This window comes from Bacillus sp. FSL K6-6540, from assembly GCF_038007545.1.
Genome location: NZ_JBBOXH010000002.1, coordinates 1,265,687 through 1,380,530, shown reverse-complemented (window position 1 = coordinate 1,380,530; position 114,844 = coordinate 1,265,687). Strand labels below are relative to the sequence as shown.

124 protein-coding genes, 1 pseudogene and 1 riboswitch (1 of these 126 only partly in view) are annotated in these 114,844 nt (G+C 45.5%); of the genes and pseudogenes, 34 read left to right on the top strand and 91 right to left on the bottom strand.

The features are described from left to right. The 16 genes and pseudogenes from MHH82_RS39440 to acpS form a co-directional block, all read right to left on the bottom strand. Positions 1-68 carry the 5' end (the start) of an EVE domain-containing protein gene (locus MHH82_RS39440; RefSeq protein WP_049139597.1) on the bottom strand. 373 nt of this gene lie to the left of the window's left edge, so only the first 68 of its 441 coding nucleotides appear in the window; its start codon is at positions 66-68; its stop codon lies off the left edge, out of view. Then, a pseudogene (locus tag MHH82_RS39435) lies at positions 65-357 on the bottom strand (hypothetical protein). The gene MHH82_RS39440 and the pseudogene MHH82_RS39435 overlap by 4 nt, the downstream one beginning before the upstream one ends. A gap of 15 nt (positions 358-372) precedes the next feature. Next, a complete protein-coding gene (locus tag MHH82_RS39430; RefSeq protein ID WP_120027795.1) occupies positions 373-489 on the bottom strand; it encodes a hypothetical protein in 117 nt (38 codons plus the stop codon). Between the two features lie 110 nt (positions 490-599). Beyond that, positions 600-1,199, bottom strand: coding sequence for a phosphoserine phosphatase RsbX (rsbX, locus tag MHH82_RS39425; RefSeq protein ID WP_021481701.1), 600 nt, complete (start codon positions 1,197-1,199; stop codon positions 600-602). Continuing rightward, complete coding sequence (gene sigB, locus MHH82_RS39420) at positions 1,199-1,987, bottom strand: RNA polymerase sigma factor SigB (RefSeq protein ID WP_003246715.1); 789 nt, start codon at positions 1,985-1,987, stop codon at positions 1,199-1,201. The genes rsbX and sigB overlap by 1 nt, the downstream gene beginning before the upstream one ends. Beyond that, positions 1,953-2,435 carry an anti-sigma B factor RsbW gene (gene rsbW / locus MHH82_RS39415; RefSeq protein ID WP_021481702.1) on the bottom strand — a complete coding sequence of 161 codons (483 nt, stop codon included), beginning with the start codon at positions 2,433-2,435 and terminating at the stop codon, positions 1,953-1,955. The genes sigB and rsbW overlap by 35 nt, the downstream gene beginning before the upstream one ends. After that, positions 2,432-2,761, bottom strand: a complete 330-nt coding sequence (rsbV, locus tag MHH82_RS39410; RefSeq protein WP_014475877.1) for an anti-sigma factor antagonist RsbV — start codon at positions 2,759-2,761, stop codon at positions 2,432-2,434. Before rsbV ends, rsbW begins: the two co-directional genes overlap by 4 nt. 68 nt (positions 2,762-2,829) lie before the next feature. Beyond that, positions 2,830-3,837 (bottom strand): phosphoserine phosphatase RsbU, encoded by a 1,008-nt coding sequence (gene rsbU / locus MHH82_RS39405; RefSeq protein ID WP_014478900.1) that lies wholly within the window; start codon positions 3,835-3,837, stop codon positions 2,830-2,832. Between the two features lie 11 nt (positions 3,838-3,848). Further along, the gene (gene rsbT, locus MHH82_RS39400; protein WP_003225192.1) at positions 3,849-4,250 is read right to left on the bottom strand and encodes a serine/threonine-protein kinase RsbT; all 402 of its coding nucleotides are present in this window, start codon (positions 4,248-4,250) and stop codon (positions 3,849-3,851) included. Between the two features lie 3 nt (positions 4,251-4,253). Then, positions 4,254-4,619: an RsbT antagonist protein RsbS gene (rsbS, locus tag MHH82_RS39395; RefSeq protein WP_003225190.1), complete on the bottom strand. Its 366-nt coding sequence runs from the start codon at positions 4,617-4,619 to the stop codon at positions 4,254-4,256. Between the two features lie 4 nt (positions 4,620-4,623). Continuing rightward, positions 4,624-5,448, bottom strand: coding sequence for an RsbT co-antagonist protein RsbRA (gene rsbRA, locus MHH82_RS39390; protein ID WP_009966610.1), 825 nt, complete (start codon positions 5,446-5,448; stop codon positions 4,624-4,626). 115 nt (positions 5,449-5,563) lie between these two features. Beyond that, the gene (gene ndoA / locus MHH82_RS39385) at positions 5,564-5,914 is read right to left on the bottom strand and encodes a type II toxin-antitoxin system endoribonuclease NdoA (protein ID WP_003156187.1); all 351 of its coding nucleotides are present in this window, start codon (positions 5,912-5,914) and stop codon (positions 5,564-5,566) included. Between the two features lie 4 nt (positions 5,915-5,918). Further along, positions 5,919-6,200 (bottom strand): type II toxin-antitoxin system antitoxin EndoAI, encoded by a 282-nt coding sequence (gene endB, locus MHH82_RS39380; RefSeq protein ID WP_003225183.1) that lies wholly within the window; start codon positions 6,198-6,200, stop codon positions 5,919-5,921. Positions 6,201-6,315: 115 nt separating this feature from the next. Continuing rightward, on the bottom strand, positions 6,316-7,485 hold the full coding sequence (gene alr / locus MHH82_RS39375; protein WP_015252766.1) for an alanine racemase: 1,170 nt from the start codon (positions 7,483-7,485) through the stop codon (positions 6,316-6,318). 114 nt (positions 7,486-7,599) lie between these two features. After that, positions 7,600-8,616, bottom strand: coding sequence for a LolA family protein (locus MHH82_RS39370; protein ID WP_003234282.1), 1,017 nt, complete (start codon positions 8,614-8,616; stop codon positions 7,600-7,602). Between the two features lie 165 nt (positions 8,617-8,781). Continuing rightward, positions 8,782-9,147 (bottom strand): holo-ACP synthase, encoded by a 366-nt coding sequence (gene acpS, locus MHH82_RS39365; protein ID WP_015252768.1) that lies wholly within the window; start codon positions 9,145-9,147, stop codon positions 8,782-8,784. Between the two features lie 94 nt (positions 9,148-9,241). Here acpS and MHH82_RS39360 point away from each other — a divergent pair, with 94 nt between their 5' ends. Continuing rightward, on the top strand, positions 9,242-9,841 hold the full coding sequence (locus MHH82_RS39360; RefSeq protein WP_041850724.1) for a rhomboid family intramembrane serine protease: 600 nt from the start codon (positions 9,242-9,244) through the stop codon (positions 9,839-9,841). A gap of 196 nt (positions 9,842-10,037) precedes the next feature. On the opposite strand, the gene MHH82_RS39355 is transcribed toward MHH82_RS39360, so the two are convergent. From MHH82_RS39355 to MHH82_RS39335, 5 genes are all read right to left on the bottom strand, one after another. Next, entirely contained in the window at positions 10,038-11,519 is a 1,482-nt protein-coding gene (locus MHH82_RS39355; protein ID WP_021481704.1) for a PH domain-containing protein, read from the bottom strand. After that, entirely contained in the window at positions 11,509-11,988 is a 480-nt protein-coding gene (locus MHH82_RS39350) for a PH domain-containing protein (protein ID WP_003234318.1), read from the bottom strand. The genes MHH82_RS39355 and MHH82_RS39350 overlap by 11 nt, the downstream gene beginning before the upstream one ends. 172 nt (positions 11,989-12,160) lie before the next feature. Next, on the bottom strand, positions 12,161-13,645 hold the full coding sequence (cshA, locus tag MHH82_RS39345; RefSeq protein ID WP_003246685.1) for a degradosome RNA helicase CshA: 1,485 nt from the start codon (positions 13,643-13,645) through the stop codon (positions 12,161-12,163). Positions 13,646-14,044: 399 nt separating this feature from the next. After that, positions 14,045-15,418, bottom strand: coding sequence for a UDP-N-acetylmuramoyl-tripeptide--D-alanyl-D-alanine ligase (locus MHH82_RS39340; RefSeq protein ID WP_072175537.1), 1,374 nt, complete (start codon positions 15,416-15,418; stop codon positions 14,045-14,047). 71 nt (positions 15,419-15,489) lie between these two features. After that, positions 15,490-16,575 (bottom strand): D-alanine--D-alanine ligase, encoded by a 1,086-nt coding sequence (locus MHH82_RS39335; RefSeq protein WP_014475870.1) that lies wholly within the window; start codon positions 16,573-16,575, stop codon positions 15,490-15,492. Positions 16,576-16,728: 153 nt separating this feature from the next. Between MHH82_RS39335 and MHH82_RS39330 the strand changes: the two genes are divergently transcribed. Next, positions 16,729-17,049, top strand: a complete 321-nt coding sequence (locus MHH82_RS39330; protein WP_003234326.1) for a thioredoxin family protein — start codon at positions 16,729-16,731, stop codon at positions 17,047-17,049. A gap of 14 nt (positions 17,050-17,063) precedes the next feature. Here MHH82_RS39330 and MHH82_RS39325 read toward each other — a convergent pair whose 3' ends face one another. Next, the gene (locus MHH82_RS39325) at positions 17,064-17,936 is read right to left on the bottom strand and encodes a cation diffusion facilitator family transporter (RefSeq protein ID WP_072175531.1); all 873 of its coding nucleotides are present in this window, start codon (positions 17,934-17,936) and stop codon (positions 17,064-17,066) included. 246 nt (positions 17,937-18,182) lie between these two features. Here MHH82_RS39325 and MHH82_RS39320 point away from each other — a divergent pair, with 246 nt between their 5' ends. Both MHH82_RS39320 and fbpB read left to right on the top strand, forming a co-directional pair. Then, a complete protein-coding gene (locus MHH82_RS39320) occupies positions 18,183-18,347 on the top strand; it encodes a Fur-regulated basic protein FbpA (protein ID WP_003225157.1) in 165 nt (54 codons plus the stop codon). After that, positions 18,301-18,480: a Fur-regulated basic protein FbpB gene (gene fbpB / locus MHH82_RS39315; RefSeq protein ID WP_010886410.1), complete on the top strand. Its 180-nt coding sequence runs from the start codon at positions 18,301-18,303 to the stop codon at positions 18,478-18,480. Before MHH82_RS39320 ends, fbpB begins: the two co-directional genes overlap by 47 nt. A 23-nt stretch (positions 18,481-18,503) precedes the next feature. Here fbpB and MHH82_RS39310 read toward each other — a convergent pair whose 3' ends face one another. From MHH82_RS39310 to dctS, 8 genes are all read right to left on the bottom strand, one after another. After that, positions 18,504-19,649: an acyl-CoA dehydrogenase family protein gene (locus MHH82_RS39310; RefSeq protein ID WP_015715274.1), complete on the bottom strand. Its 1,146-nt coding sequence runs from the start codon at positions 19,647-19,649 to the stop codon at positions 18,504-18,506. Positions 19,650-19,776: 127 nt separating this feature from the next. Beyond that, the gene (locus MHH82_RS39305; protein ID WP_003225151.1) at positions 19,777-20,112 is read right to left on the bottom strand and encodes a hypothetical protein; all 336 of its coding nucleotides are present in this window, start codon (positions 20,110-20,112) and stop codon (positions 19,777-19,779) included. A gap of 94 nt (positions 20,113-20,206) precedes the next feature. Further along, complete coding sequence (locus tag MHH82_RS39300; protein ID WP_015715273.1) at positions 20,207-20,974, bottom strand: ABC transporter permease; 768 nt, start codon at positions 20,972-20,974, stop codon at positions 20,207-20,209. Continuing rightward, positions 20,967-21,893: an ABC transporter ATP-binding protein gene (locus tag MHH82_RS39295; protein ID WP_072175530.1), complete on the bottom strand. Its 927-nt coding sequence runs from the start codon at positions 21,891-21,893 to the stop codon at positions 20,967-20,969. Before MHH82_RS39295 ends, MHH82_RS39300 begins: the two co-directional genes overlap by 8 nt. Before the next feature lie 271 nt (positions 21,894-22,164). Further along, positions 22,165-23,217: an AI-2E family transporter gene (locus tag MHH82_RS39290; RefSeq protein WP_038827763.1), complete on the bottom strand. Its 1,053-nt coding sequence runs from the start codon at positions 23,215-23,217 to the stop codon at positions 22,165-22,167. Between the two features lie 147 nt (positions 23,218-23,364). Next, the gene (gene dctP / locus MHH82_RS39285) at positions 23,365-24,630 is read right to left on the bottom strand and encodes a C4-dicarboxylate transporter DctP (RefSeq protein ID WP_015715270.1); all 1,266 of its coding nucleotides are present in this window, start codon (positions 24,628-24,630) and stop codon (positions 23,365-23,367) included. Positions 24,631-24,750: 120 nt separating this feature from the next. Beyond that, complete coding sequence (gene dctR, locus MHH82_RS39280; protein ID WP_003234347.1) at positions 24,751-25,431, bottom strand: two-component system response regulator DctR; 681 nt, start codon at positions 25,429-25,431, stop codon at positions 24,751-24,753. After that, the gene (gene dctS / locus MHH82_RS39275; protein WP_003234348.1) at positions 25,421-27,028 is read right to left on the bottom strand and encodes a two-component system sensor histidine kinase DctS; all 1,608 of its coding nucleotides are present in this window, start codon (positions 27,026-27,028) and stop codon (positions 25,421-25,423) included. The genes dctR and dctS overlap by 11 nt, the downstream gene beginning before the upstream one ends. Positions 27,029-27,097: 69 nt before the next feature. Here dctS and dctB point away from each other — a divergent pair, with 69 nt between their 5' ends. Both dctB and MHH82_RS39265 read left to right on the top strand, forming a co-directional pair. Beyond that, positions 27,098-28,150, top strand: a complete 1,053-nt coding sequence (dctB, locus tag MHH82_RS39270) for a C4-dicarboxylate TRAP transporter substrate-binding protein DctB (RefSeq protein WP_072175529.1) — start codon at positions 27,098-27,100, stop codon at positions 28,148-28,150. A gap of 84 nt (positions 28,151-28,234) precedes the next feature. Continuing rightward, positions 28,235-29,056, top strand: coding sequence for a manganese catalase family protein (locus MHH82_RS39265; RefSeq protein WP_015715268.1), 822 nt, complete (start codon positions 28,235-28,237; stop codon positions 29,054-29,056). 36 nt (positions 29,057-29,092) lie between these two features. Here the strand turns inward: MHH82_RS39265 and MHH82_RS39260 are convergent, their stop codons facing one another. The 4 genes from MHH82_RS39260 to MHH82_RS39245 all read right to left on the bottom strand — a co-directional run bounded on the left by MHH82_RS39260 (position 29,093) and on the right by MHH82_RS39245 (position 31,237). After that, a complete protein-coding gene (locus tag MHH82_RS39260; protein ID WP_070548590.1) occupies positions 29,093-29,452 on the bottom strand; it encodes a YdbC family protein in 360 nt (119 codons plus the stop codon). Beyond that, the gene (locus MHH82_RS39255; protein ID WP_038827758.1) at positions 29,446-29,787 is read right to left on the bottom strand and encodes a cupin domain-containing protein; all 342 of its coding nucleotides are present in this window, start codon (positions 29,785-29,787) and stop codon (positions 29,446-29,448) included. Before MHH82_RS39255 ends, MHH82_RS39260 begins: the two co-directional genes overlap by 7 nt. A gap of 131 nt (positions 29,788-29,918) precedes the next feature. Further along, positions 29,919-30,290 (bottom strand): glucose starvation-inducible protein GsiB, encoded by a 372-nt coding sequence (gene gsiB / locus MHH82_RS39250; RefSeq protein ID WP_003225126.1) that lies wholly within the window; start codon positions 30,288-30,290, stop codon positions 29,919-29,921. A 128-nt stretch (positions 30,291-30,418) separates the two neighbouring features. Beyond that, positions 30,419-31,237 (bottom strand): EcsC family protein, encoded by an 819-nt coding sequence (locus MHH82_RS39245; protein ID WP_015715265.1) that lies wholly within the window; start codon positions 31,235-31,237, stop codon positions 30,419-30,421. Between the two features lie 117 nt (positions 31,238-31,354). On the opposite strand from MHH82_RS39245, the gene MHH82_RS39240 reads away from it, so the two are divergent. The 5 genes from MHH82_RS39240 (at position 31,355) to MHH82_RS39220 (ending at position 34,185) form a co-directional block, all read left to right on the top strand. Continuing rightward, the gene (locus MHH82_RS39240) at positions 31,355-31,807 is read left to right on the top strand and encodes a DUF2188 domain-containing protein (RefSeq protein ID WP_003246574.1); all 453 of its coding nucleotides are present in this window, start codon (positions 31,355-31,357) and stop codon (positions 31,805-31,807) included. A gap of 77 nt (positions 31,808-31,884) precedes the next feature. Then, the gene (locus MHH82_RS39235) at positions 31,885-32,142 is read left to right on the top strand and encodes a GlsB/YeaQ/YmgE family stress response membrane protein (protein ID WP_003246519.1); all 258 of its coding nucleotides are present in this window, start codon (positions 31,885-31,887) and stop codon (positions 32,140-32,142) included. 229 nt (positions 32,143-32,371) lie between these two features. Then, the gene (locus MHH82_RS39230) at positions 32,372-33,649 is read left to right on the top strand and encodes an Nramp family divalent metal transporter (RefSeq protein ID WP_032680356.1); all 1,278 of its coding nucleotides are present in this window, start codon (positions 32,372-32,374) and stop codon (positions 33,647-33,649) included. Between the two features lie 103 nt (positions 33,650-33,752). Then, positions 33,753-34,019 carry a hypothetical protein gene (locus MHH82_RS39225; protein ID WP_009966591.1) on the top strand — a complete coding sequence of 89 codons (267 nt, stop codon included), beginning with the start codon at positions 33,753-33,755 and terminating at the stop codon, positions 34,017-34,019. A gap of 28 nt (positions 34,020-34,047) precedes the next feature. After that, positions 34,048-34,185 carry a hypothetical protein gene (locus tag MHH82_RS39220; RefSeq protein ID WP_050496044.1) on the top strand — a complete coding sequence of 46 codons (138 nt, stop codon included), beginning with the start codon at positions 34,048-34,050 and terminating at the stop codon, positions 34,183-34,185. A gap of 56 nt (positions 34,186-34,241) precedes the next feature. Here the strand turns inward: MHH82_RS39220 and MHH82_RS39215 are convergent, their stop codons facing one another. The 10 genes from MHH82_RS39215 to lrpC form a co-directional block, all read right to left on the bottom strand. Continuing rightward, positions 34,242-35,966 carry a pyruvate oxidase gene (locus MHH82_RS39215; protein ID WP_021481718.1) on the bottom strand — a complete coding sequence of 575 codons (1,725 nt, stop codon included), beginning with the start codon at positions 35,964-35,966 and terminating at the stop codon, positions 34,242-34,244. Positions 35,967-36,032: 66 nt separating this feature from the next. Then, complete coding sequence (gene mutT, locus MHH82_RS39210; RefSeq protein ID WP_015715262.1) at positions 36,033-36,482, bottom strand: 8-oxo-dGTP diphosphatase MutT; 450 nt, start codon at positions 36,480-36,482, stop codon at positions 36,033-36,035. A gap of 58 nt (positions 36,483-36,540) precedes the next feature. After that, a complete protein-coding gene (gene kimA, locus MHH82_RS39205) occupies positions 36,541-38,364 on the bottom strand; it encodes a potassium transporter KimA (RefSeq protein ID WP_072175528.1) in 1,824 nt (607 codons plus the stop codon). Between the two features lie 192 nt (positions 38,365-38,556). Further along, positions 38,557-38,700, bottom strand: a riboswitch (cyclic di-AMP (ydaO/yuaA leader). A gap of 135 nt (positions 38,701-38,835) precedes the next feature. Continuing rightward, positions 38,836-40,947, bottom strand: a complete 2,112-nt coding sequence (locus MHH82_RS39200) for a cellulose biosynthesis cyclic di-GMP-binding regulatory protein BcsB (protein WP_072175527.1) — start codon at positions 40,945-40,947, stop codon at positions 38,836-38,838. A 5-nt stretch (positions 40,948-40,952) separates the two neighbouring features. Next, positions 40,953-42,215, bottom strand: a complete 1,263-nt coding sequence (locus MHH82_RS39195) for a glycosyltransferase family 2 protein (protein WP_014475851.1) — start codon at positions 42,213-42,215, stop codon at positions 40,953-40,955. Further along, positions 42,208-43,917, bottom strand: a complete 1,710-nt coding sequence (locus tag MHH82_RS39190) for a DUF2334 domain-containing protein (protein ID WP_072175536.1) — start codon at positions 43,915-43,917, stop codon at positions 42,208-42,210. The genes MHH82_RS39195 and MHH82_RS39190 overlap by 8 nt, the downstream gene beginning before the upstream one ends. 10 nt (positions 43,918-43,927) lie before the next feature. After that, positions 43,928-44,779, bottom strand: coding sequence for a cyclic-di-GMP receptor EpsK (gene epsK / locus MHH82_RS39185; protein ID WP_072175526.1), 852 nt, complete (start codon positions 44,777-44,779; stop codon positions 43,928-43,930). After that, positions 44,760-45,848 (bottom strand): lipoprotein YdaJ, encoded by a 1,089-nt coding sequence (locus tag MHH82_RS39180; protein WP_072175525.1) that lies wholly within the window; start codon positions 45,846-45,848, stop codon positions 44,760-44,762. Before MHH82_RS39180 ends, epsK begins: the two co-directional genes overlap by 20 nt. 202 nt (positions 45,849-46,050) lie before the next feature. Further along, complete coding sequence (locus MHH82_RS39175; RefSeq protein WP_340796662.1) at positions 46,051-48,234, bottom strand: DNA topoisomerase III; 2,184 nt, start codon at positions 48,232-48,234, stop codon at positions 46,051-46,053. Positions 48,235-48,298: 64 nt separating this feature from the next. Then, positions 48,299-48,733, bottom strand: a complete 435-nt coding sequence (lrpC, locus tag MHH82_RS39170; RefSeq protein WP_003246585.1) for a transcriptional regulator LrpC — start codon at positions 48,731-48,733, stop codon at positions 48,299-48,301. A 184-nt stretch (positions 48,734-48,917) separates the two neighbouring features. On the opposite strand from lrpC, the gene MHH82_RS39165 reads away from it, so the two are divergent. Beyond that, a complete protein-coding gene (locus MHH82_RS39165) occupies positions 48,918-49,208 on the top strand; it encodes a DUF3817 domain-containing protein (RefSeq protein WP_015252794.1) in 291 nt (96 codons plus the stop codon). A gap of 42 nt (positions 49,209-49,250) precedes the next feature. On the opposite strand, the gene amj is transcribed toward MHH82_RS39165, so the two are convergent. The 5 genes from amj to MHH82_RS39140 form a co-directional block, all read right to left on the bottom strand. Next, complete coding sequence (gene amj, locus MHH82_RS39160) at positions 49,251-50,060, bottom strand: lipid II flippase Amj (protein WP_015715258.1); 810 nt, start codon at positions 50,058-50,060, stop codon at positions 49,251-49,253. A gap of 505 nt (positions 50,061-50,565) precedes the next feature. Next, a complete protein-coding gene (locus MHH82_RS39155; protein WP_003234396.1) occupies positions 50,566-50,988 on the bottom strand; it encodes a pyridoxamine 5'-phosphate oxidase family protein in 423 nt (140 codons plus the stop codon). 77 nt (positions 50,989-51,065) lie between these two features. Further along, positions 51,066-51,617, bottom strand: a complete 552-nt coding sequence (locus MHH82_RS39150; protein ID WP_003234398.1) for a GNAT family N-acetyltransferase — start codon at positions 51,615-51,617, stop codon at positions 51,066-51,068. Between the two features lie 85 nt (positions 51,618-51,702). Further along, the gene (gene lyxE / locus MHH82_RS39145; protein WP_003234400.1) at positions 51,703-52,206 is read right to left on the bottom strand and encodes a D-lyxose ketol-isomerase; all 504 of its coding nucleotides are present in this window, start codon (positions 52,204-52,206) and stop codon (positions 51,703-51,705) included. 15 nt (positions 52,207-52,221) lie between these two features. After that, positions 52,222-53,082, bottom strand: a complete 861-nt coding sequence (locus MHH82_RS39140) for an SDR family oxidoreductase (protein ID WP_003246648.1) — start codon at positions 53,080-53,082, stop codon at positions 52,222-52,224. 155 nt (positions 53,083-53,237) lie between these two features. Here MHH82_RS39140 and MHH82_RS39135 point away from each other — a divergent pair, with 155 nt between their 5' ends. Continuing rightward, a complete protein-coding gene (locus MHH82_RS39135; RefSeq protein ID WP_175288680.1) occupies positions 53,238-53,834 on the top strand; it encodes a class I SAM-dependent methyltransferase in 597 nt (198 codons plus the stop codon). 19 nt (positions 53,835-53,853) lie between these two features. Here the strand turns inward: MHH82_RS39135 and MHH82_RS39130 are convergent, their stop codons facing one another. From MHH82_RS39130 to pbpC, 4 genes are all read right to left on the bottom strand, one after another. Then, the gene (locus MHH82_RS39130) at positions 53,854-55,365 is read right to left on the bottom strand and encodes a class I adenylate-forming enzyme family protein (RefSeq protein WP_021481731.1); all 1,512 of its coding nucleotides are present in this window, start codon (positions 55,363-55,365) and stop codon (positions 53,854-53,856) included. 211 nt (positions 55,366-55,576) lie between these two features. Beyond that, positions 55,577-57,661: a mannitol operon transcriptional activator MtlR gene (gene mtlR, locus MHH82_RS39125; protein ID WP_032726506.1), complete on the bottom strand. Its 2,085-nt coding sequence runs from the start codon at positions 57,659-57,661 to the stop codon at positions 55,577-55,579. A gap of 185 nt (positions 57,662-57,846) precedes the next feature. Then, entirely contained in the window at positions 57,847-58,749 is a 903-nt protein-coding gene (locus MHH82_RS39120) for an aldo/keto reductase (protein WP_072175523.1), read from the bottom strand. Between the two features lie 100 nt (positions 58,750-58,849). Further along, a complete protein-coding gene (pbpC, locus tag MHH82_RS39115; RefSeq protein WP_014478860.1) occupies positions 58,850-60,856 on the bottom strand; it encodes a penicillin-binding protein 3 in 2,007 nt (668 codons plus the stop codon). Between the two features lie 150 nt (positions 60,857-61,006). Here pbpC and MHH82_RS39110 point away from each other — a divergent pair, with 150 nt between their 5' ends. Further along, a complete protein-coding gene (locus tag MHH82_RS39110) occupies positions 61,007-61,294 on the top strand; it encodes an antibiotic biosynthesis monooxygenase family protein (protein WP_014478859.1) in 288 nt (95 codons plus the stop codon). A 5-nt stretch (positions 61,295-61,299) separates the two neighbouring features. On the opposite strand, the gene MHH82_RS39105 is transcribed toward MHH82_RS39110, so the two are convergent. From MHH82_RS39105 to MHH82_RS39065, 9 genes are all read right to left on the bottom strand, one after another. Beyond that, positions 61,300-61,545: a YczI family protein gene (locus tag MHH82_RS39105; RefSeq protein ID WP_003240256.1), complete on the bottom strand. Its 246-nt coding sequence runs from the start codon at positions 61,543-61,545 to the stop codon at positions 61,300-61,302. Positions 61,546-61,717: 172 nt separating this feature from the next. Further along, positions 61,718-62,359 carry a spore germination lipase LipC gene (lipC, locus tag MHH82_RS39100; protein ID WP_072175522.1) on the bottom strand — a complete coding sequence of 214 codons (642 nt, stop codon included), beginning with the start codon at positions 62,357-62,359 and terminating at the stop codon, positions 61,718-61,720. A gap of 63 nt (positions 62,360-62,422) precedes the next feature. Continuing rightward, positions 62,423-63,175, bottom strand: coding sequence for an IclR family transcriptional regulator (locus MHH82_RS39095; RefSeq protein WP_014478857.1), 753 nt, complete (start codon positions 63,173-63,175; stop codon positions 62,423-62,425). A gap of 15 nt (positions 63,176-63,190) precedes the next feature. Further along, on the bottom strand, positions 63,191-64,198 hold the full coding sequence (gene pxpC, locus MHH82_RS39090) for a 5-oxoprolinase subunit PxpC (RefSeq protein ID WP_072175535.1): 1,008 nt from the start codon (positions 64,196-64,198) through the stop codon (positions 63,191-63,193). A gap of 2 nt (positions 64,199-64,200) precedes the next feature. Beyond that, a complete protein-coding gene (gene pxpB, locus MHH82_RS39085) occupies positions 64,201-64,923 on the bottom strand; it encodes a 5-oxoprolinase subunit PxpB (protein WP_072175521.1) in 723 nt (240 codons plus the stop codon). Positions 64,924-64,967: 44 nt separating this feature from the next. Next, the gene (locus tag MHH82_RS39080) at positions 64,968-65,741 is read right to left on the bottom strand and encodes a putative hydro-lyase (RefSeq protein WP_072175534.1); all 774 of its coding nucleotides are present in this window, start codon (positions 65,739-65,741) and stop codon (positions 64,968-64,970) included. Between the two features lie 23 nt (positions 65,742-65,764). Further along, positions 65,765-66,979 carry an NRAMP family divalent metal transporter gene (locus MHH82_RS39075; protein ID WP_003234422.1) on the bottom strand — a complete coding sequence of 405 codons (1,215 nt, stop codon included), beginning with the start codon at positions 66,977-66,979 and terminating at the stop codon, positions 65,765-65,767. A 14-nt stretch (positions 66,980-66,993) separates the two neighbouring features. Next, the gene (gene pxpA, locus MHH82_RS39070; RefSeq protein ID WP_072173986.1) at positions 66,994-67,767 is read right to left on the bottom strand and encodes a 5-oxoprolinase subunit PpxA; all 774 of its coding nucleotides are present in this window, start codon (positions 67,765-67,767) and stop codon (positions 66,994-66,996) included. 205 nt (positions 67,768-67,972) lie between these two features. Next, positions 67,973-68,722 carry a phosphoglycolate phosphatase gene (locus MHH82_RS39065; RefSeq protein ID WP_003234424.1) on the bottom strand — a complete coding sequence of 250 codons (750 nt, stop codon included), beginning with the start codon at positions 68,720-68,722 and terminating at the stop codon, positions 67,973-67,975. Between the two features lie 132 nt (positions 68,723-68,854). Here MHH82_RS39065 and MHH82_RS39060 point away from each other — a divergent pair, with 132 nt between their 5' ends. Further along, positions 68,855-69,019: a hypothetical protein gene (locus MHH82_RS39060; protein WP_072175520.1), complete on the top strand. Its 165-nt coding sequence runs from the start codon at positions 68,855-68,857 to the stop codon at positions 69,017-69,019. A gap of 32 nt (positions 69,020-69,051) precedes the next feature. Here the strand turns inward: MHH82_RS39060 and MHH82_RS39055 are convergent, their stop codons facing one another. Further along, on the bottom strand, positions 69,052-69,444 hold the full coding sequence (locus MHH82_RS39055; protein WP_003246580.1) for a 3-hydroxyacyl-ACP dehydratase FabZ family protein: 393 nt from the start codon (positions 69,442-69,444) through the stop codon (positions 69,052-69,054). A gap of 85 nt (positions 69,445-69,529) precedes the next feature. On the opposite strand from MHH82_RS39055, the gene MHH82_RS39050 reads away from it, so the two are divergent. After that, on the top strand, positions 69,530-70,138 hold the full coding sequence (locus MHH82_RS39050; RefSeq protein WP_031315645.1) for a dienelactone hydrolase family protein: 609 nt from the start codon (positions 69,530-69,532) through the stop codon (positions 70,136-70,138). Positions 70,139-70,206: 68 nt separating this feature from the next. Here MHH82_RS39050 and sipU read toward each other — a convergent pair whose 3' ends face one another. From sipU to MHH82_RS39020, 6 genes are all read right to left on the bottom strand, one after another. Continuing rightward, positions 70,207-70,770 (bottom strand): signal peptidase I sipU, encoded by a 564-nt coding sequence (sipU, locus tag MHH82_RS39045; protein ID WP_021481743.1) that lies wholly within the window; start codon positions 70,768-70,770, stop codon positions 70,207-70,209. Positions 70,771-70,903: 133 nt separating this feature from the next. Next, the gene (locus MHH82_RS39040; RefSeq protein WP_003234436.1) at positions 70,904-71,968 is read right to left on the bottom strand and encodes a tartrate dehydrogenase; all 1,065 of its coding nucleotides are present in this window, start codon (positions 71,966-71,968) and stop codon (positions 70,904-70,906) included. A gap of 89 nt (positions 71,969-72,057) precedes the next feature. Continuing rightward, positions 72,058-73,179 carry a mannitol-1-phosphate 5-dehydrogenase gene (locus MHH82_RS39035; RefSeq protein WP_072175519.1) on the bottom strand — a complete coding sequence of 374 codons (1,122 nt, stop codon included), beginning with the start codon at positions 73,177-73,179 and terminating at the stop codon, positions 72,058-72,060. A 1-nt stretch (position 73,180) separates the two neighbouring features. After that, entirely contained in the window at positions 73,181-73,612 is a 432-nt protein-coding gene (locus MHH82_RS39030) for a PTS sugar transporter subunit IIA (RefSeq protein WP_003246714.1), read from the bottom strand. 24 nt (positions 73,613-73,636) lie between these two features. Continuing rightward, a complete protein-coding gene (locus MHH82_RS39025) occupies positions 73,637-75,073 on the bottom strand; it encodes a PTS mannitol transporter subunit IICB (RefSeq protein ID WP_010886406.1) in 1,437 nt (478 codons plus the stop codon). Between the two features lie 172 nt (positions 75,074-75,245). After that, the gene (locus tag MHH82_RS39020) at positions 75,246-75,599 is read right to left on the bottom strand and encodes a hypothetical protein (RefSeq protein WP_003234445.1); all 354 of its coding nucleotides are present in this window, start codon (positions 75,597-75,599) and stop codon (positions 75,246-75,248) included. Positions 75,600-75,763: 164 nt separating this feature from the next. Between MHH82_RS39020 and ycnK the strand changes: the two genes are divergently transcribed. From ycnK to MHH82_RS39005, 3 genes are read left to right on the top strand one after another with little or no spacing between them, the layout of a single operon-like run. Beyond that, positions 75,764-76,336, top strand: coding sequence for a copper uptake transcriptional regulator YcnK (gene ycnK, locus MHH82_RS39015; protein WP_015252812.1), 573 nt, complete (start codon positions 75,764-75,766; stop codon positions 76,334-76,336). Between the two features lie 34 nt (positions 76,337-76,370). Next, positions 76,371-77,996, top strand: coding sequence for a copper transporter YcnJ (gene ycnJ / locus MHH82_RS39010; protein ID WP_340797479.1), 1,626 nt, complete (start codon positions 76,371-76,373; stop codon positions 77,994-77,996). 12 nt (positions 77,997-78,008) lie between these two features. Continuing rightward, the gene (locus MHH82_RS39005) at positions 78,009-78,623 is read left to right on the top strand and encodes a YcnI family copper-binding membrane protein (RefSeq protein WP_014475816.1); all 615 of its coding nucleotides are present in this window, start codon (positions 78,009-78,011) and stop codon (positions 78,621-78,623) included. Positions 78,624-78,666: 43 nt separating this feature from the next. Here MHH82_RS39005 and gdh read toward each other — a convergent pair whose 3' ends face one another. From gdh to gabT, 4 genes are all read right to left on the bottom strand, one after another. Beyond that, positions 78,667-79,452, bottom strand: coding sequence for a glucose 1-dehydrogenase (gene gdh, locus MHH82_RS39000; RefSeq protein WP_003246720.1), 786 nt, complete (start codon positions 79,450-79,452; stop codon positions 78,667-78,669). Positions 79,453-79,471: 19 nt separating this feature from the next. After that, positions 79,472-80,335 carry a glucose uptake protein GlcU gene (gene glcU, locus MHH82_RS38995; protein WP_072175517.1) on the bottom strand — a complete coding sequence of 288 codons (864 nt, stop codon included), beginning with the start codon at positions 80,333-80,335 and terminating at the stop codon, positions 79,472-79,474. A 122-nt stretch (positions 80,336-80,457) separates the two neighbouring features. Continuing rightward, on the bottom strand, positions 80,458-81,846 hold the full coding sequence (gene gabD, locus MHH82_RS38990; RefSeq protein ID WP_014475814.1) for a succinate-semialdehyde dehydrogenase: 1,389 nt from the start codon (positions 81,844-81,846) through the stop codon (positions 80,458-80,460). A gap of 68 nt (positions 81,847-81,914) precedes the next feature. Then, a complete protein-coding gene (gene gabT, locus MHH82_RS38985) occupies positions 81,915-83,225 on the bottom strand; it encodes a 4-aminobutyrate--2-oxoglutarate transaminase (protein ID WP_038828440.1) in 1,311 nt (436 codons plus the stop codon). Between the two features lie 106 nt (positions 83,226-83,331). Between gabT and gabR the strand changes: the two genes are divergently transcribed. Beyond that, entirely contained in the window at positions 83,332-84,771 is a 1,440-nt protein-coding gene (gene gabR, locus MHH82_RS38980) for a MocR-like transcriptional regulator GabR (protein ID WP_072175516.1), read from the top strand. Position 84,772: 1 nt separating this feature from the next. Here the strand turns inward: gabR and MHH82_RS38975 are convergent, their stop codons facing one another. Then, positions 84,773-85,087 (bottom strand): ArsR/SmtB family transcription factor, encoded by a 315-nt coding sequence (locus MHH82_RS38975; protein WP_003234476.1) that lies wholly within the window; start codon positions 85,085-85,087, stop codon positions 84,773-84,775. Positions 85,088-85,227: 140 nt separating this feature from the next. Between MHH82_RS38975 and MHH82_RS38970 the strand changes: the two genes are divergently transcribed. The 4 genes from MHH82_RS38970 (at position 85,228) to MHH82_RS38955 (ending at position 88,761) form a co-directional block, all read left to right on the top strand. Further along, the gene (locus MHH82_RS38970; protein ID WP_072175515.1) at positions 85,228-85,515 is read left to right on the top strand and encodes a putative quinol monooxygenase; all 288 of its coding nucleotides are present in this window, start codon (positions 85,228-85,230) and stop codon (positions 85,513-85,515) included. 16 nt (positions 85,516-85,531) lie between these two features. Beyond that, positions 85,532-86,281, top strand: a complete 750-nt coding sequence (gene nfsA, locus MHH82_RS38965; protein WP_003234479.1) for an oxygen-insensitive NADPH nitroreductase — start codon at positions 85,532-85,534, stop codon at positions 86,279-86,281. A gap of 163 nt (positions 86,282-86,444) precedes the next feature. Next, the gene (locus MHH82_RS38960; RefSeq protein WP_072175533.1) at positions 86,445-87,323 is read left to right on the top strand and encodes a TetR/AcrR family transcriptional regulator; all 879 of its coding nucleotides are present in this window, start codon (positions 86,445-86,447) and stop codon (positions 87,321-87,323) included. Positions 87,324-87,342: 19 nt separating this feature from the next. Then, positions 87,343-88,761 carry an MDR family MFS transporter gene (locus MHH82_RS38955; protein WP_072175514.1) on the top strand — a complete coding sequence of 473 codons (1,419 nt, stop codon included), beginning with the start codon at positions 87,343-87,345 and terminating at the stop codon, positions 88,759-88,761. A gap of 46 nt (positions 88,762-88,807) precedes the next feature. Here the strand turns inward: MHH82_RS38955 and yclQ are convergent, their stop codons facing one another. Genes yclQ through yclN form a run of 4 tightly spaced genes read right to left on the bottom strand, consistent with a single transcriptional unit; the run spans position 88,808 to position 92,425 of the window. Next, the gene (yclQ, locus tag MHH82_RS38950; protein WP_014478834.1) at positions 88,808-89,761 is read right to left on the bottom strand and encodes a petrobactin ABC transporter substrate-binding protein YclQ; all 954 of its coding nucleotides are present in this window, start codon (positions 89,759-89,761) and stop codon (positions 88,808-88,810) included. 21 nt (positions 89,762-89,782) lie between these two features. Beyond that, a complete protein-coding gene (gene yclP / locus MHH82_RS38945; protein ID WP_014475806.1) occupies positions 89,783-90,541 on the bottom strand; it encodes a petrobactin ABC transporter ATP-binding protein YclP in 759 nt (252 codons plus the stop codon). Then, entirely contained in the window at positions 90,535-91,482 is a 948-nt protein-coding gene (gene yclO / locus MHH82_RS38940; RefSeq protein WP_014475805.1) for a petrobactin ABC transporter permease YclO, read from the bottom strand. Before yclO ends, yclP begins: the two co-directional genes overlap by 7 nt. After that, positions 91,475-92,425, bottom strand: a complete 951-nt coding sequence (gene yclN / locus MHH82_RS38935) for a petrobactin ABC transporter permease YclN (protein ID WP_014475804.1) — start codon at positions 92,423-92,425, stop codon at positions 91,475-91,477. The genes yclO and yclN overlap by 8 nt, the downstream gene beginning before the upstream one ends. A gap of 386 nt (positions 92,426-92,811) precedes the next feature. Here yclN and MHH82_RS38930 point away from each other — a divergent pair, with 386 nt between their 5' ends. From MHH82_RS38930 to MHH82_RS38920, 3 genes are all read left to right on the top strand, one after another. Next, on the top strand, positions 92,812-94,176 hold the full coding sequence (locus MHH82_RS38930; protein WP_072173982.1) for an aspartate kinase: 1,365 nt from the start codon (positions 92,812-92,814) through the stop codon (positions 94,174-94,176). A 152-nt stretch (positions 94,177-94,328) separates the two neighbouring features. Then, positions 94,329-94,442 (top strand): YjcZ family sporulation protein, encoded by a 114-nt coding sequence (locus MHH82_RS38925; protein WP_032678937.1) that lies wholly within the window; start codon positions 94,329-94,331, stop codon positions 94,440-94,442. 81 nt (positions 94,443-94,523) lie between these two features. Then, positions 94,524-94,613, top strand: a complete 90-nt coding sequence (locus MHH82_RS38920) for a YjcZ family sporulation protein (protein ID WP_015482794.1) — start codon at positions 94,524-94,526, stop codon at positions 94,611-94,613. A 99-nt stretch (positions 94,614-94,712) separates the two neighbouring features. On the opposite strand, the gene phrC is transcribed toward MHH82_RS38920, so the two are convergent. From phrC to yclJ, 4 genes are all read right to left on the bottom strand, one after another. Then, positions 94,713-94,835 (bottom strand): phosphatase RapC inhibitor PhrC, encoded by a 123-nt coding sequence (phrC, locus tag MHH82_RS38915; protein ID WP_003224994.1) that lies wholly within the window; start codon positions 94,833-94,835, stop codon positions 94,713-94,715. After that, positions 94,819-95,967 (bottom strand): response regulator aspartate phosphatase RapC, encoded by a 1,149-nt coding sequence (gene rapC, locus MHH82_RS38910; protein WP_014475800.1) that lies wholly within the window; start codon positions 95,965-95,967, stop codon positions 94,819-94,821. The genes phrC and rapC overlap by 17 nt, the downstream gene beginning before the upstream one ends. A gap of 162 nt (positions 95,968-96,129) precedes the next feature. Further along, positions 96,130-97,551: a two-component system sensor histidine kinase YclK gene (gene yclK, locus MHH82_RS38905; protein ID WP_072173981.1), complete on the bottom strand. Its 1,422-nt coding sequence runs from the start codon at positions 97,549-97,551 to the stop codon at positions 96,130-96,132. Further along, positions 97,538-98,221 (bottom strand): two-component system response regulator YclJ, encoded by a 684-nt coding sequence (yclJ, locus tag MHH82_RS38900; protein ID WP_015482792.1) that lies wholly within the window; start codon positions 98,219-98,221, stop codon positions 97,538-97,540. Before yclJ ends, yclK begins: the two co-directional genes overlap by 14 nt. Positions 98,222-98,433: 212 nt before the next feature. Here yclJ and MHH82_RS38895 point away from each other — a divergent pair, with 212 nt between their 5' ends. Both MHH82_RS38895 and MHH82_RS38890 read left to right on the top strand, forming a co-directional pair. Beyond that, complete coding sequence (locus tag MHH82_RS38895; RefSeq protein WP_070548552.1) at positions 98,434-99,894, top strand: ABC transporter permease; 1,461 nt, start codon at positions 98,434-98,436, stop codon at positions 99,892-99,894. Between the two features lie 15 nt (positions 99,895-99,909). Further along, on the top strand, positions 99,910-100,590 hold the full coding sequence (locus MHH82_RS38890) for an ABC transporter ATP-binding protein (RefSeq protein WP_041850693.1): 681 nt from the start codon (positions 99,910-99,912) through the stop codon (positions 100,588-100,590). Between the two features lie 104 nt (positions 100,591-100,694). Here the strand turns inward: MHH82_RS38890 and gerKB are convergent, their stop codons facing one another. Genes gerKB through gerKA form a run of 3 tightly spaced genes read right to left on the bottom strand, consistent with a single transcriptional unit; the run spans position 100,695 to position 104,688 of the window. Then, positions 100,695-101,816 carry a spore germination protein GerKB gene (gene gerKB / locus MHH82_RS38885; protein ID WP_072175513.1) on the bottom strand — a complete coding sequence of 374 codons (1,122 nt, stop codon included), beginning with the start codon at positions 101,814-101,816 and terminating at the stop codon, positions 100,695-100,697. Between the two features lie 24 nt (positions 101,817-101,840). After that, positions 101,841-103,064: a spore germination protein GerKC gene (gerKC, locus tag MHH82_RS38880; RefSeq protein WP_021481760.1), complete on the bottom strand. Its 1,224-nt coding sequence runs from the start codon at positions 103,062-103,064 to the stop codon at positions 101,841-101,843. Beyond that, entirely contained in the window at positions 103,054-104,688 is a 1,635-nt protein-coding gene (gene gerKA, locus MHH82_RS38875; RefSeq protein ID WP_072175512.1) for a spore germination protein GerKA, read from the bottom strand. The genes gerKC and gerKA overlap by 11 nt, the downstream gene beginning before the upstream one ends. Positions 104,689-104,813: 125 nt before the next feature. Here gerKA and MHH82_RS38870 point away from each other — a divergent pair, with 125 nt between their 5' ends. Further along, positions 104,814-105,035 (top strand): hypothetical protein, encoded by a 222-nt coding sequence (locus MHH82_RS38870; protein ID WP_014475793.1) that lies wholly within the window; start codon positions 104,814-104,816, stop codon positions 105,033-105,035. Positions 105,036-105,049: 14 nt separating this feature from the next. Here MHH82_RS38870 and MHH82_RS38865 read toward each other — a convergent pair whose 3' ends face one another. Continuing rightward, entirely contained in the window at positions 105,050-106,804 is a 1,755-nt protein-coding gene (locus MHH82_RS38865; protein ID WP_032726540.1) for a right-handed parallel beta-helix repeat-containing protein, read from the bottom strand. A gap of 279 nt (positions 106,805-107,083) precedes the next feature. On the opposite strand from MHH82_RS38865, the gene MHH82_RS38860 reads away from it, so the two are divergent. Continuing rightward, positions 107,084-108,562, top strand: a complete 1,479-nt coding sequence (locus MHH82_RS38860) for a peptide MFS transporter (RefSeq protein WP_032722910.1) — start codon at positions 107,084-107,086, stop codon at positions 108,560-108,562. 39 nt (positions 108,563-108,601) lie between these two features. On the opposite strand, the gene MHH82_RS38855 is transcribed toward MHH82_RS38860, so the two are convergent. The 5 genes from MHH82_RS38855 to MHH82_RS38835 all read right to left on the bottom strand — a co-directional run bounded on the left by MHH82_RS38855 (position 108,602) and on the right by MHH82_RS38835 (position 112,256). Next, positions 108,602-109,447 carry an alpha/beta fold hydrolase gene (locus MHH82_RS38855; RefSeq protein ID WP_072175511.1) on the bottom strand — a complete coding sequence of 282 codons (846 nt, stop codon included), beginning with the start codon at positions 109,445-109,447 and terminating at the stop codon, positions 108,602-108,604. A 65-nt stretch (positions 109,448-109,512) separates the two neighbouring features. Continuing rightward, positions 109,513-109,977, bottom strand: coding sequence for a pyridoxamine 5'-phosphate oxidase family protein (locus MHH82_RS38850; RefSeq protein ID WP_021481766.1), 465 nt, complete (start codon positions 109,975-109,977; stop codon positions 109,513-109,515). Next, on the bottom strand, positions 109,974-110,201 hold the full coding sequence (gene bsdD / locus MHH82_RS38845) for a phenolic acid decarboxylase subunit BsdD (RefSeq protein WP_010886405.1): 228 nt from the start codon (positions 110,199-110,201) through the stop codon (positions 109,974-109,976). The genes MHH82_RS38850 and bsdD overlap by 4 nt, the downstream gene beginning before the upstream one ends. Before the next feature lie 16 nt (positions 110,202-110,217). Beyond that, positions 110,218-111,639: a phenolic acid decarboxylase BsdC gene (gene bsdC, locus MHH82_RS38840; protein WP_003234529.1), complete on the bottom strand. Its 1,422-nt coding sequence runs from the start codon at positions 111,637-111,639 to the stop codon at positions 110,218-110,220. Positions 111,640-111,641: 2 nt separating this feature from the next. After that, a complete protein-coding gene (locus MHH82_RS38835) occupies positions 111,642-112,256 on the bottom strand; it encodes a non-oxidative hydroxyarylic acid decarboxylases subunit B (RefSeq protein WP_014478815.1) in 615 nt (204 codons plus the stop codon). Between the two features lie 89 nt (positions 112,257-112,345). Here MHH82_RS38835 and bsdA point away from each other — a divergent pair, with 89 nt between their 5' ends. The 3 genes from bsdA to tcyB all read left to right on the top strand — a co-directional run bounded on the left by bsdA (position 112,346) and on the right by tcyB (position 114,831). Further along, the gene (gene bsdA, locus MHH82_RS38830) at positions 112,346-113,218 is read left to right on the top strand and encodes a transcriptional regulator BsdA (RefSeq protein WP_003234533.1); all 873 of its coding nucleotides are present in this window, start codon (positions 112,346-112,348) and stop codon (positions 113,216-113,218) included. Positions 113,219-113,333: 115 nt separating this feature from the next. Next, positions 113,334-114,140: a cystine ABC transporter substrate-binding lipoprotein TcyA gene (gene tcyA, locus MHH82_RS38825; RefSeq protein ID WP_015382752.1), complete on the top strand. Its 807-nt coding sequence runs from the start codon at positions 113,334-113,336 to the stop codon at positions 114,138-114,140. Continuing rightward, a complete protein-coding gene (gene tcyB / locus MHH82_RS38820; protein WP_003234541.1) occupies positions 114,127-114,831 on the top strand; it encodes a cystine ABC transporter permease TcyB in 705 nt (234 codons plus the stop codon). The genes tcyA and tcyB overlap by 14 nt, the downstream gene beginning before the upstream one ends. The last annotated feature ends 13 nt before the right edge of the window (positions 114,832-114,844 follow it).

Here is a 114,844-nt window from a genome sequence, read left to right as displayed (position 1 = left end):
AAACCGCCGGCAGCGCCTTTTAATACATGCTGCTCTGACACAACGCCGATCCAGTAATTTGTGTTCATTTTATCACTCCTCCGTAAAGATGGACAAGCCTGCTGACAGCCGTCGGCATGTCTTTAGACAGTTCAGTCCCAATGATTTCTCCCCACTTTTTGCTTCAGCGCCTTCTAATACAATTCCATATGTGATACGCAAATCTTCTTTTTGCTTTTGAAGCACGTGAAAAAACTCCATTTTTACATTGCTATGCGGGCATGTTGACCATGACAGAAAACGCCCGATGTTTCTCCACATGCTCAAGCCATAAGAGAATTGTTTTTCCTTGCAGAAGCAATGTTCCTTCCGTTCCATTTTGAAATTGTCCTTTCAAAGAATCTGATGCAATACCCGTCTCCCATTGATCCATTGTTTCTGTTTCCTGATAACAGTTCCAGGTTTTCCCACATCCGCATCAGCTATCGCTGTGTATTCATAATTCCACATCCATAAGCTCCCAGAATGATAAGTTCACTTATTAATTATAATAAGCGCACTTATTAATAGTCAACCGCAAAAAAAAAGAAGCCGGATGTCCAGCTTCTTTTTCTGGTTTTTTAGGACAGCTGTCCGAGAATATAGGTCAGGTCATCTTTTCTCGATGTCGTATACATTTTCAGCGAATTCGATATTTCTTCTACCGATTGGCCTTTTTTTAAATGGGAGCGGATATCAGGTACGTTGAGTCCATCTGTATGTATAATGAACTTTGAACCCTTTTCATAGGTGGCGGTGTGCGTTTTGTATTTTTGCGGCTTGCCTGATAAATAGCCCGAAATCGGCAGAGGATAAAAGCTTTCACCAGACGGGGAATGCAGAATAAACCGTACATTTCCGACAGAGCAGTACGTAAACTGCCTTTGCTCAAAATTGATTTTCAGGATAGATGCTGTAGCGCCTCTTTTGTTTTTCATCGCCTGATTACAGCGTTCGATAATTGTTTCTACGTCTTCACTCGCATAGTTTTCCACTAAGTCTTTGATGGCTGCAGAGGATTCGTTAGCAAGTGATCCGCTTCCCAGTCCGTCAGCAACCGCGCAAATTAACTCCTTATCATCAGCTTTCATAAAAAAGCTGTCACCGCAAATCGATTTCCCTTCTTTATTCAGTTGATATACTAGAGTTTGAATATGCTCATTTTCTTCAACCTGGATCATTACATTAACTCCATCGAGGGATCTTCAATCAAGGCCTCTCTGAGCTTCTTCACAGCTTTGCGCTGCAAGCGCGAGACGTGCATTTGAGATATACCGAGAATGTCCCCAGTTTCTTTTTGGCTTTTGTTTTGAATATACGTAAGGTCTATGATTTGTTTTTCACGATCTGAAAGGACATGAAGCACGCTTTGCAGCATCAATTGCTGGTTGACCCGCTCATATCCGTCCTCCTGTGATCCGACGATATCAAGAATCGTGACGGTGCTTCCGTCCGAATCCGCTTCAATGCTGTGGTCAACGGATAAGGCTTGGTAGCTTTTGCCCATTTCCATCGTTTCAAGAACCTCTTCTTCAGAAACATCGAGGAATTCGGCAATCTCTTCTACTTTCGGCGATCTTTGTGTTTCAGTGGTCAGCTGATCAACCGCCATTTTGATTCTTGGACCCAGTTCTTTAATTCGTCTCGGCACATGAACGCTCCATGTTTTATCTCTGAGGAAACGTTTAATTTCACCGATGATTGTCGGAATTGCAAAAGCTTCAAACGATTTGCCGACAACAGGATCGTATCGCTTAATCGCGCCTAGCAGCCCGATCATGCCGACCTGGCGGAGATCCTCGTGGAAGCTTTTGCCTTTTGAATATTTTTTCGCAAGCATGTCAACCAGATTTGTATACACCCGCACAAGCGTTTCCTGCGCCTGTTCATCTTGCTTTGTTTGGTAATCGCTTATGAGCCGATCGACTTCATCTTTAGTTAGTTTCGTAGTTTTTGATGGTTGTGTCATGATCAACTCGCTCCCCATTTAAATACTTTGTCATCGCTACGGTGACGCCGGAGTGGTTTTGCACTCTGACTTCATCCATGAGCGTTTCCATTAAATATAGACCGAGCCCTCCTTCTGATAATTGATCAACTGTGTGCGAAGGTGTGTACGGCCCTAGATCCTGCTGCTTTTGATCAAAGTCAAAGCTGTCTCCTTCATCCGCCACAATAATCTCTAAACGGTCTTCAAACACACCGAATCGTATTGACACTTCCCCAGTTTTATCTTCTTTGTAAGCGTGCTGAACCGCATTTGTGCACGCCTCGCTGACTGCGATTTTCAAATCTTCAATTTCATCGTACGTATAGCCCATTCTGCTTGCGACCCCTGATAGCGTCAGTCTTATAATTCCAACATATTCAGGTTGGGCCGGCACTTTCATTTCGATGTAATCAACATTATTCTTCATTGCACTCCACCTTCTGACTTTGCAGAAATATCAATGATGTCCTTCAAGCCTGTAATGTCAAACAGTCGGATCAGCCGGTCAGAAAGATTTTCAAGTTTCAGCGAACCGCCTTGTTTTTTCACCATTTTAAAGGTCCCTACAAAAACGCCCAATCCGGTACTGTCCATGTAGCTGACATCTTTCAGGCAAATTCTTAAGTCAGCTCCTTGTTCTGCCAGAGGAACGAGCTTCTCTCTGAGCACCGGGGCTGAGTATACATCAATTTCTCCTGCAATGTTTACTTGTATATCATTCTCGTTTTGCTTCACATCAACATTTATATTCATTCGTATCACCTCAAATTTTCCTTCAAATCACTAATCACTAGTTGCTTTATACCCTCGTCTGGCAGACGTTAAACCTTTCTCCGCAAAACAATTAACGTAAAATCATCGTGAAGCTGAAAATCCTGCAATTTGAGGAGGCTGTCATAAATGTTTTTGACCATTTCCTGCGCGGAGGAACACATATGTTCCTCAATGAGCTTCTGCAGATCAGGACGCTCCAAGAAACCGTTTTCCGTTCTGCATTCTGTGACGCCATCAGAAAATAAAACAATCATATCGCCCTTTTCCAGATGCTGATCGAATTGTTTGTAGTCATAGTCCTGCGAGATGCCGAGAACGAGTCCTTTGGCCTCTAAATCGTAAAACGTGTTGTCCTTTTGAGAATAATAGAATCCCGGTTCATGTCCCGCTGAAGCATATGTAAATTGATGATTGTCCATATTGTAATTCGCATAAAACATCGTAATAAACATACTGGCATCAACGTTTTGTTCAACAACACGATTCAAATTTTTCAGCACTTGAGAAGGGTGTATGCCCGTTTCCGGCAAAGAGTCCATCGCGTATTTAATCATGGACATGCATAAAGCCGCTGGAATGCCTTTTCCGATCACGTCCGCGATTGCGATATTGATGGATTCCTTGTCTTTGACAAAGTGGTAGTAATCACCGCTCATCTGTTTAGCGGGAACACTGATGGCGCCGATATCCAGCGCTTCCTCCTGGGGAACTTTAGTTCCGAGCAGCGTCTGCTGGACATTTGCCGCGATTTCAATTTCTGATTTGATTTCCTGCTGTATCCCTCTAAGGGTTTGATGCTCCTGATAAGCCATTCCATAACCAATCATGACTTCTATTAAAAAATCCAGCGAATGAAACACATCTTCCGGGAGACTTGGATACAGCTCCTTCAGCACTTTTCTGTGAATGCTGATGATTTCTTCCGGAGGAATTTGGTGCTCGATTGTTTTTCGGCTGAATTTTTGGGCTTGATATAAAGATGTTTCTGTTAATTCGGCTATATATCGGCTAAGCAGCTGATGATACCGCTGCTCAATAACCTCCCTAAAATCCACGTTCTTACCTCCTACCGAAGCCATTTGATGGCTTGTATCTCTGTTCCTTCCCCCGCTACGGAATTTAAGCTGAATTCATCCATCAGCCTTTTGACCCCGGGAAGTCCCGCACCAAGTCCTCCAGACGTTGAAAACCCGTCTTCCATGACTTTTCGGATATCAGGAATTCCCGGCCCTTGGTCTTCCGCTATGATTTTCAGGCCTTTTTTTCCTCTGTCTGCGACCTGTTCAATTCCAATCTGCCCTTTGCCGGCATATAAATAAATATTCCTGGCTAATTCTGAAATAGCCGTTGTAATTCTAGCCTGGTCTACCGTGCCGAAACCCAGTTCTTTCGCAACGTTTCGTCCCAGCTGTCTGGCGGCCACAATATCCCATTCTGTCATGATTTTTACACAGGATTGGTCGTTCATTCGCTATTCCCCCAATTCCCGCTTCAATGTCTCAAGCCCCTGCTCTAAGTCGAGCGCAGTTTCGATTTCCTCAAGCGCGATTCCAAGTTCAATCAGCGTCACTGCCACAGCGGGCTGAATGCCGGTCAAGACGACTTTAGCCCCCATTAACTTAGACATTGTAATGACGTCGCCCAGCACTTTCGCGATAAATGAATCAATCATATCCACAGATGTCAGGTCAATGACGACTCCGTTAGCACCTGTTTCGTATATTTTATTTAATAAGTCTTCTTGAAAAGTTAATGCTGTCTGGTCATCAAGTTCCCATTGAATGGATACTAATAAGCAATTATACAGTTTCAAGATCGGGATTTTCGGATGTCTCAAAATGTTATTCCCCCAATGAAACGATTTTTCGATCCGTCATTTCCAATGCTGTTTGAATTCCTTTTTGCAGGGTATTCTTAGTTATAACTTGGGATAAATCAATCCCCAGGTTGACGATTGTTTGAGCAATTTCCGGACGGATTCCGGCCAGCAGGCATTTTGCTCCGACAAGCCTTACAGCTTCTGATGCCTGAATAATATGATGGGCAACCATCGTATCGACGACAGGGACACCTGTAATGTCAATCAGCACGACTTGGGAACGGTGTTTGACGACGCCATTAAGAAGGTTTTCCATAATTCGTTTCGCGCGTTCGGTATCAATTGTTCCGACAAGAGGCATCACAGTGATATTTTCAAACACCGGGATAAGCGGGGCAGACAGCTCTTGCAGTGCGATTTTTTGCAGAGATACTGTTTTTTCCCATGAGATTGAGTATTGATTAAAAATTTCTGTGTTAATCGGGCTGAAAAAGCGGTCAATCTGCCAGATTAATTCCGTGCTCTCTTGATCTGGCAATCTCTTATCATTCATTTTCGTGTAGAGACGCTTCCAGAATTCAGCAAGCGCAGTAGCCAAAAACTTCATAGACAGTCCGATTTGGACTGCTCGAAGCGCCAGTTCGCTGATTTGGCTTTCAGCAGCGTTTTCGTCCTTAACAGACAGCAGCAGAATGTCGATATATTCTTTAGATATATTTTCATACACTTGGTCAGTCAGCTGATAGGATTCTTGCTCGCTTAATTCTTTTAGTGTGTCAGTCCACAATTGGAGCAGTTCATTTTGATTTTCGGCAATGAACTGGTATACAGTCTGATTCGACATCAAATTCGCTTACCTCCCAATAAAAAACAACATATTTTTTTCGTTATTTCACTATTATATCGTTTATGTTTTTTGAAAACAAAAAAAGTTGCTCTATTTGAGCAACCTGCAAATATGTCTAAAAATCAATGAGTGCCAAACTGATTTGTAAGGCTTCATCAACCTTATCCATCATTTCATCATCCAGATGAGTAATCTTATCCGTTAACCTTTGCTTGTCAATCGTCCGAATTTGCTCCAGCAAAATAACGGAATCTCTTTCAAAACCGTAGCGTTTTGCATCGATTTCGACGTGGGTTGGTAATTTCGCTTTCTGTATTTGTGCTGTTATGGCTGCAACAATAGCAGTTGGGCTGAAGCGATTTCCGATGTCATTTTGGATCACTAAAACCGGGCGCACCCCGCCTTGCTCTGAGCCAACAACAGGAGATAAATCAGCAAAATAAACATCGCCGCGTTTCACAATCAAATGATTATCCTCCGCTGACTAAGCGCTCAACTGTCGTTTCAGCCTCGCACTCCGCAAAGTGAGCCTCAGAAGAAATATTCAGGTTGATTTTCGCCATTTCCATATAGCCGCGTCTCATCAAATCACGGTTGTGACGAGTTGTTCGTTCGCTGACATACGCTCTCACTGCTTGTGATATCAGTTCGTTTCTGCTTCGTTTCTCCCGCATCGCTACACCATCCAATTCAGCTACTAGGTTTTCGGGCAAGCTGATTTTCATTTCGGTTCTTGCGCTGGATTCAGACAAAAAACATACACCTCCACCAAACTTACGGATACGACTCTTTTATCCATCCAGTGATAATGATACCATTATTCACTCTTCAAGCAAAGCTGTTTTATGAATTCTCCATTTAGGTAAGTTAATTGCTTGTATTTACCTGCAATAAAGGATTTCTTACTTCCATTATACTCCCATTTTCCAAAAACATACGGGGAACACGGGAACTTATTGTACAGGCCACCTCATAGTTAATGGTTTCGAGCCTTCCTGCAATCTCATCCATGGAAATATATTCATCCCCCTGCCGGCCTATTAATGTGACTTTTGTGCCCGGCGGATATTCCTGATCCAGCTCCACCATAAATTGGTCCATGCAAATTCGGCCGGCAATTTTCAAGCGTTTTCCCTTCACAAGGATGTCAGTCCCTTTCAATTTTCGGAGCCAGCCGTCCGCATAGCCTACAGGCACCGTCCCGATCCATGTGTCTTTTTCCGCTGTGTACTCGGCTCCGTAGCTGACGCTCTCGCCTTTTCTGATCAGTTTGACATGCGACAGCGTCGAATGCAGGGTAAATGCCGGACGCAGCTGAAACGGTATCTCGTCCGAAATGTCAGCAGACGGGCGAAGGCCATACATGCCGATGCCGAATCTGACTGCATTAAAAAAGCCTTTTTTCAGCCGGAGTCCGGCGGCGCTGTTCGCGCAGTGGACCATCAGATTCTTTAACGGCAGCGGAGCAATCAGCTCTTTAAAACGCTCAAACTGCATTAAGAAATAGCCTCTTTCTTTTTCATCCGCTGTCGCAAAATGGGTAAATACCCCTTTGCACTTTAAACGAGGGTTGCGGTCAAGAATGGCCATCACGTTCTGAACTTCTTCCTCTGTTTTTACACCAAGTCTGTTCATCCCCGTATCGACCTTCAGATGAAAATGAAGAGAACCTTTTTTCGTGTGGCGGGCTGCCTCCTGAAGCCATTCAACAGAATAACCTGTTAAGGTCACGTCATACTCAGCAGCGATTGCCACATACTCCGGGGGAACCGCGCCAAGCACCAATATAGGCGCCTTCAATCCCTTTTTGCGCAGTGAAATCGCTTCATCCAAAATGGCCACGGCCAAGCATGAAGCACCTGCGTCAAGAGCAGCCTTTGCTGTTTCTGCATCACCATGACCGTAGGCGTTTGCTTTCACAACTGCCATCAAGTGGACATGTTCACCGATATGTTTTTTCATATTGCTGACATTTTCCTTTATCGCGGACAAGTCAATTTCCGCCCACGTATCTCTGTAAAAAGGTTTTGTGCTCATTACGACACTTCCTAGCTTTTATTCAATATCATTTACATATCATACTAAAATTAAAGGCTAAAGGGAAACGATGTCTAACGAAAAAAAGGCCAAATCATGTTTGGCCTTTGGCGGTTATTTCGATGATTGTCCCTGCATGCTTTTCGCTACTGTCACCATTTCCTCTTTAGAAAGATCTTTAGAAGAGAGAAGGTAATCTACGCCGTCATATGTCCATGATAATGATGCATCCGACAGGGCGCCGATAGTGTAGCCGAGATTTACCGGTTCGCCGTTCAGCGTAACGGAGGAGGAAGCCTTGGCAATCTGGGCTTTTTCCTGAATTAACGTAAATGATTTTTCTCCTCCGTAGGTCATGATGATGCGCTTCCCGTCTTCAGTAGATATATCTTTTTCTTCAAGCAGCTTGACGCCAAGCGGCAGTTCCAGCGGCGTTTTGACCGCAAATGTATCGGAAGGCTTCGCGCTTGTGGCGACATCCATTTGAGAAAGAGTCATATTTTTCTTTTCGTCAAATGATTCTTTATCAAATTGTTTATTAAATTCAAAGCTGCTGAATTCTACTTTGACCATCACTTTCCGGTCAGTATCCATCACTTTGACAGATGACGGGCTCATATCTTTTTTGTTAAATGTGATTTCTTGCGTGGGCAGCATTTTGTTATGCTGATAGTTTGTTTTTGTTTCAAATACGTATTTCTTTTCTTTCGCTGTGAAAACTGCATCCGAATCGTTTTGAACATCCTTTACGAGCGATTCAAACAGATAAACCTGGCTGCTGTTGTTCGGCCAATCGCTTTGAAATCTGAAGCTCTTATTTAAAGACGGCGTGAGAACGAATACTCCGTTTTCATTTCGTAAAATGACTTGGTTTTGGTCCTTTTTCGGATTTTCTAAATAAACCCTGTACAGAGACGGCTTTTTGTGCCAGATTTCCACATTGTATACTTGAGGCTCACTCCCTGTCTCGATGGTCATTTTCGCTTTTGCTTTGTACGAGGTGTATTCTTTCGCCTTTTCATCTAACCCGGCCACAATATCTTGCTGTGTTTTTTGCCCGCAGGCAGAAAGAATAAGAACAGCAAGCAGTCCCGTTAAAAGCAAAACAAAGCTTTTTCTCACCTTTTTCAACCCCTTTTTCTCAATTGATGTAAAAGGAAGAAATCGCTTGTTTGACTTTAACGGTACGCTCGGTACACGTTTAGGCAGAACAGATGCGTACCATAAAAGCCTCAAACAACTTGTCTCCCTTAATGCACTATCAAATATATGAGTGGGGTTTCCCTAATATGCAAACTAGCTTGACAACCTTTCAATCACAACCTGCGCGGCAGCGTATTCTTTTGTATGAGTGATTGATACGTGAACGGCAGCCTGGCTCAGTTTCGTGCAAATGATATAGGGCTTGCCATTTTGGTCTTTCCTAATTTCAATGTCCTGAAAGCTGAGCTGTCTCCCAATGCCGGTGCCAAATGCTTTCGAGAAAGCTTCTTTTGCCGCGAATCTGCCCGCGAGAAATTCGATTTTTCTTTTCTCTGAAAGCTCATAGTATTGGTCAAGCTCGCTTCGCGTCAAAATCCGCTCGGCAAACCTTTTCTGGCGCCCAGCCATAGAGGCGATCCGTTTAAGCTCGGTAATGTCCAGCCCAATGCCGTAAATCATGTATGATAACCTCCTTTGCGTACGTACTATTTAAATGGTTTGTCTCATAAACGTGTTACTATAGATATACCAAAATGAAGAAAAGGGGCTCGGAATGTTTATACGGACTGAAAATTTTCAAACATTTATCAGGCTTTACCCCGTTGTCACCTTTATATTGGCTTTGCAAGCTGTTCTCTGGCTGTTTTTTTCACTTCCTGCCCATTCAGTCGTGTTATGGAGGGATACCGTCACAGGCTATAATCTAGGTGTCGCAAACGGTGAATGGTGGCGGCTTATCACACCGATTTTGCTGCACGCCGGTTTCACACATCTGCTGTTTAATTCCATGTCCATCTTTTTATTTGCCCCGGCTTTGGAGCGCATGCTGGGAAAAGCGCGTTTCCTTCTTGTATACGCCGGCTCCGGCATCATCGGCAATATCGGCACTTATGTTACAGAGCCGCTTGATTACGTGCATGTCGGGGCTTCAGGCGCCATTTTCGGGCTATTTGGCGTATACCTGTTTATGGTTCTTTTTCGCAATGAGTTAATTGGGCAGGAGCATTCCAAAATGATCATCACACTGCTCGCATTTGCCATTCTCATGTCGTTTATCAACTCCAATATTAACATGATGGCCCATTTGTTTGGACTATGCGGCGGGTTTCTTCTTTCGTTTTTATGCGTGCAAAAAAAAGAGCGGCGGTATTAACCGCCGCTTCAGATTGTTGACAAAATCCTAAAATGGTTTTCATTTTAGGATTTTGTCATCTTTTCAGCGTGATTGAAAACCCTTGAAGTCTAGGAAGGACGAGCATAGGAGCGGAGCGAATGTTCTAATTCGTGAGCACCGAAGCGCAGTCCTGACAACGAATGCGAGGGTTTGCCGACACGCTGGAGCGGCGGTATTAACCGTCCGCTTTTTCATATGAGTACCACTTTAAAATGAAGGCTGCATCCTCTTCACCTACGTCCCTCACCGTTAACTCTTCCATATGGCTCGATGATTTCACCGAAGTAGAAATGGTATACAAGCGGCCTTTCTTTTGGAAATAGGATTGGCTGAACTTGCAGACCTGCATTCGTTTTTTCAGTACAATGGCGGTTGTTCTGCCTATAAATCTAGACGTCAGCTGAAGACGGTCCCCGTTGATCGTCCATGCAGCCTCTTTATACGCGAGATAGCCGAAGAGCAATTCTATCGGCAGCAGGATGACTGACAGATAGCCCCATGGCTGAAAGAAGATACATAACGGGATGATCAAAAAGAGTGAAAAAATGACAGAACGGAACAAATAGCGTTTCAACGCGCGCCGCGGCAGGCGGCGGCAGTTTTCTTCCAGCGTGTATTCCGGCGTAAATGTTCGGAGCATGTGCGGAAGCTTTTTTTTATGAATCATTGGAAAGAGAATGGTCAAAGCGCCTTCTTCTTTTTCCCGGTCGCCGCCTCCTGCGCTGACGATGGAAACCGTTACAAATCCGAAAAGCTGGCGAATGATATTTTCTTTGATTTTAATGGCTTGTATTTTTCGCAGCGGAATCGTGACTTGATGTTTTTCAATAATTCCCCTTGAAATCACCAGTTCCTGTTCTTTTTTTATGATTTGAAAGTTTGCGTATCTAAACATCATGCCCGCGATGCTGAAAATCCAGGCGATAAATAAACCGATAAAAATGAGTACCGCGTAAATACCAATACTGGCGTGCTGAAGGAAGGAAAACTTATCGAATAACCAATCCATTGGCAGCACTTCATCAAGCTGGGAAATAAGTGCAAATACAGCTGAGATAATGACTCCGATTCCGCCGGAGGTAGAAGCGGCCATGAGCAATTCTTTCGCGTTCATGCGATAGTGCTCTTGCACCTCAACGACCGGAACCAACTCCTCTTCAGCTTCAAGCCATTCTTCATCAAGTTCATTTTCTCGTCTTTGCGCTTTTTTCTTAAAGACAGCTTCTTTGATGCGTTCGGCTTCTTCAACAGAAATAGCAGAAAGAACGGCTTCTGCCTCCTTGCCTCCGCCTGCTGTTTCAATTTGCAGCTTCACAAGCTTAAAGATTTGCTGGACAAGGCCCGCGCTCGTATTCATTGTTTGAATCCGATCAATCGATATGTATCGCTTTTTCGTAACAAATAAGCCTTCTTCAATTCTAAATTCATCATCTTCAATTCGATAGGTAAACCTTCTCCATTTGATAATGCTTGCCGCTACAAGCCAGATGAACAGCACACCGAGCGCAATGGCTCCGTAAAAACGGACAGTATGGTTTGAATTGACAATATACACAAAAAAGAATGGCAGAATGATATTTTTTATCGTTTGAATAATGGTATGGCATAAATTCAAAATGACTGCCGCCGGGTGCAGGCGTTTCGGTTCAGACATCATCGTCAGTCACCCTCGCCAGACGGGAAATGGAGTCTCTCAGCCGATCCGCTTCCTCCATCTCTAAAGCGGGGATCGAATGAACGGTCGCGGCCGTGGAAATTTTCACCGTTGCCAGGTTGTATTTTTTTAATAATGGCCCTTGTGACGTATCGACGTGCTGAACTCTGACCATCGGAACAATCACACGTGTCACCACAAAAATACCTGACTGAATATCTATTTCATGTTCATGGACTTCATATCGCCACACCTTATGACGGACCTTCGGAATGATAAAGACCGTCACAATCGATCCCAGCAGCCAAACTGCGCCGAGCACGCCGCTGATCCAGTACGGCCAATGAAAATAATAGCTTAACACTGCAACTGCAATGACAATAAGCAAGCAAACAGCGGATATGATGATCTCTTGAAGTCGCCAAACCTTTAATCCGTCTGGACTGATTTGGTTTTTTGGCTGCTCTCTCAAAAATACCTACCTCCCTTTTTTTCGTCGTTATTTATACGTCTCTTTTACAGAAAGGTTTCATTCTTAAGCATACAGAGAAAAATGGCTTCCGTCAGCTGAAAGTTTGCTGAATAACAAATCGCGAACATAAAAAAGCCCAAAACATCATGTTTTGGGCTCTCGATCGATCAAATTAGTAAGATTTTTTCTGGCGTCTGTCACCTGAAGAACGGCGATCGTTTGAACGCTTTTTGTCATAGGAAGAACGGTTGTTGCTTTTCCCTTTTCCGCCGCGGTAGCCGCCGCCTTGACCGTCTCTGCGTTTAGAAGAGCGCTGGTTCTTGTAGCGTTTGCTGACCATCGGCGCTTCGTCTGTTAAGCGAACCGGTGTGTCGTCTGGCTCTTTAGTAGCCATTTTGATAGCCGCCGCAACCACTGTTACTGCATCATGATCTTCAAGCAGCTCAGCTGCCGCTGTCATGTAGAAGTTCAGGTTGTTTTCACTGATTGTTGTGCGAAGACGTTCAACAGTAACCTGTTGCTGGCCTTCTAACGCTTCATCAAGTGTAGGCTCCTTCATGCGGTCCATTTTGCGTTTTGTTGTTTGTTCAATTGCGCGAAGCATGCTTTTCTCACGCGGTGTAATGAACGTCATCGCCATACCTGTTTTTCCTGCACGGCCCGTTCTTCCGATACGGTGAACGTAGCTTTCAGGATCTTGAGGCACGTCGAAGTTGTATACGTGTGTAACACCTGAGATATCAAGTCCGCGAGCGGCAACATCAGTTGCGACTAGAACTTCGATTGCGCCTTCTTTAAATTTACGAAGCGCAACCATACGTTTCGCCTGCGTTAAGTCACCGTGAATTCCTTCAGCTGCATATCCGCGAAGGTTCAGGGCTTCTGCCAGCTCATCGACACGGCGTTTTGTACGTCCGAATACGATCGCAAGCTCAGGAGACTGAATGTCAAGAAGGCGAGTCAGTGTATCGAATTTTTTGCGTTCTTGCACTTCCAAATAGAACTGCTGAATGTTAGAAACCGTCATTTCTTTCGCTTTTACTTTTACGTGTTCCGGCTCAGTCATAAAGCGCTCTGCAATGCGTTTGATCGGCGCAGGCATTGTGGCAGAGAACAGAAGTGTCTGATGCTCGCTTGGCACGTTTGAAAGGATAGATTCAATATCGTCAATGAATCCCATGTTCAGCATTTCATCCGCTTCATCCATTACAACGGTATTTACATTGTTTAAACGAATGGTGCGGCGGTTGATGTGGTCAAGAAGACGTCCAGGTGTTCCGACAATAATATTCGGATTCTTCTTTAACGCCCGGATTTGCCGTCCAATATCCTGTCCGCCGTAAATAGGAAGAACCTTCGCACGTTTATCTTGTCCGATTTTATACAATTCTTCAGATACTTGAATGGCTAATTCACGGGTTGGCGCGATTACGATTGCTTGAATATTAGGAGACTCGGGGTTAATTTTTTCAACAAGGGGTATACCAAACGCAGCTGTTTTACCTGTACCTGTTTGCGCTTGTCCAATGACGTCTTTATTTGAAAGTCCGAGCGGTATCGTTTGTGCCTGAATCGGTGTTGCTTCTTCAAATCCCATACGATTAATTGCTTTCATGAGATCAGAACTTAAATTAAAATCTTGAAACGTTATAGTCAAATTATTCAAACTCCTTCTAATTGCTGTTTCAGTAATGTCGTGATTTACCACTTATAAAACTGCCCTTTAGACAAGAAGGACAGGATCCATCCGTATACAAAGCCCGAATTACTTTAAGTTTTATCTTACCATTACACTATTTGTTTTTCAATAAGATGAGAAGCAGATCGGCATCTCGAATATGCCGGCTGCTGCTCCATCCGCTCCCAAGAATCCAGCGGAGAACTTCGGGTCACGATGAAAAGTCCGGACGAATATGTTCGTATCGCGAAATAACCTATATATATTGTATCATAGCCGCAGCCGGCCAGATATACATAATTTTCGGCCGGCATACATTAGTGTTTGCATATCATGTTATTTTATGATGCAATATGCGTTTTTTCGCAAAATATTTTCTTATGAAAGCGGGCTCTCTATTAAATCTTTAACGATTTCTTCAAGCTTCATACCTCTGGACGCTTTGAATAAAATCAAATCGCCTTTTGATGCGTTTTCCTTCACAGCTTGGAGGAGATCTTTTTTCTCAGTGTAATGGCTGACGCGGTCTTTCTCAAAGTGTTTCAGGGCGCCTTCCGCGATAAAAGCTCCCAGTTTTCCGTACGTAAAGACGCGGTCAATTTTCTCAGGGCTGATCACAGCGCCGCACTCTTTATGGAACGTTTCTTCAAGATCGCCGAGTTCAAGCATATCACCGAGCACGAGCATTTTTTTGCCGTAGCCTTCAAGGCTTTCTGTCAATTGAATGGCAGCTTTCATAGAAGTCGGGCTCGCATTATAAGCGTCATTGATTATCGAAAGGCCGCTGTCTGTTTTGATGAGTTCAAGCCTCATCCCGGTTACCTTTAGGCCGCTCAGTCCTTTTGCCGCATCCTCAGGCGCGATGCCAAAATAAGCCCCTGCAGCAATTGCAGCCATGGCGTTCATCACATTGTGCTTGCCGAGTATCGGAATAAAAAACGTTTTTTCTATCCCTTTGATTGTAAAATGGGTTCCTTCCTCACTCTGGCTGACATCCTGAAGCTGATAATCATTATGCGTTCCCGTACCGTACGTTTTCGTCTGGCAGCTGTATGCATTTTGAAGAAGCGGTTCGTCCCCGATATAAATCAGCACTCCGTCTTCTTTAAGCCCGTTTATGATTTCAAGCTTCGCCTCCGCGATGCCCTCTCTAGAGCCGAGGTCTTGCATATGCGATTCGCCGATATTCGTAATCACTGCCGCATCCGGGTTTGCCAGGCGGCTCAAGAGGTCAATTTCTCCTTTGGCGCTCATTCCCATCTCCAATACGGCGATCTCCGTATTTTCAGGCATCGCTAAAACTGTCAGCGGCAAACCGATATGATTATTGAAGTTTCCTCCAGTTTTGTGGACACGGTACTGGGTCCCCAGTACGGCGTGAATCATATCTTTTGTTGTCGTTTTGCCATTGCTTCCGGTTACTCCGATGACACGCGTGCCAAGCTCCTGCAAATAGGCTTTTGCAAGTTGCTGAAGTGCAGTAAGGGTATCGTCCACTAAAATGACGGCGTGATTCTCGGGCGGATTTGGTACTGACCGATCCCAAAGAACAGCCGCTACACCAGCTTCAAAAGCCTGCTCCACAAAAGAGTGGCCGTCAAAACGTTCCCCTTTCAGCGGAATAAAGAGCTGATGTTGTTCCAGTTTTCTTGTATCGGTTGCCACTCCATGAATGACTGTTTGTTCATATTGCGGATTTGCTAGTGTGCCTTCAACCATTTCGGCAATGTTTTTTACTGTTCGCTTAATCAAGTTAGGTCCCTCTCTTTCTTTTGTATATACGGGAAAAAACACTGCCCTTTTACCGGCAGTGTCCTTCTTCATTAGAATGTATGCTTAATCAACTGTTTTTCAGCGTGGCGTTCTTTTGCAAGCTCCACAAGCTGTTCAATCAGGTCAGCATATTCCACTCCGGCTTCTTTCCAGAGCAGCGGGAACATGCTGAAAGGTGTAAAGCCAGGCATTGTGTTGACTTCATTGATTAGAACTTCGCCGTCAGCTGTCAGGAAAAAGTCCGCTCTGACGAGTCCTGAACCGTCGATCGCTTTAAACGCTTTGATCGCCATATCACTGATTGTTGCGTATTCCTCATCAGTCACAATCGCCGGAATCATCAGATCAGTATCTCCATCCTCATATTTCGCTTTGTAATCGTAGAAATCTGTCTTCGGTGCGATTTCTCCCACAACAGAGCATTTAGGATCATCATTTCCAAGAACGCCGATCTCAATCTCGCGGCCGTTAATTCCTTCTTCAACGACGACTTTACGATCATATTGGAAAGCAAGCTCAAACGCTTTTTGCAGTTCTTCACGGTTTCGGCATTTGCTGATTCCGACACTTGAGCCGAGGTTCGCCGGTTTTACGAAGCAAGGGTAGCCTAATTCCTGTTCAACCTGCTCACAGCTTTCTTTCGGAGAACGAGTCCAGTCTTTCTTAAGGAAAGCTGCGTATTTAGCCTGAGCAAGGCCGGCCTGCGCAAATAAATGTTTCATGACAACTTTATCCATGCCAGCTGAGGAAGCAAGCACTCCGTTGCCGACATAAGGAATGTTCAACAGCTCGAGCATTCCCTGGATCGTACCGTCTTCTCCGTTCGGTCCGTGGAGGAGCGGGAATACGACGTCGATGGCTTCATTTTGCTGTGACGCTTCCTGCGGAAACATCTCCTGGTTCAGGGCAGCTGGAGAAAAAGCACTGCCTCCTTGCTCAAATTGAAGCATTTTCACGTTTGAAACAGGTTCAGTTAAACGGGCGCCTCTAACCCATTCGCCTTTTTCTGTTATATAAATCGGATGTATATCAAACTTCTCAGTATTTAGCGCTTTGATTACAGCCAGAGCTGTCTGCAGGGAAACATTATGTTCTGCCGACTTTCCTCCGTACACTAATCCTAGACTTGTTTTCAATGGATACTCCCCCCACTACAATTCATCTTTACTATCTTATCATTTTCACCGGAAAATGATCTAATTATTTTTGGGCATGCTGATGTTGAATGCATTTGTATGTAATTCCTTTTTATTTTATATTAAAATGGCATTGAAAAGGAGATGTGACATATGAAAAAAATCACAACAAACGAACAATTTAATGAACTGATTCAATCCGATAAAGAAATCATTGTAAAGTTTTATGCTGATTGGTGCCCAGACTGCACACGCATGAATATGTTCATCGGCGATATTTTGGAAGAGTACAACCAAAACGATTGGTATGAGCTGAATAAGGACGAGCTTCCTGACCTGGCTGAAAAATACCAAGTAATGGGCATTCCCAGCCTGCTTATTTTCAAGAACGGTGAAAAAACAGCTCACCTTCACAGCGCCAATGCCAAAACGCCTGAAGAAGTGACTGAATTTTTATCTGAACATATAAGCTAATTCGTTAAACAGCCTTATTTTATGTCGTCAGGCTCTACATGAACATGAACATGAGTGACATCGTGTTCATGTTTTATTTTGTCTTCTACTTCATCCGCCACTCCATGGCCTTCTTCTACTGTAAGCTTCGGATCAACCGTAATGACCATCTCGATATGAACTGTACTGCCTAAATACCTCGCTTTCACATCCTTTAGGCGATGCACATTTTCGATCCTGCCGACGGTCTGTTTGTAAGGCTCAAGATCTTTTAAATGGAAGCCGTCTGTTAAGGAATGTGAAGCGTCTTTAAAGATATCCCACGCAGTTTTGCAAATGATGATGCCGATGATAAAAGCCGTTACCGGATCAATCCACGGCAGCTTCAGCTGGGACGAAAAAACACCGATAAACGCGCCGGCACTTACAAAAGCGTCTGACCTGCTGTCCTTTGCCGCTGCCATCAGGGCAGAGCTTTTAATGGACACTGCCAGCCTTTTGTTATATAAATAGATGCCATACATAAACACAGCACTGCCTAACGCCGTCCATGCCGCGATAAGATTTGGCGTTTCCGTTGTGCCGCCCGCAATCGCTTTTCCTCCGCCGATTAACACTTCAATGCCGACTGCCATCATAATAAAAGACGCAACAAGAGACGAAATTGTTTCAGCCCGATAATGGCCGTATGGATGATCGCTGTCTGCCGGTCTTTGAGAAATCCGCAATCCTATCAGCACCGCTACTGACGCAACAATATCTGTTCCATTATTTAACCCGTCTGCTCTCAGCGCTTCAGAATGATATAGAATCCCGATAACTAGCTTTACAACAGCAAGGATGACATATGCAAAAATATTGAGGAGCGCCCCTTTTTCTCCCTTTTTCAGATTTTCTGTCCGCTCCATTGAATACCAGCCTCCATTCTATTACATAGTATGGTTCAAAACATGAAAAATAGCAGGGTGCGTTCAATGAAGCGGAATATTTCGACAGCAAATTATTGCCCGGGAAACTTTTTGTCGATTTGTTGAATGTTTGTAAATTGGCCAAGAATAGGACTCTTTTCATCTTTACAGGCTATTGCGGACATTGTATACTGAAGTTAATTGATAATGATTATCAATATCGTTTGATTGGAGGTTGGTGACACAATGACACCTCAGTCTGCAGAAATCAGAAAAAAACAGCTCATTCATCTGTTAATACAGAATGGTATATACAAAAAGTCAAAGCGTCATCTGTATGAATTGTCGCTGACGGAGTTAGAAAGTGAATACAAACATGTCAGGAGGGCGCCGGAGCATGCCGAAGCGTAAAGTGAAAACTTACCAACAGCTGATCCAGGAAAACAAAGAGGCGATTATGGGCAATCCAAAGCTGATGAACGTTATTTATGACAGAATTGACCGCAAGCATCAAAAAAATCTGCAAGAGCAAAACAATACATAAAAAGAGCCGGTAAGGCTCTTTTTTTATGACTCAAATGCTTCAGCTGCCAGCTTGTGTATCACGGCGTCATCCATCGGCGGGTTGTGAAGACCGGCGCGCACATCACGGTAATAGCGCTGAAGCGGGTTGGTTCGTTCCAGGCTTTTGGCCCCGACAATTCTCATCGCTTTATCAACAACAGACAGCGCAGCGTTTGTGACGATATGTTTCGCCGCACCGAGCTCGCTGGTCAAGTGTGGACGCCGCTCCGGATCGTCATACAATTGAGCGATATGGAAAAGAAAGTGTCTGGCATTGAGCAGTTCAAGCTCCATTTCGCCTGTTCTTTGCTGTACGGCCGGGACATTCTTGATCGGTCCATTCAAGCTGTTTGGAGAATACTCAGATGCAAATTGCACTGCATAGTCACGAGCAGCTTGAGCCACACCAAGATAAATCGCAGGAATGTGAAGCAGCCAGCCATTGGGCTTAGCTCCACGAGGCCCTTGAAGCAGTTCCACCAGCTTATTCTCATCAAGCATTACTTCGTTCAGTACAAGGTCATGGCTCCCAGTCGCCCGCATCGCCATCATATCCCACGTCTCTTCAATCGACAAGCCGGGATCATCTTTATGAATGAGAAACACGCCTGTTGTTTGTTTGTCCTCAATCCATGCGGTTACTAAAAAATAATCCAGAGCTTGTGACATCGTCGTAAAGGTTTTTCTCCCGTTCACTGCCCATTTGCCATCCTTTTTGACGGCGTGTGTACCGGGACGCCCTCCTCTTGTCGGGCTTCCGGTTTTCGCTTCAGTCGCCGCCCTGTTAATGACGGCTCCGTTTTGGACTTCCTTGGCAACAAATGCAAATACGTCTTCATCCCAGCTGTTGCCTTCTCCAAGCTCCCCGATCACGCTCAAATGCCAGCCGATGCTAAGAGCCGTCGGAGCATCTCCCCGTGCAAGCCGTTCTTGAAACAAGAGCATATCGTAAACAGAAATGCCCCCTCCGCCATGAGATGCCGGCAATGTTAATGCTGTATACCCAGCATCACGCAGTTTTTGTATTTTCTCTGCAGGAAAACGTCCCTGTTCGTCATCTTCAGCAGCTGTTTGCTGAAATTCATCCGCAATCCGTCCGATTTTCTCCATCCATTGCCGCTGTTGATCGTTTTGTATAAATAATGACATCCGGCAGCCCCCCAGTTTTAATTCCGATAAATTTAATATGTATTATAGATTTCCTGCCATTTTTCCGCAACTGTTAACCTTTTGCCCAGTATAGAAAAACACGCCGTTCCCCAAGGGAACAGCGCGATTACACAGGATTTGCATCCCGGTCTTGTTTCATGCCGAGATAAATCAGCATATATGTCAGGTAACCCATCGTCATCACCAGGCCGCCAAAGAAAAAGCTTGAGAAAATCGGCTCTTCAAAAGCGGTCACTGCGGCCAACACAATCCAGCTGGCATACAGATAGATGATAAAATAGCGGATGCCCGTCTTCATTTTATATATCATGTACAGTCCCACGAGAGAAAACAACCCAAGCGCGAGCCTGAAATAAACAAGATGTTCAAACTGAAACATGAATGACACAAATGAGAATCCAAGCAGCAATACGATCGGTAAAGCGGTAATAAAGTTCCTCAATCGAGACACCTCCGTCAGTACCTTTAGTATAAACCAAAATATCAAATGATATTGATTTACGTGAGCTTTTTCACAAAAATGTCATTCCTTGCCTTTAGACCCGAACATCCCGTTTACAGAAGCACCACCAGCCAACAACGATGAAGAATATGGCATGTATGATGAGAATTCCAATTGAAAACAATGGCGTCATGCCTGAAAACAACGCTGTCTCTCCGCTTCTGTATTGCGTAAAGTCAGTGTTCGCAAAAAGCAAAAAGCTGCCCCACTTGTTTTCAAACAACTTCATGAGCTGAACAAGTGTACTCGCTCCGTATAAAACGACAAAAGAAACAACAACTGCTACCGCGCTGTTGCGGAACAGCGAAGAACAAAGCAGCCCGAATAATCCCATCATTACAGCTTCAAGCCAGTTTGACCCGATCAGCGCCAAGGTGTTGACCAGCAATGTCTTTGATTCCGCAGTCACCGATGTGCCAAAAAACACAAGACCGAATAATAATGCCAGAATGTAGTATGCCAGATACAAATAGAAGCTGACCATCACGACTGTGATTAATTTTGACCAAAAGACCTTTTGGCGTTTAACCGGACGAATGAGCAAAAATTTGATCGTCTTTTTATCAAATTCCATCGAAACAATTGTTGCTGCAATTACGATCGTTAAAGCCTGCAGCAAAATGTTCAGGCTCGGTGTATACGATAAATAGCCGATGAAGTTTTCATCTGTTCCGGCACTGATGACAATCCGTTTAATGATCAAAGCCATGAAGAATTGAAAGACAGCCATCAGGATAAGGGAAACCAAAGTGACCTTCCGATTAAAAAGTTTCATATGTTCATTCCAAATTAATTTAGACAAGCTCTTCTCCCTCCTCTTGATGAGCGGTCGTCGCTTTTATAAATTCGTCTTCCAGTGATTGCGTGTAAGGCGTAATGGAAAATACATTCAGCCCTTGTCCGACAAGTGATCGGTTCAGCTCCGGTATGTTTTCTTTTGCCACCTCAACTACAATCGTCCCGTCTTGGCTCTCAGCTTGATATTGATTGCCTGTCAGCCAATTGAGCGCTTTTTCTTGCGGCTGCACTTCTATAATCGCTTTTTCTGTGGTTTGATCAGTTCCTTGTAAGCTGACTTCCGCTTTGATCTCACCTTTTTGAATGATGATGACACGGTCGCACAAGTCTTCAACCTCGCGCAATAAATGAGTGGCGAACAGGACAGCTGTTCCTTCCATTTCTGCGAGCTCCTTAATATGATCGCGAAAATCCTTCATCCCCGCAGGATCGAGGCCGTTTGTCGGTTCATCTAGAATAAGAAGCTTCGGCCGGTGAAGAATTGCCTGGGCGATTCCAAGACGCTGGCGCATCCCAAGGGAATAGGTTTTCACCTTATCATGAATCGCTGACGTCAGCCCGACACGTTCCACCACTTCATCAAGCCGTTCATCCGCTATTTTTTTGTGCATATTCGCAAAGTGCTTGAGGTTTTCCCAGCCTGTCAGGTACGGATAGAACTCAGGGTTCTCAACAATCGCTCCAACCGCTCCCATCGCTTTTTCAAACTCTGTATCATGCTGGAATCCGCTGATTGTCACGCTTCCGCTGTTTTGTTTCAGCAGCCCGACGATAATACGGATGAGTGTTGTTTTTCCGGAACCATTTGGACCGAGAAGGCCGATGATTTCACCCTCCATGACGTCCATGCTGATCTGTTTTAAAATCTGTTTAGACCCAATCTTTTTATCGAGACCTTCAATATGTAAAATCGGCTCAGCCATAAAGCCTTCCTCCTTTTTCGACAAAAAATAAACAGTGCCCAACATTAGGCACTGTTTGTATTATAGCATTTGTTGCTTCCAAATGTTTGGTTAAACCGATGATGAGCGTTTACTCCGACTGTTTGTTCTTTTCAGTTTCTGTAATGATGACAGGCATTGTCACCTGTTGTGTTCACCACTGTGCGAAGCAATGCCAAGCTCCGATTCCGAGTCTTAATTCCATGCCCTGAACAGGCAGGCCGGCAGATCGAGGCACACTCATTATTCGATTTTAAACTTTATCGCTATTCTCTCGGGGTCCTTTAGACCTATCTTCCTTGTTGGTGACATCCAGAATATCAAGGAGAAACACAAAGATCGGAATCCCGATAATCAACCCCCAAATGCCGAAAAAGTGTTCAGAGAAAATAAGTACTGTGAAGGTGAAAAAGATTGGCAGCTCTGTTTTCGCCGACATCAGCTTCGGATTTAAGAAATATGTTTCGATCGCATGAATGGCGAATATGACAAGGACAATGTAGAGCACATACATTCCACCGCCAGTGCTGTAGGCGATAATGCTGAGCGGAATCAGGGAAATGACGACGCCTGCTACAGGGATCAATCCAAGGAAGAACACCATAATCGAAAGCCCAAACAGCTGCGGAAAATGCATAATCCAAAGCGCGATAAACGTCAGAATACAGTTGACGAGCGCAATGATAAATTGAGCCTCGAGCACCTTGCCGAACGTTCTTGCAAATTTGCTTCCGAAAAAAGCAATCTCCTCATAAAAGACCCTAAGTTTGCTCGTTTTAAATTTCGCCATGAATTCAGAAAGCCGTTTTTTCTCAAATAAGAAAAACATGCTAAGAATGAGCGCCATCACGACCTGCAAGCCGAATGTGCTGATATCGGCCAGATACGTATACACTACATTGAAGCCCTCTTTGACATATGAACTGATGTTAATATCTCCGAAGACACTGGTGATCTCATCAAAGAAAGGGATGCTGTCAGGATGATACGCAATATGTTTAATCTGCTTTACCAGCTGCTGGATCTGCGCCGCGACGACCGGATAAAACACAAAGCCCCCGACTGTAAGCAGCACAGCCAGCAACATGTAAAGAAACGTAATGACAACCCGCTGGCTCACGCGGAAGAACTGGCTTACAAACTGCCGCACGACAAGCTCCAAACGATCCATTAGAAATGTGAAAATGAAGGTAAGCAATATTAAGTTGATCATGCTCTTAAATAGATATAACACACCAGTTAACACGACAAAGATGGAGAAACGCCTTACTCCCGGGTGCTGAAAAAATTTAACTAAAGCGGCCATTTATACACTCCTGTTAGGACAAACGTCCTTCATTCAATATAGTATCCATTTGTAAATTATATAACAAAAAAATGCTGAGGTCTCTGTCCTTACCTTAATAATTCTTAAACAATTAAAAAAACGGCCCCATGGATGGGCCGTTTTTTTTCAGACTGCTGTTTTCATTTTTTTCATGCCTTCAACAGCCTCTACGCTTTTTGCTTCATCAAATTCATTTTCGCTTTTGGCAACAATGATCGTGGCGATTCCGTTTCCGATCAGGTTCACAATGGCTCTTCCTTCACTCATGAAACGGTCGACCCCGAGCAGGAGTGCAAGCCCCTCCAGCGGAATGACCTGCAGCGCTGACAGCGTTGAGGCAAGGACGATAAATCCGCTTCCCGTCACACCTGCCGCTCCCTTCGATGTCAGCATCAGAACGAGGATAATCGTAATTTGCTGGCCGATGCTGAGGTCTACTCCAAACACCTGTGCCAAAAAGACAGTCGCCATTGATAAATAAATGGATGTGCCGTCGAGGTTAAACGAATAGCCCGTCGGAATAACTAGCCCGACAACGGATTTGGAACAGCCGTAGCGCTCCATTTTATCCATCATACGCGGAAGCACCGATTCGGAAGAGCTTGTGCCAAGCACGATCAAAAGCTCATCCTTAATGAAGCGAAGGTAATTCCACAGGCTGAATCCGTAAAGCTTGCAGATGATATTTAAAGCAACAAATACGAACAGGAACATCGTAATATAAACAGACATCATTAAGCTTGCCAGCGGTTTGATGGAATCGAGCCCGAAGTGTCCGATTGTATACGCCATCGCCCCGAATGCCCCGATTGGCGCGGCACGCATAATGTAGCCGATAATTTTGAAAAAAACGTGAGAAACCTTGTCGAAGAAATCAATGACGCTTTTCCCTTTTTCACCTAATGCCGCAAGACCCACTCCGAAAAGAATAGAAAAGAATAAGACCTGCAAAATGTCCCCTTTTGCGAAGGCATCAACCATGTTGGACGGAACAATGTGTGTAATAAATTCAATCCAGTCGATTCCCTGACCGCCATTTTGCGTGTATTGTGATACATCTCCCTTTTCAAGCTTGCTGTAATCAAGACCTGCACCCGGCTTCATAATATTGACGACAAATAAACCGATAATGAGTGCGAGGGTGGTGACAATCTCGAAATAGATAAACGCTTTTCCCCCTACTTTTCCAACCTTCTTCATATCGCCCATTTTTGCAATCCCGAGAACGATTGTGAAGAAAATGATTGGTGCGATCACCATTTTAACAGCGTTGATAAATGTATCGCCAAGCGGTTTCATTTCTTTGCCGACATCCGGCCAGACCAGCCCGACAATGACCCCGATGATGACCGCGGTTATGACCTGAACTGTTAAATTTTTAAACAGTTTCATATCCTTCATCCCCCTGTCCTATTCGCCTTTTGTGTCTTTCTTACTAGAATGATAGCGTTTTCATACAGTCTGGGGAAGTTTATGATCATAACGGACATTTTGGTCTTTTTGGTCTCAGGTTTATCCTTTTAACACGTAGCGGTTGACCGGCCGGCCGACTCCGCCATATTGAACGTCCAATTTGATGATCCCGGTTTTTTCTAAGTAATCAAGATATCGTCTGGCTGTCACTCTGGCGATACCGAGCGCCTTGGCAACCTCTTCAGCAGAAAGGGATGCGGTTTGCTGTTTCAAAAAAGCAGTGACTTCATTCATCGTGAAGTGATTTAATCCTTTCGGCAGATCCTGTACGGCCTGCTGCGGAATATTCAGGATCGCATCGAGCTGTTCCTGGGACAGCGTATCATTCGCTTCGATTTTTTGTTTATATTGCTTGTACTTTTCGAGTGCCTGTCTCATTCGCTCAAGCTTAAACGGCTTTAAGATATAGTCAACCGCCCCGTTTTGCAGCATGAGTGAGATCGTTTCCTTGTCTTTTGCAGCCGAGACGACAATGACATCCACTTCAAGCTTTTGCTTTCTGATCTCCTGCAAGGTCTTGATGCCGTCTTTTTTCGGCATGTACACATCGAGAATGACGAGATCCGGCTGTTCTTCTTTAATCAGCTTCATGCCTTCCTCTCCGTTTCCTGCCGTTGCACAGACAGTAACGCCTTTAACAGTTGTAATGAAATCCTTATTGACCTCTTGAACCATCGGATCGTCTTCAATGAGCAGAACCTTCCATTCTTTACGAGCCATGCTGTGCTTCCTCCCCCTTCATTGGAAAAACGATAGAAAAAGATGTCCCCTGCCCCGCATGTGAATCAACTTCTATCGTGCCCGATCCTTTGTCTATGATTTGTTTCACTAAATACAGGCCATAGCCTGTGCCGCCAGTTTTATTGACCGTAAAACCTTTGTCATAAAGGCGAGGCATATGTGTCGGTTCAATTCCGCAGCCGTTATCTTCTATTAAAATAGCAAGGATATCATCTGTTTGTTCGATACTAATGTCAATTCGTTTGTCTTCAGATTGAACGGTTTCAAATGAGCCGAAGGCATTTTCAATCAGATTCCCCAAAAGCACGACAATATCATGCTGATCAACATGCTCGGGAAATTGCTGAAGACTGCTGTTTTCATCTATATGAACAGCAATGCCGAGCTCTCTTCCCCTTCTGATTTTACTTAATAGAAGGCCTGCCGCAGCGTCATTTTGAATCGAGCGGTGCAGAAATTCAGTCACATTTTCCTGCTCAGTTGACGCCTGGAATGCAAGCTGCAAGGCTTTTTCAGATTTCCCCAGCTGGATGAGACCGGCGATCGTGTGCAGCTTATTCATATGCTCATGGTTTTGGACACGGAGCGCCTCCACAAAGTTTCTGACACCAGTCAATTCCTCTGCCATCTTGGCCGCTTCCGTTCTGTCCTGAAAAATCGCAACGGCGCCGATCACTTTTTTCTTCATGACGATCGGAATTCTGCTGCTCATGATGACTTTTCCGCTGACACGAATTTCTTCATTATAAACCGCTTTGTTCCGCTCCACGATTTCGGGCAGGCGCGAATCCTTGAGAACCTCCCAAATCACCTTGCCGATCAGATCCCCCTGCACTTCAAAGATCTGTTTCGCTTTTTCATTGAAAATCGTAATGACGAGCCGATTGTCAATAGCGATCACCCCTTCATTCATCGAGTGAAACGTCGCTGTCCGTTCTTCATACATTCGGACAATCTCATGGGGTTCAAGCTGAAACATTTGTTTTTTGATATGGCGGGCCAGCAAAAAGGAACCAGCAAGGCCAAAGCCGAGTGTCAGCACAACGATAAAGGCAATATCACGCTTTAAATGAAGCAGGATGTCAGCGATACCCGGCAGCGTTTTTCCGACAAGCACCACGCCTATTTGGTTCAGGTCTTGATCCTTAACCGGATAAAAAGCGCGAACCGCCGTGCCGATCTCGCCCTTTGCTTCAGAGAAATAAATGTGCTCCGCAAAAGCTGCCTCCTCGTCTGCACCTTCTGATTTCTTGCCAATGCTTGTGCTGACAGGATGCGTATATCGGATGTGATTCATATCCATGACGACAATATAGTCTGCTTCATTAATCATCCTGATTTCTTCAACCGCATGGCGAACAGCTTCTGTTTGTTTTTTTCGCGCCAAGGCTTCTTTCACTTCTGTCATCTCTGACACCGTCCGGGCCGTATTCATCAGCCGCTTTTTCAGCTCCCGCTCCTCTGTATGCTGAATGTTGCCGATGAGCACAATGCCGCCGATCAAAAAGGAGAAAATGACGAGTATATAGGATAAGATCGTGATTTTCCAACGGATTGAGAGCTTCTTTTTGTTCATCAGCTTCTCCTTTCAGGTCTTTACGAATGTCATTGCCCCCATTATCCTTAACATAGGGGAGGGCTTTTCATGAAGAGTTTGCTTGCATGTCTCGCACTGATGATCGCTGGAATTGCAACCGCTTTATTTATCGGATTCCATGATCATACCGGCAATAAAAAGATTGTTTATGATGACGACCAGGAAGGCCTGCAGGATCAAATCATGTTTAAATTCAGCCACGTGGTTGCTGAAAATACGCCAAAAGGGCTGGCCGCCAATAAATTCGCTGATCTGGTGAACGAAAAATCAGGCGGGAAAATAAAAATAGAAGTATTTCCGAATGGAAGCCTGTACTCGGACATTGAAGAAATTGAAGCATTGCAAAACGGCGATGTTCAATTTATCGCCCCCTCCACATCGAAGCTCGGCATGCTCTCGCCTGAATGGGGAGTGCTTGATCTGCCGTATGCATTTACAGATTACAACGCCGTCAAAAAAGGGCTGAACGGAAGCATCGGCACACAGCTCTTTGATTCTCTAAAGAAAAACCAATTAAAAGGACTGGCCTATTGGACGAACGGCTTTAAGCAAATCACAACAAATCAAGGGCCGGTCAAAACACCGGATGATTTAAAAGGGCAGGATCTGCGCATTATGCAAAGCGATGTGATTGAGGATCAGTTCAAGCTGCTTGGCGCAACACCTCATCAGGAATCCTTCAATTCTACCTTTCAGCTGTTAGAAAACAATGTAGTCGATGGCGAAGAAAATACAATTTCAAACATCTATTCTAAAAAATTTTATAATGTTCAGGACTATTTGACAATAAGCAGCCACGGTTACCTCGGCTACGCTGTCATGACTGATGAACACTTCTGGAAGGCGCAAACACCAGAAACAAAACGCATTTTGACTGAAGCGATGAAGGAGACGACGGAGTGGAATGAAACGTATGCCGAACAAATGAACAAAGAGCAGCTGGAAGAAATCAAAAAGAATTCTGCTATACATATTTATGAGCTGTCAGATAAAGAGAAACAAGAATGGATGAAGCGTCTTGACCCTGTTTACCGGCAGTATGAGCCCATCTTTGGCCGGGAGCTGATCCGGGAACTGTTGGAGCTGCGAAAAGATTCATAGTTCCCATCTCGATACGCTGTTTTTCGTTTATCTTTCTATCGATCGGAAATATAAAAAGAGATAAACGAAAAAGGAGATGGGTACATGTTTAAGCACACAAAAATGCTGCAGCATCCTGCTAAACCAGATCGTCCAGATCCATTATTCGCTAAAAAAATGCAAGAAATTTTAGGCGGGCAATTCGGAGAAATTTCAGTTGCCATGCAGTACTTATTTCAAGGCTGGAACACAAGAGGAAATGAAAAATACAAGGACTTGCTGATGGATACGGCAACTGAGGAGCTCGGGCATGTTGAAATGATCGCAACGATGATTGCCAGACTTCTTGAGGATGCCCCTCTTGATCAGCAGGAAAAAGCTGCTGAAGATCCGGTCATCGGCTCCATCCTAGGCGGCATGAACCCTCACCATGCGATTGTATCAGGACTTGGCGCCATGCCGGAAAGCAGTACAGGCGTACCTTGGAGCGGCGGTTATATCGTAGCAAGCGGAAACCTGCTGGCAGACTTCCGCGCCAACCTGAATGCGGAATCTCAGGGCCGTCTGCAGGTCGCACGCCTGTTTGAAATGACGGATGACAAAGGCGTCAAAGATATGCTTAGCTTCCTGCTGGCGCGTGACACAATGCACCAAAATCAATGGCTCGCCGCCATTAAAGAATTAGAAGCACAGGAAGGTCCGGTTGTGCCGGGTACATTCCCGAAAGCGCTCGAAAAACAAGAGTTCTCACATCAGCTTATCAATTTCTCTGAAGGCGAAGAAAGCGCCGAGCAAAACTGGCTGAATGAAAAAGCGCCGGACGGAGAAGCCTTTGAATATGTGAAAGAAGCAAAAACGTTTGGAGAAAAACCGGAGTTAAAACCAGCACCGCCTTTTGTTCATAATACACTTCCGGGACGCGAGTAAAGAGACAAGCCCAAAACATGATGTTTTGGGCTTTGATTATGCCTTCAGAACCGTCCAGTCTGGTTCGTACCGGATATCAGGGTTATGTAACAGATCGTGAACGAACGGTTTATCCTCTTCGTACACCGTCACCTCTATCGAAAGAATTACAGCCTTCTGATCGTTTTCCTCGTATATGCTGTCATGTTCGTTCTCCATAAAATGATCATAGGCTTCTCTGTTTTCCCATACACTGATGATTTCTGCGGTGAGCGGCTCGTCTATCGTTTTTCGCCAGCCGCCGGCCTGTTTGATAAAGCCGCTTATATGCGATAATGCTCCCCACTGTGACTGCGCTTTTGCAAATGCTTCAGCGTTTGCAGCGTCTACTTCACATATCATCTTTTTGATTAGCATGGCTGCTCCTCTATGATGACGGTTTCGGCTTGTTTATGCTCCACACAGAGATTTACCGTTCTGACGTAAGAGCGTGTGCGGTGAACCGTGCCTTTCAGGATCAGCAGGCTGTCATTTGCTTTGAGCACCGCGGTTTCTTTGTCCTTAAAATCGATCAGCAGCTCCCCTTCAAGAACAATAAACAATTCGTCTGAGTCAGGGTGATGGTGCCAGTCATATTCTCCCGTAAACACCGCAATGCGCACGCAGTGGTCGTTGACCTCTGAGATTGAAAAATTGGCGTGCTTTTCTTTGACTTCATTTGCGATGGCGAGCAAGTTTTGTATCTTGGACATTAGCGAAAACCCCTTTTTCACTTATTGTATCTCAATAGCGGCATAAATTGAGAAGATTCCAAAAAAAAGCGATCCAGCTGATGTGCCGGATCGCTTTTTTATTTACAGGTTGTCTGCCTTTATGCTTTTGATTAGTCGTTGTTGCGGGCGTTTCCGCCTTTTGAGCCGATTTCTTGGTAGAATTCTTTATCATGATTTTTGCTTGTTGCCTCTCCGCCTTTTCGGCCGATTTCTTGATAGAATTCTTTATCATGATTTTCGCTAGTGGCTTCTCCGCCTTTTTCACCGATTTCTTGATAGAACTCTTTGTCATGGTTCTTGCTAGTGGCTTCTCCGCCTTTTTCGCCGATTTCTTGATAGAATTCTTTGTCATGGTTTTTGCTAGTGGCTTCTCCGCCTTTTTGACCAATCTCTTGATAGAATTCTTTGTCATGGTTCTTGCTTGTTGTTTCTCCGCCTTTTCTACCTGCTTCTTCTCTGCTCATTTTGTTATCGTCTGCCATTTTGAATTCCTCCTTTAATTGGTGTTGGTTGTTGTATTCCCGCTCACAATTCTTTTAAACAAACAAAACACATTGGGTATGTTTCCACTAAAAAAAGCAGGCGGATCGCGGTGTCCGTCTGCTTTCTGCTATTCCATCTCTCGTTCTGTTTCTTTCAGTCGTTCAAGAATGCGCCTCTTTTTGTACAGCATCATGCCTGTCTCGGTAATGTCGTTTAATGTTGAGCGATTGGCAGCGGCGCCAAAAACCATTCCGGCAACCGGCACCATCTGGAAAAGTTTTTTCCAGCCAAACGTGTCTCGATAGCCCAAAACGACTTCTCGCCAGCCTTGGATTTGAGAAGCGACATTCTTATATGTACGGTCTTGATCGTAGTGTTTTAATTCCTGCAAAATCGATCTTTTGCCGACAACATCAGCCGACGTCAGCTGCAGGCATTTCACAATGAAGACGCGTTCTTTTTTCTCCTTTGGGTCATAGCCGTATGCGACTGCGATATCCTGTAATGTTTTTAGTGATAAGCCAAGCACTGCCGGAATGTCTGCCGCCAGCGTAAACACGCCGCCCACACCGGTTGTCGCGCCTTGAACGGTTGCTGCGTTGGTTCTGTTTTTGCCCATTCCTTCCGCAATTTCATCCATGACAGGAAGAGGAGCTTTCCGGATGTCCTCCAGCGATTCAAAGATCTCCCCCGGCAGTTTCTTTTGAAACATCCTGATAATCTGTTTTTCAGATGTCAGGTACTGTCCGCCTGTTTGAACAAAGCTGCCGACCTCATCCAAGAGCTTGCCGATCTTTTTCTGGATGAATTCTGGTGTCAGCTTGTCCAGCAGTTGAAACGGGAGACGGCTGAGCTTTTCCCAAAACCAGACTTTTTGCTGATCTTTTTCCCATTTCTCTATCTCTTTTAATTGCTGATGTAAGTCTTCTTTTCGTTCTGTTGGCACCCAACCCGCACTTCCCTTCCGTTTTTTCTACTATATAGTATACCTTCATTTTTTCGGATGCGTTTTTATTTTTCACCTGCGGGTACCATTTTTATAAAAGGAAAAGGAGTGATGGACATGCCTTGGTCGATGAAGGATTATCCTGCTTCATTAAAAAATCTTGAGAAGCCGGTGAGAAAAAAGGCGATAGACATTGCGAATGCGATGATTGATGAAGGCTATGAGGAAGGGCGCGCGATTCCAATTGCGACAAGCAAAGCGAAGGAATGGGCGGAAAACGCCTCTACAGATGAAATTGATGATTTCCTGACGCATGATGATGAGACAGAACGCGATGCTGATCCAAGCAGTGGCAGCGGGCCCGAGCTCATGAACAAAGCAGAACATGTTATTAAGCATAAAAAAGGCTGGGCAGTCAAAGCCGAGGGCGCCAAACGCGTGTCTGAAATCAAGGATACAAAGAAAGAAGCGATTGAACGGGCAAAGGAAATCGCGGCGCATAAAGGCACTGAGGTCATTGTTCATTTAGCTGACGGCAGTGTGCAGAGAAAGATTAAAACAGGGTCATAAAGGAATATGCTTTTAGGTGTTTCGAAATGATCAGAAGCGGTTATTGATTGGTAAATCATTTATGAGAGGTGATCATGATGCTTAGCTTTTTGGTTTCATTAGTTGTTGCTATTGTTATCGGATTAATTGGGAGCGCCATTGTAGGAAACCGGCTGCCGGGAGGAATTTTCGGCTCTATGATTGCCGGGCTGATCGGCGCTTGGATCGGGCACGGACTTCTTGGCACATGGGGACCGAGCCTCGCCGGCTTTGCTATTTTCCCCGCCATCATCGGGGCAGCCATCTTCGTATTCTTGCTGGGCCTTATATTCCGCGGGCTGCGGAAGGAAGCCTAGACTCATTAGATACAGAAGGCATCGTTTCGAACTGAAACGATGTCTTTTTATATGGGACCTTATCCCGAATCCCTACATATCATGTTACATAACAGGGAAAAATTCAGAAGTGTATTTTGAACATTTTCGGTTGACAAGAAACCGGGATGGTCATATGATGTAGATAAAATAATTTGCCTTAAGGAAACTCTTTGTTGTACGGCAAAAACAAACAGAATTCAGGTGAGACATGATGAACAAGGACATCACAGCACAATCTCCCCGTTCCAAAGCCGTCCAAGATGCGCTTGACGGGAAAATCAGAGGATTCAGAGGGCTGCTCCCTTTTCTCGGCCCTGCATTTATAGCAGCCATTGCCTATATTGATCCCGGCAACTTCGCAACGAATATTTCGGCGGGTTCTAAATACGGATATATGCTCTTATGGGTGATCTTATTTTCTAATATCATGGCTCTTTTAATTCAATCCCTATCCGCCAAACTCGGTATTGCGACAGGCAAAAATTTGCCTGAGGTTGCCCGTGAAGAATTCCCGAAGCCTGTCTCGATCGGATTATGGATTCAAGGCGAGCTGGTCATTATCGCAACTGATCTGGCGGAATTTATCGGAGCGGCTCTGGGACTGTATTTGCTGTTCGGCATTCCGATGCTTGAAGCGTCTATTATAGCTGCGATCGGTTCTTTCGCGATATTGGAGCTTCAGCGCCGCGGTTATCGCTCACTTGAAGCCGGTATTGCCGGTATGCTGTTTGTGGTCGTGATCGCCTTTGCGCTGCAGACCTTTTTCGCAAAACCTGATGCCGTGTCAGTGATGAAGGGCCTTTTTGTCCCGGCGTTTCATGGCACCGACAGTGTGCTTCTTGCAGCGGGTATTCTTGGCGCAACTGTTATGCCGCACGCCATTTATTTACACTCTGCCCTTACACAGCGGCGGGTGGTTGGCAAAACTGATGCAGAACGAAAAAAAATCTTTAGGTTTGAATTTATTGATATTTTAATAGCGATGCTGATTGCAGGGGCTATTAATGCAAGTATGCTGATTGTGGCTGCTGCATTATTCTTCAAAAACGGCCTGTTTGTTGAGGATCTTGACGTCGCATTTCAGCAATTCGGACATCTTGTCAGCCCTATGTCTGCGGCTTTATTCGGGATCGGGCTGCTCGTTGCCGGTCTATCCAGTTCGTCTGTCGGCACACTTTCAGGCGACGTGATTATGCAAGGATTTATCAACTACCGCATTCCGCTGTATGTACGGCGATTTATCACGATTATTCCGCCGATCTTGATCATCGCGTCAGGTGTTAATCCGACGACCGCTCTCGTACTGAGCCAGGTCGTGCTGTCCTTCGGGATCGCCTTTGCCCTCATTCCGCTTATTATGTTTACAAGCAATAAACGGATCATGGGATCTCTGATCAACGCCAAATGGGTCACAGTGGTGTCTTGGCTGATTGCTGTATTGATCGTTGCTTTGAATGTGTTTTTAATTGTAGATACGTTTCGATAAAAAAACCGGCTTCTAAAGCCGGTTTTTATTTTTTCGCAAAAGCTCATTGATACCCTTTTTGACAGAAATTTGTTATGATAGAAGAAAAATCGGAGTTTTGATGATGTCAGTATTTATTCTGTTTTATTTGTGGATTGTTCCTATTGTTATCGGCATTTTATGTTCTGTTGCTGCCCATAAATCCAAGGGAAAAATGAGAGTCGCGCCCGGCATTGCCATGATCGTGCTCAGTATCATTTCCTTAATCACGGCGTTTACAGCCGGACACACGAATTTCCACGTGTTTATCGGCGGCATGTTTTTGTTCGGCACCTTCTTGGTCGGTTCTGCTTTCCCTTTCTTCTTCGGGCTGAAGAAAAAAGAGAAATAAGCTTATAATGAGAAGAGTTCTGTAAGATTTGATAAGAATAAGCATGCAAGGACAAATGCATCTTCCTTTGAAACAAGATGCATTTGTCCTTTTGTCTGTTTCGAGTATGGCGAAATCAGTTCCTAATACATACACCGATCATTTTATGAATTCAAACATGTTATAGCTGAAAATACGTTTGTTTCCAACAAAAAACAGAGGCCTTTTGGGGCCTCTGTTTTTTTAGAATAACCGTTTCAAACTTTTCTTCAGTGACGGCATTTCAAATTTTTGGTTTTCGAAGAAGTTTTTCAGCATGTACTTGCTAAAGCCTTTCGCCTGCCCGTAGGTGATTTTGCCAGGAAGCGGCGGTTCGTTTCCAATCATGACATCCACAACAACAGGTTGGTCAGAGTGCAGCGCCTCATGGAATGCCGGCGCAAGCTCTTCCGCTTTAGTCACTTTGATGCCCTTTGCTCCGCAGCTTTCTGCAAATGCGGCATAGTCGACATTTTGAAGTTTTGTGACATAGTCGATATTGCCTTTGACCTGCTGCTCGTACTCAATCATACCAAGATTTTCGTTGTTTAAAATGACGACTGTGATCGGGAGCTTATATTTGACAGCGGTCGGAAGATCCTGCATGACCATGGAAAATCCCCCGTCACCACAGACAGCGATCGCCTGGCGTTCCGGTTCGGACAAGCTTGCGGCGATCGCTCCCGGCAGGCCGCAGCCCATTGTCGCAAGCCAGCTGGAGACGATGAAATCCTGGTTCGCGTTCATTTTGAAATGACGCGCCATCCAGACTGTCACAGTGCCGACATCGACAGAGAGCACCGCATCATCAGCTGCCGCTTCCTGAAGACGGGCCACGACCTGCTGAGGTTTAAGCGGTGTTGTTGCCTCTGTCTCATCTTTTTCAATTTCGTTCCACCAATGCTGCATATGTTCTGTGCAGGCATTCAGGAATCTTCTGTCTTCCTTGCGTTCAATATACTCTGTCAATTCGCGCAGACCGAGAGCCGAATCGCAGACAAGGCCCGCTGTCACCGGATACCGTTTTCCGATTTTTGCCGGGTCTGAATCGAGCTGGATTGCCGGCGTGTCATCAGGCAAATAATCACGGTACGGGAATGATGTTCCGAGCATGATTAATAAATCACATTCCTCCATTGCCTCGTAAGCCGGCTTTGTTCCGATCTGCCCGAGGTTGCCGAGAAAATGCGGGTGCTTATCGGGAACGACACCTTTTGCCGGGAGTGTAACAACGATCGGAGCGGCGGCTTTGTCCGCAAATTCTAAGAGCTCCCGTTTCGCCTTTTTCATTCCCTGCCCTGCCAGGATAATCGGTTTCTTAGCGTTATTAATATATTGGGCGCAGGTGACGAGCTGTTCTTTTTTCGGTTCAAGGTTCCCTTCAATATACACCGGTGAAGTATACACGGGCTCCCGTTTGATTTTCTCCGCAAACAAATCATCTGACACGCTCAATACCGCAACGCCTTTTTTGCTGTAGGCGGTCCTGATCGCCTGATTTAAGAGATCCGGAAGTGATTCTGCGCTATGTACCTCTCTGTTGAACACAGCCACGTCCTCAAACATTTGCTCCAGCTTAATCTCCTGGAAATAGTCCCGTCCGACTTCGCCAGAAGAAACCTGTCCTGCAATCGCCAGCACAGGGGCGCCGTCCGCTTTTGCATCATATAAACCATTTAATAAGTGCACCGCTCCCGGCCCTGCGATTGACAGACAGACTCCGATCTTGCCGGTGAGTTTTGCTTCAGCTGCGGCTGCCAGTGCCGCTACCTCTTCGTGGCGGGTTTGAATGAACTTCAGTTGATTTCTTTCGTGTCTTAATTCTTCAATAAACTCATTTATACTGTCTCCGGGGATGCCGTATACATGATCAACTCCCCATTGCTCAAGCAGCTCTGTCATTACTTGTCCTGCAGTTTTATGTGCCATAACGTATCCTCCTTTTTCCTTTTTTCAATACCACAGGAGAAAGGCTTTAAAACCCGGAGACCTGAATCACTTGCCCAGTCTTCTTTTCAACAGGTCGATCGCCGCGAGCAACCCTCTATCCTTGACGGTGACATTTACATCTTGAGCGCCGTTCTTGAAATCATTGATCTGCCTTTTTCGATTCGGCACCATAAAAAGCGGCAAACGCCCCGGGGAAACCCACTTTAATCCCGCTGTCTCTGTGCCGTCAGCCACTGCTTGTCCGCCTGTTATGCTTCCGAAAAACAGATGCTGTTCATCTTGAAACTTTGGCCTTTGGTAAACACCTATTTTCGCAGAAAGCGCTGCATTGTATCCCGTTTCTTCCAATACCTCCCGCACTGCCGCTTCCTCAGCCGATTCCCCGGGATCAACCCTGCCGCCCGGCAAATCCCATAGAGGGACATCTTTTCGTTTCACCAGCAGAATTTGCTGACTTTCGTTCAATACGATCACAAAAGCACCTTGTGTATACACCGCCATACCTCCTTTTCTCGCAAAAAAGGACCAAGGTGATTCCCTTGGTCCTAGAGCTTTACTTTTTAAAATGATACGGCAGTGTGGCAACCATTATGTCCTTTTTCCAGAACAGCCGGACTCTGAGGAGGAAGGCCGATTGGTTGTGAAGGATGGTGTGCCAGCGTTTTTTCGTTATAAATTGCGGAAACAGCACCATAACGGAAAACTGCTCCTTCTTCGCTTTTGCCTCAACTGTTTCCAAAAACTTATCAAACGGATGGACAAGGCTTCTGTACGAGGAGTGAAGCGTAACGAGACGCACGCCGTTATTAAGCTCTTCCCAGCGTTTTTCGAATTTCTTTTCCTGTTCTCTGTCAAATGACACGTGAACGGCGATCACTTGATCGGACAGTGATTTCGCATAGTGAATCGATTTTTGCACGACGGTGGTGACACCGGCCACAGGCACAATCACAACGGTGCCTTTGATTTCTTCCGGCTCTTTGTCTACGATGCGAAGCTGTTCACCAACCGCTGTATAGTGATTTTTAATCGCAAAAAACAGCAAAACCACTATAGGCATAAAGATTAACACAGGCCATACAACATTAAACTTCGTCACAAACAGGATGGATAGAACCATAAACGATATCAGTGCGCCGCAGGAGTTGATCAGCATTTTTCCGATCCAGCCTTTTGGTTTTTGCCTGATCCATTTCATGCACATGCCGGTTTGTGAAAGCGTAAATGGAATAAATACGCCCACAGCATATAACGGGATTAAGTGCTCCGTCTGTCCTCCGAATAAGATAATGAGAACAATGGAGGCAAAGCCTAAAAAGATAATCCCATTTGAGAAGCCTAAGCGGTCGCCCCTGACTGTAAACATTCGCGGCATATACTGGTCTCTCGCCAGGTTGAAGGCAAGCTGCGGGAAGGCTGAAAATCCCGTATTTGCCGCAAGAACCAAAATAAGCGATGTGACACCTTGGATGACATAGTAGAACACATTCCGCCCGAAGGTTTCGGATGCAATTTGTGAAACCACTGTTTCATCAGGCTTCGGCGCCGTACCATACCCGTACGCGAGCACCGTGATGCCGGAAAACAAGATTGCCAGCAAAATCCCCATCATCGCAAGCGTTCTTGCCGCGTTTCGCGCAGGCGGGTTTTTGAATGCAGGAATCGCATTAGAAATGGCCTCAACCCCGGTCAACGCTGAGCATCCGGAGGAAAAAGCCTTAAGCAGCAAAAACAGCGTAATGCCGGCTACAGGTGTGCCCAGCGGTGTATGATGGGCTGGCTGGTCTATTTGTCCTGTCATGAGTTTAAACAACCCGACTGCAATGAGAACCAAAAGCGCCACCACAAACAGATAAACCGGGTAGGCAAGAATGGATGCCGATTCCGAAAGACCGCGCAGGTTCAAAATCATAATCACTAACACGAGAAAAATAGCGATCGGCACATGATAATCATGCAATGCAGGAAAGGCTGACGTGATGGCGTCCGTGCCTGCGGAAATACTTACCGCTACTGTTAAAATATAATCAACAAGCAATGAACCGCCCGCAATCAATCCCGGTTTTTCACCGAGATTTTCTTTAGAAACGACATACGCCCCGCCGCCCTGCGGATAAGCGTAAATAATTTGCCTGTATGAAAGAATCAGTGCGAGCAGTAATATGAGAACGCCAACCGCAATCGGAATGGAGTACCAAAATGCGGCAGCACTGATTGTTGCCAAAATGATTAGAATTTGTTCTGTCCCATATGCGACAGATGACAGCGCATCTGAGGAAAGCATAGCCAAGGCTTTTAATTTCGTCAGTTTTTGCTCTCCAGCTGCTTGGGATTTTAGTGGTTTCCCAATCAAAAAACGTTTGATTGAATGATACATCGATGTCTTCCCCTTTTAATTTCTCATTTTTCAATTAAAACAATAAAACATCAGTGTCTTGCTCTCACATGTTGTTGATAGTCCTTTCTGCTATGATGTCTCTGTATGCGATTTGCATTCAAAAATGAACAACAAAAAACACAGAGGCAAACGGATGCCCCTGTGCCATAACATCGAACACAGGTTTCATTCATCTCCTCTCACGAACGCTTACGAGGTTAGCTGACGGATTCGGGCATATGAGAGTTAGCCCTACCTAAAAAGGATTCACCCCAACGGCAAAAAGCCGTTCTATTGGGTCCCCCGCTCTGATTTCAGATTAAGCGATTTGTTTTCTAAAAGAGATCATACTCCCGTTCCCGCACGTTGTAAAGAGGCTTATTGGCTGAGAGAAAAAAATAAAATGACAGGTTCCACAAATGGAATTTACTTACCAAAAATAAAAAAACAGAGGCTAAAATCGCCTCTGTTTTATTCTGTATCTGTCTTTCTTTTTCTGCGTCTTACGGCAATCCAAATGAACACTGCCGCAATCACCATAATGAGTGCCAGCACACCAATATACATCCATTTCTGGCTATGATCCTGTGTTAGTTGTTCTGCATCGGAACTGTTTGTTTCCGATTTGAGCTGCTGGTGGTTTGTAAACACCTGCTGGCTGTTTGTTTCATTAAGGACGGTTGCCGACTCATCGTTGCTGTTCAGATAACTGATGATCTCTTTTGTGACAGCCGCGCCATCTCCTTTTAACGGTGCAAAGACAGCCATTGTATAGCGTGAATCCCAAACCGATGCTTGGGTAAATACCACTTGTTTTGTCGTCTCATTCAGCATCTCGAAACCAGATACATCAAACGATCCGTTCTTTTCCTGCGGCACAAGCAGATCTGATGATTTCTCCTTCAGAAGAGAAAATTGATTGATCCCTCCTATGAAAATGAGGTTTCGTCCTTTCGCATCATTTGCTGTAACGTCAGATGATTTCTTTACCGTATATGAATGCTGTGCTTCGCTGCCAAAGGATTCCGTCACGAGAGAAAGCTCCTCTAGCTTCGATTGGCTTACGGTGTCAGGAAGCACGATTAACGTTGTTTGATCCTGGTTTCCGGCGTAAGGCAGCGGCCACTCTTGAAAATCCGCTGACGGAGACATGCCTTTGATGGCGTATGATAATGTACTGTTTTTATCGATAAAAACCCACTTTTCTTCATCAGTGGTGTTGCAAGGGTTGTTTTCCTTTAAACCGGTCGTGACGAACTGAATATCAATGTAGCGGTTTTTTTGCAGCAGCTTAGGGTCCACTTTCACTGTGACATGATAGAATCCGTTTTTATCTTCTTTTCCTAATTCATCAAGCCGGACCGAGTGCGGCTGGTCGTTGATCATCACTTTCAGTTCTGCGGCCTGAGAGGCTGACTCGTTTTCAGCCGTTGAGGCTTGAATCGTTTCAGACTTTTTCAGTTTAAGCGACAGCTTCGCCAATTGGTTTTCATCTAAAACAGCCGAAGCCGGATAAAAATAATGTGCTGAAGATGTTTTGTCAGCTCCAATTGTGATATCGCCCGCTCCAAAATTCTCAAGGGTCAGCTTATCGCTTTCCTTTTTTTCAGTCTGCCGAAGCTTGCTGATTGAAAGTGTATCGCCGCTGAGCTGGCCTGTATATGTCTGATCTGTCATCACGCTGATTTTTTTAGTGAGCGCGTCCTCGGACGCCGCTTGCGCAAACAGAACCGGCTGCTGTTTGCCCTCTGCTTTCAGCACCCGCTCCGCAAGCAGAAGGTTTTCTCCTTTTGCCTGTAGCCCAGCTTGTTTCAACAGTTTTTTCACTTTGCCGTTCCAATGCTTGTCCACGCCGATAACAATCGTCGGCTTATCGATTTTTTTCAGTTCAGATTCCGTGACATACGCAATACTGACACTGCTGTCCACCGTTTTCAAATAGCCTTCTGTTTTAACAGCAGCTTCTATTTCTGCTGAACTTGGGTGATCCGGAATGACGATGGCTGTTTCTTCCGCTGTATTTCCAGATTGGGCGAAAGGATACGGATAATGGTCCAGCGACGTTCCCTTCGCTTCACTGCTGTCAGCAAGTGTCAGCCGGCTGTCCGGATAAATTTTGATCCAGTTGCCTGATGTATCCTGTCTGACGCACACGCCCTCTTTCATTACGCCGTAGAATTTCAACGATACGTTGTGATAGCCTTGCGCAGACTGGCTTTTATTCAGATTCAGCTTCACTGTTTTCCGTTTGGAATCACCATCAAGCTTTAACGTCTTGACCGGTTCATCATCAATGACAGCCGTTAACGATGATGGAGAAATTAAAAGATTTGATGCCTCGTATTCGATTACCAATTGCTGATTGCCCGAAGAAGCGCCTGCCGGGATCTGATACGTCAGCTCTGCGCTGTCTTTTGATCCATACAGTGTAATCAGCTCGCTTGTAAGCACCTGCTGTTTGGCTTGTTCTTGGCTGCTTTTCCCGAGGAGCGAACCACTGACCTGTACGTCTTTGGCAAGAGCCGTTTGTCCAGTCATCGCCAGCAGCATGAAGCTTGTGAGAAAAATCATTATTTGTTTCAAAAAGGTCACCCGCTTTTATGTTGATTGTATCGTTCTGTCTTGTACCATTTGACCTCTTGCTTGAATAAACGGTGCTTGATTTCTACAAATAAAGAGTAGATAACAAGCACAATCCATGCCTGCGAGTATGTGAAGTACATGAGAAATACGATAAAAAAGTTTTGCTTGTTCATTTCTGTTTTTTCAATGCTCAACGTAATCATGACCTCTGTCATAAATAAGAAAAATGCCAAAATCCAGAGAATCATTGCCAAAAATCCAACCGATAAATGCAAATCATAAAACAAATTCACAACAAAAATCGTATTCGACATGATCACGCCAAAGAAAAACAGGAAGTACGTAAAGAAAAAATAAAACAAATCAAAGATAATCCGTTTTCGTTTCAGCTTAAAAAACTGCGCCAAAAATTTGAGCACGACATATTGATTGCCGCGCGCCCATCGGGTGCGCTGGCGCCACCATACCTTCCATGTTTCAGGTTCCTGCTCCCACGTGATGGCGGCAGGGAAAAAGCGGATGTGATAGCCGAGATTATACACCCGGATGGTCAGTTCAGTGTCCTCAGCGAGCGCTTTGTCATCCCAGCCTCCGAGCTTTTCGATAATGCTTCTGCGGATCGCGAAGTTGGTGCCTGGGATCGTGGCGATTTTGAACCACTTCCATCTGCCTCCCTGGGCCATCCACTGAAAACAGATCGTTTCGATATTAATAAACCTCGTCAGCAGCGTCTTCGCTGCATTGATGACGCGGAATTTCCCTACCACGGCGCCTGCCTTTTCGTCATTCATCAGGCCGAGCACGAGGTAATACACGGCCATTTTCTCAGGCGTGTTGTCGGCGTCATACACACAGATCACATCGCCGTTTGATTCGGCAAAACCTGAGTTAAGTGCAGAGGATTTTCCTTTTCCTGCATTTGGCGGCTTCGTAATCACCATTTTGATAAAATCGTATTTCTCGGAAAATTCATTGACGATATCACCCGTCCGGTCTGATGAATTATCGTTAACGACGATAATCTCCAGCCGGTCCTTCGGATAATAAAGGTTGACCATGGCCTTCAGCGTCTGCCGAATCACAACCTCTTCGTTATGCGCCGGGATAAGGACGCTGACCTTCGGCAGTTCCTTCATGTTTTCTCTCCACTTTGGGATATTCCGTTCGAAGGTCATATAGTGGCGAAACCCGCCCTGCATGAGGAACATGTGGTAGAGAAGCATAACCCATATTAAACTTAGCGAGATAAAGAACAGCGTATTACCCAAGGCTTCTTCTCTCCTTAAAAATTCGTTTTTTCAATGTGGCTCTCAAGTAAAACGTATAACTGACAAACATGATGACAAATAAGAGCACAACAGCGGAGAGAATCCATAACGCCTTTTCCAGAGGGGTTTGCCGGTGATGATCGAAAAACTCGTCAATGGGGCTTACGCCGTTTTTCACCTGAATCGTTCCGTCACCGCTTGTATGAATTTCCACTTTGTCTGTTTTGACGGTTTGTTTCGTTTTCTTTAAATCAAGCCATTCACTGTCTGGAATGCGTTCCATCTGATCAACCAGCTCAGGCAGATATTTCATCCCAAGGTACGGGTGATAAAATCCTCCGGCTACTCCGCCTTCAAAATCAATCATCTGGGAGATGCGCTCCTCCATCTCACCGAGCGGGTTTTGCTTTGATGTGTCGACAAAGCCGATCGTTTCCGGATAAAGCATCATTCCGTGCAACATCGAAGGAGCAGTCACAAACGGAGGTGCACCGGATGTTTTCCATGTTGTGCTGCTGAGCTGGACCTGGCCGAAAATGCTTGTAAAATACTGCGAGGCGATTTGATAGCCATATTCGGACATCGTGTAATGCGGCGCTTCAAACGCCAGCGGGTAAAGACCCGATGATGTCAAATCCTCAATGGCACGCGTCAGTTTTTGTTTTGTATACGTTTCTTCCTTTTCCCGAAATGGTTCAAGATAGCTGTGATAGGCTTGTTCGTTCGGGAAGTCCTGTTCTTTCTCCAAAATGGACGGGGGGTCTTCGGCATTTCCGGATGTAATCGGCTGATCCGCCTTTGCATCCCAAAATTCAAATCCCTCTCCTGTTTCACTGTAGCGATAAGCGTGAGTATAGCCGTGAACTATGATACTGCCGCCCATGCTTTGCAGCTTCTTCAGCACCTTGACCATCTTCGGTTGATCAGACAAATACACTTTGTCGCCTGTTTCCGGATTCAAGTAAACCGGAATGACCGCCAGGATAAAAGGAATATGCCGCTTATGCAGGTATGTACCGGCTTGAAGCAGCAGTTTTTCATCAGACATCGGGCTGATATCCTCGAGACGCAAATACAATAACGTCGTCCCCGCCTTCTCTCCGAAAGCTTCTCTGAGCTGTTTCGCCACGATCAAATTGTCATTTAACAAATTTGTTAATCCAATGTACACATTCCCTTTTTTTGTTTTCCATATAAAAGAATGCGTTGTGCCGTCATCAGCTTTGAAGGTGTAAAGCGCCGTTCCTTTCAGGCCTGATACACTCAGCACGTTAAGCCCGCTTTCCAGAGACACATCGGCCTTTTCCGACCTGCTGTGAACCTGAAACACATTTTCTTTGCGGGCTAATGAAAGCCCGGAAAATTGGCTGATTTGGCCTGCATTATAGCCAATGGCGACAACCGGTTTTTTTACGCCGCTGATAAGAGACAGCAATTTTTTGCTGAGCTTTCTTTTCGTTTGGCCGTAATAAATCACATGGTCTTTCCCTTTGAAATCCGACGCTTCAACGTCTGAATCTTTTTTGACTGTCACATGGGATGTAAAGTGGCCCGCAAGCAAATCGAGCATTTTGACTTGTGACGACTCTTTGCCGTCCAAGGTTGAGTAGATGATGAGAATGCCGGCATCCTGATCTTTCGCTTGCGCAGAAACGGGAAAAGACGCAATAGCTGAAAATAGAAGCATCATGACGCATAGCAATGTGATTCCTTTATAGTTCATTCATCATCATCTCGTTTTCCAGTTCTTCTAAAAATTGATCAGCTGTTTTGATATCGTTGCGGTAGGGCAAATAGCAAACGTGGAACGTAAGCGACACATACTTTCCATTTTCCAGCTGATATGTATCCAATTGTTTCTTCAGCTTGGTCAGAACGGCCGGCATATGTTCAGCAGGCGTGTGCGTCAGCACGATCCCGATACGCTCGTCAGAGGGACGGAATTTCTTATCCGTTTCCCGAACGCTTGTCCTGATTTGCTGACCGACATATTGGAAGAGGCGGTCCGTTTCTTTTTCACCGTACAAAGACTTAAACTCTTTGAAATAATGCATATGGAGCAGCAAAAACACAAAAGAATTGCCATAGCGCTCCGCCCGCTTGATTTCTTCTGAAAGTTCCAGCTTCATCCTTTGCTTGTTATCAAAACCGGTCACTCTGTCAACAGCAACAAAGCTTTTGATTTCGGATTGAAGCCGTGTCATTGAGCGCCGAAGCTCTGCCGTAATATCGTGGATTCGTCCAGAAATAAAAGAAAACAGCAAAAGCGCGATTCCCCACACGACAAGCATTCGCAGTCCTTCCTCAGCCGGAAATAACGCAGCCTGTCCAGTCTGGAAAAACATCATTAAGGTGCCGAGAACAAAGAGTACGATTAAGGTCACTGCCAGCGCGTAAATCGGGCCGAACCAGATGCCTGCGGCGATGACGCCAAATGTGATGCAAAGGATCAGAGCACCTTCTGATTGCTGGGCTGACACATAATAAATAAACAAAGACAGGGCCGCGATGAGCCCTGAAAAATAAGCAAATAATTTTTGTGATTCACTGAATGATATTTTCATTAAAAAGCTTCCTTTCGGCTAACAGCGGCAGCAGATTGTCAAATGAATGCGTCTGAGTGCCGCTCATATAGCCTCCATAATACGATTTCACCGGATCATGAATTTCAAAGTCATTCATTCTGTCATATATGGCTTTGATGACAGAACTGTTTTCATGCTGTTTTGTCAAAAACAATACGGCTAAGGCATATACGGATGGAGACTCATATTGGACGGCAGGCTCCTTCGTATCTGCCGAATACCGCCCGTACAGCTTTCCGTTTTTCTGAAATTCCTGCTTGATCCAGTCTGCTAAAACAGATGCTTTTTCATCCCCTTCCGGCAAATGCCAAGCAGCGTAAAGCTGATCAATCAGGTTGATTTCACTGTCATATGTGTATTCCTTCGTCTCCGAGCTGTATGTCTTCGGCAGAAAGCCATTTTTTAAAGGAGCTGAATAGAGAACATTGGCATTCCGCTGTTCTGTTTCTTCGTCTATGATTCCATTCTTCTTTAAGACAGCTAAAGCATCAGGCATGACGTATGAAATTGTCACATCCTTTGAAGCGGCCTGTGAGTCGTAAAAGTCTGTAAAAAACCCGTTGTTCATATTGTATGTCTTCAAAGACATGCCGATATCCCTAGCCGTTTGCGCGTAGTCGCTGCGGCCCCATTTTGCGGCGGCTTGGTCAAGAGACAGCATAATTCTCATATCATCTATCAGCGCATTCGTCCCGCTCGCTTGGCCATTTTGAATCTTCCACGTCACCAAGTGATTGCTCATCAGAAATGAATCAGTCAGATGCTGATATTGATCCTGGAAATGCGGTGCGTCATTTTTGCTGAGCAGAAACTCCATCCACAGTCCGAGAGATTCCGACAAGTAAGAAGGCTGGTCTGAAAAATCGGTTTTGATCAGCCCTTGGCCATTCATTAAATTGTGATAGATGAAATATTCTGCCGGCTGGAGCGGGCTGGCATTCACTTCTGTCGCCGACTGATTTTGGGTCTTGTTTCCAGCTTCAGCACACCCTGCGGAAAGTCCGATAGATAAGAAGAATAAGATGACAGCAATTAGTACATGCCTCACAGGCAAATCCCCCTTTGTCGCCTGAAGCAAATCAGACGCTCACAATTAGTTATAGACGAAAATATGACTGCCATGTTACAAAGTACATTTACTATAAAAGAAAAAAATGCAGATTGCTAGCTTTTTTTCCCCTTTTTGAACATTAAGAAAACAGGACCTAAGTCCAATAAAAAAACCTGTGCGATAGGCACAGGTTTTTTTATTATTTATCCAAACCGAGTTTTTTCAGCTGTTCTGCCAGCGCGTTGTTAATCGGCTCATCTTTATTTTGTTTTTTCATATAAGAGGATACGTCCCGTTTGGTAGCACGCGCTTTGTCTTTGTTTTTTCGTTTTTCAAATACAGAGAGCTTTTCACGGTGACCGCACACACACGCAAAGGTTTGGCCCTCGCCTTGGCCGCGAAGCTCCATTCTTTTATTGCAGTTCGGGCAGCGTGCGTTTGTTTTTCGGGCAATCGTTTTTCTGCTTCCGCATTCACGATCTTGGCACACGAGCATCGTCCCGCGTTTGCCGTTTACTTTCAGCATCATTTTGCCGCATTCCGGACATGCCGTTCCCGTGATGTTGTCATGTCGGAAGGTTTGGCTGCTGTTTTTGATTTCTTTTACCGTTTGGTGAGCGTAAGCCTTCATATCTTTAATAAAAACAGCCGATTTCAATTTGCCGGCCGCAATCGCAGACAGCTTTTGCTCCCATTCTGCTGTTAAGGCCGGTGATTTCAGATCCTCCGGAACAAGCTGCAGGAGCTGTTTTCCTTTAGAAGTGATAAAAATATCTTGGCCTTTTTTCTCGATTAAAAAGCTGTTGAACAGTTTTTCAATAATGTCGGCACGCGTTGCCACCGTGCCGAGGCCGCCTGTTTCTCCAAGCGTTTTGACGAGGCCTTTTTCTTCTCCCTGCATAAATGCGCTTGGGTTTTCCATCGCAGACAGCAAGGTCCCTTCATTAAAGCGGGCAGGCGGCTTCGTTTGGCCGCTTGTTTCCGTTAACGTGCGGACGGCAAGTGTGTCGCCTTTTTGAAGCGCAGGAAGTGTCTGGTCTCTGTCATCCTCCTGCTCATCATCCTCATCCGCCATATCATAAACGGCTTTCCACCCTTGCGATTGCACGGTTTTGCCTTTCGCCGTAAAGGTTTCTCCGCCGATTTCTGCGATGACCTTTGTTTCCTCATATTCGAATGCAGGCATTAATACAGCAAGGAAACGTTTCGCAATCAGGTCATACAGCTTTCGTTCTTTATCACTCAGACTGCTGAGAACGAGCGGCTCTTCGGTCGGGATAATCGCGTGGTGGTCTGACACCTTCGCGTCATTGACATATCCTTTATAAGATTTAATGCCGCGTTTTTTAATTTGGCTGACATATTGGGCATACGGTTTTACTTCCATGCCTTCCAGACGGTCTTTTAACGTCGGGACGATGTCACTGGATAAAAATCTAGAGTCCGTCCGCGGATATGTGACGAGCTTATGCTGCTCATATAGCTTCTGCAGTACAGAAAGCGTTTCTTTAGCAGAAAAACCGAAGCGCTTGTGGGCGTCACGCTGCAGCTCCGTTAAATCATAAAGCGCAGGCGCAAAGCTTTTTTTCGCTGTTTTTTTCAGCTCAGCTACGACCGCTTGCTTTCCTTGGAGATTTTTTAGCAAACGGCTTGTTACATCTTGATTGAACGTTCTCGTCTGCTTTGATTTCTTATCCTGCCACGTCAGCGTCATGCCGTCGACTGCAGCACGGATGCCGTAATACGGAACGGGCGTAAACGCTTGAATGTCTGCCTCGCGCTTTGCAATCATGGCAAGCGTCGGAGTCTGCACACGCCCGCATGAGAGCTGGGCATTGAATTTTGTGGTAAGTGCACGGGTGGCATTGATTCCCACAATCCAATCCGCTTCCGCTCTGGCGACGGCAGAATGGTACAGGTTTTCATATTCTTTGCCGCTGCGCAGCTTTTGAAAACCTTCCTTGATCGCTTTATCCGTCACAGATGAAATCCACAGCCGCTTGATTGGTTTTCGGACATTCGCTTTCTCAATGATCCAGCGCGCAACAAGCTCACCTTCCCGGCCTGCGTCAGTCGCGATGACAATCTGATTGACGTCTTTACGGGTAAGCTGGGATTTGACTGCATTGAACTGCTTTCCGGTTTTTTTTATCACCACAAGCTTCAAGGGTTCTGGGATAATCGGCAGATCCTCTAGGCGCCATGATTGAAATTCTTTTCCGTAGCCTTCCGGATCAGCAAGCGTCACCAAATGGCCTAAAGCCCAGGTCACAATATATTGATCGCCTTCGAGATAACCGTTTCCTTTTTTATGGCACTTCAGCACCCGGGCTAAATCCCGGCCGACTGAAGGTTTTTCAGCTAATACAACTGTTTTTGACATGCTTGATCACTTCTCTTTCTTTCGCGCTCATCCTGTTATTATAACAGACTTCACGCGGCACTCTCTAACCGCGCCCGTTTTTCGTGTCAATTTCTGAGAAAATGACGTGAGTGACGGTTTGCGCGTAGGGCGATGTTTTGTTAATGAAATCTTCTACCGCTTCGAGGCTTTCGGCATTGATTTTCAGCATATAGCAGGCTGCACCTGCAATCCGGTAGCAAAATTCAATATTCGGCAATGTTTGAATATAGCTTTTGAACCGCTCGTAATCCGCGTTTTTAACGGTTGCTTCCACAATGCAGGAAACGGGAAGCCCCAGTTTTTTCTGGTCGACCTCCAGCGTGTATTGCTTGATGATGCCAAACGATTCAAGCTGTCTTACCCGTTCTGTTACAGATGGAGGCGACAGCTTAATTTTTCTGCCTAATTCCCTCATCGACAAACGGCTGTCCTTCTTCAGCTCCTCAATGATATTCAGATCAATCTGGTCAAGTTTCATTTCAACATCCTTCTTTTTTGATTTTGTACACATTATCTCGGGTATTTTTGTAAATGACAAGTACAGTTCCCTAGAAAAGGCATGTAAAAATGAATGTTTTCCGAACATTTTTTGAAAGCTGTCATATGCCCCTCCGGATTGTTTATAGTATAAAATGAAAACGTGTCCACAAGGAGGGCGATTTATGCTGCACACGCCGATCGGAAGACTTCGCACGATGGGTTTTATTGAAGGAATGTCACTCTTAATCCTGCTGTTCATCGCTATGCCGCTTAAATATTGGGCAGGCCTTCCGCTTGCGGTGACAATTGTCGGTTCGGTTCACGGCGGGTTGTTCATTTTGTATTTGCTTGTCTTGGCTTATGCAACCTTCTCTGTCAAATGGCCGCTGAAATGGTCAGCTGCCGGCTTCGTCGCCGCTTTCGTCCCATTCGGAAATTTTTTGTACGACCGCGGATTAAGGAAATATAAATAAGGGAACGCAAAAAAGGCTGGATTTTTGATCCAGCCTTTTTTATTAAAACCACTTTGTCAGCCAGGCGATATAGTAGGCCCCCGGAATAAACATGAGCTGGGCGAGGAGTGTGCCCGCCACCCTTGATGTGACCATTGTGACAGAGGTCCATTTTAAATAGAGATAGCTTCGTTTTCCTTTTGCCACATCATCAGCTAGAACAGATACTTTAGGATCAACAAAAATGGCCAGCAGCATCGTCGCAATTCCGTTGATCAAACCCGAAGCCATGACGGCTGTCGTACTGCGCTCCGGCGCCAGAAGGCCTGCGTATAAAGCCGAAAGCACGCCAATCGTATAAATCGATGTAATCAGCATGTTGATGACAAACAAACGCTTCGGAATCAAGCGCATATGAAATCCTTTTACATATGAAATAGACGGCAGACGCAAATAGGAAAGGGCATTTTTGAATCCTTGTTTCGAGAATCCCTTTCGGAAAACTTGAAAAACGGAGCCGCCGCCGCCCGCCAAGTGAATAATCGCCCGTGAAAAAAGAGCAACAAAAGACGGGAGCAGGATAATGCCCAAAATGGTGCCGACTGTCGATCCGAAAATTAAAAAGCGGAACTGCTCCCCTACAATCGCCAGTGCGTTTTTTCCAGCATCATCAATTAAATGCCCGGTAAAGGGCTGCTGCACCATGTTCGACATTCTGGACACGATGACCATGACATTAAACAGGGAAAGCGCGGACGCAATAAATCCAACGCGGGCCCCGGAAAGCCTTGTAGCATAGGCTAAGGTTTCTATCGAGTGAATCAGCAATAAAAAACAAAAAATAAAAAGTACTTGTGTTGTAATGACATGCACGTTATTCTTCCTCCAATTTCATCCTAGAGATAAGACTGGAAAGAAGACAAGGAGGTTTCAGTACGATGTGTTTTTTGCAATAAAAAAACCGTCCGGCGTACGCCGGGCGGTTTGTCTTATTCTTTTCTATACGCAAATAAAGATTATATCATCCGCCAAGTCAGGCGGGTTAGATTCATAAAGCATTGTTCCGAAGAATCATTCTGGAAAGTAAACACCATGGAAATTTCTTGAACACAAGACAACGAAAGCCCTACCTCTCAATCGTCACTGCGGCTCCGAAGCCGCGCCGGTGTGAATTGTAAAACAAAAAAGTCTTTTTTCCATCTCATCGTTAGGGGCGATTTGTTATGAAGGAAAAGAATAAGGGCAGCTGGTTATGCTGCTTGGGAAGCGGTAAGCTTCTCTCTCAAAACAGAAAAAAGAAGTTTACTTTCTTTTTTATTTGCTTATTTTTCTTACTAGCTATTCATAATAACATATCGCCCCTGAAAACACAAATTTTTTATAGTTCGAGTGAGACCGGTGTTTTCTCCCCGGCATTCATTAATCTGATATCCTCCGGTTCAATTTCAAGAATCACCAGATTCGGATCATCCTTGCCGTCAAACCAGCGCTCTAATTTGGAACTCCATATTTTGTCCTTGAGTTCTGCCGAATTGTTGATTTTGGCTTTTCCGGCAACTTCGACATATGCGTCGCCAAAGCCTTCACAATCATAGCCTAATAAAATGTGGACATTGGGGTTGTTCTCAATTTCTTCCGCTTTATGAGTTTCCTTGCTTGTCGGTGTGTAAATCGTCAGCCCGTCATGGAAAAAAGTCATGTAGCGGGAATGCGGTTTGCCCTTTTGAACTGTTGCGAGCGAACCTACTTTATGGTGATCTAGAACATCAAGCACTTTTTGTTTAATGTCTTGCTGATTCATCTCGAATCACTCCTTTTTAACGTCTCCGCTGTTACTTTTCCACATCCGGGGAAGATTTAAACAAGAAAGTGTGCTCTTTATTTTTCGCCTTCCCATTCACGCTTTAACAGACTGTAGTAGACGAGGTCGTGATGCATGCCATTTACGTATAAGCCGTCCCGTGCCCTGCCTTCCTCTAGAAACCCGAGCCGCTCCGGAACCGCTCTGCTTTTTTCGTTTCCGACAGCCGCACAGATCGCCACACGATTCAGCTCAAGCTCTTCAAAAGCATACGTAATGAGTTTTCGGCAGGCAGCTGTAATAATGCCTTTCCCTTCAAATTCTTTGGCAATCCAATATCCGATTTCCGCCTTACGATTCACTTGATCAAGGTTATGCAGGCTGATCATGCCGCATAGGCTGCCGTCATAAAGGAGCCCCGCCTCAATGCCGTTCAGGTCGGCATACTGGCGCCGCCAATCTGGAATGATTGTTTCTCGGTACGTTTCAGCGCTGCTTGGATTTTCCGCAAAAAACAGCCACTTGCCAAGCCGCTGCTGATTTTGGATAATGAGTTCGGCCAGCCGCTCCGCATCCTTCGGCTCCAATAATCGGATGGTGATGTGCTCATTTACCTTGCAAGTGAACATTGCCTCGCCCTCTTTCCTTTTTTAACCATTATAGCGATGATTCTGTTTTTTTCAATACAAAAAGGATGGGCTGTTAAGCCCATCCTTATATTCTTGGATCGGTAAAGATATCATGTTTATCCGTGCTCGTCGATGACATTTCCGTCACGACGGCACCTTCTTCCCCGGCCTGGAACCAATGCTTTGTGTTTGGTGGAATCGTGTATTGCCCGCCCGGTTCTAGCTCAATTTCGTGCCAGACCGTATAGTGTTCTCTGTCTTCCTGAGGAGGGAGAACTTTTGGAAGCGGCGTTTTTTCTCCTTCTACGTAAAGATACACTTTTCCGTAGCGGCAGCGGAAGGTCTCCTGCTTGCCTTCCTGGCCGTCGACCGGCGGATGGCGGTGTTCCGGGCAAGTCTGTCCCGGAAACAACACCAATTCCTTTGAACAATAACGGTCTGTATTGACGTAGACGAAGAGCTGGAGCCCGACTTTTCTTTCTTTTCCTAAGCCGTAATCCATCAGCTGGATTTGGTCTACTTCCTCGTCCGTTAATACAATCCCTGCTTTTTGATAGTAGCTGTTCACTTCTTCTTTCGTGATGCCCATATGTCTCACTCCCTCTTATGTCGTCACAAAGTTTCCGCCGTTGACATGCAGGGTCTGTCCTGTCATGTAAGAGGACTCATCTGATGCCAGGAGCACATAACAGCCGACGTGCTCAACAGGCTGTCCAGGACGGCCCATCGGCGTATCTTGCCCAAATTGAGCAACTGTTTCTTCAGGGAACGTAGCTGGGATTAGTGGCGTCCAGATTGGACCCGGCGCGACTGCATTTACACGGATGCCGTCTTTAACAAGCGCCTGCGCCATTGTTCTTGTAAAGGCGTTGATCGCCCCTTTTGTCGCTGTATAATCAATCAGTGTCGGGTTCCCTACGTACGGGTTGATAGATGTCGTATTGATGATGGCGCTGCCTGGTTTCAGGTAATCAATTGCTTTTTTAGTCAAATAAAATTGAGAATAAAAGTTTGTTTTGAATGTGCGGTGAAGCTGTTCGCTCGTAATATCTTTGATGCTTTCTTTCGGATGCTGTTCACCTGCATTGTTGACAAGGATGTCAAGGCCGCCTAGTTCCTTGACCGTTTTTTCAACCGCTTCATTGCAGAATTCCTCTTCACCTACGTCACCAGCAATCAGCAGGCATTTTACGCCTTCTTGTTCAACACGTTTCTTCGTCTCCTCAGCGTCTTCATGCTCATCCTTATACACAATGGCGATATCTGCGCCTTCCTTTGCGTAAGCGACGGAAACCGCACGTCCGATCCCGCTGTCGCCGCCTGTAATAAGAGCTACTTTTCCTTTTAATTTGTCTGCTCCTTTATAATCCTCGTACTCATACACCGGACTCGGATTCATTTCGCTTTCAATTCCCGGCTGGCGACTTTGAGTTTGTGCCGGCAGTTCTTTTGGATAATTTGCCATGATGATTCTCCTCCTTTGTTTTCATGTCTATTTGTTGTGTACCTCACACACTCTTTGGATAAACATGGCGTAGCACCTTCGCATTGCTTTATTAGAAAAATGTTTCACATGGAACGCTGGGAGGAAATTAACTCAAAAAGGGGGTTGGTTGCTGAATGATTAACATGCTTTCTAGAAGATTCAGCAGGCCAAAGGGCGTCATCGGCATGATTGCCGGGTACATCATGGCTGCTGAAAATCAAACACTGAATCAGTGGACAATCAATCAGCTGGGTATCACGCGCGGGGACAGCATTTTAGAAGTCGGGTTTGGCCCGGGATACTGCATGCAGCAGGTGCTGAAACGGGAGAAGGATGTTCATCTTCATGGGATTGATGTGTCAGAGGCCATGCTGAAGCTGGCCGCCCGCAGAGTGAAACCAAAGGGCGTACGCCTGATACAAGGAAGCATCGAGACATTTCCTCTCCCCGCCTCGTTTTATGATAAAGTGATTTCCGTTAACAACTACACCATTTGGAATGACCAAACAAAAGGCATGAAACAGATTTATCGGGCATTAAAGCCAGGCGGCAAAGCAGCCATTACGATGCAGCCGCGGGAAGCGGATGCCAGTCCTGAGAAAACCAAATCATTTGGAAGAGAGATGATTGCTGACTTTAAAGCAGCCGGCTTCGAAGACATTGATATAGAATTTAAGAACATTAAGCCTGAGCTTTCCGTCTGTGCAACTGCAAAGAAGCCCGCCACATAAAGTGGACGGGCTTCTTCTTTTATGAATGTACAGCCTGATTGCGCAGGACGTCTTTTTTCACCTTGCCAAGGTTGTTTTTCGGCAGTTCGTTAACAAATTCAACTTCAGGTATTTTGTAAGCGGACAGGCGTTCTTTACAAAATGCGATGACATCCTCTTCCGTGATGCGCTGGCCGCCATTTTTCACGATAAAAGCTTTCGGTTTTTCACCGTAAAGCGGGTCTGGAATACCGACCACAGCCGTTTCAAGGATTCCCGGGATCTGCTGGATAACTTCTTCAACCTGATCAGGATAGACGTTATCGCCTCCGTAAATAATGACATCCTTGTAGCGTCCCGTGATGAAAATAAAGCCATCTTCATCTACATATCCTGAATCTCCGGTTCTAAACCATCCATTTTGCAGCACTTTCGCTGTTGCTTCAGGATTGTCTTCATAGCCTTTAAATAAGAATGGAGTATGAACAACGATTTCGCCGATTTGTCCTTGAGGAAGTTCTTCTCCAGTCAGAGGATCTTCCACTTTGACTTTAACACCTGCCACAGGTTTTCCTGCAGATGCCGCTTTATCCATTCCCATATCAGGCGTCCATGTGCTGATGCCCCAAGCCTCAGTACTTCCATAGCCATGCGCAAGCGGAATGCCAATATCAAGATAGCGGCGGATTAGGCTGCTCGGCACTTTTGTTCCGCCTGTCATTAAAATAACAAGCGAAGATAAGTCAGTTTGGTGCGTTTCCCACGCCTCAAGCAAATACGTGTAGAACACAGGAAGAGCCATCACGGTCTGAATTTTCTCTTCTTCAATGACCTTCAGCATGTGAACAGGATCTTGATCCTTTGTAAACACAAAGGTTGTTTCTGCAAACGTTCCAAGCATGATGCAAATGAGCGCACTCGTATGATAAATCGGATGGCACGCGAGAAAACGAAGGCCCTTCATGCGTGCTATTGAGCTGTTGGATTTTTTAACGTATCGGTATATGCCGCCATGTGTAATCATGCATCTTTTCGGGTTACCCGTTGTTCCAGATGTAAACATCAGAAGTGCTGTATCATCAGGGGAAACCATTTCCGTCTCTGGCAAATGATCAGGACCTGCAAACAGCGCTTCAAATTCAGCAGATGTTTCGTAAGCTGTTCCTGTTTCCATTGTTACACACAGTGAGGACAATTCAGGAAGAACTTCATCTAGTGTCTCTTTAAACTCCGCTCCGTAAAACATTGCTTTCGGTTCACTTGCTTTTAAAATGCCTGTCATTTCATATGGTTTCAGCTGCCAGCTGACAGGTACGACAACAGCACCTATTTCAAGTGCGGCGAACATAACAGTTGAGGCGGGATGGCCGTTTTTGCAAAGCAATGCAACACGGTCGCCCTTTTGAATTCCTTTTTGAAGCATGGCATTCGCCAGCTGATTAATCCGTTTACGGTAACCTTTATATGTCAGTGTATGGTCTCCGCTTTTTACAGCCTCTATATCTTCGCTATTCGGCATGTCATGCAGAATCAGATGCTGTAATGTTTCCATATCGTCATCTCCTATATTCTCTTGAATCTTCAATAATTTGTTAGATTTTCTTCCTTACCTCACCCATTTTAACCCAAAAAAGATAACTTGTAAAACTATTTCATTTTGGAATTATTCCAATACTGAATGATAAAATAGTCCCACATTTTCTTATTTTGTTCCCCGTCCAAAGAAAAACACACGCCAAATTTTTGACGTGTGCCATGCAGGATTACAGTATGTTTTTTTCTTTCATCCATGTGAAAAATATGCGGTTTAACCGCTGATACAATTCTTGTTCTCCTTCTTCCTGAAACCCCGCCATGCTTTCTCCGCTCTCGATAATTGCCGAGCTGATCGCGCTTAAAATCTCCGAGCCTTCAGCAGATAATGAGTTAGGCGCCATCATGACGAGAATGCGTGTCATCCTGAGGGTATTTCCGTCCATGCCATCCACTTCATAGGAGGTGCTGAGATCAAACATTTTGAAAAAAGGCAGGACGATTTCATCATTTTTGAGATGATAAAGCGCCATGTTTGTTCCGGGGATTCCCAATCCCCCTTGTTTCTCCCGCTCAGCCAGGCAAACCGCGGCTTTTTCCGGATTACGGATCAGGCCATCCTTCTTCAGCTGTTGAAAAAGCTCTAGCAAAAGCATGCTATGGTCCGGGTTTGTTTTGAGTTGAGCTAGCGTAAAATGGCGCAGAACATCTTGGATAACCTCCATATACCGCCCTATGCTTTCTGCCGCCTCTAGCATGTCAGGTACATCAGCTTGCTGCGCCTCTTCCTTCGGGCTTCTTTTTTTGTTAAGAATAAGGGGAATCTTCCGCTTGATATACTGCTTGACCTGGTTTGCGTCTTCCTCATTTAATAGTGGGCTGACCATGATGTAATCAATGTTTTCATAAGGAATCGGTACAGTGGACACAATCATATCATAGGCTTGAACATCCTTCCCCTTTAGCTCGATCAGGGATGACATATCAAACGATTCAATTTCCGGCAGCTCTTTTTTCAGTCTGGAGGCAAGCATTTTCGAGGAGCCGATCCCGCTTGAGCAGACGACAAGCGCTTTCACTTTTGCTTCTTCTTTTTTGATTTCAAGAGCCGAGCCAAAGTGAAGAACGATAAAAGCGATTTCATCATCAGAAAAGGACATGCCCGGAAAATACTTTTCGACGCCTTCTTCGATCGCCATATAAAGCAGAAAATAATCGCGCTTGATCTGTTCCTTCATCGGATTGTATATCTCAATATTTTCTTTTATGCGGCTGACGGCCGGCTCCAAATGGGCAATCAAGCCTTCATATAAAGAGTAGTTTTTCGTCAGATCCATTCTGATTTTGTCTGAAATAAAAGCAATGAGCCGCTTTGTTTGCAGGGCTGTTTCCAGCTCAATTTCCTGCGCTTTGTATTCTGTTTTGTATTTTCGATTGGCGCTTCGAAGATGGATTGTAATATAGCCGACCTCCGCCTCTGGAATCGTCACGCCGAAGGCACGTTCAAGCTCGCCCGCGATTTCAAGAGCGGAGCTGTATTCCTTCGCATTCTTCAGTTCCTCAAGCTCATTTTGCTCCATGGTGATAGTTTCCCCAAGCTTAATTCGTTCGATCGCATACGTTAGATGGACGACGAGCGCTATATAGGAGCTGTCGGACAATGAAAAAGCGATTTTTTCTTTGAGCTGAAATAAGATGCGCTCCATTTTTAACAGCTCACCTTTGCTGACAACCCCGAACATTTTCTCTGAAGAATCGGTTTTTCCTTTGATGTTTAATTCAACCGCTTCCAAAAACATTTGGATGTCGAGACGGTTCACAATCAAGTTGCCGACAATTTTCCGTTTCGCATTCTCCGGCCCTATAAGCTGGATGCCAAAACCTCTTTTGCGGATCAGTGTCAGTCCGAAGGGAGAAATCCACTTCTCGAGCTCATCTAAGTCATAGCTGACCGTGGCATTCGTCACCTGGAGATCATGAGCAAGCGTGTACAGTTTGACGGGCTCCTGAGACTCTAATAACGAACAAAGAATGAGCAGTTTCCGTTCGTCGGCGCTGTATTCATGCTGTTCATATGATAAATCAGTAAGCAGCTTTTGTTTATCTTCGGGACTTCCCACTGCTTTCAACCCTTTACCGGGCTGTTTATCTAACGTAAGCCCCACGGTTTCCATCAGCGGTTTAATTGATTTGAGTTCCCTGTGAATGGTTCTCGTGCTGACTTGCATCAGCTCAGCAAGCTCAGTTACGGTTATATATCTGTTTTGTAATAATAAGTGCTTTAACAGCTTTTGTTCTCTGGCAGTCATATACATAAAAAAGACCTCCTAGACTATCTTGATGTGCGGATGAAGTCGCAAGGAGATGCAGTAGAGGATATAGAGAGGTTTCCCTTTAATATAAAACGCTTTCAAGAAAGAATCAATCACTTATAAATGGTAATTTGGCACTAAGCGGTGTGACAATATTGAAAAAGCATCAGCTGGTAAGCTGATGCTTTTTATGGAATATCGCAACCCTGTACGGCTGTAAAAATGCGGAACCATTGATCCTGGTCAAGCTTGTATGACAACGCATTTATCGCGGCGGAAATCCGCTCACGCTTTCCGCTTCCGACAATCGGCATGATGCAGGCCGGATGCGTGAACAGCCATGCGTACATGACCTCGTCCAATGAAGCAGCGCCGATTTCCCCTTGGACGGATTCAAGCGCTGTGCGGACACGCTGGTCTTTATCCGTGTTTCCAGTGAATACTTTGCCGCCTGCCAGAGGCGACCAAGCCATCGGCGGAATCCGTTTTTCCTGACAGAGGTTCAAAGTGCCGTCGAGCACATTTTCTAATTCATAAGCGGAAAGCTCAATCTGGTTGGTCACGAGCTTCTCGGGCAAATACGAATCAAGCATCCGATACTGGTGATCTTTAAAATTTGAAACGCCAAAGTACCTGACCTTGCCAGAGCATTTCAAGGCCTGAAACGCCTCTGCTACCCCCTCCGGATCCATGAGCGGGTCCGGTCTGTGAATCAACAGCACATCGATATAATCCGTCCTAAGGTTCATAAGCGATTGCTCAACGGATGCCAAAATATGCGATTTGCTTGTGTTATAATGATGCGATCTGTGAGCGGGCCGTTCAGGCGATTCAAGAACGATACCGCATTTTGTGACCAGCTCTATGTTTTCTCTTAATCCAGGCGAAAGGGCAAGGGCGTTTCCAAACAGCTTTTCGCACGTATAGCCTCCATAAATATCCGCATGATCAAAGGTCGTGATGCCGTGATCGATACACCATTCAATGAGGCTCAGAAGTTCAGCATCTGAATAGTTCCATTCATTCAGCCGCCAAAGCCCGTGTATGACTCTTGAAAATTGAAGATCCTCCGCCAATTGAATACGCTGCATGCAAAATCCCTCTTTTCTTTGTATAAACCGGGTTTTGCCCCTTACTAGTTCATTCGGCCTCAGATCCCCTTTTTCCTTTCGCTCCTTTTAAAAAGACATTTTAATTCGATTGAAATTGCTTTTTCGCTTTCTCAACGACATAGTGGCTGCCGCCGCGGTCCTGCACATTTTGGATCATCATGGCGACAAGCAGGTCTTTGTTTTTGTAATCGTAGCCGACAAACCAGCCATTTTCCGTGCCGTCTTTATCATCTTTTGATGTTTTCAGCTCGGCTGTTCCTGTTTTCCCGGCCACTGTGATTCCTTTCACGACAGGCTGATACGCTGATCCGCGCTCATCTTCCACAACGCCTTTCAGACCTTTTGTAATGTCTGCTGCTCCTTCCTTGGTGACCACTTGCTTGTGCCAAACATCAGCTGTTTGTGAATCTTTTTTGATCAGCGTCGGTTTGACAAGGTCTCCATTGTCAACAAATGGCGTGTAAGCAGTTGCCAAGTGAAGCGGAGACATTTGCATTTGCCCTTGTCCGTAGCCTGTATCCGCAAGCAAAATGTCTGAATCAAGCTTGTCATTTGCAATAGACGATTTCTGGATCGGGAATTCGTACGGAACGTCCTCTGAAAAACCGAATGTTTTTAAGCCTTTTGTGAAGGTGTCCGCTCCCATATCAAGCGCATTCTGGGCAAAATAAATATTGTCTGACGTAATAAGGGCGTTTTCCAAATCGACTTGTTGAAGTCTCTCAGACACACGTGTCACTGAATAGCCGCCCCAGCTCGAATCTTTTTGCCACTCCTTGCCTTTGATTGTTTTCTTCTCATCGGCTTTAAGGGTGCCGTTTTTGATTCCAATAGCAGCCGCAATCGGTTTAATGGTAGAACCTGGCGCGTATGTCTTATTGAATTTCGCTGAAAACGGATTGTTTTTATCTTTGTTTAGCTTTTTCCATTCCTTATCGCTCCAGCCGAAAATAAATCCGTTTGGATCGTAGGAAGGCGCGCTGACAAGGGCGAGTGTTTCGCCTGTCTTCGGCTGCAGCGCGACTGCCGCCCCGCTGTCATCCTTCAGTTCATCATACAGCTTCGTTTGCGTTTTGATATCAATTGTGAGGTGAAGATCCTCGCCGTCCTTTGCTTTCTTTTCAGCGATGACTTCCCCGGTTTGCGGCACGTAGATTTTCCAGCCAGTAGTGCCTCTTAGCTTGTCTTCATACACATTTTCAAGTCCGGCGATACCGATGTTAGACGTATCGCTGTACGTTCCTTCTTTCTTTTTCTTCAGTTCTTCCGCTGTAATGGCGCGGACATAGCCTGTTAAATGGGCTGTCTTTTCGCCATACGGATAGTAGCGGGAGCTGACATTCGTTCTTGTTACGCCTTGTAATGACGTCGCTTCAGAAACTAATTTCTCCTGGTCAGGCTTGACCTTTTTGAGCGGCACAAACGAATCGTCTTTTACCCAGCCTTGATCCAGCTTTTTCTTGATGTCGTCTTCAGTCAAATCAAGTTTTTTGGCGAGTTCTTTTATAACTTTCTCTTTTTTATCGCCAAGCTCTCCGGGAACAATTCCAATTTCCGGAACATCTGTATTGACAGCTAAACCTTTTCCATTTTTATCGTAAATTTGGCCTCGTTTCGGTTCAATGCTCATAATTTGCACGGTTTTGTCGTCAGCCAGCTGCTTGAAAATAAACGATGGGTCCCAATCTATATTCCATGACTCCTCGTCATCTGTTTTTTCTAATTTCAGCACAGCAGTATTCTTGAAGCTGACTTTGCCGGCATTTGTGTTCATGCTGACTTTATACGGGATATGTTTCATTGTCTTGTTGTCTTGATCGTCCTTATCTACTTCTCCCGCAGTGACTTTCAAATTTTTTACGCCGGCCTGCTCATAGATGGCTTTATACCTGTTGACGAAATCTTTTTTGGAGATTTCTTTTTTGACATCTTTAGTCAGACTTTGATACATGTCATCGAATTGCTGATCGTTCCACTGTTTCACGAATGCTTCCATGCGATCCTCTGGTGAATCTGTTTTGGAGCATCCGATTAACCCAATCAATCCGACGCATAGAAATACTAGTAGAATACACTTTTTTAACATGACTTTCCCCTGCCTTCCACTTGTTATTTTCTCTTAATTGAATTGGTGCGTGCAAGATTTTTTTGAAAATGAAGGAAAAGTTCACCGATTTTGCAGAAATCTCCTATCGTTTGCTGTAGACTATTTGAAAAGACAGAAAGAAGGGATAGCATGGTCAGAGAGGCAGCAATGCTTCACATTAAAGAAGGCCTTGAACAAGAGTTTGAGGATGCATTCCGGCAAGCGGCGCCGATTATTTCCGGCATGAAGGGCTATATCACTCACTCGTTATCAAAATGCATGGAGGAAACGCATAAATATCTGCTTCTTGTGGAGTGGGAAACACTTGAGAACCATACGGAAGGCTTTCGCGGTTCTTCAGAGTATCAAGAGTGGAAAGCCTTGCTTCATCGATTCTATACCCCGTTCCCGACGGTCGAGCATTTTCAGGATGTGTAATAGATTTATATAATATGAAGTGTAAAACCGATAAGGGAGACAGACCATACAAAAACGGCGGTATAAATATTAAAAGCGCCTGAGCCGTCATTTTCTTTTTTGCGTTCTTCAAGCCCCTGCATAAACATGACCGCGCCAAGAAAGACGAGCATGACCGATTGGATAACAGAGGTGTGTTCCGTATAGTTAAAAGCAATAAGCGCCAGTATAATAATGATAACCGCAAAAGACATTTTAAAAATCCGAAACAAAAGGACCATCCTTCCTTATATACGAAATATTGAACGTTATGGCTATATTTGCCTACGTCCTCCATTATTCTAGCGCACTTTGTTTGTCTGTAGAACAGAAGACAGAGAATTTTAAGTTTCTTTTAATATTTCGATCACACATAAAAAACGCGCCTGTCATGAGGCGCGTTTTTTATGAAACTGATAGTTCTTTATAGCCTAGCTTGTGAACGGCTTCAGCCATCGCTTGATAGCCTTTGCAGTTCGGATGGACACCGTCAAAGGACAGATATTCCCGCTCCTTGCCTTTGAAGATGCTATAGGCATCTGCGATTTTGACATGGGGTGCTGATGCAAGTGTTTCTAAATGTGAATTAAAGGATGTGATCCATTTGCCGGCGATTTCAATGCCGGGAAACGGATTGTATAAGTTGAACACTCGGATTGCGTACGGGGAAGGTTTTTCTCCTTTAATCTCGGCGATTTTGGCAATCATCTTTTCAAAATTCTCATGGCAATGGGCGGATACACGGCTGAAAATCGTTTCATCCTTAGAGGTTTGGTAGGCTAAGACCGAATCGATGAGATCGTTTCCGCACCCTGTGATCGTTATCATATCAGCATCTTGAATGCATTTTTGCACATAGGGATATGACAGGAGTCCCAAAATCTCTTCTGTATTCAGGCCTGATCTGGCAAATATGTTTATTGCCGTTCTTGTTTTCAAGTCAGCTTCCATCATGTCCCCAAAACGCTGGACGAAGCCGGGTGAAAACAGCCCGGAGCCTCTCCCTGTCGTCAAGGAATCGCCCAGAGCTGTATATCGAAGCACCATGTTCTTTCCTCCACTCTTGAACGTCGATACGTTAATGTACGCAGCAGAGAAAAGATTGGCTACTTATGTATATCCTATTTTTCTTGAAATCTGTAAAGCGGCGTCCTTCACCTTTTCTGTTAAATAGGGCAGCCTGTCTTCTGTAAATCTCGCTTCAAAGCCTGCAATGCTAATGCCGGCTGCCACTTGGCGCTTATGGTTAAAGATCGGGGCGCCGATCGCCGCCGTATAGTTTTCGAGCTCTGAATAGCTGACAGTATAGCCATTTTGCACAGAGGCATCAATCTCCTGAAGCAGTTTTTCGGGATCGGTAATCGTTCCGGAGCCAATCGAAATGAGCTCGGTTTGTTTGATGTATGCTTCGATTTCTTCACGGGGAAGAAAGGACAGAATGCTTCTGGCGCACGCTCCCGCGTATAGGGGAGAACGCCTGCCGATCGCTGTATACAGCCGCACAGTCTGTGTCCCTTCTATTTTCTCAACGTATATCGCTTCATTGCCGTCCCTCATGATCAACTGCACGGCCTCATCCACTTCCCGGCACAGCTCTTCCATCACCGGTTTCGCTATTTTTCTGATATCCAGCCTGTCAGCGACAAGCTGTCCGAATTCCAAAAACACCAATCCCAGCGAATAAGCGCCGGACGCATCCCGACTGAGGAACCCCATTTCCTCCAAGGAGCTGACCATCCGGTGAACAGAGGTCTTCGGCATTCCCGTCAGCGACACCAGTTCACTTAAGGTTAGGCTTGGTTTATGCAAAAACAAATTAAGCAGCGCCATAGATTTGACTACGGTTTTATTTTTATTCTGCATCATTCATCCCCTTTGCTATGTCAGCCATTCCATCTTCATTCTCGTTTTCAGTTCTTTTATATGCTGTTCCCGTTCTACCGCAAGCGCTTCTGCCTCCTGAAGGGACACAGGCTCAAACTGAACGTGCTCGCCCGGCATGATTTGGGAAACAATCGGAAGATCAGCGGATATGATGTGCGCGATCCTCGGATAGCCGCCAGTCGTCTGCCGGTCTGCAAGCAGGATAATCGGGTTGCCGTCAGGCGGCACCTGAACTGTTCCGAATGAAACCGCTTCCGACACCATCTCAAGCGGGGCCTTCAGTTCGAGCGGTTCTCCTTTGAGCCTGTAGCCCATACGGTCGGACTGCGGCGTGACACGAAATGCTTCTTCATAAAAACGCGTTTTTGATTCTTCTGTGAAAAAGGCAAATTGCTTTCCTTCCAGCACCCGAATGACGGGATTCTTCTTCAATGGCAGAAATCTGCCGCGGCTGACTGACCACTTCGGTGCTGCAAATCCCTGTTTTCCAAGCTGCGAACTTAAGCGGGTAAGGATGGTTTGCGAAAGAGCTGACATCTCTCCAATGTTCAGTTCATCTTCTTTTTGAAGCGCTCTGCCATGAAGTCCGCCAATGCTTCCTCTGACGTATGTGCTTTTACTTTCCATGACGGCAGGCACCTCAATGCCGCCAGCTGCCGCCAAATAAGCACGGCTGCCGAGTTTGCAGGGGCCAAAGCTGACCGTGCTGTTTTCCTTGATGAGCACAGGCTTCCATAAAGGCGCTTCCTCGTCATTAATACGCAGCGTGAAGTCCGCCCCTGTCACAGCAATCAGTGTCTGTTTTGAAAAATGAAACGACGGACCGGGCCCCATCATCGTTATTTCGAGACCTGCTTCATTTTCGCCGTTTCCTATCAACAGATTGGCAATGCGCAGTGAAACCGTGTCCATAGCGCCGCTGGCCAGAACGCCGTATTTTTGGTAACCCGTTCTGCCTATATCCTGAACCGTTGTGAGCAGTCCGGGCTTTAATACTTTCATGCTCAAATGGACTCCTCCTTATAGGCGTGATAGTCTTTTTCTGAGATGCGAACGAATTTCACAGTATCTCCCGCCCGCAGCAATGTCGGCGGGTTTTCCTGCGGCCGGAAAAGAGCCAGCGGCGTTTTGCCGATCAGCTGCCAGCCGCCCGGCGTTGAAATCGGATAAACGCCTGTCTGCAATCCCGCAATACCGACCGAACCTGCGGGAATCGACGGTCTTGGCGATGATTTTCTCGGAGCTGCAATGCGTTTTGACATCCCGCCTAGAAAAGGAAAACCGGGCGCGAAGCCAAGCATATACACCACATATTCACCGTTTGTATGAATGTCGATTACTTCCTCCGGTGACAGTTGATTGATCTTCGCCACCTCTTCTAAATCCGGACCGAATTCACCGCCATAGCAAACGGGAATTTCTACAATACGGCGGTTGACCTCATAGTCTTCGGCTATTTCTACCAGCCGCTCTTCGACATCGCGCTTGACCTTCTCAAAAGGTGAGCTTATGCCTTGAGGCAAATGCTTGTACACTTCATACATATCATAAAATACGGTTAGACTTGTAAAAGCCGGGATACATTCAATGAATCCCGGAAATGGCTGTTCTTCTATATAAGCGGCCGCGGCATGGACAATGCCGTTGACCTGTTCATTGATTTCTTCTCCGAATCGGATCATCATTGCAGAATCACCGAGCTGTTCGATTTGATATCGTACAGTCATCTTTCTCACCTCTTTTATTTCTCGTTCATCAGGATGACGAGAGGTTACAGCACCGCAAGCGACTCGTCTCGAATATCTGTGATGAGCATATGCCCCGGCGCATGTGTGATGACCATTTCAGGCTTTACATTCATAGCCACGGCTTGCGGGGTCACCCCGCATGCCCAAAAAACAGGAACCTCGCCGTCACGAATGGGAACGGCATCTCCGAAATCCGGTTTCCCGAGATCGCGAATCCCGATTGCTCCCGGATTGCCGATATGGATCGGCCCTCCGTGCACAGCCGGAAAACGCGAGGTCACTTGTGCAGCACGTACAGCCAGCCGTTCAGGAACCGGCCTCATGCTGACAACCATCTGTCCGTGAAACGCCCCCGCCGGAACACAATCGATATTCGTTTTATACATCGAGACGTTTGTCCCCTCATCAATATGCCGGACAGCTATCCCATTATTGATCAGTGCCTGTTCAAAGGAGAAACTGCATCCGATCAGAAAGCCGACAAAATCGTCCTCCCAGTATGGCGTAATATCAGATACTTCTTCCGTTAGGATACCGTGCCTGTAAATACGGTATTTCGGAAAGTCCGTTCTGATATCAGCATCAGGCGCAGCCAGAGACGGCACAGGCGAACCTGCTTCAGTCACATCCAGCACGGGGCAGGGCTTTTGATTTCGCTGGCAAAACAGCAGAAAATCAAAAGCAGAGTCCTTTTTCAAAACCACAAGATTCGCTTGGGCGTAGCCGCCGGACATGCCTGCGGTCGGCCCGTTTATTGTCCCCTCTCGTATCAGGGCGCGTACATCCTTTGGCGCCATTTTGTTTAATTGCTCCACTTATATCAGCTCCACAATTGAGGAAGTTGTGTACATAACGTGTAGATTCCCATAACTGCCATTACAATCACTACAAGCGCGCCTGTGCTTGTCAGCCAAAGCGGATGCTTATAATCACCGACAATGTTTTTCTTGTAGGCGGCAACAAGCAGCGTTCCGAGCGCAATCGGCAGAATTAAGCCGTTCAGTGAACCGACAAGGACGAGGATCTTCGCAGGCTGGCCGATTGTGACAAAAGCTAACGTAGAAACCACAATAAATCCGATAATAATACCGCGTGAATTCTTTTCAATTTTTGGAGAAAAGGTCTTGAAAAATGAAACAGATGTATAGGCTGCTCCAATAACAGACGTAATCGCCGCAGACCACATGATCAATCCGAAAATTTTATAACCGACATTTCCAGCAGCCAGCTTGAAGACAGAAGCCGCCGGGTTGCTTTCATCGATGTGCAGGCCTTTCGATACAACGCCTAGAACCGCAAGAAAAAGAGCGATACGCATGACAGATGTAATTAAAATGCCGACAACCGAGCTCTTTGTCACCTGCGGAATGGATTCCTTTCCTTTAATTCCGGCATCAAGCAAACGGTGTCCTCCGGCAAATGTGATATAACCACCGACGGTTCCGCCCACTAGGGTGACAATAGCAAATATGCTGATGTGTTCCGGGACGAATGTATTTGCGACTGCCTGTCCGACCGGAGGAGCTGTCGTCGCCGCAACGTAGACCGTTAAAATAATCATCACGAACCCCGCGATTTGCGTAAAACGGTCCATCGCTTTTCCTGCTTCCTTGATGACAAAAATCAAAATGGCGATAACGGCACTGATTAAAGCGCCTGTTTCAGGTGTAATACCGAACAGCACCTGAAGTCCCAACCCGGCCCCTCCGATATTCCCAATATTAAAAGCTAGTCCGCCAAGCACGACGAGAATGGCGATGAAATACCCCAGTCCGGGAAGCACCATATTCGCAATTTCCTGACCTCGTTTTCCAGAAACTGCGATGATGCGCCACACATTGGTTTGGGCGAAAATATCTAAAATAATAGAGATTAAGATGACAAAACCGAAGCTTGCTGCGAGTGTGTTTGTGAATGTTGCGGTTTGGGTGAGGAAACCCGGTCCGATTGCTGATGTCGCCATTAAAAAGGCGGCGCCCATCAGCAATGACCAGCTGCCCGCTTTTTTTCCTGCTGTCTTTTTCTGCTGCTCCATCTATTGTTCCTCCTTTATGTTGACTTCTGTTCTGAAATAGCTGTCACTTCAATTCCAGCCGCTTTGAGCTGTTTTCTGATTTTTTGCGCAAATGTTAGCGCATGGGCTCCATCTCCATGAATGCAGACTGTATCTGCTTTTAATGACACATCATGTCCTTGCTGAGATTTGACCGCCCCTTCTTTCACCATTTTGATGACCTGGGTGACGGCGGCATCATCACTTTCAATGAGTGCGTCCGGCTGGGAGCGCGGTGTCAGCGTGCCGTCCGATTGGTATGTTCTGTCGGCGAACACTTCATTTGCGGTCTGAAGTCCGATCCGTTCTCCCGCTTTTACAAGCTCGCTCTCAGCAAGACCGAAAAGAATCAGACCTGGATCAATCTTATAGACAGCTTTCGCGATAGCATCCGACAGTTTTTGATCGACTGCCGCCATATTGTATAAAGCGCCATGCGGCTTGACGTGCTGCATGTGAAGTCCCTCTGCTTTTAAAAAGCCAGAGAGCGCGCCAATTTGATAAACGACAAGATCATACGCTTCCTCAGGAGAAATCGCCATATTGCGGCGCCCAAAACCGAGTAAATCCGGCAAACCCGGATGCGCACCGATTTTTACGCCTTTTTCCGCTGCAAGCGCGACGGTTTTTCGCATAACACTAGGATCTCCTGCATGAAATCCGCATGCGATATTCGCTGATGTCACATACTCTAAAATATCTTGGTCAAGACCTATCTTGTAGGCTCCGAAGCTTTCTCCTAAATCACAGTTTAAATCAATCTGAAACACAGAATCCCTCCTGCCAAAGCAAGCGATATGCTTTATGTCATTTATTGTCCCGAAATCCGGAACGACTATTCCGAATTTTTGAACTTTATTTCATTATAAGTGAATCATATCAGTTTGTGAAATACTTTTGTCAGAAAACCTACCATGGTCCCAGAAGAAAACCTGCCAAACTAAAAAAGAGAGTCCATCTTAGGACTCTCTTTTTTTATAGTACCCAATGGCGAATCGCTTTAGCGACACCATCCTCAATATTTGTATCCGTGATATAATCAGCCGTTTCTTTTACGATGTCTTGCGCATTGCCCATTGCGACGCCAAGACCCGCTTCTTTGATCATCGCAATGTCATTAAGGCTGTCGCCCATCGCCATCACATTCTCCATTGTAAAGCCGAGTTTTTCCGTAACCTTGGCAAGGGCTGCAGCTTTGTTGATGCCAAGCGCGTTGACTTCAATGTTTGTCGGACTTGAATTTGTGATTTCGAGCTCTTTGTTTTTTCTCAGCTCCTCAAGCACTTCATTTCGGATATCGTCATCCTCAATGTCAAAGCCGAATTTGAGCCATTCATGATCCGTAATGTTTTCCGGAAACTCACCTCTCCATACTTTATTCACCGTAGAAGCCCAGAAATTAGTGTTGTGCTTATTCCGCAAATCCCACATCATTTGAATATGGTCCGTATGAAGCAGCTTCCGTTCCACCAAATTAAAATTCGAATCCCAAATTTCACTGCCGTTTGCCGTGATTAGAAAGGATGACAGCTTTAGCGATTCCGCCAGCTCCCGGCACGTCATCAGCGTCCGGCCCGTGCTGATCACCACATACACACCTTTATCCTCCGCTTCACGAATGGCTTTGCGGTTTTCATCCGAGATCAGCTGCTCGTCGTTCAGCAGTGTACCATCCATATCAATTGCGATCAGCTTGATATCTACATCTTCTCTTTGAACAGACATATATGTACCTCTCTTTATCTTTTTGTTGTGCTTCTCTCTATTCTAATACATTATACCCAGCGGGACAAAAAAGCGATTTCCTATGTTTGAGGAGAACGGATAAGAGGAAAACAAACGGTGAGGTGATCAAACATGACAGAAAAAAAACAGCAAAACAAACCAAATGAAAACCCCGAGCACAACGACTTAACCGATCCGATTCCTAATGAAGAGCTGAAGGAAAATATGAATGATGAAAAACACAAACGCCAGCAAAGAGAAAACTCTCAAAGCGAACGGGATTACGACACAAAATAGAACCCCTCACAAAATGTTGTGAAGGGTTTTTTTCATTTTTCAATATAGATGCCGATTTCAGCTTCAGCAACAGGCTGCTCTCCAACTGATGCCTTGGCATGTCCGAACACAAACCCGCGCCGATTGCGCGTGACTTCAAACGTAAGATCAAGCCGGTCACCAGGCACAGCTTCTCCCAGCTTTTCCGCTTTCTTCACCGAAGACAATAATCCCAAGCTGTTCTCATCTGTAATTCCTGTAAAAGCCGCGGTTTGCGCAAGCGCTTCAATCACAAGTGAAAACGGCATTTCTGTTTGCGTATCAGTAATAAACCAATCGTTCTCACTAATCAGCTTATAAGCTGCCGCATGTTTGCCGGGCTCGCTATCCGTCACGCCATCAATAAACAAAAATGGATAGCGATGAGGCAAAGATAATGAGTTCATTTTATATCTCCTTTTTTTGACCATTATATCTCAGCCTAAAGTGAAACGATAGGATATAATGGAAAAAACACAAAAGGAGGCCGTTATGTCCCCAAAACCGCTTGTCATTCTCGTACACGAAATATACGGTGTAAACAGCCATATGAAAAAGATGGGCCGGCTGATCAAAATGGCTGGATATGATGTGTTGACGCCCAACCTGCTCGGCGAGGATGAAGTCTACACACTGCAAGAAGAAAAAACGGCATACGAACAATTTACAAAACACGAACGGCTGAAAACGGGAGAAACCATCATCCAGAATTTGATCAGACAAAACGCCGGACGGCACATCTTTGTGATTGGATTCAGCGTGGGGGCTACTATCGCATGGAAATGCAGCAGTATGCCTGAGGTGAGCGGATCGGTTTGTTATTACGGTTCCCGGATACGCGACTCTCTTCATCACGTGCCAGCCTGCCCGGTCCTATTGTTTTTCCCTAATTATGAGCCGTCGTTTGACGTAGCGCTTCTTATCAAAAAACTGCGGGAAAAACAGCATACCCATCTTGAGATTTATCAATTCGATGCGCTTCACGGCTTCGCCAATCCTGATTCTGTTTATTTCAACAGGGCCCTTTTCTTCAAAACGCTCTCTATCATAAAAAACGGGGCGGAAAAACGGCTCCGCCCTGTTTCATCAGAAATTTTTTAATCGCTTACAGCGCTTTATTATCGTGTGTTTTGGTTCCGTACGTTCCATGTTCTTTGTTGCACTGAGTTTTATTTTGCCTGTCTCATCTCACCGAATGGATAAAAGACGAGAGATTCAGTACCGATGATATCGTCCTCAGAAGGCATGCCCATTCCGTTTCTGCTATCCAGTGAATTGAGACGGTTATCTCCCATCACAAAATATTTACCGGTAGGAACCTCAACCTCGAAGTCACCCGTTAAGGTTACACCCGACTCTTTGACCTCCTGTTTATATTCCTTTAAGTATGGTTCTTCCACCTTTTTATCATTTATGTATAGCTGATCATTTTTCATTTTAATGCTGTCACCAGGCAAACCGATTAAACGTTTGACAAATGAGCGGCCGCTCTTTTTGTCATGAATGACTATGATGTCGCCTCTGTGAAACCCGCCAGTCCATTTGACTGCTTTATCAACCAGTATTCTTTCTGAGTCTTTAAGCGTTGGGGCCATTGATGATCCTTCAATAAGAAAAGGCTTGTAAAACACCAATCTGATCGTAAAAATGAGAGCTGCGATCATAATGATACTGAGTATAACGATCGTTGTGATTTTTCTTTTTTTCTTTAACGTGATTGTTTTTGCATTCAACTTCCTTCACCCGATGCTTTCCTAAGAATTCCAAATTATTATACAGCATTTGGATCTGCTTGGTTAGACTTTCGTGGAAATTTTCGTAAGGAAATGGACAGGCCCGGGCAGCCATCTGCCCCGGCCTGATTCATCAGAGCTTTCTTAAGCGCGAACAGATTTCATCAGTGACCTCAGCCGTTGTGCTTTGTCCCCCAATGTCGCGTGTTTTGATGCCGTCGGCAGTCACTTGCTCCATTACATCCAGAATTTTCGCCCCCAGCTCTTCCTCTCCGAAGTGGTCGAGCATCAGCTTCGCTGTCCAAATCTGGCCGATCGGATTGGCAAGGCCCTGTCCGGCAATGTCAGGAGCTGAGCCGTGAACCGGTTCAAACATGGACGGATATTTGCCGGATGGATTGATGTTCGCAGAAGGCGCAATGCCGATGCTTCCCATCAGGCTTGAGCTGATGTCGGTTAAAATATCACCGAACAAGTTGCTCGCCACAATGACATCAAACGTTTCCGGACGCGTCACAAAAAAAGCGGCCAGCGCATCAATATGCTGAGATGATGTTTCGATTCCGCTATAATCAGCGGCTGTCTGCTGAAAGACTTCATCCCAAAACGGCATCGCGTGATAAATGCCGTTAGACTTTGTGGCGCTTGTCACATGACTGCGCCGTTTTTTCGCCAATTCGAAGGCAAAGCGCATGACACGTTCTGTCGCTTTTCTCGTAAACACGGCATTCTGGATGGCGATTTCATCATCGCCTCTGTGAATGCGCCCGCCGACTTCACTGTATTCACCTTCACTGTTCTCGCGAATCACCACGAAGTCAAAATCATTTGGATGCAGAAGCGGCGACGTAATGCCTGCCATTTGTTTGGCGGGTCTCATATTAATGGAAAGCTCAAGCTCCCTCCGGATTTTCAGCAGCAGGCCCCATAACGATATATGATCGGGAACCAGCTTCGGATTTCCGACGGCTCCCAAAAAAACCGCTTCAAATTGAGTAAGCGTATGTATTCCATCTTCGGGCATCATTTTGCCGTGCTCCAAGTAATAATCACAGCTCCATGGAAAAGCCGTGAATGAGAATGACAAACCTCCGTGTACCTCAGCGGCTGTATGAAGCACTTTCTCAGCAGCCGCTACAACCTCTTTTCCTACTCCGTCTCCCGGTATTGCCGCAATCTCGAATTGTTTCATCGTCATTCTCCTTCCCTGTTATCGTAAGCGCTTTCTATTATACTAGATTGCGAGATAGTAAAAAAAGCCCGTGACATTGTGTCACGGGTGGTCGGTTATTGATTGAGTTTCTTTAAAACGATGGCGTGCAACGGTTCATGGGACTGAATGCCGCAAACCTCTTGAAGTACGCCGCTGTATCCTTTTTCTTCGATCAGCGCTTGCAGTTCAACCGCTTCAGGATCACCGGTGAAATCGAAACGAAGAGCTGCGGCAATTCCTTCCGCCAGCGCGTTCGGTTCTTTTATTTTCTTTGCCGGGCCTACAAGTCTATCATTTTCTCCCAGTTTTCTGAGAGGTGACCTCGCTACGCGGGTCACATCGTCCGAAATGAAAGGATTTTCAAAGCGACCGATGATTTTTTTGATATATTGTTCGTGTTCAGTTTGCTTAAAGCCATACGATTTGACGAGATAGTCACCAGTTTCAAGCAGCGCCGAATGAACGACACGGCGGATTTCCGGATGATCGATTGCTTCTTTGACCGTCTTGAGTCCGCGCTGATAGCCGACATACGCTGTCACCGCGTGTCCGGTATTGACCGTAAACAGCTTCCGTTCGATGTACGGCGTTAAATCATCAACAAACAGTGCGCCGTTTATGACTGGTGTTTTCCCTTTAAAGCCTGATTCATCAATGACCCATTCGAAAAATGGTTCAACCGATACTTTCAGCGGGTCTTCATGATGCTGAATCGGGACGATCCGGTCAACGGCAGAATTCGGAAAACCTACCGTTTCACTGATGGATTTCTGCTCTGCTTCCGTTAAATGGCTGTATATCTCTTTCTTTAAGAAGCTGCTTCCGCCAATCATATTTTCGCAGGCAATGATATTCAGTGTGTTTCCAGCGTTTCTCCGTCTTAATCCTTCTGCGATAGACGGAGCAATCAGCTTCAGCACGTTCGGGCCGACAGCTGTTGTGATGAGCGCCGCCTCATTCATCAGCCGGTACAGCTCCTCGGGCTGACTGCCGCTGTTAATCGCGCTGACCGGGCCAATGACCTCTGATGAACGTCCCTCTTCCGCCAGTTCCACTGTGTATTCTTTTTTTTCATTGAGGAGACTGACCATCGTGTCGTTCACATCCGCAAACACCACATCATAGCCGGAGTGGTGAAGCAGCGCGCCGATAAACCCTCTCCCGATATTTCCCGCACCGAAATGTAAGGCGATCATGTCAGTTCACCTCGTTGAAAATGGCGATCAAATCTTCTTCGCTTTTAGCGGAGATCAGGCGTTCAATGTTTTCTTCTTCTGAGCAGATAATGGCGATATTAGACAAAATGTCTAAATGCTCATTATTTTTACCCGCAATGCCGAATACCACTTTTGCCGTGTTGCCTTCTCCGTACTCAACGCCCTCTGGAATTTGTATGATTGAAATTCCAGAGTGAAGCACCTCGCTTTTCGCTTCTTCTGTGCCGTGTGGAATGGCAATGAAATTCCCCATAAACGTAGAAGACGTTTCTTCACGTTCAAACATTTTGCTAATGTAATCCTCTGTCACGTAGCCGTTGTCAATCAGCGTCTGGCCTGCCAATTTGATGGCCTCTTCTTTTGATGATACCGTTTGATTGAGTTTAATATTTTCCTTTGCGAGTACTTGCATGAGTATCACTCTCTTTCTATAAGATTACTTTTTCAGCTTTTCAATCAGCTCATCGTATTTCGGGCTGTTTAAGAAGTTATCCACTGATATGTGCGTCGCGTTCGGCAGCTTTGCTTTCGCGCGGTCTGTTAAATCTTTGTGGGTGATGACAATATCCGCATCGCTTGGCAGATTGTTAATGGCCGTGTTGGTCACACTGATGTCAAGCTCCGCTTTTTTCACTTTGTTTCTTAAGATGGATGCCCCCATGGCACTTGATCCCATTCCCGCATCACACGCAAAGATAATTTTGTTCACGCTTTCAGGAGACAGCTCAGACGCTTCTTCTGCTTTGGCTTGTTCCGCCTCTAAAGCAGCTGCTGCTTGGCTTTTCTTCCCCTTCATGGACTGCATTTTTTCTGTTGCGGCAGCCAGGTCTTCTTCACTAGCTTTTGAGGATTTCAGGATCACTGCTGAAACGATGAACGATACAGCTGCAGCGACCAATACACCCGCCAATACGCCGAAATAGCCTCCTCTTGGCGTCATTGCCATCAATGCGATAATGCTTCCCGGTGACGCTGCCGCGACAAGTCCGGCATTAAAGATCGTAAACGTTAAGAGTCCGCTTGCTCCGCCGGCAATGGCTGCAAGAATCAGGGCCGGTTTCATCAAAATGTACGGGAAGTAAATCTCGTGAATCCCTCCGAAGAAATGGATGATCGCCGCACCGGGAGCCGTTGATTTTGAAGATCCTTTGCCAAAGAACATGTACGCCAGCAAAATGCCGAGCCCCGGTCCAGGGTTTGCTTCTACTAAAAACAGAATTGATTTTCCTGTTTGGGATGCTTGCTCGATTCCGATCGGGCTTAAGATTCCATGGTTAATGGCGTTGTTGAGGAACAACACTTTCGCCGGTTCTACAAAAACACTGGCTACGGGCAGTAAATTAGCGTGTACAATGACTTCCACACCAGCCGCCAGCAGTTTATTTAGCGTCAGGACAACCGGGCCGATGGCGTAAAACGCGAGAATCGTTAAAGCCGCGCCGACAATCCCTGCCGTAAAGTTGTTGATCAGCATTTCAAAGCCTTGTTTGACTTTATCCTTGAATAATTTATCAGTCTGTTTAATGAGGTATCCGCCAAGCGGCCCCATAATCATTGCGCCTAAAAACATTGGAATATCCGATCCGACAATCACCCCAATTGCCGCTGTCGCTCCAACAACTCCGCCGCGGTGGTCGTAGATCATTTTTCCGCCTGTATACGCTATCAAAAGCGGCAATAAATACGTAATCATCGGGCTGACCAGCGTGTTCAGCTGTTCATTCGGAAACCATCCTGCCGGAATAAACAGCGCGGTAATGATACCCCACGCGATAAACGCGCCGATATTCGGCATGATCATTCCGCTCAAATAACTCCCAAAGCGTTGCACTTTCACTTTCATGCCGCCTTGCTGCTGTTCTTGCTGCTGCATATATAAACCCTCCCTGTTTTGTTTGTCGCTGTAAGATAAAAAAATATGTTCAGAGAATGATGCTTCCCTTTGACTCTATGTTAAAACGCTTACAGTCCCTATACAATTGAAAGTAAAGAGGACTTTGGCACATGACTGTGACAATTTTTTAAAAATAAAAAGGCTCCTGATTTCAGGAGCCTTTTCTCTTTCCTCTATAAATAATGTTGCCGTTTTGAATCACGTACTTTGCGATCATTCGCTCACTCACAATAAAAACGGGATAGGCGCACACAAGCGCAAAAACAGCCATTGGCACGTGCTGTACAGCCGGCAGCATTGAACCTGCCGCATTGCGGAGGAGCAGCAAAAGATAAATGAGCAGCACGATGGCCGCTAATGATACCAGCATAATCGGAGCTGATACTTTATATTCATAAAGCCGTTCCCGGCAGTGGCCGCAGCGAAATTGACAAGGCACATTTGATGATCTGACCATATCGCCTGTCAAAGGTTTGCCGCAGTTCGGGCATGGTGTTTCTTTCATAGGGTATTCCTCACTTTCTATTCCATATGTCTATTATACCAGAGTCCCTTCTGTTTCGTTTTGTTGCTGTTCAACACATTTTCACATTTTTTATCATCCACTTACTTGTCTCCGTCTCTAAAATCCTCTACGCTTAAATAGATCTTAATGAAGAGGGTGTATGAATGCTTCCGATTAATAGACAGCAACACATACTGAAGTGGCTGAAAGAAGAAGGCTCGCTTAGAATTTCTGACATCAGCGCAAGGTTCGGCGTTTCGGAAATGACGGTATACAGAGATGTCAATCAGCTGGTTCAGTCAAATCAGGTCATAAAAACCGCCGGCGGTATCACGCTCCCCGTCCGAACACCTCAAACAGATCATATGTGCAGCTATTGCTTGAAGCCCGTCAATCAAGCTCATTCGGTTCAGCTGATTACGGTAAACCAAGACATTGAACAGCTATGCTGCGCACATTGCGCGTTTTTGCGTTACGCGGATAAAACGGAAGAGGTTTCACACTTGATTTGCAGAGATTTTCTGTTACAGACAACCGTCAGTGCCGGTTCGGCTTATTTCGTCGTAAATGCTGAATTAAACCTGCACTGCTGCCAGCCGCAGGCCATTCCGTTTGCGACACTTGACCATGCCGAACGATTTCAAAAAGGATTCGGCGGAGCCGTCCGCACTTTCGACCAAGCACTGGAAGACATGCTTCAAGACCGAAAGAAACGCTGCACCTGCACCAAGAAATAACACAACACATACAGCGGAAGGTGGTGTCTGAGTGATGAAGCGAAACAGATGGTGGATCATCCTTCTGCTTTTTCTTTTTTTCCTGCCGAAAACAAGCTTTGCTCACGCCTATATTGTTAAATCTTCACCTGGGGAAAACAGCGAATTAAAAAGCGCCCCTGCACAGGTGGAAATCGAATTTAATGAACCGGTTGAAGAAGGGTTTCATTACATTAAAGTCTATAATTCAAACGGCGACCGTGTGGATACGGACAAGACTGAAATCAAAAAAGATAATCATCACATCATGACAGTGAAGCTGAAGAAGAATCTGCCTAAAGATGTGTACAGAGCGGAATGGAATGCCGTATCCGCGGACGGGCATCCGGTTTCCGGCGTCATCCCGTTCAGTATCGGGAAAGCGGATGGCGGATTCAGCAGCCAAAAAGCAGCCGATTCAGCGCTGAATCCGGGAACAGCAGCAGATCGCGCGATTCTGTATACAGCCCTATCTCTGTTTATCGGAACGGTTTTCTTCCATCTTTTCTGGTATAAAGGGAAATCAGAACAGCTCGTCAAACGGACGAGACGTATCCTGACCGGCTCGATCGCAGCACTGGGGCTGGCGCTTTTGCTTCAGCTTCCGATTCAGACAAAAGCGAACGCAGGCGGCGGCTGGGGGAGCGCATTCCAGCCGGGCTACATCAGAGAAACACTGTTTGAGACAGCAGGCGGCTCCATTTGGATCATACAGGCCGCGCTGTTCGTACTGCTCGCACAGTCTGTCATCCCTGCGATACGGAAAAACCGCTTTTCATCCTTTGGCTATTGGACAGCGCCGCTCATTTTCTTTTTCGGTCTCCTGCTTGCCAAGGCGTTTACAGGGCATGCTGCTGTCGTTGAAGAAAAAACGGTCGGCATTTTGATGGATTTTCTTCATTTAACTTCCGCTTCCATCTGGGTTGGCGGAATAGCGGCACTCGTTTTGCTGCTCTCAAAAGAATGGAGGCAGCCTGACAAAACGCTCGCGTGGGAGACGGTCAGACGGTTCTCCCCATGGGCGCTCACTGCAGTCGGCGTCATTTTGTTTTCAGGCTTGCTCAATGGATTTTTCATCATTCGTTCAATGGATTCACTGTTCCATACAGCGTACGGCCAAGCTCTTTTAGTGAAAAGCGGGCTGTTTGTTTTCATGCTGGTCTTAGGTGCGATTCATTTTCTGCTTACCAGAAAGCAGCGCCGCACAGGAATCAGCCGAACATTGAAAGCGGAGTGGGCAATCGGCATCGCTGTATTGATCACAGCTGCCGTGTTTACAAGCCTGCCAAGCCCGCCTGAGCCAGCGCCGGAACCGTTCTACCAAACCAAAGCGATTGAGAACGGACAAAGCGTTTCTCTCAGCATCAGCCCAAACCAGCCCGGAAAAAATGTTTTTGAGCTGCGTGTCACCGACCATAACGGAGATCCCGTGAAAAACATCCAGCAAATCACGTTAACCGTTTATAAAACAGGCCTGTCAGGCAGCGAAAACAAAAGCACCTTTACATTAAAAGAAAAAACAAAAGGCGTCTACCAAGATCAAAACCTGTCGATTAATGAAAAAGGAAACTGGAAGATCAAAGTCCACGGCCTGACCGGCGACTTTAACGAAATCAATATCATGTTTACAAAGACCAATTAAGGAGTGTTTACGTTGTTGAAAAAAATCGCATTGACACTATGTCCGGCTATTGTCGGCTCCCTCTTATTCTTTACGGCCCCTGCCAGCGCGCATGTTTCTGTAAAACCGGCTGAGTCTGCTGCAGGCTCTTGGGAAACGTATACAATGAAGGTTCCTTCTGAGAAAAATCTGCCGACAACGAAGGTTGTCCTCAAAATGCCGAAGGATGTTGAATTCCAGCAATATGAGCCAATTCCGGGCTGGAAGGTTTCCACTCAAAAACATGATGACAAATCAGTGTCCGTGACATGGGAGGCGACTGACGGAGGCATTCAGGAAGGACAGTTCCAGCAGTTTACCTTTGTTGCCAAAAACCCTGACAAAGCGGAGGAAGCTGCTTGGGACGCATACCAATATTACAAAGACGGCAGTATTGTTGAGTGGACAGGTGACGAGGATGCCGATACACCTCATTCCATTACAAACATCACGTCTGCAAAGCAAGTGACAGATGAGCACGGCGCCACGAAAACAGAAGACGATTCCGAAAACTCAGGTTCTTCAGCTCTAGACATTACAGCGATTGTGCTGTCTGCGGCTGCCATTATTTTATCTGTAGCAGCACTTGTTAAGAAAAAGCGTGCGTAATAAAAAAGCGATCCAGATGTGATGTCTGGGTCGCTTTTTTTGTTTAACCGCGTCCTGCCTGGAATGAAGGATATTGTGTCATACCGCCGTCCGCAAATAACGTGATGCCTGTGACGTAGCTGGCTTCCTTCGAAGCAAGCCAGGCTGCTACTGCAGCGATCTCCTCCGGTTCGCCGATATAGCCCATTGGAATCATGCTTTCTACATCAGCTTTCTGTTTAGGGTCAGCGAATTTTTCAGCATTGATTGGCGTGTTGATCGCACCTGGCCCAATATTATTGACGCGAATGCCCTTCGGCGCGTATTCCAACGCTAATGTTTCTGTCATCAGCTTTATCCCGCCTTTACTTGCCGCATAGTGGACAAATAACGGCCAAGGAATCACTTCGTGCACACTGGACATGTTAATGACATTTCCCTTGATATCGTTTTCTACGAAATATTTAATCGCTTCACGGCTTCCTAAAAAGGCACCCGTTAAGTTTGTGCCGATGACTTTATCCCAATCCTTAAGCGGCATTTCGTGAGATGGCACAGGATTTTCAAGACCAGCATTATTAATCATAATATCAAGTGTGCCGAACTCTTTAATTGCCGTTTGCACGATATTTTTTACATCTTCCTCTTTCGTGACATCTCCTTGGACGACAACAGCTTCACCGCCCGCCTTGATGACCTCTTCTTTTACCTCGTTCGGATCTTGTTTATTACTATAATAGTTGATAACCACTTTTGCCTGCTCCTTGCCGAAGCGAATGGCCATTGCCTTTCCGAGCCCTGAAGCAGCTCCTGTAATAGCGACGACTTTTCCTTTTAAATCCGGATACATATACATCTTCCTCCATTTGTTATGAATTTGTTTTGGCGATTCCCAAGAATACAGCGGCGGCAATAATCAGGATAATTCCGATCGCAATTGCTATAAGCTGGCGTTTCGTTTTCTTTTCACGCAGGATGAAAATACCGCCGAGCGTAGAAATGACAATTCCCATTTGTGAAAGGGAAAAGCTCGTTGCAACGCCGACTCGCGGCTGAGAAATAAACAAAAACATATTTCCGCCTGCCCAGATTAAGCCTGGGAGAATATTTCTGATCGCATACTTGTTAAAGGGTTTGTGTCTATAGGTTAAAACTAACCCCCCGACCACCATGCCAATTGCCTGTGGCAGCAGCGCGGACCAGCCGGACACATTGAATAATCTAGCCACGACTACATAAACCAAATAACCAAGAGTCGAAACAAGGAGAATCAAAATGCCCTTTTTCAAATTGCTTGGCTCGCCCTCTTTTTTATCATTCTTATCTTCCAAGGACGTGAGAATGATTCCCACAATGATAAAGATCAAAGCGAGAACGCCAAGCGTAATCGCAATCGGTGTTGACCATTCGCGGAACACGATCACACCGAACAATGAGGTGGAAACGAGCTGCATTCCTGTGGAAATCGGCATTGTTTTCGACACGCCCATCAATTGAATGCTTTTCAGCTGGTTGGCCTGTCCAAGTGACCAAAATAAGCCGGATACGATTCCAACAATAAAAATGCGAAGTGACAGAACGGGCTGAACAAATAAGTAAATAACGATAGAAACAATGAGTGCCCCGATCGTCGTTCCCAGTGTCTGGCTGTACGGCCCGCCGCCTAATTTCACATTGAAGAGAACAATGCTCCCCCAAAACAAAGCCGGGAGAAGAGCCAATAATAAATCCATTGTTGGGGAACCTTCTTTCAAAATGTATTTGCTGTTATTTTGGCTGGAATTGTTGTGATTATTCGCCGGAACACAAAAAGAGCTGCCGGAAAATCCGGCAGCTCTCAGGAGCGTGCATTTTTTTATAAACCGATGGACAAATATTTTGTTTCAAGGTACGGCTCGATACCTTCTGAACCGCCTTCACGGCCAATGCCGCTTTCTTTCATTCCGCCGAATGGCGCTTGAACCGCTGACGGTCCGCCGTCATTCCAGCCGATAATGCCATACTCTAGATTCTCGGAAATATAGATGCCGCGGCGGTAGTTTTCTGTGAAGAAGTAAGCAGCCAAGCCATACGGTGTATCGTTGGCAAGCTGAATCGCTTCATCAATATCAGAAAACGTGACGATCGGGGCGACCGGACCGAATGTTTCCTCATGCATGATGTTCATGGACGTATCGACATCGGTGAGCACTGTCGGATTCACAAAGTAGCACCCTTTGTCATCGTTTCGGTCATATGTGCCCCCAGCAATAACCTTCGCGCCTTTTTCAACCGCATCATCAATTTGGCTGACGATTTTTTCGAAGCCTCGTTTGTTGATAATCGGGCCGACATTGACGCCTTCCTCAAGTCCATTTCCGACTTTCAGCTTAGACACTTGCTCGCTCAGTTTCGCAGCAAATTCATCTTTAATGGATTCATGAACGATCAGGCGGTTGGCACATACGCAGGTTTGGCCGGCGTTTCGGTATTTGGACGCCATCGCCTGTTCAACAGCAAGGTCAATGTCCGCATCTTCATCTACGATCAGCGGGGCGTGTCCGCCGAGCTCCATTGAGACGTGCTTCACGGTGTCCGCGCTGTTTTTCATAAGGATTTTCCCTACAGGTGTTGAGCCTGTGAACGTGATTTTGCGGATTTTCGGACTGCTTGTGAACACATTTCCGATTTCTTCTCCATCGCCGATTACAACCTGAAGAACATCCTTCGGAATGCCCGCTTCATATGCGAGGCGCGCTAGTTCATAAGCAGACAGCGGTGTGTCCGGCGCCGGCTTGATGATAAATGTACAGCCAGCGGCAAGAGCAGGCGCTGCTTTGCGTGTAATCATCGCATTCGGGAAATTCCAGGGCGTGATAGCAGCAACGGGGCCGACCGGCTGGCGTGTGACAACAATTCGTTTACCCGTTGTCGGGGCCGGGACCGTTCTTCCGTACACACGCTTCGCTTCCTCTGCGAACCATTCGATATAGCCTGCGCCGTAAAGCACTTCGCCAACTGCTTCCTTGTATGGTTTTCCGTTTTCCTTTGTAATTAAATCTGCAAGTTCTTCTTTATGTTCAACAATCAGCTCATACCATTTTTTCAAAAGAGACGCTCTTTCGTTCGCTGATGTTTTAGACCACGTTTTAAACGCTTGATGTGAACGTTCAATGGCTTCTTCTACTTCTTTGGCTGATTGCTGAGGAATCGTTTTGATCTCCTCGCCCGTAGCCGGGTTGTAGACCGTTAATTGATCTGGCATATTGAACATTCCTTTCTTTTCATGATTACTTAAAATGATAGCAGACCCAGCCGTTTTCTTTCCAATGATTAAGCTCGCAGGCCCGCCTCCAAGATGCTGAGCCCTTCATTTAATAGGCTGTCTGAGATGACGAGCGGTGTCAAAAAGCGGATGATATTACCGTTAATTCCCGCTGTCAGCAAAAGTAATCCGTTTTGATTCGCATAGGCCGCGATCGCTGCTGCTTTTGCCTTATCAGGCTCACGCGTGTCAGGATCCTTGACGATTTCGATTGCGGCCATCGCCCCGAGTCTGCGGATGTCACCGATGAACGGGAATTCTTGTTTCCACTCATACGCCTTGTCTTCAATGATTTTGCCAATTTCTTCAGATCGCTCATTCAGTCCTTCTTCTTCGATAATATCCAAGACTGCCAAAGCCGCCGCGCAGCCGAGCGGGCTGCCTGCATACGTGCCGCCCAGCTCCCCTGGCGCTGCCGCATCAAGCATTTCCGCACGCCCAATCACACCGCTTAATGGCAGGCCTGCCGCAAGCGATTTAGAAACCGTGATCAGATCGGGCACTACATCAAAGTGCTCAATTGCGAAATAAGTGCCAGTTCTGGCAAAGCCGGTTTGGATTTCATCAGCAACAAAAACAATGCCGTGTTCTTTGCAGAATGAAGCGACGTGCTGTACGAACCGTTTCGAAGGAATAATAAACCCGCCTTCTCCCTGCACTGGCTCCATCACGACACACGCCACCGTTTCAGGCGCCACTGAAGCGATAAAGAAATCATTGAACGCTTGGATCATCATGTCGTCATAGCTTTCATCATTCATGCCGGCCGGCTTCTGATAATAATAAGGGAACGGCGCTTGATAAACCTCTGGCGCAAAAGGCCCGAAACCGAATTTATAAGGTTTTACCTTGCTTGTCATGCTCATCGTCATATTCGTGCGTCCATGAAACCCGCGCGTAAATGAGACAACGCCTTGACGCTTTGTATACTTTCTGGCGATTTTCACAGCGTTTTCGACCGCTTCCGCCCCTGAGTTAAGAAAAATCGCTTTTTTCTCATGGCTGCCCGGCGCGATGCCGCACAGTTTTTCTGCTAATTCGATATAAGTCGGGTACATCATGACATTAAAACCAGGATGAATCAGCTCCTCCGCCTGCCGCTTCACAGCCTCAACCACTTTCGGATGCGAGTGTCCGACATTTAACGTGCCGATGGCGCCTGCAAAATCAATAAATCTCCGTCCATCCAGATCGTACAGCTCGGCCCCTTCTCCTTTGACCGCCAGACTGCGGTTGCCGTTGCTCACACCTTTTGACACAAATTGATCCCGTTTTTGCTGCCATTGTGCAGTTGTGATGCTTACTGTTGTTTGACTCATGTGAATATCCCCCTGTCGGTATTTTCTTATCATTCTGACTTCTCTTTGGTATGATGAAAAGTACCAATTATAACTTTTTGATGGTATCAGAAGGAGAAACTACAAAATGGATATCACAATTACACTCGATCGTTCAGAGCAAGCCGATTATATCTATCAGCAAATTTATCAAAAGCTGAAAAAAGAAATCCTCAGCCGCAATCTGCTGCCTCACTCGAAGGTTCCCTCCAAGCGGGAGCTGGCTGAAAATCTCAAGGTCAGCGTAAATTCAGTGAATTCAGCCTATCAGCAGCTGCTGGCTGAAGGGTATTTGTACGCCATTGAACGAAAGGGTTTCTTCGTGGAGGAACTAGACATGTTTTCCGCCGAGGAGCACCCTCCATTTGCACTGCCGGATGATCTAAAAGAGATTCACATCGACCAGAGCGATTGGATATCGTTTTCACACATGAGTTCCGATACAGACCATTTTCCGATCAAAAGCTGGTTCCGCTGCGAGCAAAAAGCGGCCTCCCGCTCATACCGCACGCTCGGCGATATGTCACATCCGCAAGGGATATATGAAGTGAGAGCGGCCATTACCAGGCTCATTTCCCTGACGAGGGGTGTAAAATGCAGGCCAGAACAAATGATCATAGGGGCAGGCACACAGGTGCTCATGCAGCTGTTGACTGAGCTTTTACCCAAGGAAGCCGTGTATGCGATGGAGGAGCCTGGCTACAGGCGCATGTATCAGCTTTTGAAGAATGCCGGAAAACAAGTCAAGACGATCATGCTGGATGAAAAGGGCATGTCGATTGCTGAAATCACCAGACAGCAGCCAGATGTGCTGGTGACCACCCCGTCGCATCAGTTTCCGTCCGGAACGATTATGCCTGTATCCAGAAGAATTCAGCTGCTGAACTGGGCAGCCGAGGAGCCGCGCCGATATATCATTGAGGACGATTATGATAGTGAATTCACATATGATGTAGACAGTATTCCGGCGCTGCAAAGCCTCGACCGTTTTCAAAATGTTATCTATATGGGAACCTTTTCAAAGTCCCTTCTCCCCGGCTTGCGGATCAGCTATATGGTGTTGCCGCCTGAGCTGTTGAGGATATACAAACAGCGGGGCTACGATCTGCAGACTTGCTCATCACTTACACAGCTCACCCTGCAGGAATTTATTGAGTCTGGTGAATATCAGAAGCATATAAAAAAAATGAAGCAGCATTATAAAGAAAAGAGAGAACGCCTGATCACCGCTTTAGAAGCAGAGTTCAGCGGAGAGGTTACCGTAAAAGGAGCAAATGCGGGGCTGCATTTTGTTACCGAATTTGATACCAGGAGCACCGAACAAGACATCCTGTCACATGCTGCCGGGCTGCAGCTTGAAATATTCGGAATGAGCCGATTTAACTTGAAGGAAAACAAGCGGCAAACGGGCAGGCCCGCTCTCATTATCGGCTTTGCACGGCTGAAGGAAGAAGATATTCAGGAGGGTGTGCAGCGGCTTTTCAAAGCGGTTTACGGACATAAAAAAATCCCCGTTACAGGGGATTGATTCACCAGCGGTCCTGGTCTACATTCAGCACGGCTTCAAGCAGTCCCGGAAATGCCTTTTCAAGGTCTTCAGCGCGAAGCGAATAATACCGGCGCTTTCCTTCTATCCGAACTTGAGCGATGCCTGATTCTCTCAAAACTTTAAAATGATGCGACAAAGTCGATTTGGCAACCTGCACATCTGCACAGGTGCTGCACGTTTTTTCTTTTGCTTCAGCTAATTGCTTGACGAGCTCTAAACGAAGCGGATCACTAAGTGCATGAAGAACCTTTGTCAGCTGCAATGTTTCTGTTTCTGGATGGTTTGGAATGTTCATGACACAAATGTATCATACAACAATTAGAATGACAATTTTACTATATAAGGGTTTTTCCTTTACCTCATTTAGAATACATGTTACATTTAGTTCGATGAAATTCGAACAATAAATTTAAGATAACGACGGAGGAGATTTACATGATCGTATTACAAGCTTACATGAAAGTAAAACCAGAAAAACGCGAGGAATTTTTGAGCGAGGCTCAATCGCTTGTTCAGCATTCAAGAGCTGAGGAAGGCAACGCGCAGTACGACCTATTCGAAAAAGTAGGCGAAGAAAATACATTTGTCATGCTTGAACAATGGAAAGATGAAGCGGCAATGAAATTCCATAACGAAACTGCGCATTTCCAAGGGTTTGTCGCAAAAGGAAAAGAACTGCTGAGCGCTCCTCTTGATGTTGTCCGCACAGAGCTTAGCAAGTAAAGAAAGGGTGTCTCATATGAATGAAGTGATTAAATCTTTAACAGACCACCGCTCGATTCGCAGCTACACAGATGAGCCTGTAGCTCAGGAGCAATTGGACCAAATCATTGAAGCGGTGCAATCAGCCCCTTCTTCTATCAACGGACAGCAAGTGACTGTGATCACAGTCCAGGATAAAGAGCGCAAAAAGAAAATCTCCGAGCTGGCAGGCGGCCAGCCATGGATCGATCAAGCTCCTGTTTTCCTGCTGTTCTGTGCAGATTTCAACCGGGCCAAAATTGCGCTTGAAGATCTGCATGATTTCAAAATGGAAATCACAAATGGATTGGAATCTGTTCTTGTCGGCGCAGTAGACGCTGGTATTGCCCTCGGCACAGCAACAGCAGCGGCTGAGTCACTCGGACTTGGCACAGTTCCGATCGGTGCAGTTCGCGGAAACCCTCAAGAGCTGATCGAACTGCTTGAGCTTCCAAAATACGTATTCCCTTTATCCGGCCTTGTCATTGGGCATCCTGCCGACCGTTCAGCGAAAAAACCGCGCTTGCCGCAGGAAGCTGTCAATCATCAGGAAACTTATTTGAATCAGGATGAGCTGACGTCTCACATTCAGGCATACGACGAACAGATGTCTGAATACATGAATAAACGGACAAACGGAAAAGAAACAAGAAACTGGTCACAGAGCATCGCTTCCTACTATGAGCGCCTGTACTATCCGCACATCCGTGAAATGCTTGAAAAACAAGGATTTAAAGTTGAAAAATAAGCTCTTATTCGGCCTGTCGGATTTTCCGGCAGGCCTTTCATTTACCCGGTTAAAATCCATTGACTTCTATTTTGTTTATCTGGTAAAATTTTTTCATTGTTACTCATTGGTTTTCTGTGAACCAATGGGTTTTCTAATGTTCAAGAAAGAAGGAAGCCATGAGATGCTTGATAAAAAAACAGATATCTTGTTAGCCGCGCGAAAGCTTTTTTCGGAAAAGGATTTTACGTCGGTTTCCATGCAGGCGATCGCAGAAGAATGTAAGATGTCAAAAGCTTCGATATATAAGCTGTTCCAATCTAAAGAAGATCTGCTTTTGGAGCTGCTGTCATTTAACCAGAAGCAAATGGTGGCCGCAGCCTCGAGACTTCAGGAAAATACCGCACTTACACCGGAGGAGCGGTTGACGCAAAAGGTCAAAATGGAACTGGAGGGCTTCAGGCGGAATCAGCAGTTTTTCAATATGCTGACCTACGGAAACCCCAAGCTGCACAATGACCGGGTCAAACAGCATATCCATCAGACCAGATCGACGATTATCTGCTGGCACCGCGATTCGCTGATCCAGGCGTATGGAGAAACCATTCTCCCGTTTGTGTGGGATTTGGTCATCATTCTTCACGGCATGATGCGTGAGTTTTTAATGCTGATCAAAATCGAGGAAAAACCGCTTGAGCTTGACCCGATCGCAGAGTTTATCATCAGCACCCTCAATCAGATTATCAAAAACAGGGAAACCCGCCAGTCTCTTCTTCCGCCCGAAGCCATCGAGCTTTATATTCATTCAGCATCCTCTTACAAGCCAAAGGATAAATCAGTCCTATTATCGGAAAGCCTGAAGGAATTACATAAAGGCATCTCTTCCCTGTCCGCCGCGGACTATGACATAGATGAACTGACATCCGCAGCCGCTATGCTGGAGGAAGAAGCGAAGAAGGAAGAACCCCGCGCTTTTTTACTCAAATCACTGATTGGCTATCTGGAACAAACCGGTGTTTTAACACAGCCCGTTTCCATGTTAAAAACACTGTTAATTACTTAGAGAAAAGAAGGGATATGTATTGAACACAAGTATTGAACAAAAACCTTTTAACCGTTCTGTCATTGTCGGCATTTTGTTAGCCGGAGCGTTTGTGGCGATTTTGAACCAGACATTGTTGATTACCGCACTTCCCCATATCATGAAGGATTTCAATGTCGATGCGAACCAAGCACAATGGCTGACCACATCATTTATGTTAACCAACGGGATTTTAATTCCGATTACCGCGTTTTTAATTGAGAAATTCACAAGCCGGGCGCTGCTCATCACAGCAATGAGCATTTTCACTGCCGGAACAGTCGTCGGAGCGTTCGCGCCGAACTTCCCGGTTCTGCTGACAGCGCGTATCATTCAAGCGGCCGGAGCCGGCATTATGATGCCGCTCATGCAGACTGTATTCCTGACAATCTTTCCGATTGAAAAGCGCGGCCAGGCTATGGGTATGGTCGGATTGGTCATCTCATTCGCGCCTGCGATCGGACCGACTCTTTCCGGATGGGCTGTCGAAGCTTTCTCTTGGAGATCATTGTTTTATATTATTCTTCCGTTTGCTGTGATTGATTTGATTCTTGCCAGCATCCTGATGAAAAACGTGACGACTTTAAGAAAAACACAGATTGATATTTTATCAGTCATCCTTTCAACATTTGGGTTCGGCGGGCTTCTGTACGGCTTCTCAAGCGTCGGCTCTTATGGCTGGTCCAGTTCAACCGTCTTGATTTCACTGCTGGTGGGTGTCATCGCGCTGCTCTTGTTTATCACAAGACAAATGAAGCTTGAAAAACCGATGCTGGAATTCCGCGTCTTCACGTTTGGCGTTTTCAGCTTAACAACACTGCTGGGAACCCTCGTCTTTGCATTATTGATCGGTACGGAAACCATCCTGCCGCTTTATACACAAAATGTCAGAGACGTCACAGCTTTTGATACAGGGCTTATGCTCCTTCCAGGAGCCGTTGTGATGGGCTTTATGTCGCCGATTATCGGCAGAATTTTTGACCGTGTCGGCGGAAGAGGGCTGGCGATTGCCGGTTTCTGCATCATCTTCCTGACATCTCTGCCGTTTATGCAGCTGACTGACCATACGTCACTCGCTTGGATTGTCGTTTTATACACCGTTCGTCTCTTAGGCACCGCCATGATCATGATGCCGGTGACAACAGCCGGAATCAACGCGCTGCCGCGCCACTTGATTCCGCACGGAACTGCGATGAACAACACGATTCGCCAAGTCGGCGGCTCGATCGGAACCGCACTATTGGTTTCCGTGATGAGCAACCAGGCGGCACATGCAGGCACGACAAATGTAAAGCACGCCGCCCTGCACGGCATGAACGCCGCTTTTATTGTGGCTGCCGTCATTGCACTTGTCGGCTTCCTTCTCTCATTCACATTAAAGAAACCTCAGCGCCCTGCCGAACAGCAGCCGGCACGCTGATTAACAAAAAAAGAGCCCCGCTACTTAGCGGAGGCTCTTTTTGGTTTTACTTTTCTAAACCGTCTTTCACTTCTTTGATCATTTGTGCCATAGACTCAAGACCGCCTCCTGATAAGTACCAAGTAGCAGAATCAAGGTAGACGACATGATCATTTTTCACTGCGTTTACATTTTTCACATAATCATTTTCAACGACTTGTTTAGTAGATGATGTTTCACCGATCGCTGTACCGCGGTCAATGACAAACAGGTAATCCGGGTTTGTTTTTGAAATGTACTCGTAAGAAACGCTTTGTCCGTGAGTAGACGCTTTGATGTTTTTATCAGCCGGTGTCACGCCGAACACGTCATGGATCAGGCCGTATCTTGATTTAGGACCGAATGCGCTGATCTTCCCGTCGTTCGCCATGATGACGAGACCATTTTTGTTAAGCTTTTCAGCCGTTTTCTTTACATCTGCGATTGAATGATCGATTTTTGCGAGTTCATCCTTCACTTCATCTTCTTTATCGAAGATCTTACCGATTGTTTCTGCGTCAGACTTAAATGATTCCATATACTTCGCTGTGTCTACGCCAAGGTAAATTGTCGGCGCAATTTCAGAGAATTCTTTGTAAGACTCAGATTGTCTTCCTGAGATAATGATCAAGTCAGGGTCTAAATCTGCCACTTTCTCGAAGTCTGGCTCTTTTAAGCTTCCGACGTCAGCATATTTGTCATCCTTGAATTTGGACAGATATTTAGGAAGGGCTTGTTTCGGCAGTCCCGCTACTTTATCATCAAGACCAAGTTTATCTAGTGTATCTAAGCTTCCAAAGTCAAATACGACAACTTTTTTAGGGCTCTTCGGTACTTTTGTTCCGTTTTTGTCCAGCTGGTGTTTCACCGTGATTTGTTCTTCCTTAGAATCAGAACCTTTGCTGCTTGTGCTTTGGTTTCCGCATGCAGAAATCACAACTGCTGTCACCAAAGCGATGAATAGTAATGCGAACTTTTTCATGCTCTTCACCTCTTCTATATATTAAGAAAAATAGACACCTATTCTTTGATTATCAATCGTCTGAATCGGGATGGTCATATCGTAGATTTCCTCAAGCACTGATGTTTCTATCATTTCTTCAGGTGGTCCTTCTTTTACGATTCGGCCGTTTTTCAAAGCGACGATATGGTCAGAATAGACTGAAGCAAAATTGATATCGTGAATAACGATGACGATCGTTTTTCCAAGCTCCTCTACCAGCCGTTTCAACAGTTTCATAATTTCAACTGAGTGTTTCATATCCAGATTGTTCAGCGGCTCATCCAGAAAAATATAATCTGTGTCCTGGGCAATGACCATGGCGATAAATGCCCTTTGGCACTGTCCGCCGCTCAGCTGATCCAAGTATTTGTCTTGAATGTCTTCCAGCTTCATATAGCTGAGCGCCTGGTTGATATGAACCCAGTCTTCCTCTGTCAGCCGGCCCTGTGAGTACGGAAACCTGCCAAAACTGACGAGGTCTTTGATCGTGAGCCTGATATTAATTTGGTTCGCCTGCTTCAAAATGCTCATTTTCTTGGCAAGCTCTTTGCTGTCACATGCTCCAATCTCTTGTCCGTCTATGTAAATCTCGCCGGAATCCTTTTTGATCAGGCGGCTCATGATAGACAGCAGCGTACTTTTGCCGGCGCCGTTAGGACCGATAAACGAGGTGATTTTGCCCTTTTGAATCGTGACTGACGTCTCTTCAAGAACAACTTTCCCGCCATATTGTTTGCTTACATTTCTGACCTCTACCATGATTTATTCTCCTTTAACAGCAAGTAGATAAAATAAATCCCGCCGGCAAAATTAATAATGACACTCAGCGTCGTTGAGAAGGTAAACACTTTCTCAACCACAAACTGCCCTCCGACCAGCGCAATGATGCTGATGAAAACGGAGCCTGCGATTAAGTATGAATGCTTATATGTTTTCAGGAATTCTCTCGCCAGGTTGACAACCAGAAGGCCTAAAAACATAATCGGCCCGACTAGCGCTGTTGAAACAGAAACCAAAATCGCAACCACGATCAGCATCTGCTTCACCACTTTGTCGTAGTCAATGCCCAAATTCACGGCGTGCTCGCGTCCGAGCGACAGCACATCGAAAAATTTTGTAAAACGCCAGACATAAACGCCTGTCAGCAGGAAGATGATGAACGCGAGCCATAACAAATCCGTATTGATATTGTTAAAGCTGGCAAACATCTTGTCCTGCACAACTTGGAACTCGTTCGGATCAATCAGCATCTGCATAAAGGAAGACAGGCTGCTGAACAGCGTGCCAAACACGATTCCGATAAGCAGAAGGAAAAAGATATTTCTCCCCTCACCCTTGAACATGATCTGATACAAAACAAGAGAAAACAGTATCATCAGCAGAACAGAGATGATAAAGTTGATGTTTTTATTCATGATGACCATATTCGCAGAACCGAACAAAAAGATAATGCCAGTCTGAATCAGCATGTAGAGAGAATCAAGGCCCAAAATGCTCGGCGTCAGGATGCGGTTGTTCGTAATCGTTTGAAAGATCATGGTCGAAAACGCAATCGCTCCCCCCGTCAGCACAATGGCAGCGACTTTTTTGATTCGTCTCGGCAGGGTGTAATCCCAATTGCCTAAGTCATAAAACAAAAACAAGCCTATACATACAATGGCTAAAACAACGAGCAAAGCTATTTTCATCTGGTTACGCATAGGCTTTTCTCCTTAACAGCATAAACAGGAAAATGCCGCTGCCGATGATTCCGACCATCAGGCCAATCGAGATTTCATAAGGGAAGATAATGATTCTGCCCAGTATATCGCAAAACAGCACAAACACCGCTCCCAACAGCGCAGTATGCGGCAGGCTGCTCTTCAGATTGTCTCCTCTGTAAATCGATACAATATTCGGGATGATTAAACCGAGAAACGGCAGCATACCGACAGTCAAAATGACAAGAGACGTGATCAGGGACACGATAATGAGCCCGATGTTCACAACCCGTTTATACTTGAGGCCGAGGTTGACAGAAAAGCTTTCACCCATACCGGCCAATGTGAATTTATCCGCATACACATAGGCAATGATGACGAGCGGAATACTCAGATAAAGAAGCTCGTATCTTCCTTTCACGACTAAAGAGAAGTCTCCCTGCAGCCATGATGACACATTCTGGATCAAGTCATATTTATATGCGATAAATGTCGCGATTGAACTGACGATATTCCCGAGCATTAAACCGACAAGCGGAATAAAGATGGTGTCGTTAAACTTGATTCTTTCAAGGATTTTCATAAACAGAAAATTTCCTGCTAGGGCAAAGACAAACGCGACCAGCATTTTGATTAAAGGACTGGCGGATGTAAACAGCAGCAAGGAAATTAAAATGCCGAGCCGAGCCCAATCCATCGTGCCCGCCGTCGTCGGTGACACGAATTTATTTCTGCTGATCTGCTGCATAATCAAACCGCAGATGCTCATGCTTAATCCCGCGATGACAATGCTGATCAATCGCGGCAAACGGCTTGCAAACAGCGTTGACGCCTCTTGTTTGCTTAAATCGAAGAGATCAAGCGGCGACAGATCTTCTACACCGATAAATACAGATGTGACTGCTAATATGATAAGTAGAATAAATAAGTAACGTAGCTTCATGCTGCCTCCTTACATCCTTACAGCAAAAAGAACGTATCTCCTACTCCGCAAGGACTCAAAACAAAATATGGCCATATAGTAATTGATTATCATTATCATTTACATATTACCATTTTTCTAGGGTTAGTCAATATTCTTTAAAAATATTAACCTAGTCATTTATCCATTTTACTAATCATTCTAACCATTTTCCATCCCAAAACGTTAGGCTGTTTACCATATTTATCTTTATAACGCAGGTATACGGTCAGCAAACCTGACATTATTCCTCGTGGAAAATACAAATGTTCTCCCCATATAGAAATTCCCCCTTGATTTACAGTACTGAAAGAGAGATAATAAATACTAAATTTGTGTGAAAATTTTAAACATTAGGAGATGTAAACATGAAGGTCGTTAAATTCGGAGGCAGCTCACTTGCTTCAGGCGCCCAGCTTGACAAGGTGTTTCACATCGTTACCTCAGATCCGGCACGGAAAGCTGTAGTCGTTTCAGCTCCGGGAAAACGCTATGCCGAGGATACGAAAGTGACTGATCTCTTAATCGCATGTGCAGAACAATATTTGGCAACAGGCAGCGCACCTGAACTGGCGGAAGCAGTTGTGGAACGGTACGCTCTCATCGCCAATGAGCTTCAGCTGGGGCAAAGCATTATCGAAAAAATCAGAAATGATCTGTTTACGCTTTTAGAAGGAGATAAAAGCAATCCCAAGCAATACCTTGACGCAGTCAAGGCCAGCGGAGAGGATAACAATGCCAAGCTGATCGCCGCTTACTTCCGTTATAAAGGCGTCAAAGCGGAATATGTAAACCCGAAGGATGCCGGCCTCTTTGTGACAAATGAACCCGGCAACGCGCAAGTTCTTCCTGAATCCTATCAAAACCTCTATCGTCTTCGGGAACGTGACGGACTCATCATTTTTCCAGGTTTTTTCGGATTCAGCAAGGATGGCGATGTGATCACATTCTCACGGAGCGGTTCTGATATTACCGGTTCGATTCTTGCCAACGGACTACAAGCCGATTTGTACGAAAACTTTACAGACGTAGACGCTGTGTATTCTGTCAATCCGTCCTTCGTTGAGAATCCAAAGGAAATCAGCGAGCTGACATATAGAGAGATGCGGGAGCTGTCCTACGCGGGTTTTTCAGTGTTTCATGATGAAGCGCTCATTCCGGCATTCAGAGCGGGGATTCCTGTTCAGATCAAAAATACGAACAACCCCTCAGCCGAAGGCACCCGCGTCGTCAGCAAGCGGGATAACACAAACGGGCCTGTCGTCGGCATTGCCAGCGACACCGGTTTTTGCAGCATTTATATCAGCAAGTATCTCATGAACAGAGAAATCGGTTTTGGCCGCAGAGCCCTTCACATCCTGGAGGAGCATGGTTTGACGTATGAGCATGTTCCATCGGGAATCGATGACATGACAATCATTTTACGGCAGGGGCAAATGGATGCCGCCACTGAACGCAGCGTCATCAAACGGATCGAAGAGGATTTGCATGCCGATGAAGTCATCGTCGAGCATCATCTCGCCCTGATTATGGTTGTAGGGGAAGCGATGCGCCACAATGTCGGTACAACGGCAAGAGCCGCCAAAGCATTATCAGAGGCACAGGTGAATATCGAAATGATCAATCAGGGATCTTCTGAAGTGAGCATGATGTTTGGCGTAAAAGAAGCCGAAGAAAGAAAAGCCGTCCAAGCGTTATACCGGGAATTTTTCGCGGGCGTGCTGATCTCTTAATCGTACATAAATAGCGGGCGGCAGCGCCCGCTATTTTTTATATCACCTTTATATAGCCGAATTCTTCATTTTTTCTCTTGTCCACTATTATCCCTGCCAAATGGATCGGTTCAGCATATCTTATAGTATCCTTCATAGGGAGGTGAAACCTTATGTCAGGATACTCTAACGGCGGCGGTTACGGCGGCATCAGTTCTTTCGCTTTAATCGTTGTATTGTTTATTCTTTTAATTATCGTAGGGGCTGCGTTTGTTGGCGGCTACTAAGCTGCTGACCGTCTCTGCGGGACCCTGTCCGCCACAGTTTTGCAGTATATGCTGAAGCAATCTCGCAAGGAGGTGCACAAAATGTCAGGTTACGGAACTTCTTTCGCTTTGATTGTTGTGTTATTTATCCTCTTGATCATTGTGGGAACTGCATTTGTAGGAGGCTACTAAATAAACGTAATCTCCATGAAGGCGGCACCGCAAGACTATGTCCTGCGGTGTTTTTTTGAAAAGAAAAACCCCTTCTCGCTAATGAGAAGGGGCTTGTTCTTACGTCATTCCTCTTTCTGTCACATGAAAGTCGAGTGCTTCCGCATTAGCAGAAACGCCAGCCGCTGTAAAAATCGCGGCTGCGGCCAAACAAATAACAAACAACTTAGATTTCAATTTCATACAAACCTTCACTCCTTTGTATTTGTTTTCTTGCCTCTTCAACTTGTAGAAAGTAGGAAGCAGACAGTTTAAACCATTTCTGTTCATAGTAATATTTTGCTACTTCTAGGGCTAAATCCTCTATATCAGCGTACATATTTTTATTTTTTAAGTACTGGAAACATCGTTCGATTCCTTCTTCATTGGGCTGATCCTGATATAGGGATTGCAAAAACTCGAATTTTACGGCATAGTCTGCATCGTCTGTTTCTTTAGCATATTCATAGCCCCGCTTGTGATATTCCGAAGCTTTATCATGTTTTCCCTGTTTATAATAAATCAGGGTGATTAAAAAATAGGCTTGCGGGAGAGAATTGACGATCCTGCTGCTTTCAAATGTGGAGACCGCTTTTTCAAAGTAATCAATGGCAGGGTCTAGAAGGTCTTGATTGTAATAGCATAATCCGAGATTGTAGTATGCTCTTCCGACCAGCTGGGCTTTTTGTTCCGCTTGGGCCATATTGAGCGCCAATTTGAAATGGCGTGCGGCTTGTTCGAAATTTCTTTCATCCATCAGGTTGACCCCGAAGACGAAATGGCATTGAATGATTCTCACATTATAGGTTTCCTGCTCCACGTAAATTTCATAGGCGTTTTTTATATTAATCAATGAAAAATACGTTTGCTTCATATAATAATAAGCTTCCGCGATTTTAAAATAAAATTCAGCCCGTTCAATATGGTCTGCGACAAAGGAGAGCTTTTTCTCCGCCTGTTTATAGTATGTAATGGCAGAAATAAATTCCCGCTTATCAAATTCATACATCCCGCGAAAAAAATTCACGTAATAGTCGAGCAGCCCTTTGAGATCTGCCTGGTTGCTGTCAATGTTTCTTGATAATTCAGACAGGCTAGGCTGGTCTTCGATATTTAATTTCTCTAACGGCTCAAGATAATCCAGCATAAGCTGGTGCCGGAATTCCATTAGTGAATAATAAAGCAGCAAGTTGGAATCATGCTGCATGTGTTTCAGTTCCTGCTGGATTTCAGCTTTTAACACTTCGGCATCCGGCACGCTGAATGTCCGGATATATCTGTACCACTCGTTAATTTTTTGACCGACCGCTGAAGAAGGAATTACCCCGCTCTTCATTCCTTCACCCTCTCCCATCAAAAACTGTTTATGTCATATTTTATCATGTTTATAGACCGTCCCAACCCGAAAAACACGCAATCTTTGTTTTCGGGAGCACGCAATAAACCGAAGCGGTGTGCAAAAAAGGCGGATGCATCAGTTGATGCGCCGCCCTGTATGCTATTGCTGTTTTGCCGTTAAAGGAAGGCGGATGATGAACTTTGTGCCTTTCCCTTCTTCACTCTTGATTTCTACTGTGCCCTGGTGCATTTCAACGAGCTGCCTTACGATCGAGAGACCGAGTCCGTATTCACCGTATGCTGTGTTCGTTCTTGAAATATCTGCTTTATAGAATCGCTCCCAAATATGCTCAATATCCTCTTTTGGAATGCCGATACCCGTGTCTTCAATTTCAATAATCGTCTCTTTATAACCTTCCATTCCGCGCAGCCAAATGTCACCGTTTTGCGTAAATTGGATGCTGTTTTTCGTAATGTTGACGAGAATTTGAATGAACCGGTCATAATCGGCATGTACGATGACGTGATCCTCTACTTGGATCATCAGCTTGTTTTGTTTTTCTTCCGCCTGCTGCTGCAAGTGCTCTTTCACGATTTCAAACACCTCGATCAGAGGAACGTCTAGCTTGTTCAAGGTAATTTGCTGGGATCTGATTTTTTCATAATCCAGATTTTCTTTTACGAGCCGCAGCATGCGCTTCGTTTCCTCACTGATCAGCGAGAAGCATTTATCCTTTTTATCCTCAGGAATCGTATGGCTGTTCAACCCTTCAACCAAACCGTTGATCGTCGTCAGCGGTGTTTTTAATTCATGTGACACGTCAGCGATAAACTGCCTTCTCCGCTTCTCAAGGCGCTCGATTTCATCCCTTGACTGCTTTAGTTTTTTCGCCATGATATTAAAGTCAGAGGCCAGAACGCCGATTTCGTCCCCGTAGCTGTTTTCCAAATGGATGTCATAATCGCCGGAAGCCACTTTATCTGTCGCTTCTCTCAGCTTTTGAATCCGCTTGACATGGAATTTGGACAGAAGCCAACTCACGAGAATCGTAATCACAAGCGTGCTGATCACAGCGTAAAACATATAGAGGTTGACCTGATTGACCATCTGTTCAACACCGCTGATCGGAGAAATCAGCAGAACGGCGCCTTTAAATTCGTTCTGAACAAATATAGGCTGCGCCACAAGTGACACTTCATCATCAAAACGGCCATCTGCCCTGATCATGACAGTCTGCCCTTTTTTTAGTTTATTCCATTCTGATTTCTTCAGCTGTTCCCTTGGTGGGTGATGAAAGCCTTCAGGAAGAAAATAGGGCTGCTGCTCTTCATTAAAGATGATAAACTGCGTCTTTCTTGTGCTTAACATGTCCTGATAAGGATAGAGCCTGCGCATGTCCACCTGGCCGGCTTGGAATTCATTTGCAATCTGCACCGCATATGACGTCAATTCCTCTACTTTGTTCTGATAGGCAAATTCCTTCACAAAGTGGGAAAACAGAGAAATGATAATGACAAACGCTAAAATCAAAATGCTGATATGGCTTAGCAGCAGCTGATATAAATATTTAATCTTCATCAAATTTATACCCTACCCCCCACACAGTATACAGGAAAGGCTTGTCCTCGCTGGCAAGCTTTTTACGCAGCCGTTTGATATGAACGTCAACCGTTCGTTCATCTCCATAAAACTGATAGCCCCATACCTGCTCGAGCAGCTGTTCTCTGGAGAACACCTGCCGCGGATTTTGGACAAGGTAATAAAGCAGATCGAATTCCTTCGGCGTGAGATTTTCTACAGGCTCTCCGTTTAATAATACTTCTCTCGTCTTCTTATTAATGGTAAAGCATTCTGATTCGATCATATCTTCATCAATAACCGCTTTGCCTGTCGCCTTGTATCTTCTGATGACGGCTTTGATGCGGGCAACCAATGTCAGCGGGCTGAACGGCTTTGTGACATAATCGTCCGCCCCCATCTCAAACCCGATGACCTGATCTGATTCAGTGTCTTTGGCAGTCAGCATGATAATCGGCACCGTGCTTGTCTCTCTTATTTTTCTGCAGATGGTCACGCCGTCCATAGATGGAAGCATGATATCCAAAATGATCAGATCCCAATTTTCTTCCGTAAAACGCTGGTACCCTTCTAACCCGTCATGAACGAATTCCGCTTCAAAACCTTCTTTAAAAAAGAACATCTCCGTCATCGTACATACACTAACATTATCTTCTATCATTAATATTTTCATTATATCCTCCGGTTGTTTTGATGCTTTTTTATATAATAGCACCATTTTAAACAGAAGGTTTTGCGTTTCACAATTGTTAGTTTTTATTTCATCAACTAGAAATAGATTGTTCATATTTTTTTCATACCTTTGGACTACTATTAATTTATCAGCAAGGGGACGCGCCCCAGAGGCGGTCTTATCAATAAAAATACCAATGCGGAGGAACATAAATGAACTTTATCAAACGGGCCTTTTGGAATATGAAGGCTAAAAAGGGAAAAACGTTATTGCAATTATTTGTGTTTACAGTCATATGTGTCTTTGTTCTATCAGGCCTCACCATCCAGTCGGCAGCACAAAAGTCAAGCGAACTGGCCAGACAGGAACTCGGCGGAAGCGTGACACTTCAGGTTGACCGCCAAAAACAAATGGAAAAACAGCAGGACAGCGGTGAAAAACGCAGCTTCGAATCAACACCGATCAAAGTGTCTGATGCGAATAAGCTTGCAGCGCTTGATCATGTGAAGAGCTACAATTACACCGCATCAGCTTCAGCCAACGCAGGAAACTTTGATGCGATTGAAAGCTCTAGTTCAAGTGATTCCAGCTCCAGCAGTTCAAGCTCAAACGCTAAAAACAGCCAAGGTGGCGGACAAGGCGGACCGCAAATGGTTCAAGCCGATCTTTCTATTGAAGGTGTCATCAGCACAGCATTAGTTGATGATTTCTCTGACGGGGATTCAAAAATCACAGACGGACGCGCGATTACAAAATCAGATGTCGGCAAAAAAGTAACAGTGATCAACGAAACATTAGCGGAAGAAAATGATTTAAGCGTTGGCGATTCGATCACAATTGAATCAGCAACGGATGAGGATACAACAGTAAAACTGAAGATCATCGGTATTTATAAAACAACATCTTCAGGTGATGACCAAGCCCAAAATTTCTCTTTCTTAAATCCTTATAACAAGCTTTATACGCCTTACACAGCAACAGCGGCATTGAAAGGCGACGACTATAAAAATACGATTGACTCAGCTGTTTACTATATGGACGACGCGAAAAATATGGATGCTTTCGTAAAAGCAGCGAAGAAAACATCAATTGACTTCGATACGTACACACTGAATACAAACGATCAGCTTTACCAGCAAATGGTCGGACCGATTGAAAATGTGGCTTCTTTCTCTAAAAACGTGGTGTATCTTGTATCAGTGGCAGGCGCCGTCATTCTTGGCCTGATTGTCATGATGTCAATCAGGGAGCGCAAATACGAAATGGGCGTGTTAATGGCCATCGGTGAAAAACGATGGAAATTGATTGGACAGTTCTTGACTGAGATTCTGATTGTGGCCGTTATCGCTATCGGCCTTGCATCTGTGACGGGAAATCTCGTCGCGAATCAGCTTGGAAATCAGCTTTTATCCCAGCAAATCAGTTCATCAACCGATTCAACGCAAACCGCAAGCGGACAAATGCCCGGCGGCGGTGGCGGCATGGGCGGCAAAATGTTCGGCCACAGTTCATCAAACGTAGACGTTATCGATTCACTGAACGTCGCGGTTTCTATGAACGACATGCTTATTCTGGGCGGGATCGGCATCCTAATCGCAATCATTGCAACATTGCTGCCGTCAATTTCAGTACTGCGGCTTCATCCGAAAACGATATTGACAAAACAGGAATAGAAAGAGGCGGAACCTATGAGCTTATTACAATTTCAACAAGTCGGCTACTGGTATAAAGACAAAAGCCAGCCATTGTTTCAGGATATTAACATCAGCTTTCAAAAAGGAAAATTCTACACAATCGTCGGAACATCAGGGACGGGGAAAACCACTTTCCTGTCTCTGGCAGGCGGACTTGACGCACCAAAAGAAGGAAACATCCTTTACGACGGAAAAGCGGTTTCTAAAATCGGCTTAACCAATTTCAGAAATCAATATGTATCAATCGTCTTTCAAGCGTACAACCTGCTCCCGTATATGACGGCTTTGCAGAACGTCACAACCGCTATGGAAATCACAGGTTCTAAAGAAAAAAACAAAGAATCATATGCGCTTGACATGCTGCAGAAGGTTGGCATCAACGAAAAACAAGCCCGGCAAAAAGTGCTCACACTGAGCGGCGGACAGCAGCAGCGGGTATCAATTACAAGGGCTTTCTGCTGTGACACGAATCTTATCGTAGCCGATGAACCGACCGGAAACCTTGATGAGGACACATCAAAAGAGATCGTACGGCTCTTTCAAGATCTGGCACACAAGGAAAATAAATGTGTCATCATGGTGACGCACGATGAACAAATTGCAAAAGTGTCAGACATCAATATCAGACTTTCAAGAGGAAGCTTTACTGTGAAGGAAAACATCGCAGTCGTATAACAAAACGCGCCTCTGCCAGTGCAGACAGGGGCGCACCCTATATCCCCCTTTTATATAGAAGTGAACATAAAAAGAGCGGCGGCTGCATCCCCCCGCTCTTTTTATCATTTTTTTGCTTCCGCCCCTTTTGACTTCTCTCTTCGTTTCTTTTTCCAAACAGCCACAATAAACAGAAAGAGCGGAAACAATAATTGAAAAGGCAAATGAATATACAGCGGCACCACTTTCAAGCCTTCGTTCAAGTGCTCTGAAAAGTTAGTCGCGATCGTTATAGAAAGGATTAAGATGCCCAATCCCATCGGATAAGCCAATTGAGAGGGGTTCTTTTCCTTAAAGAGCGTAGATGTCCCAACCACAGTGGCATATAAGTAGAGGCTAACCTTAAAGAAGCCGCCGATGATCAGCGCCAGCATAAAAAAGACATCGAGCCGGTCTAAAAATTCTTCGACCTTGATTGTCTGGATCGTGCTTAAAAGCGGGAACTGGGATCTGAGTGTAAGATCAACATCAAGCACGCTGATATTAATCGCCACGGTGAGCGCCACAACCAATCCGCTAATAGCTATGGCAATCATCCCCATTTTTTTCACATCTTTTCTGTCATTCAGGTTAGGGAAAATCATCACAAATAAAACGACTTCGCCAAACGGAACGTACATGGTCTGAGTGAAAACTGAGTAAAGGACAGGAGAAAAGCCGTCTGCCAAAACCGGTTTTAAGTTATTCGGGTCTATAGAACCTGAGACAACAATCAGCACGAGGCCGATCGCGCCCAGTAAATACATGGCTCCGAAAAGTAGCTCAGCCGCGCGGGCGAGCACTTCGATTCCTTTTCTTACAGCGTATATGCTAACTATCACTAATAAACCATTTACAATAATGATAGGTGTATCATGATAAGCAAATGTCAGCAGCATTTCTCCAAAGTCACGCAGGACCCTTGCGGCAATATAGGCAAAGTACAAAATATAGAGAAATGAAAACAGCCAGCTCAGCTTGGTTCCCAGCATATCATCCATATATTCTTTCGGAGAAGAATTGGGGTAACATTGATAAATTCCTTGATACAAATAGAAAAGAAACAAACCGGCCGCACACCCCAACAGAACTGCGATCCAAGCATCCCTGCCCGCAATTGATCCGGGTGTAATCAATAAGGAGCTGCCCAGCTCAAAAATGATAATCATGACAAACAGCTGCCTTATGCTTATTCTGGCTTTTTCCATCTGTCACTTCCCCTTTCTTCAGACCTAATCATCTTTAAACTGGTGTTTGATCGGATTGTTCCGCAATCCCGTCCTTCTGATATACGTCTCGGCCTTCACATCGATGGGCAGTTCGGGCAAATATTCTTTGTCCCATGTGTTCTTCATTTTCTCCCACTGCTCCGGATACTTTCTATATATCGTGTCACCAAAACCGACAAAATCTATCTTATTCTTCTTGATCATTTTCACAGTATGGCTGATTTCCTTTTCAAGCTCTTTGTTGAGCGCTTTTTCAATAGCGGCCAGCACCTTCGGATTAGACAATTGGAAAGGGTATTTGACAGCATCTATAATTCCTTCAACCGTCACTTTCACATGGATGTGCGGACGTCCGTTCCGCATATCAGGTACCAGCTTTGTATCTTGATGGGTTACCTGCAAGCTGACCGCATCTTTCGTCTTGCCCCAATCAGCATTAATAAACGTATGCTGGACCTTATTCATAAGCCAGACTGCCCCCACGCTTTCATCATCTTCAATCCAATACTTTAAATACCCAGCCTTATCAAAAACCGCCAAGCCGTCTGCCTGAAGAATGGCTTTCGGGTCAGTTGCCTGCGTGTTTTCCATGCTGACTCCTTTTTTATCATCGCCAATCATCAAATAACCCGGAATAATCGGTGCCCTTGTGTCGCTGGCAAGTGTTTTCAAAACGTCCTGAATATTGGTTTTGACCACCCGACCGTATTGCGCCTCCGTGAAATCGAGGGTTTTATTGACTTTATTTGACGGAATTTTATCAATAGGCGTTAGGATTTTCACGATGTTTTCTGCTTTTGTTTTATGGGCAACGACGAAGGTCGCCGTTGTCCTGAATTCCGTGTCCCGGTCAAGATTGTCTAATACAAAATCCAGCCCTTCCTCTTTCGCCAGCTTTTCGCTGATTACGACTAGGTTGGTATGGGCAAAATAAAGCCGCCGCGATACCTTCATGGAGGCTTTTCTGAGTGCTTCCGTCAAATTGTCGCCTTCAATTGAATAGACAGATACAGGCGGCCTGTCCCCAGCACCGCCTCCCTGAAGCCCGCCGGCGACATTTCCAGGATTGATAATTTGAAGATGCAGCACGTAGTTGCCTTCGTTTGTCCGATCGATGCCAATCGCCGAGATAATCGCAAGATCTGTCAGTTCACGCTTATCCCAGCAGCCGGGCAGCACAATGACGCTCAAAAGCATAAGAACGGCTAATAGACATTTACGTACCATTCTGATCCCCTTCTTCCAAGTCTTTGTTCACCATTCCTCGTGAAGCGGCCGGCTCTGGGCGTTGATCCTTCCCCTGCCGCACCTTATCTTCCTTACTGATCGATTCCGGCCTTTTTTCATCAGCCCACCACGGAATCCGGAAAAGCGCGTCCTTTACACCTTGTGAAGAAAAGGGTGCAAGCGGCGACATATATGGAACGCCGAATGAACGAAGACTGCATAAGTGGACAAACATCATAATGATCCCTAAAATCAGCCCGTAAAAACCCATAACAGCTGAGGCAATAATAAAAATAAACCGAATAAGCCGGGCTGAAATCGCCATTGCAAACGCCGGTGTTGCGAAACTCGCAATCGCGGTGAGTGCCACGATAATGACCATTGCCGGAGAGACGATACCAGCCTGTACGGCAGCCTGGCCGATTACGAGCGCGCCTACGATTGACACTGCCGAGCCGACAACCCGGGGCAGCCTGACTCCCGCTTCCCTCAGAATCTCAAAAGCAACCTCCATCGTCAGCGCCTCCACAACAGCTGGAAACGGGACAATCTCCCGCTGGGCCGCAATGACCACTAACAGCTGAGTCGGTATCATTTCTTGATGAAACGTCGTGGCTGCCACGTATACAGCTGGTGCCACAAGCGAAATGAAAAAGACTAGAACACGAAGAATCCGTATGCTTGTCGCAATGTCAAAACGCGAATAATAATCCTCAACAGACTGAAAAAATTGGACAAATAAGGCCGGGGCAATAAGCACAAACGGTGTTCCGTCCACAATAATCGCGAATCTTCCTTCTAACAGATTTCCCGCTACAACATCAGGGCGTTCTGTATGATACATAGTCGGAAACGTCGTAAAGGTTTCATCTTCAATCAGCTGCTCAATATATCCAGATTCCAAAATACTGTCAATATCTATTTTTTCCAGGCGCTGCTTCACTTCCTTCAGCACCTTTTCATCACATATTCCTTGAATGTACATGAGGGCGATATCCGTATTCGTAACAGAACCTTTTTTCATTTTTTCAACCCATAAATTCTGATTTTTAATGTATCGCCGGATCATGGAAATATTGGTTTGCAGAGACTCTGTAAACCCTTGGCGCGGGCCGCGGAATGACACCTGGGTGCTCGGCTCTTGGATGGAGCGCTGCTCTCCCCCTTGAGTGCTGCAAATCAAAGCTTCATCATAGCCATCAGCAAAAATGAGCGCATTGCCAAGCATTAACTCGGAAAAAAGCTTGTCCCAGCTCTTTTCCGCTTTCACCCCGCCCAGCGGGAGCGTTTTTTCAAGAATTTGCTGGATCGCATGAGTATTCTGGATAGACTCATCCTGTACCAATGGGTCAATTAACGACTCATGGATCGTGTTATTATCGACCAGCCCAGCAATATAGATAACAGCTAGGTGGACATGATCCTGCTCCCCGATTTTAATCTCGCGAATGATGACGTCAGAGCTGCTTCCGACTTCCTTTTTCGTTTCCGCTATATTCTTTGCCAAACTTGGAGAAATGAGAACCGGCCTTTCTTTTTCTTGCTTCTGTTCCTGATTCTTTTCTTCTGTATTGCGCTTGTCTTTCGAACTTGTATTGTTCTTTCGCTTAGAAAATAAAGGCATACACAAATACCTTTCCTTGTCGTTTTCTCATATTCTTCCTTTTAAAATTGAGATTATGCATTAGGTTTAGATGCGGTATAACTTCTCCGCCAACGATAGACACTAAAAGCGGAGGATGATGAAGCATGAAGATATTGGGCGTGACAGGAGTTATATTAATTTGTTTATTAGCTATTTCTGTATTGATGGACATGCTTCAAGGGTTCAGTTTAACAAAAGCCATTTATAACAATATGTCCAGCTTTAAGATGACAACATTTGCGGAATGGGTCGTGCTTTTATTTTTTGTGTTAGTACTTGTGAGAGAAATGTACGTGATCTATAAATCGAAAAAAAAGAACCCCTAGAGGGGGCGCTTTTTTCAGACGATAATATTGCCGTCTATTGCATCACTGCTGTGTTTGTTGATAGTCCCTTTAAAAATGCGGTTGCCGATGATTTTGGAATTGGTTGACGTGTTTGTTTGAATAGCTGTCGCAGTGCCCGCGGAGAGGTTATTGATGGTGTTTCCTGAGATGATAGAGCCTGCAGAGCCATTGAGATAAATCACAATCGGATTCCCAGCTGTTCTGTTGACTGAAATGGTATTATCAAAAATCTCATGCACACCGGCGCTGATATAGATGGTGACCAAAAGCGGAGATCTCTCTAAGTGGTTGCCGATAATTGAGGTTTTTGCACTTGTGGAGCAGTAAATGGGGTAATTTTTAAACTCTTTAAATGTATTGTTTTTGATGATAGCGCCGGCATTGTTTGTAACGGAAACAGAATATGATTCCGGCACTGCTTCAAACGCGCCAGGATTCAGTGTATTCCCTTCAATCACCGCGTTCCCTTGAGCAATCCAAATGCCTCGGCTGAATTTTCTCAGGAGATTATCTTTAATGATCATGTTTCCGCCCGAAACGCTCACACCGTCAACGACTTGAATGAGACAGTTATTCAGAAAAGCGGTGTCATCTGAAAGCACTGCACGAAGACCGATGCTGCGCCTTGTTTCAGACAGTCCGTTTTGAATTTGGTTTCCGTCTACCTTTACGTCGGAGGACTGATAAACCAATATCCCTGTATTTTCAAAGTTGCTGATTTTGTTGTTCGTCACAAGAACGCTCTTTCCCCTGACATCAATTCCTGTTGAAAATCCGGTAATGAGGTTGCCAGCGATCACTGCATCACTGGTCTCTTTTCCTTGTGATACACCGAGTCCGGTTATCCCGACTCTTGGCGCAGCCGCCGCGTCTTCAGGGCGCCTCAGTATATTTCCCTTGATCACTGTTTGCGTCCCATATCCGTAGCTGATTGTATTGTCTGAGTGATTTCCTTCTATTAAAATGCCATACCCGTTAAAATTGGTCACAGAACTTGAAACGTTTCCAACAAAGTGGTTATTGCGAATTGATACATTAATCGGTTCCTCATAATCAACATCACCTTCGCCATATCCTTCAATGTCAATTCCGAATTTCGGCGCTGTTCCATTCCCCGTTCCGGCATCTTCAATCAAGCATTCCTCCACCGTGACCATGTCACATCCGGTAATGGAAATGTTATTTCTCCTCGACCGCCGAACCTCACAGCGGCGGATGATAATTTGCTCTGACGTTCGATAATCTTGATTGGTCTTTAATCCCCTTGGGCTGACTATGATCCCATCGCCGGTAAAATCGGAAATTTTCACATCATCAATGACAACATTCGAGCATCCTTCAATACATATGCCAAAGCCCCATTCATGGGTTGACCTTATCCCTGCCGAGGCATACGTATGCTCATCCCGTTCGCCGATAATTTGTCCCCCGGAAATGGTTATATTCTCTTGCTTGCCTACATAAAATGCGGAATAACCCCACGAACTATTCGGTATCACTTTCATGATACATTCGGGGTCCATCATAATCTCAAGGTTGCCGGGAACAATGATCCCCGCGTTTCGAAACTTCTGATTAAGATCTCCGCCAAGCGTTGCGTCTATTAAATATGTTCCCTTTGGAAACCAGACAGTATGATAGCCTTTCGAAACAGCTGTACTGAGGCACTGATTAATCCGTTCTGTCGAATCCGTTTTACCATCTCCAGGAACACCGAAATCCGCTGCATTTAATATGAATTCAGCCAATTGCGAGCCTCCTTCTCTATGATTACTATCATGTTACTCACAAAGGCCCGATCTGCTTGTACATTTCTCTAAAATTTTATTAAAAAAATATAAAGGAATAGTTGTGTAAGAAAATCTCACGATAAAGAGTATAAAAATTAGGAGAAAATCACTATTTTTAGGTATTTATAATTTTTCCATTATGGAACTATTTGAAATGAGTATAAATTATATTGACACAAGTATTATATAAGAATATGATTTTTATAATACACTTTTTTTAGAAAGGGTTTGGCTGACATGGCTTCGATTGATAACGAAAGTATCATTAAAAGCGTCCCGCAAAAAGGGTTCTTTGGTCACCCGCGAGGACTATTTACACTATTTTTCACCGAATTTTGGGAGCGTTTCTCTTACTATGGAATGAGAGCAATCTTACTTTACTATTTGTATACAGAGACGGTAAACGGAGGGCTCGGCTTTGACAAGGGCACTGCGGTTGCCATTATGTCGATTTACGGATCACTCGTATACATGTCCACCATTATTGGCGGATGGCTCGCTGACCGGGTATTCGGTACCGCAAACACCGTGTTTTACGGCGGCATATTCATTATGTTCGGCCACATTGCACTCGCCTATCCGGGCAGCGCGATCGCATTCTATATCAGCATGGTGCTTATTATTGTCGGAACAGGCTTATTAAAACCAAACGTTTCAAGCGTGGTTGGGGATCTTTACACGAAAGAAGACCCGCGCCGCGACTCAGGTTTCAGTATTTTCTACATGGGGATTAACCTCGGTGGTTTACTTGCGCCGTTAATTGTCGGAACACTCGGACAGAAGTACAACTATCATCTCGGCTTCGGAGCTGCCGCGGTCGGAATGCTTCTCGGACTTATCGTTTTTGCTTTGACAAGAAAGAAAAACCTCGGGCTTGCAGGTTCCAATGTGCCGAATCCGCTGTCTAAAAAATCTGCGATTGGCACCGGAATCGGTGTTATCATCGTGGCGATCGCAGTGATGATCTCTGTACAAACAGGCGTGCTGACGATCAATCGTTTTATCGACCTTGTAAGTATTCTCGGTATTTTGATTCCTGTCATTTATTTCATCATCATGTTTACAAGCAAAAAAGCGGACAGCACAGAAAAATCCCGTCTTGCCGCTTACATTCCTTTGTTTATCGGTGCTGTCATGTTCTGGGCCATTCAGGAACAGGGAGCGACCATTCTTGCGGTATACGCTGATGAACGAATAAGACTTTCATTGGGCGGATTCGAACTTCAGTCATCATGGTTCCAATCATTAAATCCATTGTTTGTCGTCATTTTTGCACCAATATTCGCATGGCTCTGGATGAAGCTTGGCAAACGCCAGCCGTCTACACCAGTTAAATTCTCAATCGGAATTATTTTGGCCGGATTGTCATTTATCATTATGGTATTCCCTGCTATGCAAGGAAAAGAAGCACTCGTAAGCCCGCTTTGGCTCGTTCTCAGCTTCCTGCTTGTCGTGCTTGGAGAGCTGTGCCTGTCTCCAGTCGGTTTATCCGTGACAACGAAACTGGCACCAGCTGCCTTCTCTGCACAGACAATGAGTATGTGGTTTCTGACGAACGCAGCAGCCCAAGCGATCAATGCCCAAGTAGCCGGATTGTTTGATAAAATTCCTGAAACAATGTACTTCGGCACCATCGGTTTGATTTCTATCGTTCTTGGCGGCATTCTCCTGCTGCTCTCGCCGATGATCAAACGCGCGATGAAAGGGGTCTTATAATCAGAAACAGCCCGCAGATGTTGATCTGCGGGCTGTTTTTTATTGATCAAGCCATTTCCTGAAGCTTTGATCAAAGGCTTCCGGTTCTTCCAGCATCGGCTGATGGCCGCTCTTTTCAAAAATAACCTTATCAACATGGGGATATAAACAGTCAACTGCATCCCATAGCGCAACGGGCGCAACCAAATAATCATATCTCCCTAATCCAATATACACCGGCATACGAACATCAGCTAACCGCTGAATAAGATCAATCCGGGCAAATGTATTGCCCCATAATTCATCAATGATCGGCATATTCGTGAATACGCCATCCCATAAGGCAGCTGCATGCGGCCGCTCTTGATAAAAGCTTTTCGCTTCAGCGCGAATACACATGTGCACAAAGCGCCTTTCAGGATCTTTGTCGATGTCCTGCTGCAAATTCGCGATGTCTTTTTCAAAGCGTTTCTTTCTCTCAAGGCTGGCTGTTTCCATGAAAAATGATTCGCTTTTTCGCTGTCTTTCTTCACTGTTATCAGGCGCAGTATTGAAGAGCGCCACCTTCCGAACTTGTTTGGGATATGTCCTGGCATACTCTAAAGCCATAAAAGCGTGCCCGGAATGTCCCAGGATAGTAACATCCTCAAGCTGAAGAAATGTTCTCATCCTTTCGATATCAGCCAAGACGGCATCAAGCCTCGAATCCTCCGCACGAAGCCCTCGCTTAGGCTTAGCAAATCCCCTATGGTCGATAAAGACCCATTGATATTTCTGTTTGATATCTGGGGAAAAAAGGCGCGGATAGTAAACCGCACTCCCGATCACAAGGATGGGTGCGCCCTCGCCCTCAATTCGATAAGCTAAATCAAAGCCGTCCGAGTGACAGATCCCCGCACGTTCCATTTCTCACGCCCCCTTTGTTTTCATTATATAAAAAAAGCCTGACGCATGGCGTCAGGCTATCGATATTACCGCTTTAAATCTTCCAGGGTCTTTTCCCATCTGCTCAGCACCTCTTCAGCGCTGTGAAGCTGTATACGGACACCTGAAGTCAAATCAGCGTATTTCGCAACGTCCTCCTTCACTGAAACGATGCGGCAGGAAAAACGGTCTCTTTCATATTCGGCATCTTTCAAAGGCGGTAAAGGCGCGCATTCAAGCTTTACATAATAGGCCGCTCCCTTCCACCACGCCGTGAACTGTGCTTTTCCTGTGCGAAGGATGTTGGCCGAAGTCATTGTGTTTTTCCACAGAGCGATTCGGATATCAGTTCGGCTCAGCGCGATGATTTCACCTGCACTGATCATAGCGGCATGCGGCCAGCCATCCTCTGATACTGTTTGCAGAACGAAGGCCTCATGCTGCTTCTCATTCAGGCAGCTCCCGTCAAGCAGCTCAAAGAGACGGTCTGACATACAGTTCACGCGGATCAAGCCTTTCGTTCCGGCACCGCCGGAACTTCAATTGCTGTTTCTGTTTCCTTTGGATCAATTTTAAACGCTGGATTGTATTTTTCGGGATTTGTAATGCTTTCCGGTTCACAGGATCTCCATGTAAAAAAGCATGTTTGGCACTGATAAACTTCCCATGCGCCTTCTACAGGCGATTTGCTCATGACTTCTCCCTTTTTTGAGTCGCATCGAGGACATGTATGCATTTCGAACATCCTTTCCTTATTTATTCATTAAGTCCATTAGTTTTTGTTCCCATTCTTTCGTTGTTAGCGGAGAATCAAGCGGCTGTGAATAATGGCCTCTTGTTTCCGGCGCAACCGGTGTAGTGGCGTCGAGAATCATTTTGTGAGTGATTCCTGATGGATTGGATCCCGGATCAAGCGGCAGGACAGATAAGTCCGGAATGATGACCGCATCGTGTTTCGGATGCATTTTGGTCGAAAGCGCCCACATGACCTGCGGAAGGTTGAATGGATCGACATCCTCATCAACGACAATGACCATTTTGCAGTAGCCGAGTCCGTGCGGCGTTGTGAGTGCGCGCATGCCGACCGCTTTCGCAAATCCGCCATAGCGGGTTTTTGTGGAAACAATCGCGATTAAACCGTGTGTGTACATGGCGTTCACTGCCACAATTTCGTTCGGATACGCTTCTTTTAACTGCTGATAAAGCGGCACGCATGTGTTAATGCCGATCATGTAATCGCATTCTGTCCAAGGCATGCCTAAGTATAAATGTTCAAAGATCGGATTGTTTCTGTGATAGACGCGTTTAATTTTGATAATCGGCATGCTGCGTCCGCCGGAATAATGGCCTGTGAATTCACCAAACGGCCCTTCATATTCGCGCTCTCCGGCAATAATCTCACCTTCAAGCACCACTTCAGCACCCCACGGAACATCAAGATCAGACAGCTTTGATTTGACGATGCGATATGGTTCGCCTTGAATAGCGCCTGCCATTTCGTATTCTGATTGATCATAGAGAAGCGGAGTCGATGCCGCCGTTGTAATGACCGGCTCACAGCCGAGCGCAATGGTGACCGGAAGATTGATGCCGCGTTCTTCAGCTTGGCGCAGATGGATTGCAATATCGTGCTGCGGGACAGGCTGAATGCCAAGGCGGTCTTTTCCTTTGACTTGCATTCTGTAAATGCCAACATTTTGTTTGCCGAAGTTGTCAGGGTCCTCAAGATCACGGGAAATAACACACGCTTTGTCTAGATAGTAGCCTCCGTCTCCTTGGTTTATTCTGAAAAGAGGCAGTATATCGAACAAATTGATATCTTCTGTGATTTCATTTTCATGAAATGGCGCTGTTTCCTCACGTTTGACAGGCATCGGAAATTGGTCATAACGCTTTGCGAATTCAAAAAACTGTTCTTTTACCGGTGTGTCTTTCGGCATGCCCAGCATCATTGCATGGTTTGGCCAAGAGCCGATAACATTCATCGCAATTCGCGCGTTATGATAGCCGTAAATGTTGTTAAATAAGAGCGCGGGACTTTTATCGCCAAGATTGCTGGCTGCCCGTGCGGCGGCCCCTAAATCCGGTTCCGGCTTTACCTCTTCATTCACTGTAAGCAGCTGTCCTTCTTTTTCAAGGGCAGCGAGAAATTCTCTGAAATCTTGATAAGCCATGATCAAGCTCCTCCTTTTTGTTTTTCAATCCCATTCCAGCGCTTCGCTTCAGGAAGCCGAATGCCGAATTGGTCCAACGTTCTGAATACAATATGGTCAACCATTTCCTCTAAGCTGCTCGGCTGATTATAAAATGCCGGCATCGGAGGAAGAATGATGGTGCCCATTTTCGTAAGCGCTAGCATATTTTCGAGATGTATTTGGTTCAAAGGCGTCTCTCTCGTTAAGAGGACGAGTTTTTTTCTCTCCTTGAGCATGACATCCGCCGCACGTGTCAGCAGATTATCCGCCATTCCGGTGCGAATGCTTGCGAGAGATTTCATGCTGCACGGCGCAACAATCATTCCATCGGTATCAAACGACCCGCTTGAAATGGCTGCCGCCTGATCCTTATGTGAGTAAGTGTATGTGGCCAGTTGTTCTACTTCTTGTAAGGTATAGCCTGTTTCGTGTTTGATCGTGACGTTTGCCCAAGGAGACACAACGAGATGGGTTTCCACTCCGGCGGCCTTCAGCCACTGCAGCAGCCTGACCCCGAAAATGGCCCCTGTTGCCCCTGTCATTCCGACAACGAGTTTCACTTTGCCCCCTCCTTTACGCTTGAATTCTGCTTTCATTTCAATCATACTCCTGATATATCCATATGAAAAATATCTATTAAATCTATATTTAATACCTAAAAGGTATGATAAGGAGGCGCTTTCTTTTGGATATTCGCCAGCTTCGATACTTCATTACCATTGCCCAAGAACAGAAAATCACGTCCGCAGCCAAAAAGCTTCACATGGCGCAGCCGCCTTTAAGCAGGCAGCTCAAACAGCTGGAGGACGAACTTGGTGTTGTCCTGTTTGACCGTAACAAGAAAAAACAAATGACTCTTACATATGAAGGAGCTGTTTTTCTAAAAAGAGCAAAAGAGATTCTGCATAGGTTTGAAGATGCAGTCATTGAGGTACAGGAGCTGAAGGAGGAAGTAGCCGGCACACTTGCCGTGGGATCAACGATTTATTGCGCGGCTCTGATGCTTGAAAAAGTAACACAGATCAAAGAGAGATACCCCCATCTCACCTTTAATATTTGGGAAAATGAACCCGCGACACTGTTGGAACTGCTGGAAAGCCGGCAAATCGATGCGGCGGTCACGACAACACTGATCAAAAGTGACACAGTACAATTCAAGCAGCTTGATGACATTCCATGTGTGCTCGTGCTTTCAGATGAAGCCGGATATCCGTGCGGAGACACCATTAAGATGGAGGACATTCCTTCATTTCCGCTGATCCTGCTGCGGCCTGTCAACGGAAAAGGCGTCTATAATCAGGTCATGAATGAATTTCATCGTTTGAACCTGGAGCCGCGCATTGTTTGTGAATGCCACGACTCTGCAACTTTGCTCAGCCTCGTGTCATCCGGATTCGGCGCGTCTATTTTGCCCGTCACAATGATTCCCGTTCATATGAGAAATCACGTTCACACCGTCCATATCGAAAATAATCCCTTCATTATGACACCGGCTGTCATGTGGAGAACGGACAGTTATTTGCCTAAACCGGCACAGCAATTTTTGGATTTATTTTAAAAGATTTTGCCTTATGAAAACCAATTACTTGACTCATACTAAAAAAAAGTTATCCTTTAGATTTGTAAGCTATTTTTTTATTTCAATAAAATCAACCAGAAAAGTGGGGAATAAGATGAAAAAAGCATTATTGGCTTTATTCATGGTCGTAAGTATTGCAGCTCTTGCAGCTTGCGGAGCAGGAAATGACAATCAGTCAAAAGATAATGCCAAAGATGGCGATCTTTGGGCTTCAATTAAGAAAAAAGGTGTGCTCACAGTCGGAACGGAAGGAACATATGAGCCGTTCACTTACCACGACAAAGACACTGATAAACTGACTGGCTATGATGTCGAAGTTATCACAGAAGTCGCAAAACGCCTCGGGCTTAAAGTCGACTTTAAGGAAACACAGTGGGACAGTATGTTTGCCGGCCTGAATTCCAAACGGTTTGACGTTGTTGCCAACCAAGTCGGAAAAACAGATCGTGAAGACAAATATGATTTCTCAGATAAATACACAACATCAAGAGCCGTTGTCGTAACGAAAAAAGACAACAACGATATTAAGTCTGAAGCAGATGTAAAAGGAAAAACGTCAGCTCAATCACTGACAAGCAACTACAACAAATTAGCTACAAATGCCGGCGCTAAAGTAGAAGGCGTTGAAGGTATGGCGCAGGCCCTTCAAATGATCCAGCAAGGCCGCGTCGATATGACATACAACGATAAGCTTGCCGTATTGAACTACTTAAAAACATCTGGCAATAAAAACGTGAAAATCGCGTTTGAAACAGGTGATCCTCAGTCAACATATTTCACGTTCCGTAAAGGAAGCGGCGAGGTTGTTGATCAAGTCAACAAAGCATTAAAAGAAATGAAAGAGGACGGGACTCTTTCTAAAATTTCTAAAAAATGGTTCGGCGAAGATGTTTCTAAATAATCTGCCGGCATTGACGCTTGGCACGGCGATCCCGTGGGATCTGGTGCAGCAGTCATTCTGGCCGATACTTTCAGGGGGAATCTACTATACGATTCCCCTTACGATTCTTTCCTTTATATTCGGAATGATCCTGGCGCTGATTACGGCGCTTGCCAGAATGTCGAAAGTGAGACCTTTGAGATGGGTGTTCAGCGTATACGTATCCGCAATACGCGGCACTCCTCTTCTCGTTCAATTGTTCATCATTTTCTATCTGTTCCCGGCCTTTAACGTCACATTAGATCCATTTCCAAGCGCAGTTATCGCCTTTTCTTTAAACGTCGGCGCCTATGCATCTGAAATCATTCGGGCATCTATTTTATCCGTGCCGAAAGGGCAATGGGAAGCCGGCTACACAATTGGCATGACACATCAAAAAACGCTGTTCCGCGTCATTTTGCCGCAGGCGTTTCGTGTGTCGATCCCGCCATTATCCAATACCTTTATCAGCCTGATTAAAGATACATCCCTCGCCTCTCAAATTCTGGTCGCTGAGCTGTTCAGAAAAGCCCAGGAAATCGGCGCGCGGAATCTTGATCAAATTTTAGTGATCTATATTGAAGCAGCCTTTATTTATTGGATTATCTGCTTCCTGCTTTCACTCGTCCAGCATGTCATCGAACGGCGTCTTGACCGCTACGTGGCCAAATAAGGAGGTTCCGAGT

Coding starts and splice junctions, on each gene's coding strand:
- MHH82_RS39430 (WP_120027795.1), bottom strand. CDS start 489: ATGTGGAATTATGAATACACAGCGATAGCTGATGCGGATGTGGGAAAA.
- rsbX (WP_021481701.1), bottom strand. CDS start 1,199: ATGATCCAGGTTGAAGAAAATGAGCATATTCAAACTCTAGTATATCAA.
- sigB (WP_003246715.1), bottom strand. CDS start 1,987: ATGACACAACCATCAAAAACTACGAAACTAACTAAAGATGAAGTCGAT.
- rsbW (WP_021481702.1), bottom strand. CDS start 2,435: ATGAAGAATAATGTTGATTACATCGAAATGAAAGTGCCGGCCCAACCT.
- rsbV (WP_014475877.1), bottom strand. CDS start 2,761: ATGAATATAAATGTTGATGTGAAGCAAAACGAGAATGATATACAAGTA.
- rsbT (WP_003225192.1), bottom strand. CDS start 4,250: ATGAACGACCAATCCTGTGTAAAAATCATGACAGAATGGGATATTGTG.
- alr (WP_015252766.1), bottom strand. CDS start 7,485: ATGAGCACAAAACCTTTTTACAGAGATACGTGGGCGGAAATTGACTTG.
- acpS (WP_015252768.1), bottom strand. CDS start 9,147: ATGATTTACGGCATTGGGCTGGACATTACCGAGCTTAAACGGATCGCC.
- MHH82_RS39360 (WP_041850724.1), top strand. CDS start 9,242: ATGTTTATACGGACTGAAAATTTTCAAACATTTATCAGGCTTTACCCC.
- MHH82_RS39355 (WP_021481704.1), bottom strand. CDS start 11,519: ATGATGTCTGAACCGAAACGCCTGCACCCGGCGGCAGTCATTTTGAAT.
- MHH82_RS39330 (WP_003234326.1), top strand. CDS start 16,729: ATGAAAAAAATCACAACAAACGAACAATTTAATGAACTGATTCAATCC.
- MHH82_RS39325 (WP_072175531.1), bottom strand. CDS start 17,936: ATGGAGCGGACAGAAAATCTGAAAAAGGGAGAAAAAGGGGCGCTCCTC.
- MHH82_RS39320 (WP_003225157.1), top strand. CDS start 18,183: ATGACACCTCAGTCTGCAGAAATCAGAAAAAAACAGCTCATTCATCTG.
- MHH82_RS39310 (WP_015715274.1), bottom strand. CDS start 19,649: ATGTCATTATTTATACAAAACGATCAACAGCGGCAATGGATGGAGAAA.
- MHH82_RS39295 (WP_072175530.1), bottom strand. CDS start 21,893: ATGGCTGAGCCGATTTTACATATTGAAGGTCTCGATAAAAAGATTGGG.
- MHH82_RS39290 (WP_038827763.1), bottom strand. CDS start 23,217: ATGGCCGCTTTAGTTAAATTTTTTCAGCACCCGGGAGTAAGGCGTTTC.
- dctP (WP_015715270.1), bottom strand. CDS start 24,630: ATGAAACTGTTTAAAAATTTAACAGTTCAGGTCATAACCGCGGTCATC.
- dctR (WP_003234347.1), bottom strand. CDS start 25,431: ATGGCTCGTAAAGAATGGAAGGTTCTGCTCATTGAAGACGATCCGATG.
- dctS (WP_003234348.1), bottom strand. CDS start 27,028: ATGAACAAAAAGAAGCTCTCAATCCGTTGGAAAATCACGATCTTATCC.
- dctB (WP_072175529.1), top strand. CDS start 27,098: ATGAAGAGTTTGCTTGCATGTCTCGCACTGATGATCGCTGGAATTGCA.
- MHH82_RS39265 (WP_015715268.1), top strand. CDS start 28,235: ATGTTTAAGCACACAAAAATGCTGCAGCATCCTGCTAAACCAGATCGT.
- MHH82_RS39260 (WP_070548590.1), bottom strand. CDS start 29,452: ATGCTAATCAAAAAGATGATATGTGAAGTAGACGCTGCAAACGCTGAA.
- MHH82_RS39255 (WP_038827758.1), bottom strand. CDS start 29,787: ATGTCCAAGATACAAAACTTGCTCGCCATCGCAAATGAAGTCAAAGAA.
- gsiB (WP_003225126.1), bottom strand. CDS start 30,290: ATGGCAGACGATAACAAAATGAGCAGAGAAGAAGCAGGTAGAAAAGGC.
- MHH82_RS39240 (WP_003246574.1), top strand. CDS start 31,355: ATGCCTTGGTCGATGAAGGATTATCCTGCTTCATTAAAAAATCTTGAG.
- MHH82_RS39235 (WP_003246519.1), top strand. CDS start 31,885: ATGCTTAGCTTTTTGGTTTCATTAGTTGTTGCTATTGTTATCGGATTA.
- MHH82_RS39230 (WP_032680356.1), top strand. CDS start 32,372: ATGATGAACAAGGACATCACAGCACAATCTCCCCGTTCCAAAGCCGTC.
- MHH82_RS39225 (WP_009966591.1), top strand. CDS start 33,753: ATGTCAGTATTTATTCTGTTTTATTTGTGGATTGTTCCTATTGTTATC.
- MHH82_RS39215 (WP_021481718.1), bottom strand. CDS start 35,966: ATGGCACATAAAACTGCAGGACAAGTAATGACAGAGCTGCTTGAGCAA.
- kimA (WP_072175528.1), bottom strand. CDS start 38,364: ATGTATCATTCAATCAAACGTTTTTTGATTGGGAAACCACTAAAATCC.
- epsK (WP_072175526.1), bottom strand. CDS start 44,779: ATGAAAATATCATTCAGTGAATCACAAAAATTATTTGCTTATTTTTCA.
- MHH82_RS39175 (WP_340796662.1), bottom strand. CDS start 48,234: ATGTCAAAAACAGTTGTATTAGCTGAAAAACCTTCAGTCGGCCGGGAT.
- lrpC (WP_003246585.1), bottom strand. CDS start 48,733: ATGAAACTTGACCAGATTGATCTGAATATCATTGAGGAGCTGAAGAAG.
- MHH82_RS39165 (WP_015252794.1), top strand. CDS start 48,918: ATGCTGCACACGCCGATCGGAAGACTTCGCACGATGGGTTTTATTGAA.
- MHH82_RS39155 (WP_003234396.1), bottom strand. CDS start 50,988: ATGAATCAGCAAGACATTAAACAAAAAGTGCTTGATGTTCTAGATCAC.
- MHH82_RS39150 (WP_003234398.1), bottom strand. CDS start 51,617: ATGTTCACTTGCAAGGTAAATGAGCACATCACCATCCGATTATTGGAG.
- lyxE (WP_003234400.1), bottom strand. CDS start 52,206: ATGGGCATCACGAAAGAAGAAGTGAACAGCTACTATCAAAAAGCAGGG.
- MHH82_RS39140 (WP_003246648.1), bottom strand. CDS start 53,082: ATGGCAAATTATCCAAAAGAACTGCCGGCACAAACTCAAAGTCGCCAG.
- MHH82_RS39135 (WP_175288680.1), top strand. CDS start 53,238: ATGATTAACATGCTTTCTAGAAGATTCAGCAGGCCAAAGGGCGTCATC.
- MHH82_RS39130 (WP_021481731.1), bottom strand. CDS start 55,365: ATGGAAACATTACAGCATCTGATTCTGCATGACATGCCGAATAGCGAA.
- mtlR (WP_032726506.1), bottom strand. CDS start 57,661: ATGTATATGACTGCCAGAGAACAAAAGCTGTTAAAGCACTTATTATTA.
- MHH82_RS39120 (WP_072175523.1), bottom strand. CDS start 58,749: ATGCAGCGTATTCAATTGGCGGAGGATCTTCAATTTTCAAGAGTCATA.
- pbpC (WP_014478860.1), bottom strand. CDS start 60,856: ATGTTAAAAAAGTGTATTCTACTAGTATTTCTATGCGTCGGATTGATT.
- MHH82_RS39110 (WP_014478859.1), top strand. CDS start 61,007: ATGGTCAGAGAGGCAGCAATGCTTCACATTAAAGAAGGCCTTGAACAA.
- lipC (WP_072175522.1), bottom strand. CDS start 62,359: ATGGTGCTTCGATATACAGCTCTGGGCGATTCCTTGACGACAGGGAGA.
- MHH82_RS39095 (WP_014478857.1), bottom strand. CDS start 63,175: ATGCAGAATAAAAATAAAACCGTAGTCAAATCTATGGCGCTGCTTAAT.
- pxpC (WP_072175535.1), bottom strand. CDS start 64,198: ATGAAAGTATTAAAGCCCGGACTGCTCACAACGGTTCAGGATATAGGC.
- pxpB (WP_072175521.1), bottom strand. CDS start 64,923: ATGACTGTACGATATCAAATCGAACAGCTCGGTGATTCTGCAATGATG.
- MHH82_RS39080 (WP_072175534.1), bottom strand. CDS start 65,741: ATGGCGCCAAAGGATGTACGCGCCCTGATACGAGAGGGGACAATAAAC.
- MHH82_RS39075 (WP_003234422.1), bottom strand. CDS start 66,979: ATGGAGCAGCAGAAAAAGACAGCAGGAAAAAAAGCGGGCAGCTGGTCA.
- MHH82_RS39065 (WP_003234424.1), bottom strand. CDS start 68,722: ATGTCTGTTCAAAGAGAAGATGTAGATATCAAGCTGATCGCAATTGAT.
- MHH82_RS39060 (WP_072175520.1), top strand. CDS start 68,855: ATGACAGAAAAAAAACAGCAAAACAAACCAAATGAAAACCCCGAGCAC.
- MHH82_RS39055 (WP_003246580.1), bottom strand. CDS start 69,444: ATGAACTCATTATCTTTGCCTCATCGCTATCCATTTTTGTTTATTGAT.
- MHH82_RS39050 (WP_031315645.1), top strand. CDS start 69,530: ATGTCCCCAAAACCGCTTGTCATTCTCGTACACGAAATATACGGTGTA.
- MHH82_RS39040 (WP_003234436.1), bottom strand. CDS start 71,968: ATGACGATGAAACAATTCGAGATTGCGGCAATACCGGGAGACGGAGTA.
- MHH82_RS39035 (WP_072175519.1), bottom strand. CDS start 73,179: ATGATCGCCTTACATTTCGGTGCGGGAAATATCGGGAGAGGGTTTATC.
- MHH82_RS39030 (WP_003246714.1), bottom strand. CDS start 73,612: ATGCAAGTACTCGCAAAGGAAAATATTAAACTCAATCAAACGGTATCA.
- MHH82_RS39025 (WP_010886406.1), bottom strand. CDS start 75,073: ATGCAGCAGCAAGAACAGCAGCAAGGCGGCATGAAAGTGAAAGTGCAA.
- MHH82_RS39020 (WP_003234445.1), bottom strand. CDS start 75,599: ATGAAAGAAACACCATGCCCGAACTGCGGCAAACCTTTGACAGGCGAT.
- ycnK (WP_015252812.1), top strand. CDS start 75,764: ATGCTTCCGATTAATAGACAGCAACACATACTGAAGTGGCTGAAAGAA.
- ycnJ (WP_340797479.1), top strand. CDS start 76,371: ATGAAGCGAAACAGATGGTGGATCATCCTTCTGCTTTTTCTTTTTTTC.
- gdh (WP_003246720.1), bottom strand. CDS start 79,452: ATGTATCCGGATTTAAAAGGAAAAGTCGTCGCTATTACAGGAGCTGCT.
- glcU (WP_072175517.1), bottom strand. CDS start 80,335: ATGGATTTATTATTGGCTCTTCTCCCGGCTTTGTTTTGGGGGAGCATT.
- gabD (WP_014475814.1), bottom strand. CDS start 81,846: ATGCCAGATCAATTAACGGTCTACAACCCGGCTACGGGCGAGGAGATC.
- gabT (WP_038828440.1), bottom strand. CDS start 83,225: ATGAGTCAAACAACAGTAAGCATCACAACTGCACAATGGCAGCAAAAA.
- gabR (WP_072175516.1), top strand. CDS start 83,332: ATGGATATCACAATTACACTCGATCGTTCAGAGCAAGCCGATTATATC.
- MHH82_RS38975 (WP_003234476.1), bottom strand. CDS start 85,087: ATGAACATTCCAAACCATCCAGAAACAGAAACATTGCAGCTGACAAAG.
- MHH82_RS38970 (WP_072175515.1), top strand. CDS start 85,228: ATGATCGTATTACAAGCTTACATGAAAGTAAAACCAGAAAAACGCGAG.
- nfsA (WP_003234479.1), top strand. CDS start 85,532: ATGAATGAAGTGATTAAATCTTTAACAGACCACCGCTCGATTCGCAGC.
- MHH82_RS38960 (WP_072175533.1), top strand. CDS start 86,445: ATGCTTGATAAAAAAACAGATATCTTGTTAGCCGCGCGAAAGCTTTTT.
- yclQ (WP_014478834.1), bottom strand. CDS start 89,761: ATGAAAAAGTTCGCATTACTATTCATCGCTTTGGTGACAGCAGTTGTG.
- yclP (WP_014475806.1), bottom strand. CDS start 90,541: ATGGTAGAGGTCAGAAATGTAAGCAAACAATATGGCGGGAAAGTTGTT.
- yclO (WP_014475805.1), bottom strand. CDS start 91,482: ATGCGTAACCAGATGAAAATAGCTTTGCTCGTTGTTTTAGCCATTGTA.
- yclN (WP_014475804.1), bottom strand. CDS start 92,425: ATGAAGCTACGTTACTTATTTATTCTACTTATCATATTAGCAGTCACA.
- MHH82_RS38930 (WP_072173982.1), top strand. CDS start 92,812: ATGAAGGTCGTTAAATTCGGAGGCAGCTCACTTGCTTCAGGCGCCCAG.
- MHH82_RS38925 (WP_032678937.1), top strand. CDS start 94,329: ATGTCAGGATACTCTAACGGCGGCGGTTACGGCGGCATCAGTTCTTTC.
- MHH82_RS38920 (WP_015482794.1), top strand. CDS start 94,524: ATGTCAGGTTACGGAACTTCTTTCGCTTTGATTGTTGTGTTATTTATC.
- phrC (WP_003224994.1), bottom strand. CDS start 94,835: ATGAAATTGAAATCTAAGTTGTTTGTTATTTGTTTGGCCGCAGCCGCG.
- rapC (WP_014475800.1), bottom strand. CDS start 95,967: ATGAAGAGCGGGGTAATTCCTTCTTCAGCGGTCGGTCAAAAAATTAAC.
- yclJ (WP_015482792.1), bottom strand. CDS start 98,221: ATGAAAATATTAATGATAGAAGATAATGTTAGTGTATGTACGATGACG.
- MHH82_RS38895 (WP_070548552.1), top strand. CDS start 98,434: ATGAACTTTATCAAACGGGCCTTTTGGAATATGAAGGCTAAAAAGGGA.
- MHH82_RS38890 (WP_041850693.1), top strand. CDS start 99,910: ATGAGCTTATTACAATTTCAACAAGTCGGCTACTGGTATAAAGACAAA.
- gerKB (WP_072175513.1), bottom strand. CDS start 101,816: ATGGAAAAAGCCAGAATAAGCATAAGGCAGCTGTTTGTCATGATTATC.
- gerKC (WP_021481760.1), bottom strand. CDS start 103,064: ATGGTACGTAAATGTCTATTAGCCGTTCTTATGCTTTTGAGCGTCATT.
- gerKA (WP_072175512.1), bottom strand. CDS start 104,688: ATGCCTTTATTTTCTAAGCGAAAGAACAATACAAGTTCGAAAGACAAG.
- MHH82_RS38870 (WP_014475793.1), top strand. CDS start 104,814: ATGAAGATATTGGGCGTGACAGGAGTTATATTAATTTGTTTATTAGCT.
- MHH82_RS38860 (WP_032722910.1), top strand. CDS start 107,084: ATGGCTTCGATTGATAACGAAAGTATCATTAAAAGCGTCCCGCAAAAA.
- MHH82_RS38855 (WP_072175511.1), bottom strand. CDS start 109,447: ATGGAACGTGCGGGGATCTGTCACTCGGACGGCTTTGATTTAGCTTAT.
- bsdD (WP_010886405.1), bottom strand. CDS start 110,201: ATGCATACATGTCCTCGATGCGACTCAAAAAAGGGAGAAGTCATGAGC.
- bsdC (WP_003234529.1), bottom strand. CDS start 111,639: ATGGCTTATCAAGATTTCAGAGAATTTCTCGCTGCCCTTGAAAAAGAA.
- MHH82_RS38835 (WP_014478815.1), bottom strand. CDS start 112,256: ATGAAAGCAGAATTCAAGCGTAAAGGAGGGGGCAAAGTGAAACTCGTT.
- tcyA (WP_015382752.1), top strand. CDS start 113,334: ATGAAAAAAGCATTATTGGCTTTATTCATGGTCGTAAGTATTGCAGCT.
- tcyB (WP_003234541.1), top strand. CDS start 114,127: ATGTTTCTAAATAATCTGCCGGCATTGACGCTTGGCACGGCGATCCCG.